We start from the raw sequence: 114,975 nt of genomic DNA on the forward strand, positions 1-114,975 counted from the left end.
TCGTGGATCTTGTCCACCACCGGCCCCAGCGTCTTCCAGTCAAAACCGACGGTGGCGCAGCGCTTCTGAATTTTGGCGGCGCGGGTCAGGGCTGGCAGCGCCTGCGGGATGTCGTCCAGCACGCTCTCTTGATCGAGTGCCGCTCGCTCCTTGGCTTTTTCTGCCTCCCAGTTCGCTTTTACCGCCTGCTCGTTGGAAAGATCTGCATCGGAAAACACATGGGGATGGCGGCGAATGAGCTTTTCGCTCACCGCGTCGACGATATCGGCAAAGTCGAACAAGCCGCGCTCTTTACCCAGCTGGGCGTAGAACACCACCTGAAACAGCAGGTCGCCCAACTCCCCTTTCAACCCCTGCCAATCCTCGGTCTCGATGGCATCGGCCACTTCGTAGGCCTCTTCCAGAGTGTGCGGCACTATGCTCTGGAAGTCCTGTTTCAGATCCCAGGGACAGCCGTTTTGCGGATCGCGCAGACGCGCCATGATATCGAGCAGTTGAGAGAGGTCGTAACGTTGAGACATGGGATATTCGCTTGTTGATTCGTTCAAAAAGGGTCGGAAATGCAGACCGGCCACAGGGGCCGGTCGGTTCGATAATTACAGCCGCTTGGCGCTGATCACGTCGTTAAGCTGACTGAGCTTGGCCAACGCCCGGTTGAAGGCGTTGATGTTGTAAATCTCCAGCTCCATGTCGATCTCGGCGGTCTGCTCACGCACATTGGAGCGCGAGCGCACCCCCATCACGTTGATCTTCTCGTTGGCCAGCACTGTGGTGATATCGCGCAGCAGGCCGGAGCGATCGTTGGAGATAATCCGGATGGTGAGGCCGTAGCCGCCGGAGTAGTTCTCGCCCCACACCGCATCGATCAGCCGCTCCGGATTGCGCCGTGACAGCTCCTTGAGCTGCTCGCAATCTTCCCGGTGGATCGAGACGCCGCGCCCCATGGTGATGAAGCCCTGAATGGAGTCCCCAGGAATAGGCTGGCAGCAGCGGGCGATATGGGTCATCAGGTTGCCGACCCCTTCCACTACTATGTGATCCTTGGGCTTGTGGCGCATCGGCGCATTGGCCTTCTGCTCCAGTTTCTCCAGCAGGCGACGATCTTCCTCTTCCGCCGTCGGCTTGTTGTAGCAGGTGTCGAGATAGTTGAGCACCTGGTTGATGCGGATATCGCCGCTGCCGATACCGGCCAGCAGATCGTCGGTGCTCTCCAGATTGAAGCGGCGCAGCATGTTGCCCTTGTCGATCTTGGACATGCTGAGGTTGTGGCGATCCAGCTCCTTCTCGAACAGCTCGCGACCGGCCACGATATTCTTGTCCCGATCCAGCTTTCTGAACCAGGTTGCCACCTTGGCCCGCGCCCGGCTGGAGCGCAGGAAGCCGGAGTTGGGGTTCATCCAGTCGCGGCTCGGGTTCGGCTCTTTCTGGGTGATCACCTCCACCTGATCGCCGGTCTGCAGCGCGTAGGTAAACGGTACGATGCGACCGTCTATCTTGGCGCCGATGCAGCGGTGGCCGATCATGCTGTGGACGTGATAGGCGAAATCGAGCGGTGTGGCGCCCGCCGGCAGGTCGATCACATCCCCTTTCGGGGTGAAGACGTAGACCCGGTCCTCGAACACCTGACTGCGCAGATCCTCGAGCAGGGAGCCGCTCTCGGAGAGATCCTCCTGCCAGGCGAGCAGCTTGCGCAGCCACTCGATCTTGTCTTCGAAGGTGTTGGCCTTGCCGCCAGCCTGCGCCCCTTCCTTGTAACGCCAGTGTGCCGCGACGCCGAGCTCGGCATCCTGATGCATCTGGTCGGTACGGATCTGGATTTCGACGGTCTTGCCCTCCGGCCCCACCACAACGGTGTGGATCGACTGATAGCCGTTCGGTTTGGGGTTGGCGACATAGTCGTCAAACTCGCGGGGAATGTGGTGGAACTGGGTATGCACGATACCGAGCGCCGCATAGCAATCCTGCAGCCGCTTGGTCACTACCCGCACTGCGCGCACGTCGAACAGCTCGTTGAATTCGAGGTGCTTCTTCTGCATCTTGCGCCAGATGCTGTAGATATGTTTCGGACGGCCATAAACCTCCGCTTCCACCCCGGCCTCTTTCAGGCCATTACGCAGCGATTGCACAAACTCGCGGATGTAGCGTTCGCGATCGAGCCGCTTCTCATCGAGCTGTTTGGCGATCTGCTTGTAGGTATCCGGGTGCAGGTAGCGGAAGGCGAGATCTTCCAGCTCCCACTTGAGCTGGCCGATGCCGAGACGGTTAGCGAGCGGCGCATAGATGTTGGTGATCTCCTGGGCCATCAGCACCCGGGTCTCTTCATCTGCTGTCTTCGCTTCCCGCAGGCAGGCGATCCGCTCCGCCAGCTTGATCACCACGGCGCGCACATCCTCGACCATAGCAAGCAGCATGCGACGCACGTTGTCGACCTGCTCCGGCGAGGTTTCACTGCGATGGAGGGTCTGCAGGGAGCGGATGGCTTCCATCTCCAGCACCCCTTCCACCAGCTTGGCGATCTTGGAGCCGAAGTCCTCGTCCATCCGCTCCTGACTGATGAGACCGGCTTCGACGAAGGGGTAGATGATGGCCGCTTTGAGGGTACCGATATCCATGCTGAGCATCTGCAGGATGCCCACCATTTCGATGCCGCGCACCAGCAACTTGCTGGTCAGCGCCTCGTCACCGAGCGTCAGACAGTACTGGTAAACGGTTCGCAGCTGATCCTTGTCACTGTCACTCAAGGAGAGCGAGCCGACCCACTCCTCCAGGGTGAAGTTGTCTTTCAAATGAATATCGCGAACCGCAACCATGGTATCAATCCTTTAAATTATCGGGCCGAAAGCTGTCACTTTCTCCCTCTCATGAGATTGCCTCAAATGGGGATATCCAGCGCACTTTTCAAGGCATATTGTCCAGAAAGACAATAGAACGCGCCAACAGGCCCTGCCGAACGACAAGGGTCTAGATTACCCCAATCACATCTGATCAAACAGCCGGATGACCAATCAGGCATCGCCAAACTGATGAGTCATTTACTCCCGTTCAAACAGTGCCATGGACTCCAGATGACCGCTGCTACGGAACATCTGGATACCCCACAGCCTAGATCCGTTCAAACAGTGCCATGGACTCCAGATGACCGCTGCTACGGAACATCTGGATACCCCGCAGCCTAGATCCGTTCAAACAGTGCCATGGACTCCAGATGACCGGTGTGAGGGAACATGTCGAGCATGCCGAGGCGCACCAGACGATAACCCCCTTTCACCAGCACCTGACTGTCCCGCGCCAGGGTGACCGGGTTACAGGAGACGTAGACCACCCGCTTGGGTGAGAGTTTCACGACGTGCCCCATCACTTCCAGCGCACCGGGGCGAGCCGGATCAAGCAGCACCAGATCAAACCCTTCCCGCGCCCAGGACATGCCAACGATGTCATCGCTCAGGTCGGCCTTGTAGAAACGGGCATTGCTGATGCCGTTGCTACGGGCGTTCTCTTCGGCCCGCTGCACCATGGCCAGTTCACCTTCCACTCCCACCACTTCGCGAGCCTGACGGGCCAGCGGCAGGGTGAAGTTGCCGATACCACAGAAGAGATCGAGCACCTTGTCATCCTTGCTCGCCCCGAGCCATGTCAGCGCCTGCTCCACCATGCTCTGGTTGATGGGGCCGTTGACCTGAATGAAATCACCGGGAGCAAATGCAAGAGACAGGCCATCCAGCGAGTAGGATGGGGAAAATTGTTGCTGCAGCGCTTCAATGCGCTCATCAGCCGCCTGCAGATAGAGGTCGATCCCCTGCGCTTTGGCAAACTCCACCAGCAGGGCGCGATCCGCCTCATTGGGGCGGCCGGTGTGGCGCAGCAGCATCATGATCCCCTGCTCGGCCTGAATCAGCTCGGCATGGCCCAGCTCGCGCTGGCTCTTGAGGCGATTGAGGCACTCACGCAGCGGGGCAATTAGCGCAGAGAGCGGCTCGGCCAGCACCGGGCAACCGTCAATCTCCACCAGATCGTTGCTGTTGCGGCGACGGAAACCGACCCGGGTGCAACGACCGTTCTTGTCAAATTTGATGGCCAGACGACAGACCCGACGGTAGGCGCGATCTTCACCGGTCAGTACCGGCTCGAGCGCCGGCGCCTTGATGCTGCCCAACCGCTCGAACAGGCTGACCAGCCCGGCCGCCTTGGCCGCTTGCTGATCGGCAACCGACATGTGCTGGGCACTGCAACCGCCGCACTCGCGGTAGTGGCTGCAGAAGGGGGCGATGCGGTTGGCCGCCGGGGTCACCACCTGTTGCAAGGCGGCGTGACCATACTGTTTTTTCTCTTCGGTGATGCGCGCCTTGACGGTCTCGCCGGGCAGTGCCCCTTCGACGAAGATCGCCTTGCCCTGATGGCGACCGATACCGACGCAGTGGTGATCGAGGGTGTCTATCGTAAATTCAATGCGTTGGAGCTGGGTGGACTTCTTTTGGGGCTTGAAAAACTGGGCCATAAAACTTGGTGCCTATAGGTGGCTATGTCATGATTGTGGAATCTGCTGCCGGGTATTGTCCCACAAGAATAATAGTATGACCAAATACGGCCTGAGAGCCCGTGCATTGCCATCAACCCTATCGCCAACCCTGTTCACTGGTGGCCTGTTCGTATGACCAAATATGGCCTGAGAGCACGCGTTCTCGCCTTCACCATCCTGCCGACCCTGATCATCGGTGGCCTGATGGCCGGTTACTTCACCTTCCACCGCTACCAGCAGCTGGAAAACAACCTCATTGATCAGGGGATCAACATCATCGAACCGCTGGCGATTGCCAGTGAATATGGCATGACCCAACACAGTCGCGAATCCCTCAAGCGGCTGATTGGCCTGACCCATCGCAAGAACTCCCCCTTCATCAAATCCATCGCTGTCTTCACCCAGGACAACCAGCTGTTCGTCACCTCGAACTACCACCGGGATTTCACCCGGCTCAGACTGCCCGATGGCGAGCCCATTCCGGATCTGACCAGCGTGACGTTTCAGGGGGACGACATCATTTTGCGCACCCCGATCCAGGCCGAAACCAGCCTCGATGGCTTCCCGCTGCCAAGCGATGTAGAGCCACCGATGATCGGCTACATCTCGATGCAGATGGCGACCGATCGGGCCATGCTGTTGCAGTACCGCGACACCTTCTTTGCGGTGATCATGGTGCTCATCGGGGTCGCCTTCAGTACCCTGTTTGGCTTCCGTCTGGTCAAGAGCGTGACCCAGCCCATCACCAACATGGTGCAGGCGGTGCACAAGATCAGGGAGGGGCGGCTCGATACCCGGGTCAGCGGCGAGCTGACCGGCGAGCTGGATATGCTGAAAAACGGCATCAACGCCATGGCCAAGGCGCTCTCCGAATATCACGAAGAGATGCAGCAGAATATCGATCAGGCCACCTCGGATTTACGCGAAACGCTGGAGCAGATCGAGATCCAGAACGTCGAGCTCGATATGGCCAAAAAACGGGCGCAAGAGGCGGCACGGGTCAAGTCGGAGTTTCTTGCCAACATGTCTCACGAGCTGCGCACGCCGCTCAATGGCGTTATCGGTTTTACCCGCCAGTTGCTGAAAACCAGCCTGACCCCGAGCCAGACCGACTACATGCAGACCATCGAGAAGTCGGCGCGCAACCTGCTTGGCATCATCAACGACATCCTCGACTTCTCGAAGCTGGAGGCGGGCAAGCTGCAGTTGGAGCATATCCCGTTCAGCCTGCGCGACACCCTCAACGAAACCATGCACCTGCTCGGCCCCAGCGCCCACGACAAGCAACTGGAGCTCTCGCTAAGGGTAGATGCCGACGTGCCGGACTCCCTCACCGGCGACCCCATGCGGCTGCAGCAGGTGCTGACCAACCTCGCCGGCAACGCCATCAAGTTCACCGAGCAGGGCAACGTGGATGTCCATATCGAGCAGATAGGCAGTGGCAACCACAAGGTGAGACTCAACATCAGGATCCGCGATACCGGTATCGGCATCTCGCAAGAGCAGCAGCGCCAACTGTTCCAGGCCTTCAATCAGGCCGACTCCTCCATCTCCCGCCGTTATGGCGGCACCGGTCTTGGCCTGGTCATTACCCAGAAGCTGGTGCAGCAGATGGGCGGCCAGATCCGCTTCGAATCGGAGCTGGACAAGGGCTCGATCTTCTCGTTCAGTCTCGATGTAGAGGTCTCGCCCCTGCCCCAGACCGATCAATTGCCGCTGGATCGGATCCGTGGCAAACGGCTCTGGCTGCTGGAGCCGGATCCCTTCGCCCAAGCTTCCCTGCTCGCCCTGCTGGCGGAGTGGCAACTCGACGTGCAGCCACTGACCAGCGATGACCCCTGGCCCGCGATGAGCGAGCAGGAGATGGTGATCATCGGCAGCAGCACCCTGCATACGCCACAGCAGGTGATCAGCCGCCTCGACAGCCTGAGCGGCCAGCAGCAGAACACCATAGTGCTGCTCAGCAGCCACGAGCCGGCGCTCTACGAGGTGATGCTGGCCCACGGCGCCCAGCACTGCCTCTCCAAACCGGTCAACCACCGCAAGCTGCTGCACGCCCTGCTCTCGCCCGAGGCGAGCCGCCAGAAGCTGCCCGCCCAACCCGCGCCGCGTCAGTTGCAGCCGATCAAGGTGCTGGCGGTGGATGACAACGCCGCCAACCTCAAGCTGATCGCCGCCATGCTCAAGGAGATGGTGAGTCAGGTGGTGGTGTGCAAAAACGGCAAGGAGGCGGTCAAGCAGGCCCAGAGCCAGCCGTTCGACATCATCTTCATGGATATCCAGATGCCGATCATGGATGGCATCAGCGCCACCCAGGCGATCCGCAACCAGTCACTCAATACCACCACCCCAATCGTGGCGGTGACCGCCCACGCCATCCCCGGCGAGCGGGAACGGCTGATCCGCCAGGGAATGGACGACTATCTGGCCAAGCCCATCGACGAGACCATGCTGGCCCAGCTCATCACCGACTTTGCCTATCGCCGCCACCAGAATGACGGCGCCCAGCAAATAGACTGGGCGCTGGCGGTGCGGCAGGCGGCGGGCAAAGAGGATCTCGCCAAAGAGATGCTGACCATGCTGCTGGCCAGTTTCGACGAGGTCGAGCCGGTGCTGGATAGCGCACTGGCGGGCGAAATTGAAGATAGCGAGGTGCTGGCCCAGCTCCATCGCCTCAACGGTGGCTGTGCCTATTCCGGGGTGCCGGGGCTGCAACGGCTGCTCTCCCAGCTGGAGCAACAGCTGCGCGACGGCATGCCGGTCAGCGAGCTGGAACCCGAGTTGCTGGAGCTGCAAGATGCGCTGGAACTGGTGCGCCAGGAGGCGCCCCGCTATCTCGGTAAGGCTTGATTGGCTTGACCCGAACTGTACCGGCCCCCGCTTTTTCTGACGCGAGGGCCGCCAGATGGTAAAGTTGCGCCGTTTACACAGGAGTCAGCATGACCAACAACGATATTCTGCGCCGTCTGCGCTACGCCCTCACCATCAGCAACGACGAGATGGTCGAGATGTTTGCCAAGGGCAACCTGACGGTCACTCACGCCCAGCTGCACAGCTGGTTGATGAAAGAGGCGGCTGAAGGTGAAGAGCAAGAGGCAGGCTATGTCGCCTGTCCCGACTCGGCCCTGAGCCAGTTCCTCGATGGCTTCATCATCGCCCGCCGCGGCGTGCGGGAAGATGCCCCGGCCCAGGTGATCCCGAACCGGATCAACAACAACATGATCCTGCGCAAGCTGCGCATCGGCCTCAACTACAAGGAAGAGGACATGCTCGGCACGCTCAAGCTCGCCGACTTCAACCTCTCCAAGTCCGAGCTCAGTGCCCTGTTCCGCTCCAAGGATCACAAGCACTATCAGGATTGCGGGGATCAGATCCTGCGCAACTTCCTGATCGGGCTCACTGCCAAGTACCGCAGCTAACCAGCAGCGCAACTGACCGGGCAAGGCCTTCGACATGTGCCAGCGACTCACTCCCCCCACGCTCAGCAGACTGGCTGTGGCAGGGGGATGGCGCTGGCGCTGTCTTCTTCCCCTCTTCTTCCTGCCACCAGTTCTGCTACTGGGCGCCTGCACCCCGTCCGAATACCAGCTCTCGACCCGCTATCAGAGCGCCAACCAGAACGAGCGGATCGCCTTTCTGATCCTCCACTACACCGACGAAGACGATGCCAACTCCCTGCGCCTGCTGACCGAGCCGGAGCACAAGGTGAGCGCCCACTACCTGATCCCCCACGACAGCCGCGAGACCCCGCTACCGGTCTATCAGCTGGTGCCGGACAGTGCGCGCGCCTGGCATGCGGGACGCAGCCACTGGCACCAATATGCCGGGCTCAATGCCAGCTCCCTTGGCATCGAGATCGTCAACCTCGGCTATCCAGCGGAAGATGAGTCGTTGGCCCCCGATGCCCGCCGCTGGCAACCCTATACCCCGCAGCAGATTGCCGCCGTCGGCGCCCTCAGTCGGGAGCTGGTCGCCCGCTACCAGATTCCACCGACCCAGGTGCTGGGCCACAGCGATGTCGCCCCCGAGCGCAAGCAGGATCCCGGCCCCCACTTCCCCTGGCGCCAGCTCTATCTGACGTACGGGGTCGGCGCCTGGCCCGATGAAGATCGGGTAGCCGAGCTACTGGCCAGCCCCTTGCCCGACTGGGATGCGGCAATGTGGCAACAACAGCTGGCCCGCTATGGCTACGGCCTGCCCCAGACCGGCCAGTGGGATGAGCAGAGCCGCGCCGTCATGCGCGCCTTTCAGCTCCACTTTCGCGCCAGCAAGGTCGATAGCGAAGCGGACCGCGAGTGTCAGGCCATCCTGATGGCGCTGCTCGAAAAATACTTCCCCTAATCCTCATCCATTGTCCCCGCTGCTGCGTACTGTTTGATAGCCGTTAGCTATCAAACAGTTAGGCACAAGCAATTGTCCCTGCATTTTGCAAGGCGTTATTCTGACTGCGTTCCAAAAGAGAATTTAAAACTGATTTCCAAATCTGGAGGTGAATGATGAAAAGCCCGATTGGTCTTGATACTGCTCAATCACAAGCCCTGGCAGCCGAGTTGAACAAATTGCTGGCCAGCTACCAGATCCTCTACATGAACGTGCGCGGCTTCCACTGGAATATCCGTGGCAATCAGTTCTTCGAACTGCACCTGAAATTTGAAGAGATTTACAACGACCTGCTGCTGAAAGTCGATGCACTGGCCGAGCGGATCCTGACGCTGGATGGGGTGCCGATGCACAGCTTCAGCGACTACCTGAAAGTCTCTGCCATCCCCGAGCAGAAAGGTCTGCACGATGGCCGCGCCTGTGTCGAATCCCTGCTGGAGAGCTTCCGCGAACTGCTGGTCGCCCAGCGCCGCATTCTGGGTCAGGCAGCCGAAGCCGGTGATGAGGGCACTGCCTCCATCCTCTCCGACTATGTGCAGCAGCAGGAAAAACTGGTCTGGATGCTGCGCGCTTATCTGGCCTGATAGTGAACCAAGCCGGCTATACGCACGTATGAAGGCTTGATGAAGTAGCGGGCCGGGATCACCTGACCAGACTCGGCCCAACCCGCTTGATTGTTATGTTCTGTTGCAAACCTGAGTTGTCTCTCCTTTTATCCACCCGCTTGCCGCCCTGTTTGGGCGGCTTTTTTTATTTTTGATCTGCATCAAGGGAACCTTAATTGGCAAATTGAATACCTATTAAGTTTTTCACGAGGGGAATAGAATCGCCACAAAACAAACAACTGAAATGTCCAATTAGGAGAGACATGATGTTTTGTGTGCAATGTGAACAGACAATTCGTACCCCGGCAGGCAACGGCTGTGCCTACGCACAAGGTATGTGCGGCAAGACGGCGGAAACCTCGGATCTGCAAGATGTGCTGATCTATACCCTGCAGGGACTCAGCGCCTGGGCGCTGGCCGCCCGCGAGCAGGGCATCATCGACCGCGAAATCGATGCCTTCGTGCCCAAGGCCTTCTTCGCCACCCTCACCAACGTCAACTTCGACTCGAATCGCATCGTGGCCTACGTCAATCAGGCCCTTGCCTATCGCCAGCAGTTGGCCGATCGTCTGGCCGCCATGGCGGTGCAGGTGAACGACTTGCCGCAATCCGCTCACTTCGAGCCCGGCGCCGAGCTGCTGGAACAGCTCGCCCATGCCGCGCCAGCCGCCCCCAATCGGGGCAAGAGCGAGGTGAACGAAGACATCATGGGGCTGCGCCTGCTCTGCCTTTACGGCCTCAAGGGCGCCGCCGCCTATATGGAGCACGCCCGGGTACTGGATCAGCAGAGTGACGAGGTGGCCGCCGAATTCCACCGCATCATGAGCTGGCTCAGCACAGACCCGAGCGAAATGGGTCGGCTGTTCAGCTGCGCCATGGAGATCGGTCAGCTCAACTTCAAAATCATGGAGATGCTGGATCTCGGTGAAACCAGCGCCTTCGGCCACCCGGAACCGACCCAGGTCAGAGTCACCCCCATCCCCGGCAAGTGCATTCTGGTCTCCGGCCACGACATGGTGGATCTCAAGCTCATTCTGGAGCAGACCAGGGGGACCGGCATCCATGTCTACACCCACGGCGAGATGCTGCCCGCGCTGGCCTACCCCTTCTTCAAACAGTACCCCCATCTGGTGGGCAACTACGGCTCCGCCTGGCAGAACCAGCAGAAGGAGTTTGCCAACTTCCCGGGCGCCGTGGTGATGACCTCCAACTGCATCATCGACCCGAATGTGGGCAACTACTCGGATCGCATCTTCACCCGCTCCATCGTCGGCTGGCCGGGCGTAACCCATCTGGAAGGGGATGATTTCTCGGCCGTGATCGCCAAGGCGCAAGCGCTGGAAGGCTTCAAGCACACCGAGCTGGAGCACTTCATCACCATCGGCTTTGCCCGCAACGCCCTGATGCAGGCCGCACCGGCGGTGATTGAGAAGGTAAAAGCCGGGGAGATCAGCCACTTCTTCCTAGTGGGTGGCTGTGACGGCGACAAGGCCGAGCGCGCCTACTTCACCGAGTTTGCCAAGGCGGCACCGCGCGACAGCCTGCTACTCACGCTGGGCTGCGGCAAGTACAAGTTCAACAAGCTCGACTTTGGTGACATCGGCGGCATTCCGCGTCTGCTGGATGTGGGTCAGTGCAACGATGCCTACTCCGCCATTCAGCTGGCGCTGGCGCTCTCCGAGGCGTTCGAGTGCGGGGTCAACGATCTGCCGCTGACGCTGGTGCTCTCCTGGTTCGAGCAGAAAGCCATCGTCATTCTGCTCACCCTGCTCTCCCTTGGGGTGAAAGACATTCGTACCGGGCCGACCGCCCCCGCCTTCCTCACCCCGGCCCTGCTCAAGGTGCTGGAGGAGCAGTTTGGCCTGAAAGGGACCACCACGGCCGAGGCTGACTTGGCCGAGATCCTGGCGGCCTGATCGGTTCCATATCCGCCTTACACGCTCAGTATGTTGTAAGCGTTTGGCGAGCCGCCCGGCTCGCCTTTTTTCTGGATCCGGCTTTTTCATCAGACGTTTTTCAAACCGTTTCAAACATAAGGAGCCTTGTGATGACCTCTCTCACGCTCACCTGCATTGGCCGCCAACAGAACACCCACGACGTAGTGAGCTGGCAGCTGGCGCCGCTTTCCGGCAACCTCCCTCCCGTACTGGCTGGCCAGTGCATCACCTTGCACACCGAGATTGACGGCAAGCCCCACAGCCGCGCCTATACCCTCTCCTCCAGCCCGCAGGATGCGTGCTGGCAGGTGACTATCAAGGATGTGGGACGGGTCTCCCGCCATCTGCACCAGACCTTGCAGGTGGGAGACAAGATCCGGGCCGATGGCCCGTTCGGCGATTTCAACCTGACCAACCTGCCCTGCGAGCGGCCGCTGCTGCTCAGTGCCGGTTCCGGCATCACCCCCATGTGGGCCATGCTGCGGGACGAGCTTGCCAAACGGCCGGATGCCGATATCCGCTTTATTCACAGCGCCAGAACCCCCGAGGATGTGATCTTTGCAGGCGAGCTGGCTGCACTGGCTGAGACTCATCCCGGTGTACGCCATGCCCTGATTCTGGAAGAGGCGCCTGCAGATCACCCCTGGATTGGCCGACTCACCCCCGCCATGCTGGCCGAACTGGCCCCAGATCTGCGCGAACGCCATGTCTATCTCTGCGGCCCTGCGCCCTATATGACAGCGGTTTATAGCATGCTGGCAAAGCTGGGGTTGCCGCCGGAGCAACTGCATCAGGAGTCCTTTGGTCTTCCCCCCGCAGAGCCCACCGCGACCACCAGCGACCACTTCTGGCTGACCCTGAAAAAGAGCGGCAAGAAAGTGAAAATTTTGCCGGGCCAGACCCTGCTGGCGGCGCTGGAAACGGCGGGTGAAACCATGATGGCAGCTTGTCGCGCAGGCGTATGTGGTAGTTGCCGGTGCTCTACCGAAGGAGACATCGAGCGCCAGAGCGTGATGACCCTGAGTGCGCAGGATCTGGAGAGCGGCGTGGCCCTGGCCTGCTCCTGCACTGCGCAGGGGGATATCAGCCTCGATTTTTAAGGCGTGGCGAAGATTTATTTGAGGTGTGGTGAAGGCGTCATCGGTATCCCAACCTTTTCCCAAGTAGGCAGGGGCGCTAGACTCTGCCCCCAGTTTCACCAGAACACGGGATAAAAAAATGACAATACTGGTCACAGGGGGCGCCGGCTATATCGGCTCCCACACCCTGGTTGAGCTGCTCGGCGCGGGGCAGCAGGTCGTGGTACTCGACAACCTCTCCAACTCCTCACCGGAGTCACTCAAGCGGGTCGAGCAGATCACCGGCAAACCGGTCACCTTCGTCGAAGGGGATGTGCTGGACAGAGCCTGCCTGCAGCAGCTGTTTGCCAACCACCAGATCGAATCGGTGATCCACTTCGCGGGCCTCAAGGCAGTCGGAGAGTCGAGCCAGATCCCGCTCACCTACTACCAGAACAACATCAGCGGCACTCTGGTGCTATGCGAAGAGATGGCCAAGGCGGGCGTGTTCCGGCTGGTGTTCAGCTCTTCTGCCACCGTGTATGGCGATCCCGCCTCGGTACCGCTGCGGGAAGATTTCCCCACCAGCGCCACCAACCCCTACGGCCGCTCCAAGCTGATGGTGGAGGAGATCCTGCGTGATCTCGCCAAATCCGATCCCCGCTGGGCCATCGTGCTGCTGCGCTACTTCAACCCGGTCGGCGCCCACGAGAGCGGCCTGATTGGTGAAGATCCCAACGGCATCCCCAACAACCTGCTGCCCTATATCAGCCAGGTGGGTGTCGGCAAGCTCAAGGAGCTGGGGGTATTTGGCAACGACTATCCAACGCCAGACGGCACCGGCGTGCGCGACTACATCCATGTGGTGGATCTGGCCATCGGCCACCTGAAAGCACTGGCGCGCATCAAGAGCGACACCGGCGTCTTCACCTACAACCTGGGTACAGGTCAGGGCTACTCGGTACTGGAGATGGTCAAGGCGTTTGAAGCGGCCAGCGGCCGACCCATTCCCTACCAGATCAAACCCCGTCGCCCGGGCGACATCGCCGAGTGCTGGGCCGAACCGACGCTGGCCCGTGCCGAGCTGGGCTGGCAGGCAGAGCGTGGTCTGGAGCAGATGATGGTCGATACCTGGCGCTGGCAAAGCAACAACCCGAACGGCTATCAAGGCTGATGATCTAGCGGGTTGATAACAAAACGCCCCGACATTTTCATGTCGGGGCGTTTTATTTTGTGACGTTCAATCAGTGGGTCTGACTGCGCAGCAGCGGCACACGGGCCAATCGGGGGGCAATGCGCTCTATCAGCCGATCCGCCAGCGGGGTCAGCAGCAACCAGGGCAGGCAGAGGGTCGCCAGCCCCAGCGCGCCGACATAGACATCGGTAAACCAGTGGGCGCCCGCCAGAATGCGCGGCGCGGAAAAGATCGGCACCATCAGCAGCGCACTGACACCGGCCCAGCGCGGCAGATAGCGCAGGGCAAAACCGGCGAAGATCATCAGGAACAGGGCGTGATCCCCCGGGAAGCTATCGCCGGAAGAGTCCTTGGTCGGGATCGCACTGAGATGGGTGACTCGCAAGGCGTCGCTCACCATCAGAGTCGGGCTGGGGCGCTCCACCGGCAGTTGATGACCAAGCTGATTGATCGCCAGCGCACTCAGCAGCATCACAATGCCCATCGCCACCAGCTGGCGACGACCAGCAATATCACGGGCAAAGAAACAGCGAGCCAGGATCAGCCCCATACAGGCGAGCACCGCCAGATCGAACAGCCGGTTATTGGTGATGGCCACCAGATCCGCCCACAACGGCGACTGCCCGAGCCAGCCGTTAACGGTATGAAAAATCGCGAGGTCCCACTGATCCCAGGGACCATGAGCGGGCAGCGCAGCCCAACTGATGGCCACCAGACCACCGACCAGATAGCAAAGCAGGAACTTGCCCATGGAGACTCTCCGTTGGAAAAGGGCGATATGGTAAAACTGTAGGGTGCGTCACAAAACCGAAGAATTGTAAGAAAGTGCGACACGAAATCAAGCCTCAAATAAAACCGACCCACCCATTCCAGCCTCGCACGCCCGAACAGTGACAAGATTTCTGCTTCCTGTGCCACATCTGTGGGTCTCTCACCATGAGTGCGGCTTGTGCCACCACCGCAACACCCCCTAGAATGCGCACTTCCCTTTACTGCGAAAGGAAGCGGTATGCATATTCACATTCTCGGGATCTGCGGCACCTTTATGGGTGGTCTGGCGGTGTTGGCAAAACAGCTTGGTTACCGGGTGACCGGCTCAGACGCCAACGTCTATCCCCCCATGAGTACCCAGCTCGAGCAACAGGGTATCGAACTGACCGAAGGCTATGACCCCTCCCAACTCGATCCGGCGCCGGATCTGGTGGTGATCGGTAACGCCATGAGCCGCGGCAACCCCTGTGTTGAATATGTGCTGGACCGCAATCTGCCCTATATCTCCGGCCCCCAGTGGCTGCTGGAGCATGTGCTGCAGGATCGCTGGGTACTGGCCGTTGCCGGCACCCACGGCAAGACCACCACCGCCAGCATGCTGGCCTGGGTGCTGGAGTACGCCAAGCTGGAGCCCGGTTTCCTTATTGGCGGCGTGCCAGGCAACTTCCCGGTCTCCGCCCGCTTGGGCTCCGCCCCCTTCTTCGTCATCGAAGCGGACGAGTATGACTGCGCCTTCTTCGACAAGCGTTCCAAGTTCGTCCACTACCACCCGCGCACTCTGGTGATGAACAACCTGGAGTTCGACCACGCGGACATCTTCCCGGATCTCGCCGCCATCCAGCGCCAGTTCCACCACCTGATGCGCACCGTGCCGAGCAACGGCCGGGTGCTGTTCCCGCAAGCCGATGACAACCTCACCGCCGTGCGCAAGATGGGCTGCTGGAGCGAAGTGGAGCTGGTAGGTCAGGACGACGCCAAGTGGAAGGCGGTCAAGCTGGCCGATGATGGCTCCGTCTTCGAGGTATGGCTGGATGGCGAAAAGCAGGGTGAGGTGCACTGGGAGTGCATCGGCGAGCACAACGTCAACAACGGTCTGATGGCCATCGCGGCTGCCCGCCATGCCGGTGTCATGGTGGAGCATGGCATCGCGGCGCTCTGCCAGTTCAAATCCCCCAAGCGGCGGATGGAGCTCAAGGGCGAGGTAGCCGGCATCAGCGTCTATGACGACTTTGCTCACCACCCCACCGCCATCGAGACCACCCTCGGCGGCCTGCGCGCCAAGGTGGGCGAGGCCCGCATTCTGGCGGTGCTGGAGCCACGCTCCAACACCATGAAGTTAGGGGTCCACAAGGAGGAGCTGGCTGGCTGCTTCGACGGCGCCGACGAGGTGTTCTTCTTCCAGCCCCCCAACATCGGCTGGGATCTCGGCGAGGTGACGGCCCATATGACCCGACCCGCTAAGGTGTTCAACGATCTGGAGACCCTGATCAACCGGCTGGTGGCCGAGAGCCGCGATGGCGACCATATTCTGATCATGAGCAACGGCGGCTTCGGTGGCATTCATGACAAGCTGATCGCCCGCCTCAAGGATTATCACGGCGAACTATGAACAAAGCGATCACCCTGGCGCTGACCGGTGCCTCCGGCGCCCCCTACGCCCTGCGCCTGCTCCAGTGTCTGGTGCAGGCAGACTATCGGGTCTACCTGCTCGCCTCCTCGGCGGCACGAGTGGTGCTCAAGACCGAGCAGCAGCAGGAGTGGCCCGGCTCGCCGAAGGAACTCTCTGCCTATCTCTGTCGCCAATATGGCGCCCAGGAGGGGCAGATCGTGGCCTGCGGCAAGGAGGAGTGGTTCTCGCCGGTCGCCTCCGGCTCGGCAGCGCCCAAGCAGATGGTGGTCTGCCCCTGCTCCATGGGCACCGTCTCGGCCATTGCCAACGGCACCTCGGACAACCTGCTGGAGCGGGCGGCGGACGTGGTGATCAAGGAGCGCGGCCAGCTGATCCTGGTGCCCCGCGAAACCCCCTTCTCGGCGATCCATCTGGAAAACATGCTGAAACTGGCGCGGCTCGGGGTGACCATCATGCCTGCCGCGCCCGGTTTCTATCATGAGCCGAAAAGTATCGAGGATCTGGTGGACTTTATGGTCGCCCGCATCCTCGATCATCTCGGTGTCGAGCATGAGTTGACCAACCGCTGGGGCTATGGCCACGGCTGAGCTAGCCAGACAAACCGGATAAAAAAAGGCGCCCCTCGATGAGGGGCGCCTTTTTTCGTTAAGCCGTATCAGCAAGCCTGAATAGGTGCCGTCACGTACTTGAACAGGAAATCAGTCACCTCTTCGCGCGCCGGGCGCTTGGGTTGATTGATCATCTGCATCATCACATAGCCAAAACCGGTCAAAGAGCGGGCCAGATCCTGTGCCGACAGCACGCTGGTGATCTCCCCTGCATCCATGGCGGTTTGCAGCTCGCTGGCGATCAGCTCAAGGCACTGATCGAGCAGCCGGGTATAGCGGGGCCATACCTCTTCCCGAACCGATGAACTCCACTCCAGCCAGATACCGGCATAATCCGGTTGATCGTAGGCGGCATCGACAGAGAGGCGTACATGACGCTGGATCTTGTCGAAAATGGAGCCCTGGTCACCATATGCCTGCGACAGCATCTGGTTCACAAAGCGTTCGATCTCGGCCAGCACCTCATCTACCAACTCCTCGCGGGTGTTGAAATAGTTGAAGACGGTAGCCACAGAGACCTTGGCCTGTTCGGCTATCTCGGCGTGACCGGCACGGCCAATGCCGCGACGGGAGAACACCTCGATGGCACATTCCATCAATTGGGAGCGACGAGCTTCCGGCGACAGCCGGGTACGACGTCTTATTTCTGCGCGTGGTTCCATAGTTTTTATCATCTAATAGTTATTGATTATGGTGTTTATAGTATTTTAACTAATCATGCCTGAGTGCCTGCTAACTCTATCAATTAAAATAAGCCGATAAAAGCACCACGTATCTCTAGCACCCTTCGACATGAGTGGTAGAATCATCGGTTTTGATATTCATGAACGGCCAAATCCCCTTTGGCCTTATGGGAGTAAGTGATGAAACACACCGTCGAGGTGATGATCTCCGAGGCTGAAGTAGCCGCCCGGATCGCCAAATTGGGTGAAGAGATCACCGCCCGCTATCAGGGTTCTGACGAAGTAGTGATGATTGCGCTGCTGCGCGGTTCCTGCATCTTCCTGGCCGACCTCTGCCGCCAGTGCCAGCTGCCCATCACCCTGGACTTCATGACCGCCTCCAGCTACGGCTCCGGCATGCACAGCACCCGTGACGTCCGCATCCTCAAAGACCTGGACGATGACATCAAGGGCAAGGATGTGGTGATCGTGGAAGACATCATCGACACCGGTTACACCCTCAACAAGGTGCGCGAGATCCTCTCCCTGCGCGAGCCGAAATCCCTTGCCATCTGCACCCTGCTGGACAAACCCTCCCGCCGCGAAGTACAGGTGCCGGTCGACTGGATTGGCTTCGCCATTCCGGACGAATTCGTGGTCGGCTGTGGCATCGACTACGCCCAGAAGTACCGCAACCTGCCGTTTATCGGCAAAGTGGTACCCCAGGAGTAAGCCAGGTTCAGGAATATCACGGGTGAAGCGGCCTTGCGCCCTTTACTCTGTGCAGGCGGCCTTGGCCGCCTTTTCTGTATCGAGCCGGATTCAACCATCACAGAGGTTGCAATGAACGCACTGGAAATCAGCGGCCTGAAAAAGACCTATCAGGGGGGCGTCGAAGCCCTTAAAGGCATCGATCTTTGCGTCAATCAGGGGGATTTCTTCGCCCTGCTCGGCCCGAACGGCGCGGGCAAATCCACCACAATCGGCGTCATCAGCTCGCTGGTGAACAAGAGCGCCGGCAAGGTGAAGGTATTTGGCTACGACATCGACAGCGATCTCGAGCAGGCCAAGGCCCAGCTCGGGCTGGTGCCGCAGGAGTTCAACTTCAGCCAGTTCGAGAAGGTAATCCAGATTGTCACCCATCAGGCCGGTTTCTACGGCGTGCCCAAGGCGGAAGCCAAGATCCGCGCCGAGAAGTACCTGCGCCAGCTCGACCTGTGGGAGAAGCGCGACATGCCTGCCCGCACCCTCTCCGGCGGTATGAAACGCCGTCTTATGATCGCCCGCGCCCTGATGCACGAGCCCAAACTGCTGATCCTCGATGAACCGACCGCCGGGGTCGATATCGAGATCCGCCGCTCCATGTGGACCTTCCTCAAGGAGCTCAACGAGCAGGGCGTCACCATCATCCTCACCACCCACTATCTGGAAGAGGCCGAGATGCTGTGCCGCAACATCGGCATCATCGACAAGGGTCGCCTGATCGAGAACACCAGCATGAAAAACCTGCTGGGCAAGCTGGGTCGCGAGACCTTCCTGCTCGACCTTGCGCCAGGTTCTGCCGTACCCGAGGTACCAGAGTTCAACGGCCGCATGCCGGATGAGCGCACCCTCGAGGTGGATCTCGACAAGAGCCAGTCACTCAACAGCCTGTTCGAGCAGCTGTCGAGCCAGCAGGTGCAGGTAGTGAGCATGCGCAACAAGGCCAACCGGCTGGAAGAGCTGTTCGTCAATCTGGTCGAAGAGGGGAGAAAAGCATGAATCTGGCCACCTATTACATCGCCTTCAAGAGCATTCTGGCCAAGGAAGTGAGCCGCTTTACCCGGATCTGGATCCAGACCCTGGTGCCACCGGCCATCACCATGAGCCTCTACTTCGTCATCTTCGGCAACCTGATCGGTTCACGCATCGGTGACATGGGTGGCTTCAGCTACATGGAGTTCATCGTGCCCGGCCTCATCATGATGTCGGTGATCACCAACTCCTACTCCAACGTCGCATCCTCCTTCTTCAGTGCCAAGTTCCAGCGCAATATCGAGGAGATGCTGGTGGCGCCGGTGCCCAACTACGTCATCATCGCCGGTTATGTGGGCGGTGGCGTGGCACGCGGCCTCTGTGTCGGCCTCATCGTCACCCTGGTGTCGCTGTTCTTCGTACCGCTGCAGATCCACCATCTGTTCAGCGTCTGCTTCACCGTGCTGCTCACCTCGATCCTCTTCTCGCTGGGCGGGCTGATCAACGCGGTGTTTGCCAAGACCTTCGACGACATCAGCATCATCCCCACCTTCGTGCTGACGCCGCTCACCTATCTGGGCGGGGTGTTCTACTCCATCAGCCTGCTGCCGCCGTTCTGGCAGGGTGTCTCCCAGGTGAACCCCATCATTTACATGGTGAACGCGTTCCGCTACGGCTTCCTCGGTATCTCCGACGTGCCGCTCGGCACCGCCTACCTCATCATCATCGGCTTTATCGTGGCCCTCTACGGTATCGCCTGGTGGCTTATCTCTCGCGGCACCGGGCTGCGTCACTGATGACATGCAACGGGCACCTCACGGTGCCCGTTGTTTATTCTCATCCCCCTCTCTTCATCACACATCAGATAACCTCCCTGTTATTAAGGCTTTATCCGGCACCTTGTGATCCACCGCAATTTTCGGATTACCCCCAAAGGTATAATTCCCGCGGTTGGAAGAGCCGTGATGGACGGCCTCTTCCTCTCTCTCATTTCCCAGCAGGACAGGATCGCTTATGTCACTGATCACCGAGTTGCCAGCCATTTTCGAGAGTTTTTCAGATGCCCGTCGTCAGGGCTTTCTGGCTGTGATGGCACTCAAGGAGCGACAGATCCCCCTGGTTGGTACCTACTGCACCTTCATGCCGCAGGAGGTGGCGATGGCCGCCGGTGCCGTGGTGGTATCGCTCTGCTCCACCAGCGACGAGACCATCGAGGAGGCCGAGAAAGATCTGCCCCGCAACCTCTGCCCGCTGATCAAGAGCAGCTACGGTTTCGGCAAGACCGACAAGTGCCCCTACTTCTACTTCTCCGATCTGGTGGTGGGTGAGACCACCTGCGACGGCAAGAAGAAGATGTACGAGTACATGGCCGAGTTCAAACCGGTGCATGTGATGCAACTGCCTAACCGCGCCGATGACGAGGCCTCCCGCACCCTGTGGCGCAGCGAGATCGTCCGCTTCAAGGAGCTGCTGGAGCAGCAGTTCGGCAACCCTATCAGCGAGCAGGAGCTGCACGAAGCGATCGTGCTGAAAAACCGCGAGCGCCGCGCGCTGGCCGACTTCTACCGGCTCGGCCAGCTCAACCCTCCGGCACTGAGCGGCACCGACCTGCTCAAGGTGGTCTATGGCGCCACCTTCCGCTTCGACAAGGAGCAGCTCATCAGCGAGTTGCAAGAGATGACCCGCCGCATCAAGGCCGAGTATGCCGAGGGCAAGCGGCTCGACACCCGTCCGCGCATTCTCATCACCGGCTGCCCCATCGGCGGTGCCGCTGACAAGGTGGTGCGCCTTATCGAGGAGCACGGTGGCTGGGTGGTGGGTTACGAGAACTGCACCGGCGCCAAGGCGACCGAACAGTGCGTCAGCGAACAGGGTGACCCGTTCGATGCGTTGACCGACAAGTATCTGGCCATCGGCTGCTCCTGCATCTCCCCCAACCACCAGCGCATGACGCTGCTGAGCCAGATGGTGGAGGAGTATCAGGCGGACGGGGTGATCGATGTGATCCTGCAGGCTTGCCACACCTATGCGGTGGAGTCACTGGCCATCAAGCGCCACGTACGCGAACGCCACGGCATCCCCTACATGGCGGTCGAGACCGACTACTCCAGCGCCGACAAGGGGCAACTGGCAACCCGGCTGGCCGCCTTTATCGAAATGCTGTAAGGAGGCGCCGTGTCACTCTCCATCGGGATTGACTCGGGCTCCACCGCGACCAAAGGGATCCTGTTCGACAACCGGGATGGCGGACGCATCGTCCGCCGTTTTCTGGTGCCGACCCCCTTTCGTCCGTTGGCCGCCATCGAGCAAGGCTGGGCCGAACTCTCGGCCGATCTGCCAGAACGCCCCCATCTCACCCTGACCGGCTATGGCCGGGATCTGGCGTCGTTCGCCGATCGCCGGGTCACCGAGATCTCCTGCCACGGGCTGGGTGCCCGCCTGCTCTGTCCATCGGTACACACCGTCATCGACATCGGCGGCCAGGACAGCAAGGTGATCCAGCTCGATGGCGAGGGCAATCTCACCGACTTTCTGATGAACGACAAATGCGCCGCCGGTACCGGCCGCTTTCTCGAGGTGATCACCCGCACCCTGGGGGCGCGAGTCGAGCAGCTCGACGAGCTGTTGGAGGGCGCAGAGCCCCACGACATCAGCAGCATGTGTACCGTGTTTGCCGAGTCGGAGGCGATCAGCCTGCGCTCGGCGGGCATTCCGGCCGAGTCGATCCTCGCTGGCATCGTCCGATCCATGTCACGGCGCAGTGCCAACTTCATCGGCCGCCTCGGCGCCAGACCGACCGTGCTCTTCACCGGCGGCGTCAGCCACTGCGCCACCTTCCGCCACTATCTGGCAGAAGGGCTGGGCTGCGACGTGGCCACCCACCCGGATGCCCAGTTTGCCGGTGCGCTGGGGGCCGCCCTGTTCGGTGCCCGCGCCAGCACGGGAGGCAAGTCATGAACGAAGAGTTTCTCTACCTGTTCCACTCCACCCTCGGCACGGTCAGGCTGCGCAAGCGGCTGGAGCAGCACGGCCAGTCGTTTCGGGTCTGCGACGTACCGCGCCAGCTCAGCGCGGGCTGCGGCCTCGCCATTCGACTCCACTGCCCGCCAGACGAGTGGCAACAGTGGTGTCAGCGCGGCGAAACCGCCTCCGTCTTTCGCTGCGAAGCGGACGGCGACTATCAGGAGCTGGCCCGCTATCCAGCCGTGTGAGCCTGCAGGAACCACCCCATTTGACCGCCCGACACCCGATCGTGGCAGCAACCACATTTACCCGGCGCGTTGAATGGCCTGTGCCTCACCGCAGACGATCCACCGCGCCCGCATTTACAACAAGGAGAAACACAATGCACAACACGCACACTGGCAATACTCACACGGCCAAACGCTGGCTGACCGGCCTGCTGATGTCCGGCTGCCTGCTCGCCTCCCAGGTGGGTGCAGCCCCCTCCGGCAAGGATATGACCATCTGGTTTGATCTCGGCGGCCCGGTCGGCGAATCCTACGTCACCGTGGTGCAGAATGGCGCCAAACAGGCGGCTGAAGATCTGGGGGTGGATCTGCGACTGGTCTACTCCGACTGGCAACCCCAGAAAATGATCGAGAACTTCAAGCAGGCAGTGGCCGCCAAGCCCACCGGCATCGTGGTGATGGGCCACCCCGGTGACAGCGCCTACCAGCCGCTGATTGCCGACGCCATCACCAAGGGGATCAAGGTGACCTCGGTGGACACCGAGCTCTCCGGCACCATGGCCAATGAATTGAGCAACGGCTTTGGCTACGTGGGCGACAACAACGCCACCCGCGGCATCAATCTGGCCAAAGAGGCCCTGCGCCGCAGCGGCCTGAAGAAGGGTGACCGCGCCATGGTGTGGGGCATCAAGGATATCGCCCAACGCAGCGACTCCACCCGTGGCCTGATCAAGACCCTGGAAGAGGCGGGCATGAAGGTCGACTTCATCCAGATCTCGCAGGAAGTGGACAAAGACCCGTCCCTGGGTGCACCGGTCGTCACCTCCTATCTGGCAACCCACCCCGACGTGAAGATGGTGCTGGTGGATCACGGTGCCCTGACCGCCCAGATGGGCAACTTCCTGCGCAACGCCGCCGTCAAACCCGGTGAGCTGTTTGTCGCCGGTTTCAGCCTCTCCCCCGCCACCGCAGACGGGATCCAGTCCGGTTATGTACAACTGGTGGCCGATTGCCAGCCCTACCTGATGGGTTACCTATCGGTGGTCCAGCTGGTGCTGAGCGAGCGTTACGGCTTTGCCGGGCTGGACATCAACACCGGGGCCGGTTTTGTCACCAAAGACAACATCGCGCTCATCGCCCCGCTGGCGGCCAAAGGTCTGCGCTAAATGGCACCACTGGCCCTCGAGCTGCACGGGCTGAACAAATGGTTCGGCCCGGTGCAAGCCCTGCGGGATATCCATTTCCAGCAGCGGGCGGGTGAAGTGGTGGCCCTGCTTGGCGACAACGGCGCGGGCAAGTCGACCCTGATCCGGGTCATTGCCGGCGCCGAACCGTTCGGCAGCGGCACCCTGACCGTTGCCGGGCAGACGGTGGCAGGCGATCGCTACGATGTGCCCACCGCCCGTCGGCTCGGCATTGAGACCGTCTATCAGAGCGGCGCCCTCGGCGAGCAGCAGAGCGTCTGGCGCAACCTCTTTCTGGGACGCCATCTGCGCAATCGCTGGGGCTTTATCGACCGGCAAGAAGAGCGATGCCGGGCCGCCGAGCTGCTGCGGGTACTCCATTTTCGCGGCATCGGTGCCAACGTCGATGCGCCGGTCAGCCTGCTATCTGGCGGCGAACGGCAGGGGCTAGCCATCGGCCGCGCCATGCTGTTTGATGCCCGGCTGGTGATCCTCGATGAGCCGACCACCGCCCTCTCCCTCGGCGAGGTGGAGAAGGTACTCAGCTTTATCGAACAGCTGCGGGCCCAGGGCCGCGCCTGCCTGCTGATCACCCACAACATGGCCGATGCCTACCGGGTCGCCGACCGCTTCGTGGTAATGGACAGGGGCGCCATCGTCGCCCAGTACCACAAAGCCGACATGACCCTCCCGGCCCTGCAACAGGCGCTGCTCGATGCCGTCAGAAGGGGTAGCCAATGAGACACTTCCTGCTCGCCCATCGCGCGCCTTTACTGACCGGGCTGATCCTGCTGCTGTGGGGGCTGTTTGCCAGCATCAGTCCGGTCACCTTTTTCCATGGCCGGATCTACACCTCCCTGCTCTCGACCATTCCGCTGACCATCCTGCTGGCGCTGGGCATGACCCTGTTGATCATCGCCCGCGAAATCGACATGAGCTTTCCTGCAGTCATCGCGCTGGGGGGATTTATCTTCGCCTGGCTGTTCCAGCACACCGGCTCGCCGCTGCTGGCACTGCTGGGGGCGATGGCGGGGGGGCTGCTGTGCGGCCTGCTCAACGCCCTGCTGATCGTGCAGTTCCAGATCCCCTCCATCATCGCCACCATCGGCACCCAGTTCTTTATCGGCGGTCTCACCACTGTGCTGGCCGACGGGCTGGCCCTCAGCCTGCCCGAGATCCGCGATACCCTGCTCCATACCCTGCTGACGGGGCGAGTGTGCGAGTGGCTGCCCGCCCAGGCCCTCTGGAGCATGCTGGCAGCGCTGCTGCTCTGGCTGCTGCTGGCCCATCACGAGCTGGGTGACAATATCAACTTCATCGGAGACAACCCGGAGGCAGCCCGCCTGATGGGGGTGCCGGTCAACCGGATGCGGCTCGGCCTCTTCATGCTGATGGGGCTGCTCGCCGCGCTGGTCGGGGTGCTGATCAGCGTCGAGATGAGCAGCTGGTGGCCCAATCAGGGGCAGGGTTACATGCTGCTGGTGTTTGCCTCCGTGTTCATTGGCGGCACCTCGGTACTGGGGGGCAGAGGCACTCTGCTGGGCAGCCTGTTTGGCGCCTGCATCATCGGCATGCTGGAGGCGGGCATCATCAGCGCCGGTCTCGACGGCTTCTGGACCCGACTGGTCTACGGGGTGATGATCCTCGCCGCCCTGATGATCCACGGCAGCATGCTGCAACTTCAACAGGGACGCTGGCGTTCCCGTTTTTTCAAATAAGGTTCTGACATGAGCAAAATCACCATAATTGGCGCAGGCAGCGTCATGTTTACCCGCCAGATCGTCTCGGCCCTGCTCTCCTACCCCGCCATGGCGGGTACCGAGCTGGTGTTGATGGATCTCAATCCCGAGGTGCTGGCCCAGAGCCACCGTCTCATCACCATGATGGTGGCGCAATCCGGCCTGCCGATGCAGGTGAGCCAGACCACCAGCCAGCGCGATGCGATTCGCCATGCGGACTTCGTCATCAGCGCCATTCAGGTGGGCGGCCTCGCCCCCTGGAAGCTGGACATGGCGATCCCGGCCAAATACGGGGTGATCCAGGAGGTGGGCGACACCATGGGACCGGGCGGCATCTTCCGCGCCCTGCGCCACATTCCGCCTATGCTGGCGATCCTGCGGGATATGGAGGAACTCTGTCCGAACGCTCTCTTCATCAACTACGCCAACCCGCTGGCGCCCCTCACCTGGGCCGCCAAAGAAGCAAGCACCATCCAGTCCATCGGCCTCTGCTACGGAGTGCGCTACACCGTAGCCCAACTGGCCGGTTATCTGGGGGTCGGCCCCTGGGTGGATCACCCCTCCACCCCGGAACGCTGGCAGCGCCTGATGTATCACGATGTGCCCACCGAGGTGGAGTACGAGTTCGCCGGGATCAACCACATGACCTGGATCACCCGCTTTGCCATCCATGGCGAAGATATGCAGCCGAAGATCCGGGCGCTGGTGAATGATCCGAAAACCCGCGAGGCGGACGGCGTGCGCTGCGAAGTGCTGAAGTTCTTTGGCCTCTGGTGCACCGAGAACCACTGGCACTGCAGCGATTACCTGCCCTATTTCCGCAAGAACGAGGCGATGATCAACCACTTCCTGCCCCAACGCTGGAATCTGCTGGCCCTGGAAGAGCAGGTCCACGCTGCCGGCAAGGCGGAGATCGCCGCCCAGCTGGCGGGGGAGAAACCCTTCGTCATCGCCCCCAACATGCTCAACGGGCCCAAGCTGATCCACGCCATGGTGAGCGGCGAGCGCACCCGCATCAACGGCAATCTGGCCAACTGCCAGCCCGAGGGACTGCTGGTGGAGAACCTGCCCGCCGACTGCGTGGTAGAGGTGCCGATCTGGGTCGATGAGAAGGGGCTGCAACCGCAGGCGATGGGGCGGCTGCCGACCCAGTGCGCCAGCCTGTGCAAGAGCAACACTGCGGTGCAGGAGCTGATTGTGCAGGCGGCCCTGACCGGCGATCTCGATGCCGCCCGCTACGCGCTGGCCCTCGATCCGGTCACCGCCACCGTCTGTACCCTGGAGCAAATCCAGCAGATGTTCGACGAGATGTACGCCGCCCAACGTCAGTGGCTACCCCAGTTCGCCTGAACCGGTACGCCGCAATGACAGAGGGGCTCCCGCGCGGGAGCCCCTCTTTTTTGTCAGCGGCCCACGCAGGCAATAGCACCTGATGGTGTACTGCCCGTTTCGCCCCGCGATGCACCAGCCCGACTATCACCAATGAGTGAACGCTGAACTGAAATTGGTGATGCGTCAGAATAGGGGAGACTACAAACTTAATGACAACAAAATCAACAACATCAAAGATGGGTGACCAATCACATTTTTATATTTAATTTTTATGTAGGCTCAGTGTCATCAGAAAACTCTTATGTATGAATTTAATTAATCAAAACCCATACTAATTTAAAACCCAATAATTACATAACATAAACATTTTTCTGCAACATATCTTATAGGTGATTTTTTAATGAGCCCACGTATAAATCTAGAACAAATCATTGATACCTTTCTTGCGTGCACGCGGATTAACACAACTGCCATTGCTTCTAAACAAACATTACCAAGTTGTGAGAATCAATTAAAGTTGGCAGAACTCGTTGCAAGTTACTTTGCCGATAATGAAAACATCAGCACAACAATCAATAGCAATGCGATAACTAAAATTACCCTATCTGGAAACAAGACAGGATTACCCTCTATCGTATTTTTTTCTCATTTGGATACAGCTCCTGACCACGATGGTGACACCCATGCTATTCGAGTTAAAAACTATGATGGCACAACCATTACTTTGCCAACGACACAGGAGACAATCTCCCCAGATGATTATCCAGAACTATTAGACTACGTAGGCCAGGATATTATCACGACAGATGGTACTAGTTTGCTAGGTGCTGATGATAAAGCCGCGATTGCCGCTGGCATTGAAGCCATGCGCTATATGATCGATAATCCAGAGTTTTTACATGGCGACATTAGTCTGGTTCTGCTGCCAGATGAAGAAATTGGCATTCGTGGTGCAAAGGCCCTTAATGTTGCCGAGCTACAAGCAGATTACGGCATTTGCCTAGACTGCTGCGGCGTGGGTGAATATGTTATTGAAAACTGGTACGCAGGTAGTGCCAAAATAACTGTACAAGGTGTGACTGCACACCCAATGAGTGCCAAAGGAAAGCTAGTCAATGCGCTAAGTATTGCTAGCAATGTGATTAATCGCTTACCAGCCATGGAGCGCCCCGAGCACACAGAAGGACGCGAAGGTTACTATTGGCCACTGCAACTAGTGGGAGATACCGCACACGCAACACTAGATATTGCAATTCGTGATTTTGAAATCACCGGTTATCAAGCTCGCAAGCAGACCCTGCAAGATATTGTCGAGGATCTACAAGCCATATCTGGCACCGGAAAAATCAACCTCGTGATCAATGATGTTTATGATAATGTAAAACCATCCCTTGATAAAAACCCAAATATTATGGCCAATGTCGAGTTGGCAATGCGTAATCTTAATATTAAGGCGAAACCACTCATCATGCGTGGTGGCTATGACGGCAGTGTCATTACACCTAATGGCTTGCCGACAATCAATATTTTTACTGGCGCGCATAACTTCCACTCAACGAAAGAGTATTTACCAACTGGCTCTCTGCGCTTGGCAGCAGAAATGCTGCTAGAGATGGTTGAGCTAAGCACCAAAGAGGTGAGCCTGTGAAAAAATGGATAATTGAATTCGTACTCTATACCACCTATATGGTGTTTGGTGCCGCATGGGCAACGAGTGGTTCTGTGATGCCACAGATTATGGCCGATTTTCATGTCGACGTGTCCCATGCCTCACTCATGTCCAATGTGATTTTATGGGCAAAGATTGTTGGCGCTGTTGGCACATCGCTTATGGTCGTAAAACTGGGTACGCGTAAATCCTATTTCCTAGGATGTATGATGATCAGTCTGTCAGCCTTTATTCCGTTGACCAACGATTTCAACATGCTACTGCTAATCCGCTTTTTAGGTGGGTTGGGAGGTGCCATTTGTCTCGTTTCTCTTGTACCGACCGTGGCTCGTCTGTTTAATGACAAAATGGCTGCCACACTCAACAGCATCAATTGCACATCAAATATAGTGGGCACCATCATTGCGCTAACTCTTGCAGTGTCGTTATCCAACCTATTGGGTGGCTGGCGTAATTTATTAGCCGCTTATGGTGTGATTTCTCTGGCACTGGGTGTACTGTGGTTCTGCTGTTTCACTGATGAAGAGCAGACCACACCAAACAATATCTCTGAGGCCAACGAAAATAAATGGAGCTCACTCAAAGAAGTGCTCTGTAGCCGCGTAATCTGGGGAATGATCCTGCAGTATGTTGGGGCAATGATCATGATGGTTTTCATGTTCACGTTCTTGCCGCTATATTATGCAAAATATGCTCATTTACCTGCCGATTCCCATGCTCATCTAAGCGGCACTGTCAATCAGGTGGGGATAATGTTGGGTGCCTTGATTGGTCCTATTTTCAAGGCGAGAGGTTATCATTATAGACGCTGGTTATTTTCAACCAGCATCGTGATGGCGCTAACGACTTTTGCCATGCTGTTTGCCACTAATGATCTGGTGATCCTGGTTTGTTCCTTCCTAACAGGATTGATCTTTGCCACCTGGTTTGCATTTATTTTCTCAATTCCTAAAGAGATGCTGAGCTCGGTAACAACCCAAACAGTAACATATGCCATGTCTACATTCTGGTTCTCTACCTTCTTGATCGCAACCATTAATAGCCAACTCATCGCTTGGTCAATAGATGTAACTGGCGGATTCACTGCCGGGTTTGCATTTGTCTTTGCCTTGATGGTGTTGTCACCCGTGTTGGCACTCTTGGTATTTCCAAAGCCAGACAAGACAGCAATACAACAACCTGCATTTAATTAAGACCTGATATGATAACCGCCAGCGATGAGCTGGCGGCCTTTGACATAACACATGCTTACTATGGTCACAGACCACCCGAGCACGCTCAGAACCGATACCCAGAATCGTATCGAACCACGTACTATCCTGCCCACTATAACCCCCCATCTTACCTCCTGATGAGGAACATCCCGCGCATCGCTTCGCAAAATAGAGATTTATATGGTCTTGCATGGGGTTAGCCATTGCGGCTCAATCGGGAATTGTTAGAATTCACCCCTCTCTATAAAGAGGTAGAACATGCCTGCATTGCTGCGCATGCTGGCCAATCTGGCGCTGGGGGGATTTTTCGTCGCCTCTGCCGGGTTCAAGCTGGTATCCCCCGCCCTGTTTGTCGAACAGATCGCGGCCTTCGGGCTGATCTGGCCGTCACTGATCCCGCCGGTGGCCTGGGGGCTGATCGCGCTGGAGCTCTGTGCCGGGCTCGCAGTCATCGCCAACCGGCGCTGGGGATTGTGGCTGGTGATCGGGCTGCTCGCCCTGTTTATTCCGGTGTTGGGCTATGGCATTGCCATCGGGCTCGACATCTCTTGCGGCTGTCTTGGCAGGGCTGATCTCAGCTCGTTGCCGGAGGCCATCCTGCGGGATCTGCTGCTACTGACGCTTGCGGGCGCCCTGCTGCGAACTTCCCGTCCCGTTTTTCCCGTTCCTAAGGAGTAGTGACATGATGACATTGCGATCCCGCACCCTGCTGGCCTCGCTGATCGCCGCCAGTTTTGCCCTCGGTGGCTGTGGCGACAACCAGTTCGAGCAGGAGGTGAAGCTGGAGCAGTCGGCGGTGCAACTGGCGCAAGAGACACAGCAAGGGGGCTATCAGCTGCTGACCGTGGCCGAGCTGAAGACCCGGATGGACAAGGGCGAGGAGCTGGTGATCATCGACACCATGCCCTATGAGGACTCCTACAAGAAAGAGCACATCCCTGGCGCCAAGAACTTTGTCTTCGTGAAGGAGGCCAAGGCCGGTGACAACTGGAGCGAGATCGTCGAGGGGAGCGGCACGGCGGAGCAGTTCCAGGCGCTGTTGGGTGAAGACAAGTCCCGCCCGGTGGTGATCTACTGCGGCTTCGTCAAGTGCGGTCGCAGCCACAACGCCGCCGCCTGGGCGGTGACTCAGGGCTATCAGCAGGTCTATCGGGTGCCGGGCGGCATCTTCGCCTGGAAAGGAGCCGGTTACCCCGTCTCTGCCGAGTAATCTCTGCTCACAAGGCAACACAGCCGACATAAAGAAGCCCGCAACTGCGGGCTTCTTTCATATTTGGTCACGCTCGGAGTTAGCTGGCAGCCTGCTGCTCCAGCACCTGCGTCTCGGCCAGCTGCTGTTTGCCCAGCAACCGCTTGGTGATCATCGCCGCCATGATGGAGCCGTTGACGTTGAGGGCGGTACGGCCCATGTCCACCAGTGGCTCAATGGCGATCATCACCCCCACCAGCGCGATGGGGAAGTTGAGGGTGGAGAGCACGATCAGCGCGGCGAAGGTGCCACCACCGCCGACGCCAGCCACCCCGATGGATCCGAGCGCAATGACCGGCAGTAGGGTCAGCAGGAACAGGGGATCAAACGGGTTGATGCCGAGCATGGGGGCGATCATCGCCACCATCATGGCCGGATAGATACCGGCGCAGCCGTTCTGCCCCAGATTGGCACCGAATGAGGCGGCGAAGTTGGCGATGCTGGCGGGCACCCCAAGGCGCTGCTGGGTCTCGATGCTAAGCGGAATGGAGGCGGCGCTGCTGCGGGAGATAAAGGCGAAGGTGAGCACGCCCCACACTTCCCGCAAATAGTGCAGCGGGTTCTGGCCGAGCAGCAGCAGGATCACCATGTGTACCGCAAACATCGCCAGAATGGCGACATAGCAGACCAAAATAAAGCCGAGCAGATTGAGGATCTCGCTCAGGGGATAGTGAGCTACCACCCGGGCGATCAGCGCCATCACGCCATAGGGGGTGAGCGCAATCACCACCCGCACCATCTTCATCACCCACAGTTGCAGGGTGTCGATGGCGACAGCGGCGCGAGCCCCCGCCTCCGGGTGCTCCGCCTTCAGCTGCAGCAGGGCCACCCCGGCCAGCACTGTGAAGATCACCACGCCGATCACCGAGAGACCTCGGCTACCCGCCATGTCGGCGGCAAAGTTGGTGGGCACCAGCGAGAGCAGCAGGGCGGGCAGAGTCTGGGCACTGTCGATGGTGCTCATGCTCTGTTGCAGGGCGGCGCTGTCGCTACCGTGGCTCAGCAGTCCATCGGCAGTGAGACCGCTCAGATGGGTGATGGTCATCCCCACCACACCGGCAATCATCACCAGCGTCAGCATGGAGCCGATCAGCACGGCGCTGATCTTGCCAAGGGACTGGGCCTGCTCCAGCTTGTTGATGGCAGAGAGGATGGAGGTGAACACCAGCGGCATCATCACCACCTTGAGCAGGCTGACATAGCCGCCGCCAACGATATTGACCCACTCCAGGGTCTGCTGGACACCGGCATCATCGGCGCCCCAGCCCAGTTGCAGACCGAGACCAAACAGCCCCCCCAGCAGCAGACCGGCGAGCACCTTGCGCGACAGCGGCACCGTGGCGGGCAGCCGGGTCAGGGCAAAACAGAGCAGACAGAAGAGCAACGAAGCAAACAAGGTAAACATAAATAAACACCTGTAGCGGCCATCAGGGCCGATTGTGGAGAGAGAAAACAGCGGGTGCGAGCAGGGTCGCGGGGGAAAACGCCAAATGGCAGGCGTGAAAAAGCAGCGGACGCCCGAGGGGGCGTCCGCTGGCAATCGGGAGAATTACTTCTTTACGGGGGCGTCGTACTGTTCGGGTTCGTCGCTATAGACGCAGACATTCCACTTGGCGGCCAAACCATCATCGGCCAGGCAGTAACGCTCGAAGAACGCGGTGATCTCGGCGCGCTGGCAGTGAGCTTCAAAGGCTGCCATATCTTGCCAAATCTCGTTGAACACGATGGGGAAGCTCTCCCCCTCGGCAAACGGGCTAGCGATGTGACGGGTCACCCGATATTGCAGGCAACCATCCTCACGCAGGGTATTGGGCTCGAGCGCCTGCAGCACCTGAAACAGGGCTTGCTCCTGACCGGGTTTGGGCAGGAATTGGGCAATGCAGTAAACCTTCTTGGACATGGGGTCCTCCTGGTTGTGGCGGGCTCAGGCTTGCTGCAGCGTGACCACTTGATTGTCGATAAGGCGCGCCTTGCCAAGATAAGCGGCCATCAGGATCACCAGCTGCGCGCTCTCGTCAGTGGCAGACTCGAGAGTGGCGGCATCGACGATGTCGATGGCATCGGTACGGAAACCGGCATTGTCGAGACGCTGGCTGGCCTGCGCCACCAGCGACGGCAGGTGGTGGTCACCCGCTTCAATCTGCTCGGCGATCCAGTTCATGGTGCGCGCCAGCTCGGGGGCAATGGCCCGCTCGGCGGCAGTCAGGTAGCCGTTGCGGGAAGAGAGTGCCAGCCCGTCTTCGGCCCGCACGGTGGGCACGCCGACGATCTCGATGGGCATCGCCATGTCGGCCACCATCTTGCGAATAAGCGCCAGCTGCTGGTAATCCTTCTGGCCAAAGCAGGCCACATCCGGCTGCACCAGATTGAACAGCTTGGTGACGACGGTGCTGACCCCGCGGAAGTGACCGGGGCGCAGCGCCCCTTCCAGCAGGCCGGAGAGGCCCGGCACCTCGACGAAGGTCTGGCTCGCCAGCCCCTGCGGATACATGATCTCCGGGGTCGGGGTGAACACCATATCGACGCCGGCGACTTCCAGCGCAGCGCAATCCTGCTCCAGAGTGCGCGGGTAGTTGGCGAGATCCTCGGCCTTGTCGAACTGCATCGGGTTGACGAAGATGCTGACCACCACCTTCTCGGCGTGGCTGTGCGCCTCTTTCACCAGCGTCAGGTGGCCCTGATGCAGGTTGCCCATGGTAGGCACGAATGCGATGGCACGCCCTTCACGGCGCCATTGGCTGATCTGCTCACGCAGAACGACGGGATTATTTACGACCAACATCAGCAGTTCACCTTCCGATAAATCAAAAAGAGAGACGGGTTGCATCCACCGCTAGCGCTCGGGCGGGATGGGGCTCGAACATGGCTATCAGCAGTTCACCTTTAGATGAATCAATAAGATACGGATTAGCTATACGGATTGACTGTACGAGGCTGACAAGCAGAGACGGGGGCCGCAGCCCCCATCGTGCAACAGCCAGGATCAGTTGAAGCAGTGCTCCGGGCCGGGGAAGCTCCCCTCGCTCACCTGCTGGACATAGAGGCGGATGGCGGCACGCACATCGCCGGTCTCGGCCAGGAAATTCTTGGTGAACTTGGGCACATAGCCGGAGGTGACGCCAAAGGCATCGTGCATCACCAGGATCTGGCCGTCGGTCGCGGGGCCGGCACCGATGCCGATCACCGGGATGCGCAGCGCCTTGGTGATGCGCTCGGCCAGCGCAGTGGGCACACACTCGAGCACCAGCAGCTGAATACCGGCCGCTTGCAGTTCGAGGGCCTGACGGTAGATCTCCTGCGCCTGAAACTCGTCGCGCCCCTGTACCTTGAAGCCGCCAAAGACATGGACGGATTGCGGGGTGAGGCCGAGGTGACCACACACCGGCACCCCGTTGCGGGTGAGGTGCCGGATGGAGTCGCACAGCCAGTCGCCCCCTTCCATCTTCACCATGCGGGCACCGGCCGCCATCAGGCGGGCCGCATTCTGGTAAGTCTGCTCGGGCGTGGCATAGCTCATGAACGGCATGTCGGCGACCACCAGTGCCTTGCTGGCACCGTGCGCCACACAGCGGGTGTGATAGACCATCTCATCCATGTTGACCGCCAGGGTATCCTGACCCCCTTGCAGCACCATGCCCAGCGAATCGCCGATGAGCAGCACGTGGGCCCCCTCGTCGTCGAACAGCTTGGCAAAGGTGGCATCATAGGCGGTGATGGCGGTGAACTTTTGACCTTCCTGCTTCATCTTCAGCAGGCTGGCGGTGGTGATCTTGCTCATAGAGGCTCCTGTAGATCTGCACGCGGGGCAATGATGGCCAAATCATTGTGCGGGCAGCGGGCAACCAGTCGGGCGAGCGGGGTGCCGCAGGGCAGCACCAGAGCAGGCGCAATTTCGGCAAGGGGCAGCAGCACGAACTCCCGCTCCTTCATGCCGTAGTGGGGTACGATCAGGCGCTCATGGTTGATCACCTGAGCCCCATAGAGCAGCAGATCGAGATCCAGGGTTCTCGGCCCCCACCGCTCATCCTTGCGCACACGTCCCTGTTCCAGCTCGATTTTTTGTAATTGATCCAGCAGCGCAAGGGGCGCCAGCCGGGTGTTGAGCCGGGCTACGGCATTGACGTAGTCCGGTTGGTCAGCAGGCCCCATGGGGCGGCTGCTGTAAAACGACGAGGCCTCCACCAGCACAGATTCCGGCAACCGGCCCAAGGCGGCGACGGCGCGACGAGCCTGACCCAGCGGGTCAGACAGGTTGGAACCTATGGCTATGAAGACCTCGGTCACCACGTCTGTTGTCACTCGGCCACTTTCGGTTTGCGGCGACGGGGGCGACGACGGTTGCGGCTGTTGCTGCTGCGCTTCTCGCCATCGTTGCTGCGGGCCTCACCGGCCGGGGCACGCTCACCGCTCGCCGGGCGACGGGTCGCTTCGCGCTGCAGTTGCGGGCGCACATCCGGATTGGAAGCGACATAGCGCTCCCACCAGCTGGCCAGCTCGCCGAGACCACGCTCGACCCGGTTGCGCAGCAACAGGAAGTCGTACGCCGCGCGGAACTTGGGATGCTCCATGGCGCGCTCGGGGTGCTTGCCCTGACGACGGGTCAGACGCTGTTGCAGTGCCCAGATGTCGCGGACATCGGTGGTGAAACGCCGAGGAACGGCGATGATCCGCACCTGATTGTCCAGCACCTCGTTGATCGCCAGCATGAAGGCGTCATACCAGGGCAGGCCGCTCTCGTTCTCCAGCACCCGACCACGGGCCTCGACGGCGCCCCACAGCAGGGTGGCGTAGAGGAAGGCGGGGGTGACGCGTTTGTCTTCACGGACACGGGTGTCGGTATCGATCAGCGCCAGCTCGATCAGCTGCTCACAGGGCGAGTTGCCGTGCGGGGTAAACAGCGCCGCCACTTGCGGGAACAACTGCTGGAACAGGCCATACTCGCGCAGCAACTTGTAGGTCGCCAGACCGTCGCCAGCCAGGAACAGCTTGAGGGTTTCCTCAAACAGGCGGGCAGCAGGGATGTCTTGCAGCAGCGGCGCCAGCTCCTTGATGGGGGCGGCGGTACGCGGGCTGATAGTCATGTCCAGTTTGGCGGCAAAGCGCACGGCGCGCAGCATCCGTACCGGATCCTCACGATAACGGGTCTCGGGATCACCGATCAGCTCAAGCTTGCGCTCGGCCAGATCTTCCAGACCCCCTTCGAAATCGTGCAGGGTGAAATCTTTGGCGCTGTAGTAGAGGGCGTTGACGGTAAAGTCACGGCGCTCGGCATCCTCTTCAATGGTGCCGTAGACGTTGTCGCGCAGCAGCATGCCTTCATCAGACTGGGCCGACACATGTTTGCTGGTATTGACCTGATGGTGGTGACCCCGGAAGGTGGCCACTTCGATCACGTCACGACCAAAGACAATGTGGGCAAGGCGGAAACGACGGCCAATCAGGCGGCAGTTGCTGAACAGCGCCTTGATCTGCTCCGGCGTCGCATCGGTTGCGATGTCGAAATCCTTGGGCGTCTTCCCGAGCAGAATATCCCGGACTCCGCCGCCGACCAGGTAGGCCTCATAGCCCCCTTTGTTCAGGCGATAGAGCACCTTGAGGGCATTCTCGCTGATCTCTTTGCGCGAAACAGGGTGCTGATCACGGCTTAAGGTACGACGTTGACCGGCGACACGGGCTGGAATGGGGGATTCCACCGGCTGCTCGCCATCTTCCTTGCCGAGCACCTTGCGGCAAAAGTTTGCGATCTGGGAAAAAATGGTACACCTCTTCATGACTTCTAAATTGACGGGAGGCCAAAAAATAGCGGCCTATCATAGCTCACGCCTGACCAAATGAAAAACCATGAGGTTACTTCAGCGCATTTGAATCAAACCGGGCCAAAAAATAGCGGTCAATCTGCACATAGCTCACGCCTGACCAAATGAAAAACCATGCGGTTACTTCAGCTCATTTGAATCAAACCGGGCCAAAAAATAGCGGTCTACCTGTGCATAGCTCACACCTGACCAAATGAAAAACCGTGCTGACAATTGATCCCGCATGAAACCATCTGCCAGCGAAAATCGCGGTCTATCTGCGCCCAGCTCACATCCTATTACACGAAAACCGGTTCTCTTTACTCAAGGTCCAACGGGATCTTCTCGCTGGCGGGCACCCGTTCGAGCCGCCAGTTGGCGATGCCCCACCCGATGATCTCGTCGATCCGGCTCGCCATCAGCTCGGGAGGCGGGCACTGGCCGAGGAAATGCAGTGCCTGCCACAAGGCCGGTCGCACCTCATCGAGCGCCAGCGCCGGCGCATGGTTCTGCTTGGAGAGCTTGTTGCCATCGGCCAGTACCGCCAGCGGCAAATGTACCCAGTCGGGCACCGGTGCCCCCAGGGTCTGGTAGAGAGCAATCTGGCGCACTGTGGGCTCCAGCAGATCGGCGCCGCGTACTATCTCGGTGATGCCGCTGTCCATATCATCCACCACCACCGCCAGGTTGTAGGCGTAGAGCCCGTCGCGGCGGCGGATAATGAAATCCTCCTCGGCCAGCGCCGCCGGGACCGCAATATGGCCCTGCAAGCGATCATCGAAGTGGTAGACCGGATGGTGCTGGCGCAGCCGGGCGGCACATCCCTCTGCCGTCAGCCCGAGGGGGCGGCAGTGGCCGCTGTAGAGACCGCCCGCGGCCATGATTTCGCGCCGGGTACAGCGGCACCAGTAGAGATCGCCAGCCCGATAGAGCTGATCGATGATCTCGTCATAGCGGTTGTGGCGCCCGCTCTGGAACATCACCTCCCCATCCCACTCGAGACCATATGCCTCAAGGGTATTGAGGATCAGGTCAGCCGCGCCGGCCATCTCCCGAGGCGGATCGATATCTTCGATACGCACCAGCCAGCGCCCCCGCCGGGATCTGGCCTGCAAAAAGCTGCCGAGGGCGGCGATCAGCGAACCGAAGTGGAGCGGGCCGGAAGGTGAGGGCGCAAAGCGGCCGACATAGGGGCGCACAAGGGATGAGGACGGGGTATTCACGGGCATGACTGTTCGGGTAAGCGATTCATTGAGGCTGCATTTTGGGGGGCGACCGCCAAAAGCTCAATAAAAAAGGGAGCCCGCGAGCTCCCTTTTTCATATACCAGAGGGTCGGGATCAACCGGCCATCTGTTTTTCCTTGATCTCGGCCAGCGTCTTGCAATCGACACAGAGGTCGGCTGTCGGACGGGCTTCCAGACGACGGATACCGATCTCGATACCGCAGTGTTCGCAGTAACCGAAATCATCGTCTTCAAGCAGCTGCAAGGTCTTCTCGATCTTCTTGATCAGCTTGCGTTCACGGTCGCGGGTACGCAGTTCAAGAGCGAACTCTTCTTCTTGCGCGGCACGATCCACGGGATCCGGGAAGTTGGCAGCCTCGTCTTTCATATGGTCGACGGTACGATCAACTTCCTGCATCAGTTGGTTGCGCCAGGCACCCAGGATCTTGCGAAAATGCGCCTTTTGTTGGTCATTCATGTACTCCTCACCCGGCTTTTCCTGGTAAGGCGCGACACCCGCAATGGCCAGGGGGCCCAGAGATTTCCTGTTTTCGCCTGTTGGCATGCCCTGTCTCCTAATTCAGCACGCTACCCGTGCCATCCATAAATTGAGGGCGACATCTATAGCAGAAGGGTAACGGGTAAGCAAACGAGCCGTACCAATAATGTTACCCACTCCAATATTTATGCACTCCCCTCGGGTAACAGGTGACCAGATTCAAATGGGATTAAACCTTGGGCCACCATGCCATGCACCCCAACATGGGGCCGATAGCATAAAATTTCAACCCCCGCCGCAATTGACTGCTCAATTAGCAGACTATAGTGCGGATCTATATGGGTTGCAGGGCGCATCCGGCTTATTCCGGAGTGCAACACCATAAAGAGCAGCACGGCTCTGTGGCCCGCCGCTTTCATCGCCATCAGCTCGCGCAAGTGCTTGGCGCCACGGGCGGTGACCGCATCGGGGAAGTAACCCATGCCCGGTTGATCACGCTCGTCGAGCAGGGTCACCGATTTTACCTCGATGTAACAATTGCCCTTCTCGTCATCTTCCAGCAGCAGATCGATGCGACTGTTCTCTTCGCCATACTTCACCTCGGTGCGCAACCGGCTGTAACCCGCCAGCGGGGCGATGGCATCCTGCTCGATAAGCTCCCGGGCGATCTGGTTGGCGCGCGCCGTGTTGACGCAGATAAAGTGGCCTGCCGGGCTCTCGGCGATCTCCCAGCTGTTGGGCAGCTTGCGCTTGGGGTTGTCGGAGGTGGAGTACCAGACCCGGGTGCCCGGATCGGCACAGCCGGTCATGGCACCGGTATTGGCGCAGTGGATGGTGATGACCTCGCCGTTATCGAATTGCACATCGGTCAGAAAGCGCTTGTAGCGGGCCACCAGCTGGCCCGATTGCAGGGGGGGATCAAAGATCACGGGTTTACCCTCCGTTGCTCTTCATTATCCAATCCCTCTTTGCGTCTTGCCCGCAGCGGCCAGCAGGCAAGCGGCTCGTAGCGTACCCCGTCCGGGGTCGAGATGGATTGATAGAGGCAGAACTCGTCAGCCTGCAGCAGAAAATTTGGGGCAGGCTGGATAGCCGGTGCCTCACCCGCCTTGCGCGACAGGGTGACATGGGGGCGATAACCCTGCTCGCCATTGCCAAGACGCAGCTTCTCACCGTGGCGACGCAGCGCCCTAGCCAGCACATTCAGCTCGTTGGGACACTCCTTCGGGCCAATCCAGGCGGCCTTGGCCCGACTGAACCAGCCGGTCTCATCCAGCCTGATGGCAAGCGGCGGACAGTGCTGACGCTCCACGGCGGCGATCAGGCGGCGGGTGGTCAACTCGTCCGCCTCCCCCAGAAAGGCCAGGGTCAGGTGGAGGTTGGCTTGCGGCACCGGCTGACCGGGCCAGGGCTGCTGATCGCGCCAGGCGATGAGCTCGGGGGCGAGCTCCTTGACGGGCAGGGCAAAGAAGAGTTTGGCCATGTGGTGATAATGCCTTTTTCACGCTCATTGGATGGGCCCATTCTATGGCAGCCATCGGGCCATGTCTCGCCAGCCTCCCGCCCGAGTGGCCATCTCCGCACATCCACTCACGGTGGCGCGGGTGGCTGTGGCAGAATAGGCGCCGTTTTACCGGTTGCTACAGAAGGTGCTCATCGCTTTGTCCCAGCTCCCCATCGTTTCGGTATTGCCCGAACTCTTTGCCGCCCTCGACAGCCACAGCAGCGTGATCCTGCAGGCGCCGCCCGGTGCGGGCAAATCGACCCTGCTGCCGCTGGAGCTGGTGCGCCAGAACCGGTTGCCCGGCCGTATCATCATGTTGGAGCCAAGGCGTCTCGCGGCGCGCAATATCGCCAGCTTTCTGGCGCGCCAGCTGGGGGAGAAGGTGGGCGAGCGCATCGGCCTGCGGGTACGCGGCGAGAGCCGCACCAGCGCAGCGACCCGGCTCGAGATCGTCACCGAAGGGGTGCTGACCCGGATGTTGCAGCAAGACCCCGAGCTGACCGGCGTCTCGCTGGTGATCTTCGATGAGTTCCACGAACGCAGCCTGTACGCCGATACCGCATTGGCCTTCGCCATCGAAAGCCAGCAAGGGCTGCGCGATGACCTCAAACTCCTGGTGATGTCTGCCACCCTGGATGGCATGGCGCTCGAGCGCCTGTTGCCGGATGCCCCTGTAGTTCGCTCCGAGGGGCGCGGTTTTCCCATCGAATATCACTACCGCCCCGCCAATCGCCAGCAGTGGCTGGAGCCGCAGATCGGCGCTGTGGTGCTGGAGGCGCTGGCCGCTCACGCTGGCAGTCTGCTGGTCTTTCTGCCGGGACAGGGAGAGATCGAGCGACTGGCGCAATGGCTGGAAGGGCGGCTGCCGGACGATGTGATCCTCGCCCCCCTCTACGGGCGCCTCGATATGGCGGCCCAGCAGGCAGCCATCGAACCGGCACCTGCGGGCCGCCGTAAGCTGGTGCTCACCACCAATGTGGCGGAGACCTCCCTCACCATTGAGGGGATCTCGGTGGTGATCGACAGCGGGCTGGAGCGACGGGCCTCGTTCGACCTGAAAAGCGGCGTCACCCGACTGGAGACCCGCCAGATAGCCAAATCCTCCGCCACCCAGCGGGCCGGTCGCGCCGGTCGTCTCGGCCCCGGCGTCTGCTACCGGCTCTGGAGCAGCGAGGTGCAGGAGCGGCTCGCCGAGCAGAGTCCGCCAGACATTCTCACTCAGGAGCTGACCGGCCTGCTGCTGGACGCCGCCCAATGGGGTGCCAGGGTGGAAGATCTGCCGCTGCTGGACATGCCTCCCGCCGCCGCGGTGGCCAGCGCCCAGCGGCTGCTGGTCGCCCTTGGCGCCATGAAGCCGGAGGGTGAGCAACAACTCACTCCCGCTGGCCGTGCCATGGCCGCCTTCGGTACCCACCCTCGCCTCGCCCGCATGCTGCTGCGCGCCCGCGAGCTGGAGTCCGAGGGTCTGACAGGGATTGTCGCCGATGCCGCATATCTGGTGGCGTTGCAGGAAGAAGATCTGCGAGGATCGGAGCGCCTCTCTGTGCTGTTCCACCGCCGTCAAAGTGCCCTGCGTCAGGGGGCGGCCCGCTGGTTTGAGCGGCTTGGCGCCCGCCCTGCCAGTGCGCAGGGTCAGTGGCTCGGGCTACTCTGTGCCCTCGCCTGGCCGGATCGCATCGGCAAACTGCGTAGCGGCAGTCGCTATCAACTCAGTGGTGGGGTGAGCTGCGATCTGGTAGAAGGTCATCCCTGTCAGGGACAAGCCGCCCTTATCGCCATCGAGATGGGGCAGAACGATCGCGGCAGCCGCATCTTTATCGCCGAACCGGTCGAGCTGGACGAGCTGGTACGCCTGCTGCCGGAACTGGTGAGCGAACGGCAGTGGTTCGACTGGGATGAACGGGAAGAGCGGGTGCGCGCCGAGCGCCAGCAGGTGTTAGGCGAGCTGGTGCTGAGCCAGCGACCGCTAACCGAACTCTCTGACGAGCAGAAAGGACGCTGCCTGCTGCAGGGGATCCGCCGCAAGGGGCTGCATGTGCTGCCGTGGGACGAAAGCAGCGAAGGGCTGCTGGCCCGTCTGCGCTGCGCCCGCGACTGGCTGTCCGATGAGGGGTGGCCCGCGATGGATGACGAGAGCCTGCTGGCCACGCTGGAACAGTGGCTGCTGCCGGCGGTGAGCGGCATGACCCGGCTGGAGCAGCTGAAGAAGCTCAACCTCGGCGACATTCTGCGTCAATCCCTGCCCTGGCCGTTGCCCAAGCGGCTGGACGAGGCGCTGCCGAGCCACTTTGCGGCGCCCACCGGCAGTAGGGTGCGGATCCGCTATCAGCCGGGTCAGGCACCGGTGATCCCGGTGCGTATTCAGGAGATGTTCGGACAAGGTTCGACCCCCTGCGTGGCCGATGGCCGGGTGCCGCTGGTGGTGGAGCTGCTCTCCCCCGCCCAGCGGCCGCTGCAGATCACCGCCGATCTGGCTGCCTTCTGGGCTGGCTCTTACGAGCAGGTGAAAAAAGAGATGAAGGGGCGCTATCCCCGCCACTACTGGCCGGATAATCCGCTGGAGGCGATGCCGACCAGGGTCACCAAGAAGAAGATGGGGATGTAGGTTCGATGAACGAAATCTCACCGACTATTTGATGGATAATCGGCCGCGATCGTTCGATTACGCCGCGATGACAACACAACGCATAATGATGAACAGGTAAAGAGGAACCATGGCAACCCAACGACGCAAGAGCCCTCCCAAGAAGGCCGCACCCAAACGCACCATCTGGCGCAAGCTGTTCTGGCTTGGCTTCAAGCTCTCCCTGGTGGTGGCGGCCTTTATGGTGGTGTTCGGCATCTATCTGGATACCAAGGTGCGCGAGCGCTTCGATGGCGAGAAGTGGCAGCTGCCGGTGATGGTCTACAGCCGCCCGCTGGAGCTCTACCCCAGCCAGCGCCTGTCGCGGGACCAGATGCTGCGCGAGCTCAACATGCTGAGCTACAAGCAGGTGCGCCAGCCTCACACGCCGGGTGAATACACCATCAACGGCAACCGCATCGAGCTTATTCGCCGTCCGTTCGAGTTCTATGACGGCGCCGATGGGGCCCGTGGCCTGCGCCTCACTTTCAACGGCCCGCGCCTTGAGGGGATCCAGTCGCTGGAGAACCAGCGCCAGCTCGGTTACGCCCAGATGGACCCGGTGCTGCTCGATCGCCTCAATACCGAAGATCGGGAAGATCGCCTGCTGGTGCGCATCGCCGAGGTGCCCGACAGCCTGCTGGTGACCCTGCTCACCACCGAGGATCGCGACTTCTACCAGCATGGCGGCGTCTCGCCGGTAGCCATCATGCGGGCCATGTTCGCCAACCTGATCGCGGGTCGCACCGTGCAGGGGGGCAGTACCCTCACCCAGCAGCTGGCCAAGAACTTCTTCCTGACCCGTGAACGCAGTCTGTGGCGAAAGTTGCAGGAAGCCTACATGGCGGTACTGATCGACTATCGCTACAGCAAGGACGAGATCCTCGAGTCCTACCTCAACGAGGTCTATCTGGGGCAGAACTTTTCGCAAGGGGTCTATGGTTTCGGGCTTGCCTCCTACTTCTACTTCGGCATTCCGGTCAACGAGCTGGATATCGATCAGGTCGCCCTGCTGGTCGGTCTGGTGAAAGGCCCCTCCTATTACGATCCCTGGCGCTTCCCGGAGCGGGCCAAGACCCGCCGTGATCTGGTGCTGAAGCTGCTGATGGATCACGGCAGCCTGACCCAGGCCGAATATGAGCTGGCCAGCCGCCAGCCCCTTGGCATCATCGCCCGCGGCCAGATGAGTTATGGCCGTACCCCGGCCTTTATGGGGCTGCTCAAGCGGGAGATCCAGAGCCGCTTTGGCGCCGATCTGCTCAAGCAATCTGGCCTGAAGATCTTCACCAGTCTCGACCCCATCGCCCAGCATGCGGCCGAGCGGGCGGTCGAATCGGGCCTCGCCGAGATCGAAAAACTGCGCGGCAAGAAGAAGCTGGAGGCGGCCATGGTGGTCTCCGACTGGCACAAGGGCGAAGTAGTGGCGCTGGTGGGTGGCCGCGATCCCCGCTATGCCGGGTTCAACCGGGCGCTGGATGCCCGCCGCCAGATCGGCTCTCTGGTGAAACCGGCGGTCTACCTCACCGGCCTCTCCAACGGTCTGACCCTGGCAACCCCGCTGAAAGATCAGCCGATCCGCATTCGCGGTCAGGATGGTCAGGTCTGGACACCGCAAAACTACGATCGCAAGTTCCGCCAGAGCGTGCCGCTGATGGATGCGCTGGCCAGCTCCCTCAACGTGCCGACCGTCAATCTGGGTCTGCAGGTCGGGCTGGAGAAAGTGGTCGATACCCTGCACAAGCTGGGGGTGCAGCAGGAGATCCAGCCCTATCCGTCGCTGGTGCTGGGGGCGGTGGCGCTCTCCCCGATGGAGGTGAACCAGATGTATCTGCCCATCGCCAATCAGGGGCTGACCCAGCCGCTGTCGGCGATCCGCGCCGTGGTCAAGGGGGATGGCAGCCTGCTCTATCAGCATGATCAGACCGCCAAGCGGGTCACCGACAGCCAAGCAAGCTGGCTGACCCTGTTCGCCATGACCAAGACGGTGAGTCAGGGCACGGCTCGTGCGCTCAGTGCCAAGTTCCCCGGCGCCACCATGGCGGCCAAGACCGGCACCACCAACGAGCTGCGCGACTCCTGGTTTGCCGGGATGGACAACAACGAGCTGGTCAGTATCTGGGTCGGGCGCGACGACAACACCCCGGCGGGCTTGACCGGTGCCAGCGGTGCCCTGCAGCTCTTTAGCGGCTACATGAGCCAGCGTGGCGTCAACAGTCTGGGATTGAAGATGCCGGAAGGGGTCACCTGGGCCAACTTCTCCCGTGCCAGCGGCACCCGCGTCACCAGTGACTGCCCGGGCAGCCTGCAGGTGCCAGCCAAGGCATCCACCATGGGCTCCCCGGCCGGTTGCGCCAGCAGCGCGACGCCACGCAGTGCGCTGGATGACTGGTTCGGCGGTTTCTTCAACTAGATCAACAATACGGGCAGCGCAGGCTGCCCGTTCACTATGCTGCTGACAAGGAAACACCATGACCTTTCCGCTGTTTGACGCCATCCACCATGTGGCCATCATCGCCAGCGATTACCCACGCTCGCGCCACTTCTACCACGAGGTGCTGGGGCTACCCATCATCGCCGAAACCCTGCGCGAAGCGCGCCAGTCGTGGAAACTGGATCTGGCCTTGCCAGATGGCAGCCAGCTGGAGCTGTTCAGCTTCCCTATCACCCCCAGCCGCCCCTCGACGCCCGAGGCGTGCGGTCTGCGCCATCTCGCCTTTCGGGTCAGCGACCTTGACCGGGTTATCACCCACCTGCTGGCCCATCAGATCGCGGTAGAGCCGGTGCGGGTGGACGAGCTGACCGGCAAGCGCTTCACCTTCTTCGCCGACCCCGACGGTCTGCCGCTGGAGCTCTACGAAGCGCCGCACTGAGCCTAAGTCAGCCAAATAATCGGCCAAACAAGAAAGCCGCCCAGCGAAACCGGGCGGCTTTGTCATTGATAAAGCGTTATCAGGCTGTAGTCAGCATGGCGACGGCCAGCGCCATCACCACCATCCCGGCCCAACCGATGGGCTTGAGTCGCTCACGGAAGATGAGCAGACCGCCGAGTGCGGTCCCCAGAATACCGATGGCGCCCCAGGTGGCGTAGGCCACGGCAAGGTCAATCTTGCCACTGCTCACCGCTTCGGAGAGCAGGGTGAAGGCGCCCAGCACCAGCATAATCCCCAACACGCCCCACCCTTTGTAGCGAAAGCCCCGCGAGCGGTTGATCGCCATATTGGCACCGATATCCAGCAAAGCCGCGCCAAGCACGATAATTAACGGGTGCATACCGCCTCCTTGCTGTTACGGGTGACTCTCCTGCGCACCGGTTCATCCCCGGTTTCCCCCATGGTCACCATAACAATACCCACTATTGCCAGCGCCAGACCGCTCAGCTCCTGAGCGTTCAGGTCGTAATCGAGGAACAGCACGGAGACGATGGTGATCAGTGCAATCCCCAGCCCCTCCCACAACGCGAAGGCAATACCAATGGAGATTGTTTTGGCGGCTTGAGCCAGTAGCAGATAGGAGAGGGTGATCAGGGCCCACATCGGCAGGTAGTTCAGCCATCCCGCGGCATCCTCGGGGATCATCGCCATACTGGATGTCCCCGCCACTTCGGTGAGGATGGCCCCCGTCAAGAATATGCGTGCTAAAAGCATGCGACTGATTAACATAGAATTTTCCTTCTGTTGCTGCGACGGGAGAGATGATAGCCGCAGTCGCGGCGCGGGCAGGAATCGCTGAGCGTCGAATTATCAGACGCTGACGGTTTGCCTTGTTATCCGCGGGCGGGCTAAGGTAATGCTAGGACACTCCGTTATGACCCATCTTCATGAAGCTCTATCAGATAGAACTCTTTGTAGAATCAGCAAACAGTGGCTCCCTCGCCAATACAGCCAGACGACTTGGCAAAAGCCGCAGCGCAGTCAGTACCGCCATCGCCTCCCTTGAAGTGGAGCTAGGCGTCGAACTTTTTGAACGCGGCGCCAATCAGAGTCGCCTGACCGAGATCGGCGAGCTGGTGCTTGATGACTGCAAACGGCTGCTGCAGGCGGCCAACAGCCTCAAGCTCAAGTGTGAACACTACGCCTCCGGCGCCGAGGTGGCGCTGCGGGTGGCGCGCGATGACGCCATCCCCGAACCGGTGTGGCGCGAGATGCTGGCCGCCTTGCGCAGCCAGTTCCCCGGCACCAGTATCTCGCTGGTGCTCGCCTCCCCACCCGAACTGCCCGCGCTGGTGGAAGAGGGGTTCGTCGATGCCGCCTTTGGCCTTATCACCGAGGATCAGGAGCGCTGCGGCCTCAATATCGACCTGCTCAACCCGATCCGTACCCTGATGGTGGTGGCCCCCAGCCATCCGCTGGCCAGCCTGAAGCGGGTGATGCAGCAGGATCTGACCGACCACACCCAGGTCACCCTCTCCTATGTGGATGAATTCTCGGTCAAAAGTCTGCTACCCATCGGCGGTCAGCACATCGGCCTCTCCAGTTTCGAGCTGATGCGCGATGCGGTACTCGACGGGCTGGGTTGGGCGGTGCTCCCCTCGCCGCTGATCCAGAGCCAGCTGCGGCAAGGCTCCCTGCTGACCCTGAAACACAAGTTCAGCCTGCAGTGGCGGGACTACGGCGTCTATCTGGCGGAAAATGCCTACCACGGCAAGGTGCTGGCCTGGTTGAAAAAGTCGATCCAGGCGTATCTGGAGCCTTTTGAATAGAGTAAAAAGAGACAGAGCCCGCTCACGTTCTACAATTATCCGGGTGATCCGACCGGATGTGATCGTGCATACTGTTCACATACTCATTGAGCGCCGGAGGCGTAACCGATATGAGCAGTGCCCAAGACAAGGACGATATCTGGCTGGACGACGACATCATCGAACTCGATGATGAAGAGGTCGTGGTCCCCAAGGCACTCAACCCATGGCAGGTGCTGATCGTCGATGACGAGCCGGACATTCATCACGCCACTCGCCTGGCCCTCTCCAATATTCACTACAAGTCGCGCCCGCTTGAACTGCTCAATGCCTACAGCGGCGCCGAAGCGGGTCGCATGCTGGAAGCCAATCCCAGAATTGCACTGATCCTGCTCGATGTGGTGATGGAGACCGAAGATGCCGGTCTGCGACTGGTGCACCGGATCCGCAACGAGATGCGCAACTCGCTGGTGCGGATCGTGCTGCGTACCGGCCAGCCCGGTCAGGCCCCCGAACAGCGTGTGATCCTCGATTACGACATCAACGACTACAAGACCAAGACCGAGCTAACGGTGCAAAAGCTCTATACCACCGTCATCGCCTCCCTGCGCTCTTACGAAACCCTCAGCGCCATCGACAAGAGCCGCCAGGGGCTCGGTAAAATTCTGGAAGGGGCTGGCGATCTCTATCATCTTCACTCCCTCAAGGAGTTTGCCTCCGGTGTGCTGAAACAGATCAGCGCGATTCTCGATGTGGGCACCGAAGGGGCTATCTGCGCCGAGCGGCGTCCCGATCAACATGGCCTGGAGATCCTGGCCGCCACCGGCGACTACGAGACTCTGCTGGATGATGGCAAGATCACCGACTTTCCTACCCTCAATGACTCGGTCATGAAAGCACTGGCGGCGCGCTGCAACCGCTTCGAGCATCCGCAGGACTCCCTCTATATCGCCGCCCAGAATGGGCGCGAGTTCGTGCTGAGCTTCACCCCGACCCAGCCTCTCGACCCACTCGAATGCGATCTGCTGGATGTCTTCTGCCAGCGCATCTCGGCGGCCTACGACAACCTCTACCTCTATAACCAGCTGCTGCGCGCCCAGGAGGCCACCGTAGTGGCGCTGGCGGCGCTGGCAGAGTTCCGCGACTCCGATACCGGCGAGCATGTGCTGCGGGTGCAAAAACTCTCCGATGCGCTGGTGGAAGAGCTGCAACAGATGGCTGTATATCCCGAGCAGCTGACCCCGGAGTTTGTCGAGATGATCGGCATGGCCTCCATCCTGCACGACGTGGGCAAGGTGGGCACCCCCGATCATATCCTGCACAAACCGGGGAGGTTCGATCCCGACGAGCGGGCCATCATGGAGCAACATGCCGATATCGGCGCCAATATCCTGTACAAGGCGGGCGAGATGGTGGAGGGAACCAGCTACCTCTCGCTGGGCGCTGAAATCGCCCGGGGCCACCACGAGCACTTCGATGGCAAGGGCTATCCGGAACAGCTGGCTGGTCAGCAGATCCCGCTGTCGGCGCGGATCGTGGCGGTGGTCGATGTGTTCGATGCCCTGCTCAGCAAGCGCCCCTACAAGGAGCCCTGGACGCTGGCGCAAACCATGGAGTATATCCAGTCCCGCTCCGGCACCCAGTTTGACCCTCAGGTTGTGGCGGCCCTGTCGCGGCTGGTCAATGAGTCGAGGCTCCCCTACTCGCTCTGATTCACCTGTTTCACTCGCCACTCACCATGCTCTGCCGATGACCAAGATCACCGGCAGGGCATCAAAACTGCCGCTTTGTTGCATTCAGAACACATCAAAGCACCGCAAACCGGAAACATCCCTCTTCTTTGGCCGCGATATCCGCTGAAATATGGTCATTTAACATCACATCGCTATAATATCGGCCTGCAAACCTGATACTAACAACGAAGGAAATATCATGAGCCTGAACCTGGTACCGGCTGGCAAGAGCCTGCCCGACGATATCTATGTCATCATCGAAATCCCGCAGAATGCCGACCCGATCAAATACGAAGTCGACAAGGACAGCGGCGCAATTTTCGTCGATCGCTTCATGTCTACCCCGATGTTCTATCCGTGCAACTACGGCTACGTGAACGCGACGCTCTCTCTGGATGGTGACCCCGTCGACGTACTGGTTCCAACCCCCTATCCGCTGCTGGCCGGCTCCGTCATTCGCTGCCGCCCGGTTGGCGTGCTGAAGATGACCGACGAGTCTGGCGAAGATGCCAAGATCGTTGCCGTGCCGCACTCCAAGCTGACCAAGCAGTACGATCACATCCAGGATGTGAACGATCTGCCGGAACTGCTGCGCGCCCAGATCCAGCACTTCTTCGAGCGCTACAAAGAGCTGGAAGCGGGCAAATGGGTCAAGGTGGAAGGTTGGGGCGACAAGGCCGCTGCCGAAGCCGAGATCAAGACCTCTGCCGAGCGTTACGCTGCCAAGTAAGCGTTATCTGGCATGTAAAAAGGCGCCTTATGGCGCCTTTTTTGTCGGTGTTTGCGGCAGCTGACCGGCTGCATCTCCGGCAGGATTGCCCTGAATGTATATTTCACGGCCATCTTTCTGGTAGGGGCGGTAGTAATCACCGCCACAGCGATAGCCGCCGCCCGGCTGGCTCATCAGCTCGCAGTTGACCGGCAATACCTCCAGCCACTTGATGGCCTGCTGGAAGCGCAGCCACTCCTGCCATTCGTGTTCGCGCGCCAGCTGATCGCGCAGGGCAAAGGTATCCGCAACGGACATTCCCTTGTTGACGATTACCTGACCCGCCATGGCTGGCAGGCTGAGCAGCCCAAACAGCACTATGATCCAAGGCTTCATAACCCCTCCAGAGTGACTTAATTTCACAATTAAATTAAAAGTCACATCAATCTGTTATCCAGATCACAAAACGAAACATCACCAAAGTGGTGCTGGCTCACCTAGTTGTTAATTATCGTCCACGGCAGGAAGCACCACCATGAAGCCGATCCCCGCGCTGTTGCTCAGCCTCACTCTCTGCACCACCCTTGGCGCCACAAGCAACGCCAGCGAAATCAACATGAGCTGGCAGTGGCAATCCACCGATGGCCAGCGCAAGCACTTCCAGCTGACCACCGACGATCAGGTGATGGCCGCCAGTCGCCACGAGATGAGCCTGCTGGAGGCCTCCCTCACCAATCCGCTGGAGACGCTCTACGCCTACATCAGCCCGCGCCTCTACAACAGCATCAACCTGATCAACCAGAGCAGCCCCGAGACCGCCACCAAGTTTCGCAATCTGGAGCAGGCCTTCACCCTGCGGGACAATAGCATGGAGTCGCTGCTGTTCTGGCAAGCCTACCAGCAGTATCAGGAGGATGCCTTCTACCAGATGAGGGTGGTGCCCTGCGTCCATCCGGCCAATCGCAAGCTGCCTTGCGTGCGACCCGATTACTCCCAGCTCTTCTACCACTTCAAGGGTCAGCTCAAGCCGCTGGCGCAGCAGTTTGCCGCCAAGGATCTCGCCACCAGCGTCAGCCTGCTGCAGGAGTGGTTGAATGCCATCCCGACCCAGCCGGAGCAGCTGGATCACTTCGCGCCGCCACTGCAGGCACTACAGGATAACAAGGCCGACAGCGACGAGAAGGCGCTGTTGATGGCCAGCCTGCTGGCGGAGTTGGCCCCGCAATATGTGCTCAGCATCATCTATCCGGATATCAGCATCGGCAGCGTCTCCCCTGCCTGGCTGGCCATTACGGCAGACAGTGGCGTACCCGGTGATGTGGTGGTGATCAACAATCAGCGCCATGTGCTGCTGACCGGCTCATCCCTGCTGGCCCAGCAGATGACCATGGCCAAGATCCCCCTCATCAGCGAGTCGCTCTACTGACGCAGACAGCTCAGACCAGCTGCCAATTCATTGATTTTTCTCGATGTCATGCCATCCTAGCCGCCCTTGCCAGCCAACCTCCTGACTGGCGGGGCGCCGACGCTTCTGAATTGCGATCTTACTTAACACTTTTTAAACAGATCCGATCAGTTTAGGATGAAGCTCGCCCATTCCCTCAATCCGAAACTCGTTATAACATAACAAATGGAGTGTCATCAGGATGAAACATCTGGTACTTACTTTGGCGCTGCTGCCATCTCTGGTCTTTGCTCACAACGTCAAGGATGGCAACCCGGTGCCGCTGGTCAATATCAGCGACAAGGGTGAGCTGGTACTGAACGGCAAGGATATCGGCTACCAACCGTGGCAGAGCACCTCGCTCACCGGCAAGGTATTCCTGATCCAGCATATTGCCGGTCGCTCCAGTGCCAAGGAGCTGAACGCCCCGATGATCGAGGCGATCAAGGCGGCCAAGCTGCCCCATGACAAGTATCAGACCGTCACCGTCATCAACAGCAATGACGCCATCTGGGGCACCTCTGGCTTCGTGAAGAGCAGCGCCGAGGACAGCAAGAAAGAGTTCCCCTGGTCCGCCATGGTGCTAGATGCCAAGGGCATGGCGCGCAACGCCTGGGATCTGACGCCGGAAAGCTCGGCGATCATCCTGCTGGATAAAGAGGGCAAGGTGCTGTTTGCCAAAGATGGCCAGCTCGATGCCAACAACATTGCTACCGTGATGGGGCTCATCAAGTCCCATCTCTAAGTCAGAGAGAAAGGGCGCTGATGGCGCCCTTTCCATAAGGGTCTATGGGTCGTATCAAGCTGAAAATCTGGATCTTGCTGCTGGGCTGGTTATGGCTGCAACCTGCCCTTGCCCGTCATCAGCTTGAATCCGCCCTGCCCGGCCACGACGACCATCACTGCCTGGTTTGCGCCCTCCATCTGGATGGCAAGCAAGTCATCACCTCTACCCCCTATTGTTTCCCCAATGCGACGGCTGTTCTGCCCGCTGTTGCAACCATGCAACGCTCTGCGGATACCGCCACGCTGCACAGCTATGCCATCCGTGCGCCGCCAACCTCTGCTTTTCTCTATCCCTTTGTTTAATTTCGCTATTTGTTTTGAAAAAGGATTAAAGATGAAAGCAGTTACTCTGTTGCTGGCCGCAGCGGCCTTTGGCGCACATGCAAATCACGACGAACACGAGAGCCACAGCCACGGCGCCCACGAGCATGGCCACGGCCACCTCAATCTGGTGGTCGATGGTGACCAGCTGATGATCGAGCTGCAGGCCCCTGCTGCCGATCTGGTGGGCTTTGAGCACGCCGCCAAGAGCGATGAAGAGAAGGCGCAGTATGCCAAGGCAGTCGCCCGCCTCCAGCAGCCTGACGCCCTGTTCCGCTTCGACCCGGCCGCTGGCTGCAAACTGACCCAGCAGGAGCTGCAGGCCGCCAAAGAGGATCACGACCATGACCATGACCATGACCATGACCATGACCATGACAAGGCTGCCAGCGACGAACATGAACACCACCATGATCATGACGAAGGGGGTCACGCCGATATGGGTGCCATGTACACCTACACCTGCGCCACGCCCGCCAAACTGACCGGCCTTGAGGCGACCCTGTTCAGCGTCTATCCGAGCCTTGAGAAGCTGAGCGTGCAGGGGATCCTGCCCACCGGCCAGACCGCTGGCGAGCTGACCCCGTCCGCCAACAAGCTGAGCTGGTAACGCCATGAAAAAAGCCGTGGTTGAGATCCGCGATCTGGCCTTTGCCTGGCCAGGTGGCGACGCTGTACTCGATCTGCCCGCCCTCACCCTCCGCGAGGGTGAGCGGGTCTTTATCAAGGGCCCGTCGGGCTCCGGCAAGTCGACCCTGCTCGGGTTGCTGGCCGGGATCCAGACCGCCAACCACGGCACCCTGGAGGTGCTGGGCCAACCATTGGCCCGGCTCTCTGGCCGTGCCCGTGACCACTTCCGGGCGGCCAATCTGGGTTATATCTTCCAGCAGTTCAATCTGCTGCCCTTTCTCTCGGTGCAGGACAACGTTACCGCTGCCCTCACCTTCTCGCCCGCCAAACGGGCTCGCCTGCAAGGGAGTCCGGAACAGGAGGCGCGCCGTCTGCTGGCCGAGTTGCAACTACCGGACGACGCGCTGCATCGCCCCGTGCATGCCCTCAGCATCGGCCAGCAACAGCGGGTTGCCGCCGCGCGGGCGCTGATCGGTTCGCCACCACTGGTGATCGCCGACGAGCCCACCTCGGCCCTCGATACCGACAATCGGGCCGCCTTTATCAAGCTGTTGTTCGAGGAGTGCGACAAGCAGGGCTCGACCCTGATCTTCGTCAGTCACGACCCTTACCTCGAACCCCTGTTCCCCCGAGTGGAGAACCTGCAACAGCTCAACCGGAGGGCAACGTGCTAAAGCTCGCCCTGCAAAGTCTCTGGGCCCGCCGCCTCACCGCCGGGCTCACCCTGCTGGCCGTCGCCATCAGCGTTACCCTGCTGCTCGGGGTGGAGCGGGTACGCACCCAGGCCCGCGAAAGCTTCTCCAACACCGTCTCGGGCACCGATCTTATCGTCGGCGCCCGCTCCGGCCAGGTGAACCTGCTGCTCTACGCGGTGTTTCGCATCGGTAACCCCACCAACAACGTGGGGTGGGACTCCTATCAGGCCATCAAGCAGAAACCGGGCGTTGCCTGGACCATCCCGCTTTCGCTTGGTGACTCCCACAAGGGATTTCGGGTGCTCGGCACCAATGGCGACTACTTCACTCACCTGAAGTACGGTCAGCAGCAGTCGCTGCAACTGCGCGAGGGGCGACCGTTCGAGACGCCGTTTGAAGCGGTACTCGGCGCTCAGGTGGCCGAGAAGCTCGGCTACCACCTTGACCAATCCCTCGTCATCGCCCACGGCGCGGGCAACACCTCCTTCAGCCAGCACGACAATCTGCCGTTCAAGGTAGTGGGAATTCTGGCACCGACCGGTACGCCGATCGATCGCACCATCCATGTGCCGCTGGCGGGGATCGAGGCGATCCATCTGGGCTGGGATACCGGCCGCCACAGCAAGAACGTGACGCCGGAGCAGGCGCTGGCGCAGGATCTCACCCCGAAAACCATCACCGCCTTTATGGTGGGGCTGAGCAACCGCATTCTGGCGTTCCAGCTGCAGCGCGGCGTCAACACCTATCCCAAAGAGCCGCTGATGGCGATCCTGCCGGGCGCCGCCCTGCAGGAGCTGTGGAGCTTGATGAGCGTGGCGGAAACCGCCCTGTCGGTCATCGCCGGTTTCGTGGTGGTGGCGGGCCTTATCGGCATGCTGACCACATTGCTGGCGGGGCTTAACGAGCGGCGCCGGGAGCTCGCTATTTTGCGATCCCTCGGTGCGGGCCCTGCCCACCTGTTCCTGCTGCTGGCGCTGGAGGCGATGGCGCTGACCACGGTCGGCATCGCTCTCGGGGTCGCCGTGCTCTATCTGGGGCAGGGGCTTGCCTCGCCCTGGCTGCTCAGCCACTATGGCCTGCAACTGAGTCTGGGGCTGCCGAGCACCTACGAGTGGCAGTTGCTGGGGGTAGTGTGGCTGGCAGGCATGGTGATCGGCCTGCTCCCTGCCGCCCGCGCTTACCGCTACAGCCTGAGCGATGGCATGAGCATTCGCGTCTAGCGAGACGCCCTAAATAGAAACAGAAGGACAGATGATGAAGTGGAAAATAGTGGCGCTGCTCGCCAGCCTGCTGGTGCTGCCCGCCATGGCCGCCGATTACAAGACCATCGACTGGGATGTGCTCATCCCGGAAGGGGAAAAACTGCTGCCCCCCCCGCAGGTGAGCCACGATGGGGATCTCGCCTCCGTGCCGCAACCGGTGGGCGGGGTTAACAAGAAGCTGGACAACCAGGATGTGCGCATTCCGGGCTTCGTGGTGCCGCTGGAAGGGGATGCCAAGAAGATCACCGCCTTCCTGCTGGTGCCCTACTTCGGCGCCTGCATCCATGTGCCGCCGCCCCCCACCAATCAGGTGATCTATGTGAGCTACCCCAAGGGTGCGCCGGTCGATGATCTGTGGGACGCCATCTGGGTCAAGGGCAAGATGCGCACGATCAGCTCCAGCCACGAGATGGCGACCGCCTCCTATTCGATGGAAGCGGTCGAGGTGAGCGTCTACGAGGAGTAATCCTCCCGTTGCAAAAAAAGCGGCCTCCACGGAGGCCGCTTTGTTATCTTGGCATCCCGGTTGGAGTAACATTCAGCCCAGAACCTGTGCGAATGGAGCCAGCATGGCCGATCTGCCCCCCCCCAAGAAAGAGAGTTCGATCCTGAGCAGCCAGGAGCAGACCCTGCGTCTGGCCCGCAGTCGCGGCATCGACGGCATGCTCACCCGCAACAGCGACAGCACCTTCGAACAGCGCGCCACCTTTCGCCATCTAGCGGATCAGGCCGCCCGCCAGCGCAATCTGGAAGCCATCATGGTGATGGCCTCCCGCCACTGCGAGGAGACGGCGGCTGGCGGAGAGATGGACAGTGACTGGCTGACCCGCTTCCTGCAACTGGCGGAAGATATCAGCATGGTGCCGATGCAGCAGCTGTGGGGCCGCATCTTCGCCATCGAGGTCGCCACGCCGGGCCGCTTCTCCATCCGGGCGCTCTCCACTCTCAAGGAGATGACCCAGCGCGAAGCCATGTTGTTCCAGCGAGTCTGCGCCCTCACCTGCCACTATGCGGGCAGCGACGAGCAACGGCTGCTGCTGGGGCTGCACAAGGGGGCCAGTTTGCTGAGCCGCGCCAAGGCCACGCGCCTCGGCCTTGGCAAATACCGGCTGCCCTACAACGCCCTGCTGCAGCTGTTTGAACTGGGGCTGCTGCACCGCGCGGAACTGGAGTCCGGACCGCTGCCCGCCGACGGGGTCGAGCTGGAGTTCGGCAACCAGCGCTGGCGGCTGCAGTGCAAGCAGCACAATATCACCCTGCTCTACTACCGGCTCACCCCGGTGGGCAACGAGCTCGCCCAGCTGCTGCAAGAGTCGCCGCTGGAGGAGTACCTGCAGGATCTGAAAACCGTGCTGGTGCAGGGGATCCAGATCGAGGTGCAGCATCAGGTCAGCGAGACCACACCGCCCCCCCCTGACGCCACCCCCTGATCGTCGATGGGGGAACACGCCCACCGACGCGCCACAGATCCCGATCACTGCACCTCACTCAGCAAAGTGAGGTGCAAAATGCAGATCCCCTCGCCCCTTGCCGCTCGTTTTTTGCACATTGCAACGACAGCAGCGCCACATTCAGTGGCTGCGCCCCTTTATTGACACAAGAATCACTTAACGTGATTGATGGCCCGCCCTTTGCTTTGAACTTGATGCAGCTCAATTTTCAACCACCACAGCTCGGAAGCATGGCCATGAGAATCAATCAACCGGTTACCCAAAGAGAACGCCTCTATTCAGACCACCAGAGCCTGATCTCAACCACGGATCTGGAGAGCCGCATCACCTACGCCAACGATGAGTTCTGCGAGATAGCAGGCTTCCAGCTCGACGAGCTGATGGGGGAACACCACAATCTGGTGCGCCATCCTGACATGCCGAAACAGGCCTTTGCCGATCTGTGGAACCATATCCGCGAAGGCAAGAGCTGGATGGGGCCGGTGAAAAATCGCTGCAAGAGTGGCGATCACTACTGGGTCAGCGCCTTTGTCACCCCCATCAAGGATGCCAGCGGCCGGGTGGTGGAGTATCAGTCGGTGCGCACCGCCCCGAGCGAGGAGATCAAACAGCGGGCCGAGAAGGTCTATGCCGACCTTCGCAACGACAAGCTGCCGCGGGCGCTCAAGCTGCCCACCTTCTCCCATGCCCTGACCATCAACCTCTGCCTGCTGCTGAGCCTGCTCGCCATGTTGGCGCTTGGCTACAACCACGATATGAACTGGCAACTGGCGCTGGCTGCCCTGCCGCTGGCGATAGCGGCCATCACCCTGAATGCCCTCTCCCGCCGCCTCGGCAAGCTCAACAAGATGGCCCGCAGTCGCTTTGACAACCCGCTGATGCAGCTGCTCTACACCAACAAGGTGGACAACATCGCCGCCATCGAACTCTCGATGATGATGAATCAGGCCGAGTTCAACGCCGTGCTGGCCCGCACCCAGCAGACTTGCAGCAAGATCCTGCAGGCCGCCGAGGGGGATCTGCGCAACGCCGAGTCCATCACCGACAACCTGCAACAGCAGCAGGCCGAAACCAATCAGGTGGCGGCCGCCGTGACCGAAATGTCGGAGTCCATTCGCGAGGTGTCGCAGAGCTCCAGCGAATCCTCCAGCCTGCTGGACGAGACCGCCGACCTGTTCAAGAGCGGCAACCACAGCGTGGCCGAAACCGTGGCTGCCGTGGCGGGCATGAACAGCGAGCTGACCACCTCCAAGGTCGTCATCAGCGCGCTGGTCGGCCACTGCCGCGATATCGACGGCATTCTCGATGTGATCAACAACATCGCCAACCAGACCAACCTGCTGGCCCTCAACGCCGCCATCGAAGCGGCACGGGCTGGCGAAGCAGGTCGCGGTTTCTCGGTAGTGGCCGACGAGATCCGCTCGCTCGCCATCAAGACCCAATCCTCGACCAGCGAGATCCAGAAGATGATCACCGAGCTGCAAACCAGCGCCGGGGATGCAGAACAGGCGATGGAGAAGGGCTGCCAGCTCTCCGAGAGCTGCCAGCAGAAAGCCTCGGCGACCGGCACCATTCTCCAGCAGATCAACAATATGCTGCAGCAGGTCGCCTCCGGCAGCGGCCAGATTGCCCAGGCGGTACAGGAGCAGTTCCACGTCACCGCCGAGATCAACCGCAACGTGCTCAGCATCAAGACCCTGGCCGATGACTCCAGCGTCGGCAGCCAGCACGCCGTGCACGGCATCACCCAGCTGGTCAACCAGTTGAGCGATCTCGACCGACTGGTGCGCCAGTTCCAGAAAGGGGCTCCAGCAAGCCAAAGCCGATACGAAGTGGACACCACCCGCGCCGTTCCGGTTCGCCAAGCCAGATAACCACTACACAAACAATCACCGCAGAAAAACCCTATGGGCCTTTGGGTCCATAGGGTTTTTTAGTGTCCGCCAACAAGAGGCGACACTGCCGTTGCCCCTTCCTATTTCCCCTGCGCTGATAGACGGCGGTTCTGGCACGAACACATCGCCACCCGTTATTGATTAATTTATTGATCTTGCTCAGGAAATTTTCCACATCCCCTTTCTTCCGCAGCCCCATTCGGTAACATAGCCGCTTGGCAACCTCTCGCAGGAGTCAGCCATGAGCCCAGCCAGTGCCATATCGCAGGTAAAAAGCAGCAAACTGGAGGCTGAAATTCAGGGGCGGTAGCGTGGTTTTTTTCAGGTTGGCGCAGAGCGTAGGAAGTCCAACAGACGAGCATCATTACGCCAACCAGAGCCGGATAAACATGGATTGTGCCGCTCGCAAATTTGCAGATATGTTTCACGGTAAACGTTGGGTTTCACCGCGCTCAGCTCAAACCTACAACTCTTAGCCCAAAATACGAGACTTTATTTTAAGTTAAAACACATCGTTAAATTAATAAAACAACCTATCCACCGATATTAATTCCATCCAGATCGAGATTAAGTAAAAAAATAGAACTACATAAGAATAAATATTAACTCTATTGAAGCTCTGCTTCTGAGAAAATTAACAATGAAAATACAAAGTCTAAATGATATTTTTGAACGTCGTATTCTAAGAATTCCAGACTACCAACGAGGCTATGCTTGGTCTTCACAACAACTCGATGATTTTTGGGAGGATATAATTCAACTTGACCCAAACCGAGTCCACTACACAGGTGTAGTTACACTAGAACCCGTCAAACCACACTTATGGCAAAAGTGGGAGCAAGACGAATGGATTATTGATGGGGTTGGCTTCAAGCCATTTTACATCGTTGATGGCCAACAACGATTAACAACATCAATGATATTAATTCAAGCAATTCTTGAATCTATCAAAGGTGATGTTCAGCTCAACTATCAATCATTAGAAACTATACGTAAACGTTATGTATTGTATAGTGCTGATGATGGCCAAAGAAAAAGTTTTATCTTCGGTTACGAAAAGGACAACCCGAGTGATGAATACCTTAAAACTATGATTTTTGGTGAAAGGTCACACAGTAATCAATATAAAGAAACTCTGTATACACAGAATTTAAAGACAGCAAAAACATACTTCAAAAATAAATTATCCATCCTTTCCAATGATGAAATCGCACTAGTTTTTAAGAAACTAACTCAAAAGTTAAAGTTTAATCTATACGAGATTGATGACGAAATTGATGTATTCGTGACCTTCGAAACAATGAACAATAGAGGCAAGCCACTAACCAGTCTTGAGTTACTAAAAAATCGCTTAATTTACCTATCTACGCTTTATCACAATCATGAGGGGCATGAAGTTCTACGCAGTAAAATCAATAGCGCATGGAAAACAATGTATGAATACCTTGGTATGAATCCAGACAGTCCTTTAGATGAAGATACCTTCTTAAGAAATCATTGGACAATGTACTTTAAATACAGCAGAAACAAGGGTGATGACTACATTAAGTACCTACTAAATGAAAAATATACAGCACGAAATGTAACTCATCCTAAAGATGAACAAGAGCGTATTTCGGTAGAGGAAATAAGCAACTACGTTGAAAGTTTGCAAGAGTCGATTCGTCATTGGTTCTATATTCACAACCCTTATTTCTATCTTCCTAACTACAACAATGATGATAATAAACTATTACTTGACAGGCTTCAGCGTTTAAGCTTCCGAGCATTCAGACCACTATTGCTTGCAGCCTTCGTCTCTAAACAGCCAGTTAAAGATATTAATGATCTTCTTATAGCAGCAGAACGCTACAACTTTACTTTATTCTCTCTGTGCCATCGTCGTTCAAACACTGGTGATTCTGAGTTCTTCGGTATGGCAAGGGAACTTCTAAAAGGCCAACAAACGATTAACTCAGTTATTAACTCAATCAATGAATGGGTTGATTACTACTACGATCCAGATCGTTTTTACAACTACATTTCTGAGAAGTATGAACTTGGGCAACAAGGTTTTTTCAAGTGGGATAGCCTACGTTACTTTTTATTCGAGTATGATGCATGGTTGACAAAACGGAGTAAACAACACTCTATAAAACTTAGTTGGAATCAGCTGAAGATCAATAGTAACGATAAGGTTACCATTGAGCATATATTCCCACAGACCCCGTCAAACCAATATTGGCAAGAGCGATTTGGCAGCTTCAACAAAGAACAAATAACTTGGATTACAAACTCTTTGGGCAATCTTGTACCGCTTAGTCTAGCGAAAAACTCTAGCCTACAAAACGATGACTTCAAAGATAAGAAGAATAACGGCTCTGGTGTTGGCTATTACAATGGTTCAGCATCTGAAAATGAAATTGCTCAGTTAGATGAATGGTTACCTGAAAGCATTCTTTTACGTGGCTTGGAATTACTCCAGTTTATGGAGACACGTTGGAGAATTTCATTAGGTGATGAACGCTTTAAAGCAAAATTACTACACCTAGATTTTATCTTTGATAAAAACAAAGATTTAACTCAATAAAAAATACATCATCACATAGGTTCGAACAGCGCAGCGTACTCGGACAATCGCTAATAACCCCGCCGCGATATAAGCAAGGATCGGAAGATCCTCTTGCGGGGTTGCTATCGACCGCCTTGGGGTGGGTTAAGACTTGCCGGTGCCACTATAAGCTAGATTTATGGGTTTTCCGATTATGACCCAAGTTTTACTTATAGTGGCTGCCGCCAGCCTATAAGCGCCCGTGGTAGCCGGCTGCCGGGCGCTTGTTATAGGTTCTTCCGATCCAGCTACAGGTAGTTCCCCTGCCGCAGGGCGGTTAGCAGCTCATCCACCAGTGCAGCGACCGGCTTGCCGGCGTTGAGCAGATGGATCTCCGGCTGCTCCGGTGCCTCGTAGGCGGAGTCGATACCGGTGAAATTGCGAATTTCCCCTGCCCGCGCCTTTTTATAAAGCCCCTTGGGATCGCGCTCTTCACAGACAGCAAGCGGCGCATCGACAAAGACTTCGACAAACTCCCCTTCACCCAAGAGATTGCGCACCACCTCCCGTTCGGCACGAAACGGCGAGATAAAGGCAGTGAGCACGATCAGGCCCGCATCCACCATCAGCTTTGCCACCTCGCCGACCCGGCGGATATTCTCCTGCCGCGCAGCATCATCAAAACCGAGATCGCCGCACAGGCCGTGGCGCACATTGTCCCCATCCAGCAGATAGGTGTGCTTGCCTTGTGCCGCCAGCGCCTGCTCCAGCGCCCCCGCCAGGGTTGATTTGCCCGCCCCCGATAGCCCGGTAAACCAGATCACCAGCGGCTTTTGCCCTTTAAGCTCGGCCCGGCTCTGTTTGTCGACGGCATGTTTGTGCCACACGATATTGCTCATCCAACGCTCCTTGATTGGCGCTCACGCCTTAAAACGGAAACAGCAGGGGCACCATCACAATCACCCCGAGGCTATAGGCCAGCGAGACCGGCAGCGCCAGCTTGAGGTAGTCCGGCATCTTGTAGTTGCCCGCGGCATAGACCATCAGGTTGGTCTGGTAGCCGTAGGGCAGGATAAAGCTGGAGCTCGCCCCGAACAGCACCGCCAGAATAAACGGCATGGTCGAGACATCCATGCTGAGCGCCAACTGGTAACCCATGGGGAAGGCCAGTGCGGCGGCGGCGTTGTTGCTCATCAGCTCGGTCAGCACCAGGGTAAACACATAGATACCGATAAAGGCGATGATGGGGCTGGCACCGTTGAACTCCCCCATCAACCAGTCGGCGATAAGCTTGGCCAGTCCGCTCTTTTCCAGCTGATCGGCGATGGCCAGCGCCCCGCCCACCACCAGCCAGATGTCCAGCGGGAAGCGGCGGCGGATCTCGTCCAGGGTCAGAATACGGGTGAGCAGCAGCGCCACCAGCATCAGCAGCAAGCCCTTGAACAGCGGCACCAGATCGAACACCGACAGCGCCAGCACCCCGAGAAAGCCCAGCACCACGGCGGCGCTGCGCTTGCCATCGAGACGGGTGGAGGCTTCCAGCCCGCTCACCACCACAAACTCCCGCCCCAGCGACTTGTTGCGGGCAAACTGGGGGCCGGGGGCCAGCAGCAGGGTATCACCGGCGTGCAGCTCAATCTGGCCGAGGCCGCCGGTAAGCTGGGTTTCGCCGCGGCGCACCGCCAGCACTACCGCATCGAAGTGAGTGCGAAATTCGGCATCCTTGATGGTCTGACCCACCAGCCGCGAGCTGTGGCTGACGATCACCTCCACCAGATGCTGGCCGTTGAGGCGGTGCTGGCCGTAGAGATCCAACCCCTTCATCTCCTGCAATACGCCGACGCTCTCCACATCGCCGCAAAAGAGCAGTACGTCCCCTTCGTGCAGCTCGTGTTCCGGCTGCACCGGGCAGATCACCTGTTCGCCCCGAATGATTTCCGCCAGATAGAGGCTTTTCAGGCTGCGCAGGCCGTTCTCCTTGACGCTACGCCCCGCCAGCGGCGATCCGGCGCCCACCTTGGCTTCGAGAAAGTAGCCGGATTCGCGGCTCATCTCGGTATCCTGCTCCGGCAGGTGACGGGCAAACAGCAGCACGGCCACCAGACCGGTCAGCAAGGTGCCCGCCCCCACCATAAAGAAGTCGAACATGCCGAGCGGCGGCGCCCCCATCTTGATGAGGAAGCTGTTGACGATGAGGTTGGTGGAGGTGCCGATCAGGGTCAGCACCCCGCCAAAGGTCGCCGCGAAGCACATGGGCAGCAGCAGCCGCGACGGGGAGTGGTTGGGATTGCGCTTGACCGCGCCCAGCATGGAGGCCACCACGGCGGTGTTGTTGACGAAGGCCGAGAGGAAGGCGGTGGAGAACCACACCTTCACCAGCACCTTGTTGAATGAACCCGTGCCCACCAGATTGGCGAACCAGCTCATGATGCGGGTCTTCTCCACCGCCAGCGACACCAGCAGCAACAGCACCAGCGTCAGCAGGGCACTGTTGGTGTAGCCCGCCACCACGGCGTTGATGTCCGCCAGCCCGCTCAGGTAGGTGATGAGCACGGCGCCCGAGAAGAGCAGCGCCGGGCGGAGTTTGCCCTGGATCAGCAGGGCCACGAGAGCAGCCAGCAGACCCAGCACCAGGGATTGTTGCCAGGTCATGAGCTTACTCCTTGCTTGTGTCGTTACCGATGGCAAGGGCTTGCCAGTGCGGGAAGTGCTTGCGCACCAGGGCGTTGAGCTCAATTTCGAACTCGCTGTAGTGCCCCTTCACCGCTTTCGCGGCCAAGCCCTCGACGATCATGCCGGCGCCGACGGTGACGTTGGTCAGCCGGTCGATCAGGATAAAGCTGCCGGTATCGCGGATCTCCCGATACGGGTCGAACGCCACCGGGTCGGTGAGGCTCAGCTCGCACAGGCCGATCTCGTTGAGCTTGAGCTCGCTCGCGGGCAGCTCATCCAGCTTGTTGATCTCGATGCGGTGGCGGATGGCTTCCACCTGCCCGCGACTCTTCTTGGTGGCCAGTTTGACGTCATAGACCCGGCCCGGTTGCAGGGACTCTTCCCCCATCCAGACGATATGGGCCAGCAGATTCTGGGTCACTTGCGGACGGTTGGCAGCATCCACCAGCAGGTCGCCGCGGCTGATGTCGATCTCGTCGGCAAAGGTGACCGTAATGGCCTGACCCGGCAGGGCGTACTCCAGATCCCCGTCGAAGGTGACGATGCGGGTCACCGTACTCTCCTTGCCCGACGGCAGCACCGCCAGCTTGTCACCCACCCGCAGGATGCCGGAGGCGAGCGTGCCCGCGAAGCCACGAAAATCGAGGTTGGGGCGGTTTACATACTGCACCGGCAGACGCACCGGATGGCGCTCCAGCTCGCGCTCCACTTCTGCGGTTTCAAGCAAGGAGAGCAGAGTCTCACCCTGATACCAGGCCAGCTTATCGCTTTGGTTGACCACGTTGTCACCGTCCAGCGCCGAGACCGGCACGATATGGATGGTGTCGACGCTGAGCTTCCTGGCGAATTCGCGGTACTCGGCGCTGATGCGCTCGAACACCTCCTGACTGAACTCCACCAGATCCATCTTGTTGACCGCCACCACGAACTGCTTGATGCCGAGCAGGCTCGCGATAAAGCTGTGGCGGCGGGTCTGATCCAGCACGCCTTTGCGAGCGTCGATCAATATGATGGCCAGATCGCAGGTGGAGGCGCCGGTGGCCATGTTGCGGGTGTACTGCTCGTGGCCCGGGGTATCCGAGATGATAAATTTGCGCTTGGCGGTAGAGAAATAGCGGTAGGCCACGTCGATGGTGATGCCCTGCTCGCGCTCCGCTTGCAGGCCGTCTACCAGCAGTGCCAGGTCCAGCTTCTCGCCGGTGGTGCCAAGCTTCTGGCTGTCGGACTCCAGCGCTTTGAGTTGATCTTCATAAATCTGCTGGGAGTCGTGCAGCAGGCGACCGATAAGGGTGCTCTTGCCGTCATCCACGCTGCCGCAGGTGAGAAAACGCAGCAGACTCTTGTGCTGCTGGGCGTGCAGATAGGCTTCGATGCCCTGTTCGGTGATGGCGGTCTGAATATGGCTGTTCATGCTGACGACTCCTTAGAAATATCCCTGACGCTTCTTCTGCTCCATGGAGCCGGCCTGATCGTGGTCAATCAGCCGCCCTTGCCGCTCGCTCGAGGTGGTGAGCAGCATCTCTTCAATAATTTCCGGCAAGGTGGTGGCATCGGATTCGATGGCCCCGGTGAGCGGGTAGCAGCCGAGGGTGCGGAAGCGCACCAGCTCCTGCTTCACCTCATCCTCGGCGGTCAGCGGCATGCGCTCGTCATCCACCATGATCTTGATGCCGTTACGCTCTACCACCGGACGGTAAGCGGCGAAGTAGAGCGGCACGATGTCGATGTTCTCGAGATAGATGTATTGCCAGATATCCAGCTCGGTCCAGTTGGAAAGCGGGAACACCCGGATGCTCTCTCCCTTGTTGACCTGGCTGTTGTAGACCCGCCACAGCTCCGGACGCTGGTTCTTCGGATCCCAGCGGTGGGACTTGTCACGGAAGGAGTAGACCCGCTCCTTGGCGCGGGACTTCTCTTCATCGCGGCGGGCACCACCGAAGGCGGCATCGAAGCCATATTTGTTGAGCGCCTGCTTGAGCCCTTCTGTCTTCATGATGTCGGTATGCTTGCCGCTGCCGTGGACGAAGGGGTTGATGCCCATGGCGAGGCCGTCCGGGTTCTTGTGGACGATCAGATCCAGCCCGTACTTTTTGGCGGTCTCGTCGCGGAACTTGATCATCTCCTTGAACTTCCAGTCGGTATCGACGTGGAGCAAGGGGAACGGGATCTTGCCCGGATAGAAGGCCTTGCGGGCCAGGTGCAGCATGACGGAGGAGTCCTTGCCGATGGAGTACATCATCACCGGGTTTTCAAATTCGGCAGCCACCTCGCGGATGATATGGATGCTCTCGGCTTCCAGCTGCTGCAAGTGCGTCAATCTTTCACGGTCCATGTTGGTCCTCGGGTCATTGCTTATGCGCCTGCTCGGGGCGCTGGGTGGTTCAGTGCGCGGCCGCGCTGGCAGCCGCATCAAATATCTCTTTCTGGCTCAGGCCAGCTGCACCAGCTTGAGGTCGCAGCCATCGAGATCCGGGTTAGCGCGCAGCTGCTCGCCGCCCTGTTCTCCGCTCTTTTCCCCAAACCAGGCGAGCCGCTCGCGCAGGGCGACCACTTCGCCGATGACGATAAGCGACGGGCTCACCGCCTGTTTGGCCAGCTCGGCCAAGTCGGCCAGCGTGCCAGTCAGCACCCGCTGGCGGGCGGTAGTGCCGCGCTCGATGATGGCGATGGGGGTAGCGTGGCTTCGGCCGTGATCCACCAGCTGCTGCTGGATATGCTCGGAGCGCATCAGCCCCATGTAGATGACCAATGTCTGACTGGTGGCGGCGAGCTGCTGCCAGTCGGGCTCCTTGCCCTCCTGCTGGCAATGGCCAGTGATAAAGACGGCGCTCTGGGCGTAATCACGGTGAGTGAGCGGAATACCGGCATAAGCGGTGGCACCGGCAGCGGCCGTGATGCCGGGCACTACCGAGAAGGGGATGCCTTCGTCAGCGAGCACTTCCAGCTCCTCACCACCACGGCCAAACATAAAGGGATCGCCCCCCTTGAGCCGCACCACCCGGTTGCCCGCCTTGGCGTATTCCACCAGCAGGCGATTGGTCTCCTCCTGCGGCACGCTGTGGGCGCCCGCCTTCTTGCCGACCGACACCAGAGTGGCATCACGGCGCACCAGATCGAGGATCTCGGCAGAGACCAGCTGGTCGTAGAGCACCACTTCAGCCTGTTGAATCTGTTGCAATGCCTTGAGGGTCAAGAGGCCCGGATCGCCGGGGCCTGCGCCGACCAGCACTACTTCTCCTACTTCGCTTTTCGCCTGGTCGAGGCCATCACTCAGCCACTGCTCGGCTCCTTGCCAATCCTCTTTTTCAATCAGGCTGGCGAGGGTGTTGGAGGCAAAAGCGCGCTCCCAGAAGCGGCGGCGATCGGAAATCGAGGAGAGCACCCGCTTGGCCTTGTCACGGACCCGGCCGGAAAGCTCGGTCAGCCCGCCAAGATGGCGTGGCAGCAAGCTCTCCAGCCGCTCGCGCAAGAGGCGCACCAGCACCGGCGCCTTGCCGCCGCTGGAGACCGCCACCATCAGCGGCGAGCGATCGATGATCGAGGGGAAGATAAAGCTGGAACGTTTGGGGTCATCCACCACGTTGACGAACAGACCCAGCTGGTTGGCACTTTGATAAACCAGTGCGTTGACTTCGAGGTTGTCGGTCGCCGCCACCACCAAAATCTGACCAGCCAGATGGGCCGGGGTGAAGCGCTCCGCCAGATGGGTGAAACGACCAGAAAATTCCGCAAATTCCGGTTCAAGTTCCGGGGAGATCAGGGTCAGTCGGGCTCCGGCCGCCAGCAGCAGGCGCGCCTTGCGCAGGGCAACCTCGCCCCCGCCCACCAGCAGTACCGGGCGGCCTTCCAACTTGGCAAACATAGGTAAATAATCCATTTCGGCCCATCCCTCAGAACACGACTAATATGGGGCGACTATAGGCAGGGCAGCTTATCCCTCAAAATAATAAAAAATGCTTTTTAATGCGTTTTGGTAATTAGCAAAGCCAATTCATGACAAAGGCGTACGAAGTCACTTGTGGTACCTGACGCCAGACCATAGGCTAGGGACTGTGTTTCATAAGGAGCTAAATGATGAATGAATCATTGATTGTGCTAGGGATTTTCGTGTTCCTGGTGCTTGCCACCCTGAGCGCGGGCATCAAGATCGTGCCACAGGGCTACAACTGGACGGTGGAGCGCTTCGGCCGCTACACCCGCACCCTGACCCCAGGCCTCAACCTGCTGATCCCCTACGTGGATCGGGTCGGCCACAAGATCATCATGATGGAGCAGGTGCTGGATATCCCGGCACAAGAGGTGATCTCCCGCGATAACGCCAACGTCACCATCGACGCCATCAGCTTTGTGCAGGTGGTGGATGCCCGCAAAGCGGGTTACGAGGTCAACGATCTCACCAGCGCCATCCGCAATCTCACCATGACCAATATGCGGACCGTGCTCGGCGCCATGGAGCTGGACGAGATGCTCTCCCAGCGCGACACCATCAACGAGAAGCTGCTGCGCACCATGGATGCCGCTACCGCCCCTTGGGGCATCAAGGTGACCCGCATCGAGATTAAAGATGTGCGCCCGCCGCTGGCACTGGTCGAAGCGATGAACGCCCAAATGAAGGCCGAGCGCCAGAAACGGGCCGAGGTGCTGGAAGCCGAAGGGGTGCGCCAGTCCAAGATCCTCAAAGCCGAGGGGGAGAAGCAGTCCCAGATCCTCAAGGCAGAAGGTGAGCGTCAGGCCGCCTTCCTCGCCGCCGAAGCGCGGGAGCGGGCAGCCGAGGCGGAAGCCAAGGCGACTCATATGGTCTCCCAGGCCATCGCCGAGGGTGATATGCAGGCCATCAACTACTTCGTGGCCCAGAAGTACACCGAAGCGCTGGCCCGCATCGGTGAAGGCCCCAACAGCAAGATCATCATGATGCCGCTGGAAGCGGGCAGCCTGATTGGCTCGGTGGCAGGCATGGCCGAGCTGTTCAACAAAGATGGCAAGGGCAGCAAGTCATGACAGCCCTGTTCGAGGGGCTGACCCACTGGCACTGGCTGGGGCTCGGCTTCATTCTGCTGGCCATCGAGGTGCTCGGCTCGGTGGGCTTCCTGCTCTGGACCGGCATCGCCGCGCTGGAAGTGGGTCTGCTGCTGCTGGTCTGGCCCTTTGGCTGGCAAGCGCAGTTGCTGCTGTTTGCAGTGCAATCCCTGCTCACCACCTGGGCCTGGTGGCGCTGGCAACACCAGCGTGACAACTCGGGTCAGGATGCCGCCAGCACCATCAACGAGCGGATGCAGAGCTATATGGGCCGCGAGCTGACCCTGCTGGATGATGTCGTGCAAGGCACCAGCCGGGTGCATCTGGACGATACGGTCTGGACGGTGCGCTGCGACGAGTCGCTGCCGGCGGGCAGCAAGGTCAGGGTAGTGGGGGCCGACTCACACATCCTGCTGGTTGAACCCCGCAACTGACGCAACTCTGCTATCGAGTCATAAAAAAGCCCGCGATCGCTCGCGGGCTTTTGTCTCTCTGGCTGCCACTCAGGTACGCAGCCGGTCGAGCTGGCTGGCGAGCGCCGTGGCCGCTTGCTCCAGCGCCTCGCTCAGTTGATGGCTGGAGCTGGCCTCCTGCCCGATCACGTTGGCGGTATCGCCGATCCGCATCAGGTTCTGGTTGATGGTGTCGCTCACCGCACTCTGCTGCTCGGCGGCGGTGGCCACCTGACTGATGTGGTCGTGGATCTGCTGGATCTGGGCCACCACCCGATTGAGCGCCTCGAACGCCTGCTCGGTGCCCTGCACCGTGGTGGTGGAGCGCTCGATACCGGTATTCATCAGACGCTGACTGCTGCTCACTTCGGTCTGCAGACTGCCGATCAGCTGACCAATCTCGTCGGTCGACTCCCGGGTCTTGGTCGCCAGCGCCCGCACCTCGTCCGCCACCACCGCAAAGCCGCGTCCCATGTCACCCGCCCGTGCCGCCTCGATGGCGGCGTTGAGGGCCAGCAGATTGGTCTGCTCGGCAATGGCGCGGATAACATCAAGGATCCGGCTGATATTGGTGCTGCGCTGGGCCACCAGCGCCACCGCTTTATCCGCCTCATGCATATCGCCGACCAGAGTATGGATCTCGTTACGGGCATTGCTGAGGGTCTGCTGGGCGGTATTGATGTGGTGGGTCGCCGCTTCCGACTCCTGCGCCGCCTGTTCGGCATAACCCGCCACGCTGACTGCCGTGGTGCTCATCTGGTGCATGGCGCTCACCACGCTCTCCAGCTCCAGATTCTGCTCATCCAGACTGTTGCGCATGGTGTCGGCGGTATGTTTCATCTCCCGCGCCTGCTGGTAGACCTGCTGGCCGATCCCCTTGCTCATTTGCACCATACCCCGCAGCTTGCCGAGGAAGGCATTGAGCTGGGAGCCAAGATCGATCAGCTCCTGATGGGTGTCGATCTCCATCTGCTGGGTCAAGTCCCCCTCATTGCTGGAGAGGTGGCCCACATGGCGGCTGATAAGTGAAAGCGGCGCTGTGATGGTCTGGATAAACCAGACCAGCAGTCCCAGCACCAGCAAGGTGATCCCGCCCATGGCGACGATCTGTTGTTGCTGGGCATCCACCAACAGGGCGCCGAGCTCGCTGCTGATGGTGCGCGCCTTGTCGAGCGCCAACGCCTTGGGCACCTTGATCATCAACCACCACTGGGTATTGGCCGCCTCGATACGGATCGGTTGTTGCAAAATAAAATCGCTGTCGCTACTAACGGCCTGACCGGTGGGCAGGGTCAGGCCCACCTCCTTGAGCGGACGCCCCAGCTTGTCGGCATAGCGGTTGCTGCCGACAATCAGCCCCATCTTGCTGACAATGGTCACATCGGCCTTGTTGTCATAGAGGCTCTTGCCCAGCGTTTCGGCAAGCTGCTGGAAGATGGGCAGGTTCATATCCACCCCGGCCAGCCCGACAAACTTGCCATCGTGAAGGATGGGCACCGTCAGACTGGTCATCAGCATCTTGTTGCCCGGGCTGATTTCGTAGAGATAGGGCTCCATCAGGCAGGGTTGGCGAGTATCGCGACCACAGAGATACCATTCGCTGTTGCGAATGCCGAACTCGTTGAGAGAGGTATCAAACTTGGCCTCGCTGGCGGCGGCATCCACCGGCTGCTGGGCGACGGCGCCGCCCTGATCCTTGGTGAAGTAGATCTCCATGCTCCCCTTGCCCGCCACCGAGTGGCTGGCGCCGCCCAGCCAGTTGCCATCCTCGCCGTCATAACCATCCGGTTCAAACTGGGCGTAGATGGAGCTGATCCCGCTAGCCTGCTGCAAGCTGCTGCCGAGCAGAGACTCGACTTGGGGCCGCGACAACCGTAGCTCCGGCTTGACCATCCCGGCTTCAATCTGGGCGGTCACGGTCAGGGGGATCTGATAGGAGTTCTGCATCAGCGAGGCAATCTGTATGGCATAGCGCTCAGCCTGATACTGCAGGCTGTGGGAGACTTCTTGCTCCAGCGCATCGCTGGTCTGGGTCATCACCATGCCACGGAGGGTACTGAAAGAGGCTGACTGCAACAGGGTCATGGCCAGCCCGGTCAGCAGAAACAGTCCCATGGTCAGGCACAACAATTTGAACTTGAGGGAACGTTGCTTCATGGGGCAACTCCTTATGGCAGCGTGACAACGAATTAATTGAGTATATTCGTCCACTTGCAGCTCACCGGATTTGTGATGGGTTTGTCGTCGGCTTCTGGTTATAATTTTGGCCTTCCCGAGCGTTGATGGAACAGTCGCAATGAGCAATGCACTGAGCAGTGTCCCGCCGGTAGTCGCGATGGACTACCCCTTTCCGGCCAAACCTCTTCCCCTGAGTGCCGAGCAGAGAACGACCTTGACCACAGAAATCAAGGCGCTGCTCAAGGAGCGCAAGGCGGTACTGGTTGCCCACTACTACACGGATCCCGAGATCCAGGCGCTGGCCGAAGCCACCGGTGGTTTCGTTGGTGACTCGCTGGAGATGGCCCGCTTTGGCCGCGATCACGAGGCGCAGACCCTGATCGTTGCCGGGGTGCGCTTTATGGGCGAAACCTCCAAGATCCTGAGCCCCCACAAACGGGTGCTGATGCCGACTTTGGAGGCCGAATGCTCCCTCGATCTGGGCTGTCCCATCGAGCAGTTCTCCGCCTTCTGCGATGCCAACCCGGATCATACCGTGGTGGTCTATGCCAATACCTCGGCCGCGGTCAAGGCGCGGGCTGACTGGGTGGTGACTTCCAGCATCGCGCTGGAAATCGTCGAGCACCTCGACAGCCTAGGTCACAAGATCATCTGGGGCCCGGATCGCCATCTGGGCGCCTATATCGAGAAGAAGACCGGTGCCCAGATGCTGCGCTGGCAGGGTCACTGCATCGTCCACGACGAGTTCAAGGCCCGCGCCCTGCGCGAGCTGAAAGAGCAGAATCCGGACGCCGCCGTGCTGGTTCATCCGGAATCCCCCGCCTCGGTGATCGAACTGGCCGATGCGGTGGGCTCCACCAGCCAGCTGATCAAGGCGGCCAAAGAGTTGCCCCAGCAGAAGCTGATCGTGGCGACCGATCGCGGCATCTTCTACAAGATGCAGCAAGCCTGTCCGGAAAAAGAGATGGTGGAAGCACCGACCGGTGGCGATGGCGCTACCTGTCGCAGCTGCGCCCACTGCCCCTGGATGGCGATGAACGGTCTGGTGGCCATCAAGGAGGCCCTCACCGACGGTGCCGAGCGCCACGAGATCCATGTCGACGAGGAACTGCGGGTCAAAGCCTTGATCCCCCTCGATCGGATGCTCAACTTCGCCGCCGAACTCAAGCTCAAGACCCAGGGCAATGCCTGATTGCCGCCGTCACGAGATGCAAAGAGGGCTCCCGCGGGAGCCCTCTTTATTATTTATCTGAACGCTATGCTGCTCAGATGATCACGGTGGAGAGACAATGCTCCTCATCCGGCGCAACGGTCACGCCCGCCTCGCCGGCAATAGCGGCTTCGACGCAGAGCATGGTGCGATAGCCATCGTCGCTCATGTCGGCCATGGCGGTGGCCCCTTCCAACCAGGGAGTCCAGACCACTACGCTGTCGTGGTTACCGCTCACTACCCGAGTCTCGCGCTCACCATCCCGCACGCTCACCAGTGCCTCTGGCTGCCAATAGACCCGATCCAGCGGCCCGTTCAGGGTCAATGCACCTTGCTGTTTGGCATCCTGTCCGGTCAGCTTGTCGGCATAGGGCTCACCCAGACCGGTCACGCTCACCGCTTCCGGCGCACTGATGGTCAGATAGGTATGCAGCGCACCGCTATAAGTCAGTGGCTGGGCACCGGTGTTGCGCGTGGTCAGCACCAGCGAGAGCTCTTTGCCAACCAGCACGTCCAGCTCCAGCTCGAAGGCGTGATCCCACAAGGCACGAGTGGCATCGCTGTCGCGCAGAGAGAGGTGCACCAGGGTGCCGTCGGCGTGATCGGAAACCCCGTCCAGCATCCAGAGGGTGGTGCGGGCAAAGCCGTGGGAGGGCTTGCCGCTACCGACACGGGCTGGCGCCGAGCCAAACCAGGGCCAGCAGAGCGGGATACCGCCACGAACAGGCTTGCTGCCATCCAGCACCGCCTTGTCACTTAGCCAAATGGAGGCTGGCTCACCATGACGCTGATAGCTCAGCACATGGGCGCCAAACAGGCTGATCTCGGCCTTGGCATAGTCGTTGTTGATGGTGAGAACCGGCAGACCGGCCGCATTGTTGGCAAGCTTGCAATTGGCTGTCAGGGGACGAATGGATTGCATGTGGACTCCTGTCATCAGGGGAAACCGAAAAACAAAAAGGCGGCCAATGGCCGCCTTTTTCAAGCTACGCGATTGCGCATCCCAAATTACTTGGAGATGTGAGCGATCAGGTCCAGAACTTTGCTGGAGTAGCCCATTTCGTTGTCGTACCAGGATACAACTTTAACGAATTTGTCGTTCAGCTGGATACCAGCCTTGGCGTCGAATACAGAGGTCTGACGCTCACCCAGGAAGTCGGTAGATACAACTTCGTCTTCGGTGTAGCCCAGAACGCCTTTCATAGCGCCTTCGGAAGCAGCTTTCATCGCTTCGCAGATTTCTGCGTAGGTGGCAGCTTTCTTCAGGTTAACGGTCAGGTCAACAACAGACACGTCCGGAGTCGGAACACGGAAAGCCATACCGGTCAGCAGGCCTTTCAGTTCCGGGATAACTACGCCAACAGCTTTGGCTGCACCGGTAGAGGACGGGATGATGTTCTGAGCCGCACCGCGGCCACCGCGCCAGTCTTTGGCAGACGGACCATCAACGGTCTTCTGGGTAGCAGTGGTAGCGTGAACGGTGGTCATCAGGCCAGACTCGATACCGAAGGTATCGTTCAGAACCTTGGCGATCGGTGCCAGGCAGTTGGTGGTGCAGGAAGCGTTGGAAACGATGTCCTGGCCAGCATAGGTAGAGTCGTTAACACCCATTACGAACATCGGGGTAGCGTCTTTGGACGGGCCAGTCAGAACAACTTTCTTGGCACCAGCAGCGATGTGCTTACGAGCAGTCTCGTCGGTCAAGAACAGACCGGTAGCTTCAGCAACAACGTCAACACCGATTTCGCCCCACTTCAGGTTGGCCGGGTCACGCTCAGCGGTAACACGTACGGTTTTGCCGTTTACAACCAGGTTGCCGTCTTTAACTTCAACGGTACCGTTGAAACGACCGTGAGTTGAATCGTACTTCAGCATGTAAGCCATGTAGTCAACATCGATCAGGTCGTTGATACCAACAACTTCGATGTCAGCACGCTCAGCGGCCAGACGGAATACGAAACGACCGATACGGCCAAAACCGTTAATACCTACTTTGATAGTCATATTTAGTTACCTAACTGTTCAGTAGTCAAAGAAAATTCCGCTTGTAAATTTACTAGAACTCTCCGGTGAGTCAACCAACATTCTGTCTGAAATTGCGCTATATCATGAAAAACTGTGAAATTAATTTTCTGTTTATGTAACTGATTACCACATTTTGACGAAAAAAGTGCCAGAACGTGGCATCGCGCAGATATCCACAATAGTGCCTACTCGGTCACACAACCGTGATGATAGATATGTAAAAATGTGCGCGGTTTAGCATGGCCAAAGAGCCACTGTTCAAGTACCACCCATAAAAATTAATCAAAATAGTATAGATAGAATCCACAGCGGGAATTCTCAAACTATGACCACCCTGATTGAACAGCTGGCTGCCGCAAAAGGTATCGCCAGCGAATATGTCGATGCCTGGGGCCACCCGGCCCAGGTATCCGAAGAGAGCAAGGCCGCCATGCTGGGCGCCATGGGCTACCGCGTCGATGACGAGGCCGCCCTGGTGCAGCAGCTGGAAGAGGAGCATCGCCAGCACTGGCTGCGGGCGCTGGATCCTGTGATGGTGGTTCGCACCGGCGACGCCGTTACCCTTGAGGTTCGCCTCCCCATCGAATTCGTCAACGACGCCCTCACCTGGCAGCTCCAGCAGGAGCAGGGTGCGGTGCTGTCCGGTCAATTCACCCCCATCGAGGGTGAGCTGGTCGGCGTGGCCGAATTTGAAGAGATGGAGTGTCAGGCCTATCGCGTCACGCTGGAGATGGCCCCGAAGCTGGGTTATCACCAGCTGGTGCTGCTGGAAGAGGGCAATGACGAGCCGCTGGCCACCATGCGCCTCATCGTTGCGCCCAAGGCGTGCTACAAGCAGCCGCCAATTGCCGATGGCCGCAAGGTATGGGGCCCGAGCGTGCAGCTCTACTGCCTGCGCAGCCGCCACAACTGGGGCATCGGCGATTTCAGCGATCTGGGCCAGCTGGTCGAGAAAGCGGCCACCTGGGGTGCCCACTTCGTCGGCCTCAACCCCATTCACGCCCTCTATCCGGCCAATCCGGAGAGCGCCAGTCCCTACAGCCCCTCTTCCCGTCGCTGGCTCAACGTGGCCTATATCAACGTGGAAGCGGTGCCCGAATTCCAGCAGAACGATCGCCTGAAAGCGGAAGTGGCAAGCCCTGCCTTCCAGCAGCATCTGGCCGATCTGCGCGCCAAGGAGAACGTCGATTACACCGGCGTGATCCAGACCAAACTCGGCATGCTGCGTCAGGTGTTCGACGAAGCGAGCCTTGGCGCCGAGCGTCAGGCCGCCTTTGATGCCTTCGTGGCCGCCGGTGGCGACAGCCTGCAACAGCAAGCGGCCTTCGATGCCCTGCAAGCCCACTTCTATGCCAAGGGCGAAAACGCCTGGGGCTGGCCGGTATGGCCGCAGGAGCTGCGCGATTACCACAATCCTGCCGTTGCCGCCTGGATGGTCGAGCACCCGCAAGATGTCAACTTCTACCTCTACCTGCAATTCCTGGCTGACGAGCAGCTGGCGCAAGCCGATGCCCGCGCCAAGGCATCCGGCATGGTGATGGGGATCTACCGGGATCTGGCGGTGGGTGTCTCCGAAGGCTCCACCGAGATCTGGGCCAACCAGGATCTCTACTGCCCGAAAGCCTCGGTCGGCGCGCCGCCCGATGTACTCGGCCCGCTTGGTCAGAACTGGGGCCTGCCCCCGATGAACCCGAACAAGCTGTTTGAAGCGGCCTACCAGCCGATGGTGGATCTGTTCCGTGCCAACATGCGCTCCTGCGGCGCACTGCGCATCGACCACGTGATGGCCTTGCTGCGCCTGTGGTGGGTACCGCCCGGAGAGTCAGCCGCCAAAGGCGCCTACATCTACTATCCGGTCAACGATCTGCTGGGCATTCTGGCCCTCGAATCCCACCGCAACCAGTGCCTGCTGATCGGCGAAGATCTCGGTACCGTGCCGGAGGGGATCGACGTGACTCTGAAAGAGAACGGCGTTCACTCCTACAAGGTGTTCTTCTTCGAACGCTCCAAGGCGGATGGCGGCTTCATCTCCCCGGCTCACTACACCGAGCAGGCGATGTCAGCCCTGACCACCCACGACATGCCAACCCTGAAAGGGTTCTGGCATTGCGACGATCTGGCGCTCGGCCGTCAACTGGGTCTGTATCCAGATGAAGATGTCTTGAAGACCCTGTATGCTGATCGCCACCAGGCGAAACAGCGGATCCTCGACAGCTTGCATGCCCACAAGGTCATCTCTGACAACATCAGCCATGACGTGAACTGGGTCGGCATGAACACCGAACTCAATCACGGTCTGCAGATCCACATGTCCCGCGGCAGCTGCGCCCTGTTCAGTACCCAGCTGGAAGACTGGCTGGAGATGGACAAGCCGGTCAACGTACCGGGCACCAGTTACGAATACCCCAACTGGCGCCGCAAGCTCTCTGCCGATCTGGAAGATATTTTTGCCAATGAGGCGCTCAAGGCACTGGCCGGCAAGATGAGCCAGGCCCGTGATGAGGCCAGTCGTTGAGACGCTGTCTCTCACAGCACTCTCACCTAAATCCACTCCGGCCCCGGCCGGAGTGGATGCTCTGTCATGAAAGGAAATCTCGATGCTCGTTGAACGTTTGGTTGCTGCCCGCTGTTCCGATCCCTTCTCTCACTTAGGCCTGCAGGCCAATCCGGATGGGCCCGGCCTCAAACTGACCGCCTGGTTGCCTGATGCCCTCGAAGTTCGCGTCAAGGATCTCAAGTCGGGCAAGGTTGTTGCCACCCTGGCGCCCACCGATGAATCGGGTCTTTTTGAAACTGTTTTCACCCGCCGTAAAAACCCCTTCCCCTACCAGCTGCTCGCCAGCTACCAAGATGCCACCACCGAGGTCATCGATCCCTATCAGTTTCAGGATGCCGCCTGGGCAGGCCTAGCCGAACTGACCGCCCAGCCGGAAAATCTCTACCACACCCTTGGCGCCCAGCTGCGCACCGTGGAGCATCTCGGCCAGCAGGTAGAAGGGGTGCGTTTTGCGGTCTATGCGCCGAGCGCCACCGCCGTGAGCCTGATCGGCGATTTCAACTTCTGGGATGGCCGTCGCCACCCGATGCAACGCAGTCTCTGCGGTCACTGGGTGCTGTTTGTGCCGGGCCTCAAGGCGGGGGACCGCTACAAGTTTGAACTGAAAGATCCCGCTGGTCATCGGCTGCCCCACAAGAGCGATCCGGTCGGCTTCTACTGCGAGCAGTATCCGTCGTTCGCCTCCGTGGTCTATGACCACGCCCAGTACCAGTGGCAGGATGCGGAGTGGATTGCCAGCCAGCACAACGACAAGCGCGAGCAGCCGCTCTCCATCTATGAGCTGCACGTCGGATCCTGGAAACGTCACCCCAATGGCGACAGCCTGAGCTGGCGCGAACTGGCGGTGGAGCTGGTCACCTACGTCAAGGAGATGGCCTACACCCATATCGAGCTGCTGCCGGTCTCCGAGCACCCCTTTAGCGGTTCCTGGGGCTACCAGCCGGTGGGCATGTTCTCCCCCACCAGCCGCTACGGCACGGCTGATGATTTCAAATACTTCGTCGACCAGTGTCACCAGGCCGGCATCGGCATCATTCTGGACTGGGTGCCCGCCCACTTCCCGTCCGATGCTCACGGGCTGGCCCGTTTTGACGGCACCCCGCTCTACGAATATGAAGATCCGCGCCGTGGCTGGCACCCGGACTGGAACTCCTACATCTATGACTTCGGCCGCGACACCGTGCGCCAGTTCCTGGTGGCGAGCGCCCTGTTCTGGCTCGACAAGTTCCACATCGACGGCCTGCGGGTGGATGCGGTCGCCTCCATGCTCTATCTGGACTATTCCCGCAACGCCGGTGAGTGGGTACCGAACGTCGATGGCGGCAACCACAACTACGAGGCGATCAGCCTGTTGAAGTGGACCAACGAAGAGGTCTACGGCAAGTATCCTCACGCCATGACCATCGCCGAAGAGTCCACCGCCTTTGCCGGTGTCTCCCGCCCCACCTTCCTCGGCGGCCTCGGCTTTGGCTTCAAGTGGAATATGGGCTGGATGCACGACACCCTCACCTATATGCAGAAAGAGCCTATTCACCGTCGCTACCACCACAACGACATGACCTTCTCCATGGTGTATCACTATGACGAGAACTTCATCCTGTCGCTCTCTCACGACGAGGTGGTCCACGGCAAGCACTCCATGCTCTACAAGATGCCCGGTGACGAGTGGCAGCAAGCCGCCAACCTGCGCGCCTACATGGGCTTCATGTATGCCCACCCGGGCAAGAAGCTCAACTTCATGGGCACCGAGATCGCCCAGAGCAACGAGTGGAACCACGATGCCCAGCTGCCGTGGCATCTGCTGCAATATCCCAAGCATGCAGGTCAGCAGCGGTTGATCCACGATCTCAACCACCTCTACCGTCATGAGCCTGCCTTGTATCAGGCCGATTATGAGCAGACCGGCTTCCGCTGGCTGGATCACAATGATGCCGACAACAGCATCTTTGCCTGGCTACGGGCCGACAAAGAGGGCAAGCAGGCCATAGTAGTAGCTTGCAACTTCACCCCGGTGCCCCGCCTCGAGTATCGGGTCGGCGTCCCTGCGGCGGGCCACTATCGGGTGGTGCTCAACACCGACAGCGAGTATTACTGGGGAAGCAACTATGATGTGGGTCTGGTGTTCGCTGCCGAGCCGACCCCCTGGCAGGGGATGGCACACAGCATAGTGCTGGATCTGCCGCCGCTGGCGACCTTGTTCATCAAACAGGAGTCTTGATGCTTGTAATGGAAAAAGGGGTGGGCCACCCGCTGGGGGCCCGCCTTGACGAGAACGGTTGCCACTTCTGTGTCTGGGCGCCCCAGTCGGACAAGGTGGAGCTCTGCCTGTTCGACGAGCAGGAGCAGGAGATAACCCGACTTGAGCTGCCCGGCCGCCGTGGCCAGTATCGCTTTGGCTACGTGCGCGGCATGCAGGCGGGTCAGCGCTACGGCTATCGGGTCTATGGCGCCCCGCAGGAGGGGATGCTGTTCGATCCGCAAAAACTGCTGATCGACCCCTACGCCAAGGCACTCAGCCGTCCCACCTACTGGGATGAGGCCCTCTATCAGGGGGACAGTGCCGGGATGATTGCCAAGTCGGTGGTGTTGGATGACGGCTTTGACTGGCAAGGCATCGGCAAGCCCGGGATCAGCCCGGCCCGCACCATCCTCTACGAGACCCACGTCAAGGGCTTTACCAAGCAGCACCCGGGGATCCCCAAAGCGCTGCAAGGCACCTACCTTGGCATCAGTCACCCGCTGGTCATCGAGCACATCAAGAGTCTCGGCGTCACCTCGGTGCAGTTGATGCCGGTGGCCGCCTTCATGTCGGAACCGCGACTGGAGCAGCTGGGACTGACCAACTACTGGGGCTACAACCCCATCGCCTTCTTCGCCCCGGAGCCGCGCTACAGCACCAGGGCCGATGAGGCGGTGACCGAGTTCAAGACCATGGTGCGCGAGCTGCACCGGGCCGGGCTCGAGGTCATTCTGGATGTGGTCTACAACCACACCGCCGCCTCGGGCTTCGACGGCCCCACACTCTCGTTCAAGGGCTTTGACAACGCCGGTTACTACGCCTTCGAAGCGGGCCCTCACGGCCCGGACTACACCCGTCATGCCAACGTGACCGGCTGTGGCAACAGCGTCAATCTGGATCACCCCAACACCCTGCGGCTGGTGCTCGATGCCCTGCGCTACTGGGTCACCGAGATGCAGGTGGACGGCTTCCGTTTCGATCTGGCGGTGACGCTGGCGCGTGAGGCAGGGGAATTCGAGCCGATGGGTGCCTTCTTCAAGGCGGTGATGGCCGATCCTGTGCTGTCACAGGTCAAGCTGATCGCCGAACCCTGGGATATCGGCCCCTTTGGCTACCGGCTGGGTCAGTTCCCGAGCCAGTGGCAGGAGATCAACGACCGCTACCGCGATACGGTGCGCGCCTTCTGGCGTGGTGATGCGGGCAAGATGGGGGACTTTGCCACCCGTCTGGTGGGGTCGCGGGATATCTTCCCGAAAAACTGGCGCTCGCCCCACACCAGCGTCAACTACCTCTGCTATCACGACGGTTTCACCCTGGAGGATCTGGTCTCCTACAACCAGCGCCACAACCAGGCCAACGGTGAAGACAATCGGGACGGCCACGGCAACAACCTCTCCTATAACCACGGGGTAGAGGGGCCGACTCTGGATCCGCGGGTCAACAGCCTGCGCCAGCAGCAGAAGCGCAATCTGATTGCCACCCTGCTGCTGTCGCAAGGCACCCCCCACTTCCTTGCCGGCGACGAGATGGGTCGCAGCCAGCTAGGCAACAACAACGCCTACTGTCAGGACAACCAGATCAGCTGGGTCAACTGGCAGTGGCGGCCGGAGGATGAGCGGCTGTTCGCCTTCACCCAGCAGATGATGGCGCTGCGGGCGGAGTCGTGCGTCTTCTCCAACCTGCAACTGAGCGACGACAGCTGGAACGGCGCCGCCACCAGCTGCCATCAGGTCAACTGGTATCACCCGGATGGCCACCAGCTCACCGATCAGGATTGGCACGCCCCCATGGGGCAGGCATTTGCCATGGATATCGGCATGATCAACTGTGTCGGCGAGCGCTGGTACGTGCTGTTCAACGCCAGCGACTACGACATCCAGTTCCGCCTGCCGCCGCCGGGGGAAGGGCTGGAGTGGATCCAGACCATCGACACCGCCACCAACGACGGCTTGCCATTCTTGCCCGATGACATCAAACGGCAGGTGGCGGTCGGTCGCGCCCACTCCCTCAAGCTGCTGGAGCGGGTGGCGCTGGCCAGCACGGCGCAGGATGCCCAACCACCGCAGCAGGCGCTTCTCCCTGCATCCGGTGCGGACATGGCTGCCACCTCGATCACAAATGCGGGCAAACCATAACAGGCATACTGGAGTCAGCTTTAGGGAGCCGCTATGCTGGGCCCCGTGATTGATGGCAAGGAGTCGGTATGAGCAGTAACAACCCGGAACAGTGGCGCAGCAAGCTAAGCGCCGAGCAGTTTCACGTCTGCTGGGAGAAGGGCACCGAGCGACCCTACAGCGGTGCCCTGCTCCACAATCGCAAGAACGGTGACTACCTCTGTGTCTGCTGCAAGAGCGTGCTGTTTCACTCAGGCGCCAAGTTTGATTCCGGCTGCGGCTGGCCCTCGTTCGACAAGGCCATCGAGGGGACGGTGAACTACACCGAAGACAGCAGCCACGGCATGAAGCGGGTGGAGATCACCTGCCGCCAGTGCGGCTCTCACCTCGGCCACGTCTTCCCCGACGGCCCGACCGAGACTGGCCAGCGCTACTGCGTCAACAGCCTGAGTCTGGATTTCGATCCCGACGCTTAAGCGGCTGACCCATCGCAATAAAAACGGCGCCTCCATTATGGAGGCGCCGTTTTTTTATCGGGCTTTCACCGGCATCACGCCAGCAAGATGGTGGCCATCACCAGCAGGGCCGCGATGGCCGGCACCGGCAACTTCACCACCCGCAGCAGATAAAAGCCGATGGCCGCCAGCGCCAGATCGGTCGGCGCCAGCACCGCGCTCTGCCACACCGGCTGATAGAGCGCCGCCAGCAACAAGCCCACCACGGCGGCGTTGATGCCAATGACGGCACCCGCCAGACGGGGTTGGGTCAGCCACTGTTGCCAGCAGGGACCGACCGCCCAGAGCAGCAGAAAGCCGGGTGCAAAGAGCGCCAGGGTCGCCGACAGGGCCCCGATCAGCGGCATCTCGGGCAACAGCTCAGCGCCGAGATAGGTGGCGAGGGTAAACATGGGGCCCGGCACCAGTTGCGCCAGACTGTAACCGGTCAAAAACTGTTGCTGGCTGAGGGTGTGGCCCACGCTCTCTTGCAGCAACGGCAGCACCACGTGGCCGCCGCCAAACACCAGACTACCGGCCCGATAGAAGTCGGCAATCAGCTGGCCAAGCGTGCCGAGAGGGCCGCCGAGCAGCGGCAAGCCTATAAAGAGGGCGGCAAACAGCAGCAGGGTCGGCCAGTGAGGATGACGGGTCGTGGCTGAAGACGCCTCGGCGGTAGCATGCAAACGACTCGCCCCCTGCTGGTTTCGAGCGCAGATCAGCGCCGCTCCCGCCAGCATCAGCAGTTGGGTCAGCAAGCCGGGCTGCCACCAGAGCGCGGCCGCAGTCGCGACCATGATCCCCTGAGTCAGTGACGTGGTACAGAACTGGCGGCTCATGGTGAGCACCGCATCGGCCACCACAATAAGCGCCAGCAGCTTGAGGCCGTGCAGGGCTGCATCGAGCCAGAGGTTGTTGCCCAGCAAGCCCACGCCGACGGCTGCCGCCAGCAGCAACAGGAAGGAGGGCAAGGTAAAGCCGATAAAGGCACAAAGCGCCCCGCCCAGACCGGCGCGATGGCGACCGATGGCAAAGCCGAGCTGACTGGAGGCAGGCCCCGGCAGCAATTGGCACAACGCCAGCAGCCGGGCAAACTCGGCCTGCGTCAGCCAGCCGAGCCGCTCGACGAAGGTGCGCTGGAAAAAGCCGATATGGGCAGCCGGGCCGCCAAAACTGATGCATCCCAGCCACAAAAACTGAATAAATACCTGTCCCACGCTCTTCTCCCTCATCCCTCTTCCCCCGATGGAGAGGAGATATTATGACAGCACGATGATCGTTTTATGACAGTCAGGCTGATTTGGCCGACACCATTGGCACATCACCCGGCAAGTAGCAACGTCCCGCCAGCCAGCAGGCGATGGACTGACGGCTGGCATCGAAGTGGGGCTCGGGCAACTCGCGCGGATCGCACCAGACCCACCCTTCACACTTCTCCGGCTCCAGCAGTTGCGGCTCGCCCTCAGCCTGTGCCAGCAAGGTGACCGAGATATAGTGCAGTCCGCTCTCGCGCCAGGTCTCCAGATTATTGGTCACCGCCACCACCTCGGGCCCGTGGATCTGCAATCCCGTCTCCTCGGCCACCTCGCGGATTGCCGCCGACTCGAAGCTCTCCCCCACTTCAAGATGACCACCCGGGATCGACCAGTAGGGGGCGTGGCTCCCCTTGCGTTTGCCAAGCAGCACCTGGCCCTGAGCATTGGTCAGGATGACGCCGACACCGACGCGGGGATAGAGAGTGGACATGAAAACGCTCCTTCAATGAGGCAGTAAAAACGGCCTCACCTTAGGCCGAAGGAGGGCGCAGGGCAAGCCCCGGCTGATCGGCTTCAACGCCCGTCAGTGACCCCTTGCCCATTAACCAGTTATCACAGATGCTGGGGAGCTAAGCCCGGATGGCGAGGCCATTCCTATCCTTCACATCCTCCATCGCCCCGAGACCCCGAGGAGTCAGCCATGACAAAATTGCTCCCCCTGTGCGCCCTGCTGCTCACGGCTTGCCAAACCACGCAGCCGCCCGACTCGCTCACCATCGATGATGCCGACGCCTGGCAGGCCATATGCAAAGATGGCACCCGGGTTCGCGCCATTGTGGCAGAGGGGATCTGCCAGGATCATCGCGGGGTAGCCATGTGGACGAATAAGCCAAGAGCCGAACGGATGGCAGAAGAAGCCGCCAAATAGTGTGATCCAGACACCATAAAATGACACAACCGGCCAGTTGGCCGGATTTTTTCGCGATCTCGCCTGCACTTTGCCACCTTGTTCATGGTGCGCTCAGTTTTCTGTTCCCATACTGGCCCTACAGTTCCAACAGCACAGTTCCAAAAAGAGGAGAGACAAGATGCAGACATCACTCGTCGGGCTCTCCATTCTGTGGGGGCTAGCCAGTTTTGGTGTTCAGGGGGATTTCATCGAGAGCCGTGATTCCGTTGCGCCATCCTGGCAAGCCGAGTCCAGAGTGGAGATGGAAGGTTATCTGATTGAATCGCTGGGCGAAGATCGCTGGCTGTTCGACAACGGCAGCGAGAGCCTGCTAGTCTCCCTGCCCGAAGGGCAGTGGGTGCCGACCGGTGAGCGGTTGCGGGTCAGCGGCGAACCGCAGCAAGAGCAGACCGGCTGGCTGCTGCAGGTGGAAGACATCAGCCAGGTCAGCGTCTGACTACGGCAGTCGCCATACCCCGTCACAGCGACAAGTAATCCAGAACCGAATAACCAATACCGCATAACAGAAAGAGGAGGCCACCGGCCTCCTCTTTCTGTTTATATGGGCATTTGTACAAGCTGTTTGCGCGGGCTCAAACCCGCAAAGAGAAGCGGCTGCCAGTTATATGCCAGACCGACCGCCACCCTGAATGACAACTCACCCCAGATGGTTGAGCGGCAGCGCCGTCTTGTGCTTGATGCGGCGCAGCACGAAGCTGGAGCGCACCCCGGTCACCCCCGGAATATGGGTCAGCTTGTCCAGCAGGAAGTGCTGGTAGTGCTCCATGTCGCGTACCACCACCTTGAGCTGGTAATCGGCATCGTTGCCGGTGATGAGGTCACACTCCAGCACTTCCGGCAGCTCGCTGATGGCACGGTCGAAGTTTTCGAACCGCTCCGGCGTGTGTCGGTCCATGGAGATGTGAATGTAGGCGGTGAGAGTGAGACCAAGCTGGCGGGCGTTGAGCAGAGTAACGTGGGTGTCGATGAGACCGGCATCCTCCAGCGCCTTGACCCGGCGGGAGCAGGGGGACGGCGAGAGCCCTACCAGCTCGGCCAGCTCCAGATTGCTGATGCGACCATTTTCCTGCATCAGCTCGAGAATATGTCTGTCTATGCGATCAAGTTTCAGCATTTACCCTTCCTCGTTGCAATGACTAATCCACTTTTCCTAGATTAAGGGTGAACTATTGCAAAAACAACCGAAAAAAGTGGTTACTTTGCAACCACTCACCGGCACGGGAGGGATACTATGGTTACATCTTCCGGTGGCAAAGCAGATACCTGACCGGGTCTCTGCGGTGAAGGACCTTACCGGGTCAAGAGCCCCATCAGCCGTCTTACCTTATCGGGAAACGACGGGCTGGAACGAGAGCACCCCCTCCCCGAAGGCAACAAAGCAGGCATCCCGGCGCCTGCTTTGTTGTTTTTGGGCGTTTGGCGCAATCAGAGCGCGGGCGGCGTGATGCGATAGAGGCAACGGTGCGCCCCCTCCAGCAGATACTGCTCCCGCTCCACCGTCGCCGGCGCCAGCAGCTGGCGAAACAGCGCCAGTTCGCTGCGACAGAAACCTCGGCAGGATCGCGCGGCGGCACAGATGGGGCAGTGACTCTCCCACAGCAGCCAGCTGCCATCCTCTTCGTGGCGGATCTCCGCCATATAGCCCTCGCGGCTGCGCAGCTCCTTGAGGAGTGCCAACCGGCCAGAGAGGCCATGCGACCCCAGCACCTCCTGATAGCGCGCCAGCATCTGCTGCTCCCGCTGCAGGATCAGTCGCTCCATCCCCTCCTCACCAAACAGCTCGCGCACGTTGTCGATCAGTTGCACGGTCAGATCGCTATGGCTATCGGGGAAGCGCTGCCAAGCCTGCTCGGTAAGCTGCCACAGCCGCACGGGACGACCGCGCCCGCGCGCCTCGTCGCTGAAGGTGACCCACCCCTCCTGCTCCAGTGCGAGCAGGTGCTGGCGGGCGCCCATGGAGGTCATCTGCAACTGCTCCCCCAGCGCGGCGGCGCTCTGCGGGCCATGGCTCTTGAGCAGAAACAGGATCTTGTCGGTGCTTGCGTTCATGATCTCATTATGGGGATCGCCCTTTATTAAATCAACAATTCACTTTACTTAATCCCATCTATGAACCAGCATAAATAAACCAATAACTTTACTTAATGGGTTCAACATGGAGAAACACGGGCACAAAAACCCCCTCTGGGTGCTGGTCATGACAGTCACGCTGGCAGTCGCAGGCTTTAGCCTCCCCTCCCCGGTGTTGGCTCCTTTGCTGCTGGATCCGGCCCACGGCATGCTGACGCCGGAAGCCTCCGACTGGAGCCGCAAGGTGTGGCTGGGGGTCATCATGGGGCTCTATCCCCTGTTCCAGCTGGTGGGAAGCCCCTGGCTCGGTCGCCTCTCCGACCGCTATGGCCGCAAGCCACTGCTGTTGCTCTCGCTGGCGGGGGTGCTGGCAGGCTATGCCCTGATGGCACTCGGTATCGCCTGGCGCTCCCTCCCCCTGTTGCTGCTCAGCCGGATGGTGGAGGGGCTATGCAACGGCAACATCGCCATCGTGCAGGCGATGGCGGCGGATCTCGCCGGCAAGGAGCACAAGGCCCGCAGCTTTGCCTGGATCAACATCGGCATGAACCTGGGCTGGGTAGTGGGGCCGATGATCGGAGGCTACGCCGCAGTGATCTCGGGGGATTACAGTCTGGCCGCCTGGCTGGCGGTAGGAATGACCCTGCTCAACCTGCTGCTGGTGTACTGGTTGGTCCCCTATCGCCCGCCGGTGGCCTCCACCAGCCAGGCACCGACCCTCTCCAGCCGCCAGCTGTTGCTGCAACCGGCCCTGCTCCCCTACTTCGCGCTCACCCTGACCAGCTATGGCGCCGTGCAGCTCTATTTCACCTACTTCAATATCTGGCTGGTGGAGCGGCTGGCCTGGGATCCGGCCCAGCTGGCGCAGGCGGCGGTGCTGGTGAGCCTGCCCATGATGGCGGGCTCCTGGCTCGGTTCCCGCATCGCCCATCACTGGCGCGGCAGTTCCCTCGGCATCGTCGGCCATCTGGTGATGGCGAGCGGCATGCTGCTCTTTATCCTGCCCGTTCACTGGTGGGGACTGGCGCTCACCTTCGTGCCGGCTGGCATCGGCATGAGTCTGGGGGAGCTGGCCACCTCGGTGGCGATCTCCAACCGCAGTCACCCCGAGCTGCAGGGGCAGGCGATGGGGCTCTACCGCGCCCTCGCGGTGGGCAGCGAGATCCTGGCGGTGCTGCTCGGCAGTCTGGTGCTGCTGGCCGGTACCGAGTGGCCCTTCTATCTCGCCACCCTCTGCTCCCTTGCCAGCGCCGCCGGTTTCTATCTGCTGCGCCGCCGTGCCGACCGCCGCCAGCAACTGGCCAGCTGCGCCTGAGCCACGAAGGGATCACAGTTCGGCGCTCCGGCCGCGGGCAAGACTTGCATCGGGGCGCCGGGTCTGGGACGGTAAAGCTCTTTGCGGATTTGTTCGATGCTGGAGGAGCTATGAGTGAGTACAAGGCCATCGCGCTCGATATGGATGGCACCCTGCTGACCCGGGATCACAAGATCTCGTCGGCCACCCGGGCGGCACTGGCGCAGGCCCGCGCACAGGGCATCAAGGTGCTGCTGGTCACGGGGCGCCACTATATGACGGCGCGCCCCTTCCACCACGAGCTGGCGCTCGATACCCCTCTCATCTGCAGCAACGGCGCCTATCTCTATGACCCGGTGCAGGACCGGATCCTCAGCGGCGACCCGCTGGCGGTTGCCCCGCTCGCCGAGCTGCTGGACGCGGTCGAGGCGCAGCAGATGGGGGCCCTGTTTCACCTGAGCGAGGGGATCGGCTACATCGGCTGCGAGGAGCATGTCACCCGCATCCGTAGCTGGTCGGCCAATCAACCAGCGCACCTCAAAATTGCCATCCACCCGGTCGAGGAGCTGGCTGGCTGGCTCGACAACCCGGTCTGGAAGCTGGAGTTGTTCAATCAGGATCCGGCGCGCCTGCACGCCTTTATGGGCGAGGTGGTCGAGCAGATGCCCTTTACCCGTGACTGGGCGGCCCCCTATGCGGTGGAGCTGGTGCAGCCGGGTTGCAGCAAGGGCAACCGGCTGGCCCAGTGGGCGGCCAGCGAAGGGATTGCGATGGAGCAGGTGGTGGCGTTTGGTGACAACAACAACGACATCAGCATGTTCGAACAGGTGGGGCTGGCGGTCGCCATGGGCAATGCGGCCCCGCAGATCCAGAGTCATGCCGACCAGGTCACCGCCGACCACAACGAGGATGGCATCGCACTGGCATTGCAGCGCTGGGTTCTGCCCTGATCTGACAAGATGCAACATGGCCAGCACGCTGGCTGGCCATGAAGAGAGGGATTAACCGCCGAAGGAGAACTGGATCACCCGATCCGGGTAACGCAGACGGTTGTATTCGTAGCGCAGGGACTCGTAGTGGCGAATGGCGCGGTTGCGCTTGGACCGATAATAGTCGCGCTGTTCCGTGTTGGTTTCGCTGCGGATGCTGCGCTCCAGTGCATCGATATCCCGCTCGGTACGCTCCAGCTCGTCGCTGATCTCCCGCAAGCGGGCGGCCAGCTTGTACTCTTCATAGCCGCGCTGATACTGCTTGAGGAAGCTGGCATCGTTGGGGCACACCCCGCGGTACTCCTGCCCCTCCTTGCCCTTGCTGTAGGCCAGCTCGGGAATGCAATAAAGCTCCAACCCCTTGTCGTAGCCCCGCTTCCACTCGGCCTCATCCACTCTGAGACCATACTCGCTGCAAGACGAAACGTAGTCGCGGGTCGCCTGACGGGTTTTACCCTCCGATCCATCCTGATAACCCAGGTTGTACCAGCTCATGGTGCGGCACTCGTCTTCTGACAGGGAGCTGCATCCCGCCAGCAATACCGGCAGGGTCAGCAACAGGATTTTGGGGGACATGGACAGACTCCGGAAAAGACAATGACCGGCATTCTAGAGAGGATAAAAGGCCATAACAAGGGATGTGCGCCCGCGCGAATTGGCGCTGTTTTTTTGATGTTTTTGTCACTATTTGAGGCTGTGCCAGACGGGGCAGCCAACCCGCTTTCCTTGTTATCAGGCGCAAGGTAAACTGCGCCATCATTTAACTGGCGCGCAACAAAAACAATGAAAGTCCTGACCGTCGATTACCGCTCACCCGATGCGGCCCAACGCTTCACCGAATCCCTGCGAACCACCGGCTTTGGCGTGCTGACCAACCACCCCATTCCGAAAGAGCTGGTGCAGTCCATCTACGACAACTGGTATCGCTTCTTCATGAGTGAGCAGAAGCAGGATTTCCTGTTCAACCGCGAGACTCAGGATGGCTACTTCCCGCCGTCGGTCTCCGAAGTGGCCAAGGGTCATAGCCAGAAAGACCTCAAGGAGTACTTCCACCTCTACCCCTGGGGCCAGATGCCGGACGAGCTGAAAGAGCAGGCGATGGAGTACTACCGCCTCGCCAACGGTCTGGCCGCCGAGTTGCTGGGCTGGGTCGAGCAGTACACCCCGGCCGATATCGCCGCTCACTATAGCTGCCCCCTCTCCTCGATGATCGACGAGAGCCAGAAGACCCTGCTGCGGGTGCTGCACTACCCGCCGTTCGATGGCACCGAGGAGCCGGGAGCCATCCGCGCCGCCGCCCACGAAGATATCAACCTGCTCACCATTCTGCCCGCTGCCAACGAGCCAGGGCTGCAGGTGAAGGGTTCCGATGGCGAGTGGATGGATGTGCCGTGCGACTTTGGCACCCTCATCATCAACATCGGCGACATGCTGCAAGAGGCCTCTCGCGGCTACTACCCCTCCACCACCCACCGCGTCATCAACCCGACCGGGGGCAGTGCCAGCAAATCGCGCATCTCGCTGCCGCTGTTCCTCCATCCGCGCCCGGATGTGGTGCTCTCCGAGCGCCATACCGCCCACAGCTACCTGATGGAGCGGCTGCGGGAGCTGGGAGTGATCTAGTCAGCAGACGAGCAGTTGTCAGAGGCCAAACCGGAGCAATCTCGCTCCGGTTTTTATTTGGTGGCAGGATTGGGCAAAAAACAGAATTAAATTAGTCAATCATGCCAATAAATCGCATTTATGCCTGATAACCGTCGTAGTGATTGCGCAGCGACCTCCGTAACATGAGCGCCATTCTGCCCCCGACAAGGGGCGCTCGATTGGAGTTCTTATGAAGCAGTCCCAATGGTCATCCCGACTCGGCTACATCCTCGCCGCTGCGGGTTCCGCAGTCGGTATCGGCGCAATCTGGAAATTCCCCTACGTCACCGCCGTCAACGGCGGCGGCGCCTTCCTGCTGGTCTTTCTGCTGTTCAGCTTCACGCTGGGGGTGGCGGTACTGATGGGGGAGACTCTGCTCGGCAGCATGAGCCGCCGCGGGGTAGTGGGTGCCTTCTCCGAACTGCTCGGCAAACAGTGGCGCTGGGTTGGGGTAATGGGGGTGATCTCTACCCTGCTCATCTACTGCTTCTACAGCGTGGTGGGCGGCTGGACGCTCGGTTATACCGGGATGGCCATCTCCGGCGATCTCAACCATGGTGATGCGGCGGCCCTCACCGCCCGCTTCAATGACTATGTCAGCGGGGATGTCTGGCCCATCCTCACCCACCTGCTGTTTGCCGCCCTCACCTGGATGGTGGTGCAAGGGGGCATCCAGAAAGGGGTGGAGCGCACCTTGCGCTGGATGATGCCCGCCCTGTTCCTGATGATCCTGATGCTGGTCGCCTTTGGCCTTACCCTGCCCAATGCGATGGAGGGGGTGCGTCACTTCCTGATGCCCGATTTCAGCAAGCTGGGGATGTCCGGCGTGCTCGACGCCATGGGGCTGGCCTTCTTCTCCCTCTCCATCGGTCTTGGCATTCACACCACCTACGGTGCCTATCTGCCGACCAGCGAAGGGGTCGGTCGCTCCAGCCTCTGGGTGGTGCTGCTGGCCAGCATGGTGGCGGTACTGGCGGGTCTGATGATCTTCCCGGTGCTGGCCTCGACCGGTATCGACCCGGCTGCCGGACCCGGCCTCACCTTTATGACCATGCCGGCGGTGTTCCAGCTGTTGCCATTCGGTCAGGTGCTTGAGGTGATCTTCTTCGCTCTGCTGGTGTTTGCGGCGCTCTCCTCAGCCATCTCGCTGCTGGAGCATTTGCAGTGCTTCCTGTGCGAAACCTGGGGCTGGTCACGCCGTACGGCCTGCAGCGCCATCACGGCGGTGGTGATGCTCAACGGCATTCCGGTCAGCCTGTCATTTGGCCCGCTGCAACACGCCACCCTGTTTGGCAAAACCATCTTCGAGCTGCTGGACTTTGTCACCTCCAACCTGATGATGCCGCTGTTCGGCCTGATGGTAACGCTGCTGCTGGGCTGGAAGCTGGGACGCAAGGCATTGCCGCACGGGCTCTCGGCCCACTGGAATCACCTGCTGATGAACTGCTGGCGCTGGGTTGCCCCCTTGCTGATCGGCGGGATCCTGGTGCGCGGTCTGGTGTGACGGTTACTCTTCGCGGGTGGGCCCGCCGGCCCGCCCCTGTGCGGCTCTGACGGCATCAAGGGCATGCTGCCAGCGGGTGATCTCGGCATCATCCGTCCCCCTGGAGAAGACGATATAGAGACCGGCCTGATGGAGCAGTACGCCACTGCTGGCCACGCTGCGGCGGGATAGCCCCATCTTGTCGAGGGTGGCATCCATCACCAGCTCCGCCATCGGCAAAGCATCGATCTTGCCCAACATCAGCCGATCTATCGCCTCGGTGACCGTCTGATAGCGCACCAGATTGGTATACCCCTCGTGGGTCAACCGCACATCATCCGCATTGCCCAATACCACGCCCACTCTGGGCAGATCCCGCAGTTGGGCCAGCGAAGTCAGCGGGTGGCGGCTCCCGGGCACCTGATAGATAAACACCCGATTGATAAAGAGTGGCCCCACCCATTTGAAATGGGACTCCCGCTCCGGGAGTCGCTGAACCACGAACAGGCCATAGCCGGGCTCGACCCGCGCCAGTGCCAGCGCCCGCTTGAGCGGGTAAATTCGCACCGGATAGCGGGTGCCAAGCTCCTGCTGCACCTCATCGATCAAGCGGATGACGAATCCGTCGAGCTTGCCGTCGCGGTATTCGGTAAAAGGGGGTAAATCGTGACTGAGCAGCGTGAGCCCGGGCTGTGCCGACACACCCAGGCAGGCCAGCAGCCAGGGCAGCACCATCCATCTCATACGACATCCTGTCATATTTTTTATCCCGTCAGCGCCATGTGGTGGCCACTAGTTCCATAAGAAGCTTTGACGATTATCGCCCAGTAAATAGCCACTGGGTAGAAAAGATGCAGCCCGGCGACAGGCTTGTCCATCGAGTGGTACGCAGTGGAAGTGTGGCGATAGCTGCCCACATAAAAAATTTTTGATTTTATGTGTCAATTATTCTTTCCATGGTTTAGGCTGTTCCCTCACTCGTTTTCAGGCTGTCACCCCATGTCTTCCATCCTCGTGCTGTTTGGTCGATTTTTTAGCTCGCAAGAGAGGTGACCCTGCACGCACAGTTTTCTGAATGTTCATTGCAAAGGTCGCCTCGGGCGGCCTTTTTGTTGTCTGTCGTTTATTGCTACTCAGGAGTATTACTTCGATGTCGTGTTACCCGGAGGTTGTATGAGCCAGGTTCAGTGGTCTTCCCGTCTTGGTCATGTGCTGGCCGCAGCAGGCACCGCGATTGGCCTTGGTGCCATCTGGAAGTTTCCCTATGTGACCGCCACCAATGGCGGTGGCGCCTTCCTGCTGGTGTTTCTGCTGTTCAGCTTCACCCTCGGGGTGGCGGTACAGGTCGGTGAGACCCTGCTCGGCAGCCATAGCCAGCGCGGGGTGCTCGGTGCCTTCCGCAAGCTGGTGGGGCCGAACTGGCGCTGGATGGGGTATATGGGGATCCTCTGCGGCTTCTTTATCTACAGCTTCTACAGCGTGGTCGGTGGCTGGACCGTGGGCTACGCCGCCCTTGCGATGGCTGGCAAGCTCAACCTGAGCGAGGGAAGTGCGCTGACCGCCCTGTTCAATGGCTATGTCAGCAACCCCTGGTGGCCGGTGCTGACCCATCTGATCTTCGCAGGTCTCACCTGGTGGTTCGTGCAGGGGGGCATTCAGAAAGGGGTGGAGCGGGCACTGCGTTGGATGATGCCTGCGCTGTTCATCATGATGTTGCTGCTGGTGGGTGTTGGTCTCTCCATGCCGGGCTCCATGGCGGGGGTACGTCAGCTGCTGCTGCCGGACTTCTCCATGCTGACCGGCCAGAGCGTGCTGGATGCGCTGGGACTGGCCTTCTTCTCCCTCTCCATCGGGCTCGGGGTACACACCACCTATGGCGCCTACCTGCCCAATAGCGAAGGGGTTGTGCGCTCCGGCGTCTGGGTGGTCACCCTGGCGAGCATAATCTCGGTACTGGCTGGGCTGATGATCTTCCCGGCGCTGGCCTCCACCGGCATCGACCCGACTGCCGGGCCCGGGCTCACCTTTATGACCATGCCTGCCGTGTTCAGCCATCTGCCGTTCGGTCAGGGGTTAGGTGTGATCTTCTTCCTGCTGCTGCTGGTCGCCGCGCTCTCCTCCTCCATCTCCATGCTGGAGCATCTGGTGCGCTTCACCACCGAGGAGTGGGGCTGGTCGCGTCGTGGCGCCTGCCGGGTGCTGACCCTGCTCATCATGGCCTCCGGCATTCCGGTGAGCCTGTCGTTCGGTCCATGGAGCGATCTGACCCTGTTTGGCAAAACCATCTTCGAGCTGCTCGACTACCTCACCTCCAACCTGATGATGCCGCTGTTTGGGCTGGTGCTGACCCTGCTGCTGGGCTGGCGACTGGGTGATGCCATATTGCCTGCGGGCCTCTCACCCGCCCTGCGTCTGGCACTGCTCTGGTGCTGGCGCGTGGTGGCGCCGCTGCTGATCAGCGGGATCCTGATCCGCGGGATCATGTAACGCTTTGCGCCCCCTTGCGGGCAGGCCTTGGCCTGCCCTTTTTATTGCTGACGTTTATTTTATGGCTGGCATTCATATGGGCAGCATCACGATGGACAGGAGTGCAGTCGGGCAATCTCGGCAGAGCAGAGTAGAGGAGGTGCGATGTTGCTATGTGGCGGTGTGGCGGTGTGGCGGTGTGGCGGTGTGGCACGATAAGAGGTGGCGTTCGGCTCGTCACAACGGCAACAGAAGATGTTGGAGGACTGAATTGCGGGCAAAAAAAATCCCCACCTGAGTGGGGATTTTTCTCTGAAACATTGCTACAGATTTCAGCTTTTTCTTACGCTTTTCACTACAAATATGGTGGTCGTTACTGGGATCGAACCAGTGACCCCCTCCTTGTAAGGGAGGTGCTCTCCCAGCTGAGCTAAACGACCTGGGATTCTTGAAATGATGGTGGGTCGTGCTGGATTCGAACCAGCGACCAATTGATTAAAAGTCAACTGCTCTACCGACTGAGCTAACGACCCATCTAGATCATTTTTACTTACGTTTTTTACTACAAATATGGTGGTCGTTACTGGGATCGAACCAGTGACCCCCTCCTTGTAAGGGAGGTGCTCTCCCAGCTGAGCTAAACGACCTGGGATTCTTGAAATGATGGTGGGTCGTGCTGGATTCGAACCAGCGACCAATTGATTAAAAGTCAACTGCTCTACCGACTGAGCTAACGACCCATCTAAATCATTTTTTACAAACTGGTGGTCGTTACTGGGATCGAACCAGTGACCCCCTCCTTGTAAGGGAGGTGCTCTCCCAGCTGAGCTAAACGACCTGGGATTCTTGAAATGATGGTGGGTCGTGCTGGATTCGAACCAGCGACCAATTGATTAAAAGTCAACTGCTCTACCGACTGAGCTAACGACCCATCTAAATCATTTTACTTACAAACTGGTGGTCGTTACTGGGATCGAACCAGTGACCCCCTCCTTGTAAGGGAGGTGCTCTCCCAGCTGAGCTAAACGACCTGGGATTCTTGAAATGATGGTGGGTCGTGCTGGATTCGAACCAGCGACCAATTGATTAAAAGTCAACTGCTCTACCGACTGAGCTAACGACCCATCTAAATCATTTTTACTTACAAACTGGTGGTCGTTACTGGGATCGAACCAGTGACCCCCTCCTTGTAAGGGAGGTGCTCTCCCAGCTGAGCTAAACGACCTGGGATTCTTGAAATGATGGTGGGTCGTGCTGGATTCGAACCAGCGACCAATTGATTAAAAGTCAACTGCTCTACCGACTGAGCTAACGACCCATCTAAATCATTTTTACTTACAAACTGGTGGTCGTTACTGGGATCGAACCAGTGACCCCCTCCTTGTAAGGGAGGTGCTCTCCCAGCTGAGCTAAACGACCTGGGAATTCTGTCTCCACCGAGTGGAGAAAATGGTGGGTCGTGCTGGATTCGAACCAGCGACCAATTGATTAAAAGTCAACTGCTCTACCGACTGAGCTAACGACCCTCACCACGACCAGTTCCGACTGCATTACTGCTTCGGCTCTGACGGCGGCCTATATTACGGATTTAAATTTCCGGTGCAACAGAAAATTCGTAATTTAAATCCGTTTGCTCACTGTGCGTACAAATGTGGGCTGTTTTTACAGTAGCGTTACGAAAACAGTGACATACAGCAATGTTACAGCTTGGCCAGACTCTGTTTGGCCAACTGGGCCGGCGAGGTGTTGGGATAGCCCTTGATCACCTGCTCATAGAAGGTTTTGGCTTCCGCTTTCTTGCCATCCAGCTGCGCCAGCATACCCAGCTTCAGCAGCGCATCGGCACGTTTGGGGGATTTGCTGTATTTGTTGGCCACGGTCGAGAACTGGGCCGAGGCGCCGGCTCTGTCACCCTTGTTGAACAGCAACTGGCCGAGCCAGTAGTGTGCATTGGGGACATAGCCTGAATTGGGGTACTGCTTGATGAAGCCCTGGAAAGCCGGAATGGCTTTGTCATAGTTCTTCTCTTTGAGCACCATGTTGACCGCGGCGTCGTAGGCCTGATTCTCATCCTGATTGGTTGAGTAATTGGCTGCGGCAGCCGGTGTAGCGGCAGCAGCAGGGGCCGCTGCCGCCGGAGCAGCCTGCTGGCTGCTGGCAACCTTGTCGAGCTCCTGATAGAGCTGACGCTGGCGCTCTTGCGACTGTTCCATCTGATAGGTCTGCTGTTCCAGCTGACCACGCAGCTCGGAAACCTCCCCTTGCAGGGAGTCGACCTGTTGCTGCAATTCAGCTTGCAGCCGCAGACGGGCATTGAGGGTGCGCTCCAGCAGGGCAACCCGATCTTCCAGGCTACCGGTGGGCACGATGGCGCCGTTGTTGCCGCTAAGGACAACCCCGCCACCCGAGTCACCGCCCAGATCGCTGACAGGAGCCGCCGCATGCGCATTCAGAGCAACCAATACGGCCAGCGCAACAACAGCTTGCTTGTACACAGATTTCATTCGGATCAAACCTTAGCGTTTAGTGCAAATAAAACGGCCAGCGCCATCGTCGCTCGCTTATACAGATTTCATTCGGATCAAACCTTGGCGTTTAGTGCAAATAAAACGGCCATCGAAATGGCCGCTTGCATATAAACGAACTTCGTTCGGTTCAAACCTTAGTAAACCAGAACCGCGCGGCGGTTTTTGGCAAAGGCATCCTCGGTGTGAGACATGTCCAGCGGCTTCTCTTCGCCATAGCTGACGATGGAGAGCTGCTCGGCCTGCACACCCAGGGTTTGCAGATACTTGGCGACAGCCTTGGCACGACGCTCGCCCAGGGCGATGTTGTACTCCGGAGTACCGCGCTCATCGGCGTGACCTTCGATCAGGACTTTAACGCTCGGGCGCTCGCGCAGGTAGCTGGCGTGGGCATCCAGCAGATCAGCGTACTGACCCTGGATATCGTAACCGTCGAACGGGAAGTAGATCACGTTGTCACGTTGCAGTGCTTCGAACTTCTGACGCATCTGCTCTTCCGGGGACAACATGCCGTTGGCGCCGCCGGTTTGTACACCGCCCATGCCGTCGGTCATACCTGACTCAGCGCCAGCGGCGTCAGAATCAGAAGAAGAACTACAAGCGGCCAGGGTGAACAGTGGCAGTGCGATGGCCAAACCCTTGAGCAGTTTATTGAGTTGCATGCTATTTCCTTAAACCTTTATAACAAAACAAAAAACAATTGGATTTTTATCAATTCAAGAAGGGCGACCAAGCTGGTGCACGAATTTCACCGCTACTGGTCGGAAGCACAGCCTTGAAGCGACCATCAGTCGACACCAATGCGAGACTCTTACGACCCTGATAGATGGTGGCATAAATGATCATGCTGCCATTGGGTGCCACACTTGGGGACTCGTCAAGTGCGCTCTGAGTCAGGACCAACTGGGCATTGTTTTCCATGTCCTGACGGGCAATACGGTATTGCCCCTGAACACGGGTTACCATCACCATGATTTTGCCATCAGGAGTAATGGATGCACCCTGGTTGGATTCACCTTCCCAAGTCATCCGGCGAGTCATACCAGTCGCCAAATTTACGCTATAAATCTGGGGTTTGCCACCACGTTCAGAGGTGAACAACAAATTTTGCCCGTCCGGCAGCCAGGAGGGTTCGGTGTCGATCACCCGGCTGGTAGTCACCCTGGTCAACTGCTTGCTAGCGACATCAACCACATAGAGGTTCGGTGACCCATCTTTGGAGAGAACGATAGCCAGACGACGACCATCCGGAGACCACTCCGGCGCCCCGTTGATACCACGGAAACTGGTGATCAGGCTGCGCTGCTGGGTGTAGATATCCTGCACGTAGATTTCGGATTTCTGGTTCTCGAAACTCACGTAGGCCAGCTTGCTGCCATCCGGCGACCAGGAGGGAGACATCAGCGGCTCGCGGGAGCGCAGCAGGGTCTTCTCGTTGTAGCCGTCGTAATCAGAAATGCGCAGCTGATACGGGAACTGGGTACCCTGCTGCACGGAGACGTAAGCCAGACGGGTCAGGAAGGCACCGCGCTCGCCAGTCAGACGCTCATAGACGATGTCGGAGATGCGGTGGGCAAACTGGCGCATCTGGGCACCCGGGATGGTCGCCATACGGCTATCCAGGATGTAACCGTTGCTCTCGCCACCTTGCGCCTTGGCCAGCTGACCTTTCAGCACATCGACCAGCTCGAAGTTGATCTTGTAAGTGCCGTCACCGACTGCCGAAATGGAACCCACCACCACGGCTTCAACCCCTTGGGAAGCCCAGGGCGCGAAGTTGATCTCGCTGCTGCTGCTCGGGGTCTGCGGCATCTGGCCACGGGCCAGCGGCTTGAACTTGCCGCTGCGCATCAGGTCGTTGGAGACCACTTCCGCGATGTCCTGCGGCAGCTGCCCGTTGCCTTCCCACTTGAAGGGGGCGACGGCGATGGGGCGTGCGCTATCAATACCGCCGGTGATGACGATGTCCAGGGCCGCCTGAGCACTCTGGCCCAGCAACAAACAGCCAACCAAAGCAAAAAATACTTTTCTGATCATGGCTTAAATACTCGGTTCCAATAAAAATGAGCGGTTAAATTCCTTTCTCTGCGAGACGCTGCCAACCACTTGTAAACAACCTCGTTTTATCACGCTTAGATACTCGGTTCTAACTTCAGGTTAAATTCCTTCAACATCTCGAATGCCGCAGGATCCTTCGGCACAGGCAGTTGATTGGCTTTCAGGACAGCTGCCTTACCGGAACGACAGACCGCCGGGTCACCCTGGCCGTTATCTACCGATATGACAAAGCCACTGCTCGCAAGACGTACGCCGATAGTACATGTTTTGCCCCGCATGGTGGGATCCAAAATCATATACCGCTCAACAGTGGCCTTGATGAGCGCCGCATACTTGTCGACTTCGCCCTGGGCTGCTGCCGATGCTGCCTGACTGCGGGCATTCGCCTCAGCCGCCAGCTGCTGCTGCATCATCTCTTCCATCTCTTTTTGCAGCTTGGCCTGCTCGGCTGCTTTACGCTTGCGCTCAGCCGCGATCTTGGCCTGCTTGTCGGCCTCTGCCTTGGCTTTCTTCTCTGCGTCAGCTTTTGCCTTTTTGTCAGCCTCTTCCTTGGCCTTCTTCTCGGCGTCGGCTTTGGCTTTTTTCTCAGCCTCTGCCTTGGCTTTCTTCTCGGCTTCGGCCTTGGCTTTCTTGTCAGCTTCCGCTTTCTTGGCCTTGGCTTCGGCCGCCTTGGCCTTCTCCTCGGCCTCTTTCTTCTCTTGTTCCTTTTTCTTCTTCAGCGCCAGCGCCTTGCTCTCGGCTTCCGCCGCTTTACGCTCGGCTTCGGCCTTCTTGGTCTTCTGCTCTTCCAGCTTGCGGGCTTCCTCGGCTTTTTGGGCCTTCTCTTCCGCCTGCTTCTGCTCGGCCACTTTCTTCTGCTTCTCGGCCTCGGCCTTGCGGGTGGCCTCTTCGGCCTGCTTGCGCTTGGTCTCGGCGATGCGAAGCTGCTCCTGTTTCTGAGCCAGCTCGCGCTTGGCGAGGTCCGTGTCTTCCTTATCCTTCTCTTTCTCTACCTTCTGAGGCTTGGGCTGAGATTTCTGCTGCTGGATCTGCTTGGCCTGTTCGTTGAGGAAATTCTCATCGAGCATGACGGCATTGACGATCTGCCCCTTCGATTCGGGTCGTTTCGGTTTGCTGAAATCGAGCCCGACAAACAGGATGATGCCGATGATCAGGTGCAGCAGAAACGACGCGATGAGATAACCGGAAATACCACGCTTCACATCCATCTCCGTTAGTTCACCGGATCTGTCATCAGGCCAACCTGAGGCACGCCCGCATTCTTGAGGGCCACCATCAACAGGATCACCTCTTCGTAGCGCACGGCCTTGTCACCCGCGACCACCACGGGGGCATTCTGGTTGATCGCCAGATAGCCCATGGCTTTTTCGGTGATGTATTGCTGCATCGCCTCTGGCGTGCCACTTGGCACCGGCTCATCATCGGCTTCGCCAGCCTTGATGACATACTCGCCTTCGGTATTGACGCTGACGATGAAGGGCGGCTTGGCATCTTCCGGCAACTGCTCGGACTCAGCCTGTGGCAGATCCACCTTGACCCCTTGCGTGATCACCGGCGTGACCGCCATAAAGATGATAAGCAGCACCAGCATGACGTCGATATAGGGAACCACGTTGATCTCGGCCACCTTCTTGCGCCGGATCCGCTGATAGGTTTGCATTACTGATCACCCTGCTGCTGTGCAATTTGACGGTTCAGAATGGTGGTGAACTCGTCCATGAAGTTGGCGTAGGCGTTTTCCAGCCGCTCGACCTTGTTGGAGAAGCGGTTGTAGAAGATAACCGCCGGGATCGCGGCAAACAGACCCATGGCGGTAGCGATCAGCGCTTCCGCGATACCCGGTGCCACCATCTGCAGGGTGGCCTGCTGCACCTGACCGAGGGCGATAAAGGCGTTCATGATCCCCCATACGGTACCGAACAGACCGATATAGGGGCTGATGGAGCCGATGGTCGCCAGCACCGGCAGGTTGGATTCAAGTTCATCCACCGCACGGGAGAGAGAGACGCGCATGGCACGGTAGGTACCGTCCATCACCGCATCCTGACCGCGGGCACCGGCCTTGAGCAAGCGGGCATACTCCTTGAAGCCGGAGTAGAAGATATCTTCCATGCCTTCGATATCATCGCGGCGGGAAGAGGACTCCTGATAGAGGCGATTGAGATCGACCCCTGACCAGAAGCGATCTTCAAACTGTTCCGATGCGAGATTGGCCGCCTTGATCGCCTTGGAGCGCTGGATAATCAGCGCCCACGAGACAATAGACATGCTCATCAGGGTCATCATGACCAGTTTTACCAACAGGCTGGCTTGCCAAAACAGGCCAATAAACGAAATTTCAGCGTGCACTTAACAGCACTCCCTTGATTTTTTCAGGTATAGCTACAGGTTTCATTTGCGGATGACTGACACAGGCTATCTGTACCATGGCCTGGGTGATCAGTCGTCCATCAGCCGCCAGGATCTGCTGCGAAAAACGCAGGGATGCGCGTTTCACTTCAATCACTTGCGTTAATACAGTTAAAAGTTCATTAAAACGGGCCGCCGAGCGGAAATCGATCTCAGTTCGGCTCACCACGAAGGCATATCCCTCCTGCAGCCAGACGTCCTGTTCGACCCCTTTGGCACGAAGAAACTCGGTGCGAGCGCGTTCCATAAACTTGAGATAATTGGCGTTGTAGACGATGCCCCCGGCGTCGGTGTCCTCGTAGTAGACACGCACCGGAAACTCAAAGACTTCCCCCATAACAATCTGTGATCCATTCGACAGTCAGATGGGGGGCTATCATAGCGCAGGGCTGAATAGGAAAGAAGCAGGGGGAGACAGGGAAATCCTGCCTCCCCCCGTTTTTTATGAAAGGAAATATGAATGTGTCAGCCAGAGGCCATACAACAAACTGGGCCAGGCGAGCCAGGGGTTGAACAGCACACGTCCGGGCAGGCTTTTCAGATGAAAGCCAAGCCCGTTAAGCACGCCACAACAGACGGCCCACATCAGCCAGGGAGCAAGCCAGAGACCATGCTCGCTGGTGTTGGCCGCGATCAGATTGGGGGCCTGTAAAATAGCGACGGCCAACAAGGCCGCCGCGAGTAACATCAACCCCTGCCACGGCTGGCGCTCCAGTGGAGCGGCCAGCCTGGCGAGTCGATCACTTGTTTTCATCGATCTGACGATCCATGTTCTCGGTGTGTTCCAGCCACAGCGCATTGATGATGCCAAATGCACAGGCCAGCAACAGCCCCAGGATCCAGGTGAAATACCACATTGTCAGCGCACCTCTTAATAGAGAGATTGTTGGTTATCTTCGATGTGCTTGTTGGTTACCCGGCCAAACATCTTGATGTAAGTCCAGAGGGTGTAACCCAGCACAATCGGTACGAAGATCGCTGCAGCCACAGTCATCACCTGCAAGGTGTTGAAAGAGGCGGTAGCATCCCACATGGTCAGGCTCAGTGACGGCTCAAGGCTTGAGGGCATCACGAACGGGAACATGGAGAAACCGGCGGTGAGGATGACCCCGGCAATCGCCAGCGAGGAGCTGGTAAACGCCAGCCAGCCGATGTTCATGCGGGCAAACAGCGCAGTCAGCAGGCTCATGGCCAGACCCAGTACAGGAGCGGCCACCATCCACGGATAGAGGGTGTAGTTGTTCATCCAGGCACCAGCCTGCAGGACAACTTCCTTGTTCATCGGGTTGGATACCGCGTCGGTCGCGGCAGCCTTGACGATGACATACCCTTCCATACCGCTTACCCACCAACCCGCGGCAGCAAACAGCACCAGGGTCAGCAGTGAGCAGATCATGGCGGCAGTGCGGGAACGTGCCAGCACTTCACCATCGGTCTTCATCATCAACCAGGTTGCTCCCTGGGTGAGCAGCATGAACAGGCTCACCAGACCAGCCAGGATACCGAACGGGTTAAGCAAGCCAAAGAAGTTGCCGTGATAGGTCAACATCATGAACTGGTTAAACTCGAACGGAACACCTTGCAGCAGGTTGCCAAAGGCCACACCAAAGACGATGGGCGGCACGGCGCTACCGGCGAACAAGGCCCAATCCCAGTTGCTGCGCCATTTGGCATCAGCACGCAGCGAGCGGTACTTGAAACCGACCGGACGCAGGAACAGTGCCATCAGCGTCAGGATCATGGCGATGTAGAAGCCGGAGAAGGTCGCGGCATACACCATCGGCCAGGCAGCGAACAAGGCGCCGCCGGCAGTCACCAGCCAAACCTGGTTTCCTTCCCAGTGCGGCCCCATGGTGTTGAGCATCACGCGGCGCTCGACATCTTTCTTGCCGACGAACGGGAGCAGTGCGCCTACCCCCATGTCGAAGCCGTCAGTGATGGCAAAACCGATCAGCAGTACGCCGACCAGAGCCCACCAGATGACACGCAGAGTTTCGTAATCAAACATGGTCGCTCTCCTTATGCCTTGAGCTGTTCAAAGTGATACTTGCCAGTCTTCAGGCTGCTGGGGCCAAGACGGGCATACTTGAACATCAGGTACATCTCGATAACCAGAAGTACGGTATAGAACAGGCAGATACCGATCAGAGAGAACCAGATTTCAGCTGCAGGCAAGTTGGATGCAGACAGGGAAGTCGGCAACACCTCTGCAATGGTCCACGGTTGGCGACCATATTCAGCAACAAACCAGCCGGCTTCGATCGCGATCCACGGCAGCGGGATACCCCATAGCAGACCCTTGAGCAGCCACTTGCGCTGGCCGATCTGGTGACGGGCACTGTCATAGAAGGCCATACCAATCAGCACCAGCATCAGCATGCCGACGGCAACCATGATGCGGAAGGCGAAGAACAGCGGCAGCACCTGCGGGATGGAGTCATCCACCGCGGCCTTGATCTGATCGTCAGTGGCATCGGTCACGTTGCTGGTATAGCGCTTGAGCAGCAGACCGTAGCCCAGATCCTGCTTCACTTCGTCGAAGCGAGCGCGGGTCTCGTCAGACTTGTCACCGGATTGCAGCTTGGTCAGCAGATCGTAAGCGGTCATCCCGTTACGGACACGCAGTTCGTGCTCGCTCTTCAGATCCTTCAGACCGGTGACCTGACCGTCCAGAGAACGGGTCGCGATAATGCCCAGCGCATAGGGGATCTTGATGGCGTAGTCGGTGCGCATCTCTTCCTGATTCGGAATACCGAACAGGGTAAATGCGGCCGGAGCAGGTTCAGTTTCCCACTCGGCTTCGATAGCGGCCAGCTTCACCTTCTGCACTTCACCGGTCTCGTAACCGGATTCGTCACCGAGGATCAGCACGGACACGATGGAAGCCATACCGAACGCGGCGGCAATGGCGAAGGAGCGACGGGCAAACGCCACATCACGATTCTTCAGCAGGTAGTAGGAGGAGATACCCAGCACAAACATGGCGCCACAGGTATAGCCAGCCGCCACAGTGTGGACGAACTTGACCTGGGCAACCGGGTTGAGCACCACGTCAGCGAAGCTCATCATCTCCATTCGCATGGATTCGAAGTTGAACTCGGCACCGACCGGGTTCTGCATCCAGCCGTTGGCGACCAGGATCCAGAGGGCGGAGAGGTTGGTACCCAGCGCCATCAACCAGGTGGCAACCAGATGCTGCTGCTTGCTCAGACGATCCCAACCAAAGAAGAACATACCGACGAAGGTGGACTCCAGGAAGAAGGCCATCAGCCCCTCGATGGCCAGCGGGGCCCCGAAGATATCGCCGACATAATGGGAGTAATACGCCCAGTTCGTCCCGAACTGGAACTCCATGGCCAGGCCTGTGGTGACCCCCAAGGCAAAGTTGATACCAAACAACTTACCCCAGAATTTGGTCATGTCCCGGTAGATGGTGTTGTTGGTCATCACATAGACGGATTCCATGATCGCCAGGAGAAAAGCCATTCCCAGCGTCAGGGGTACAAACAAAAAGTGATAAAGGGCCGTCGCAGCGAACTGGAACCGCGATAGGTCTACCACATGCTCAGCAATCATGATGTTTCCTCACCGATTATTGGCACGGCTATTTTAAGTTTTAAGCACAAAGCTTCCGTTGGAGGTTATCGAATGAGCCTCGTTGAGACATGTCACAACAAAACGCGTTCAGTAACCACTGGCATTAACAACAAGGCAATACGAGAACACGAATAAAGCTAATGTTTAACAATTATAAAACAATCAGCCTGAATTTATTCTCGCCCATGATGACCGGGTTTTTATATCACCTTTATTTGATTGAAATCAATGTAAAAGGACCCGCCATACATGGCTTTAAAAGGCATTTTTAATCTATTTCACGATTATTGACGCGAGCCGGATCACAAAACATGACAAAACGTAAAACATTGATTTAAATCAATTTAAGAATTTAACATCCCGCCACCCCGTTTAATTTGAAAAGCGTGGATGACGCGCCTTTTCCCATGTTATCCGGGTCAGGCGATCTGATTCGAAAACTCAATTTAAAACTGCAAAGAATGCATACTCATGCGAACCAACTTCATCAATCAATACATTAGATAAACTAATTTGAAAAGTGCAATTTTTCTTGTTTGCCCGGGTCGATTCTAACTCCTACAATGCGCCTCGCAGTGAGGGCATACCCTTGGATACAGGCCGGTTAATCCGGGTTCACGGTACGTATTCGACGATCAATTTGAACCTGTCTATTGGAATCGAAGATGAAAAAGTTTGTTGCTAAAACCATCCGTTACTACAAGCTTTCCTTTGTTCAGCTCTATCAAATGAACCGACTCTGAGAGCTCGCGACGGCTCAACTGTTTATTTTCCGGTCTGTGTCCAGACGCACTCACTGTCTGTGAACATCCATCCTGAATTGTCTTTGCCCACCGCATCCGCCGTGGGCTTTTTTTTGCCCGGATAATAAAAAACCGCCTTTGACGGCGGTTTCATATTCAAACGACTGTTTTTACTTCTCATCTGGTCGCTGAAGACCGAAATGAGCGTAGGCTCGTGTGGTCGCAATCCGTCCTCTGGGTGTACGTTGCAGATACCCCTGCTGGATCAGATAAGGCTCCAGCACATCTTCGATAGTATCTTTCTCTTCCCCGATCGCGGCGGCCAGATTATCGAGACCCACCGGGCCCCCCATAAACTTGTCTATCACAGCCAACAATAACTTGCGGTCCATGAAGTCAAAACCTTCGTTATCGACATCCAGCATGTCCATGGCGCGAGCCGCAATGGGGCCATCGATGCGGCCATCGGATTTCACCTGGGCAAAATCGCGCACCCGCCTTAACAAACGATTAGCAATCCGCGGCGTGCCGCGAGAGCGACGTGCGACCTCAATGGCACCATCTTCCGTCATCTCGAGCCCCAGACAGCGGGCACTGCGGGAGACGATATCGGTCAGGTCCTTGACGTTGTAGAACTCCAGCCGCTGGACGATGCCGAAGCGATCCCGCAGCGGGCTGGTGAGTGAACCGGCCCGAGTGGTGGCGCCAATCAGGGTGAAAGGAGGCAGATCCAGCTTGATGGAGCGGGCCGCAGGCCCCTCCCCGATCATGATGTCGAGCTGGTAATCCTCCATCGCCGGATAGAGCACCTCCTCCACCACCGGACTGAGGCGGTGGATCTCGTCGATGAACAGCACATCATTCGGTTCGAGATTGGTGAGCAGCGCCGCCAGATCCCCCGCTTTCTCCAGCACCGGGCCGGAGGTGGTCTTGATATTGACCCCCATCTCGTTGGCGACGATGTTGGCGAGGGTGGTCTTGCCCAGACCCGGCGGGCCAAAGATCAGCAGGTGATCGAGCGCCTCGCCCCGCTGGCGCGCCGCTTCGATAAAGATCTCCATCTGCTCGCAGACGGTATCCTGACCGGTGTAGTCAGCCAGCTTCTTGGGGCGGATAGCCCGATCGATAATCTCATCCTCGCGCGCGGCGCTTGATGAGATAAGACGGTCTGCTTCAATCATCAACTACCTCACACCAGGCTACGCAGGGATTCACGGATGATCTCTTCCACCGACATTCCCTCTTTGGCGATCTTGCTGACAATCTGGCTCGCCTGCTGCGGCTTGTAACCAAGGGCAACCAGCGCACTGGCCGCCTCTTCGGTCACATCCGGCGCACGTAATTCGGGCTCACTGGCTGGCAAGGTGACCATGGCCGGAGAGAAGAGATCGTGGCTGACCCAGCCCTTGAGCCGGTCTTTCATCTCCACCACCAGCCGCTCGGCGGTCTTCTTGCCGACACCCGGTAGCTTGACCAGGGAGCTGATCTCTTCGCGTTCGACACTCAGCACGAACTGGGTAGCGGTCATGCCGGAGAGAATGGCCAGCGCCAGCTTGGGGCCGACTCCGTTGGTCTTGATCAGCTCGCGGAACAGCGCCCGCTCCTGCTTGTGGTTGAAACCATAGAGCAGCTGGGCATCTTCGCGCACCACGAAGTGAGTATGGATGGCCGCCTCCTTGCCGATCTCCGGCAAATCATAGAAGCAGCTCATCGGCATCTGCACCTCGTAGCCGACCCCGCCCACTTCCAGCAAGACCTCGGGGGGCTGCTTTTCAATGACAATGCCTCTCAAGCGACCAATCACGGCTCTCTCCTCACCAATACAACTATTCGTAAATTGGCTCATAGCATAAAGAATAACTGGATAAGTATCCAGCATAGGGCCGTGACAGGAGCGTTGTCAGAGAGGCTTTTTATTCAATTAGCCACCATGCTTGATCGGGTGCAGTCAGTGCACGGGATGTTTCAACACCGCAGCGGACCCTGACCGGGGGATAAACCACTACACTAAACCCGTTCGGAACCGAACATGGTGCCAATGTCGATACCAAGGAAGGCCATCACATGAAAATTGTTACCACCGCCAATCTGGGTCTTGCCATCTTGCTCGGCTGCACGCTGGGCATGGGGATCGTGGGCTGGTATGGCAGCCAGCGGCTTGCCGACCTGCTCTCCTATGTGCTGGGAGCCGCCTGGCAGACCGCCGATGGCGCCATGGAGGGGTCGATAGAGCTGGGCAATCAGCAGCTCTATATCCAGAAGATGCAAAACGGCGCGCCGCTCAATCGGGCCGAACTCGATGCTGCCAAGGCTGCAACCGATGATGCGCTGGCCCGGGTCAGCCAGGGCCAGCTGATCGATAGCGCGGCCCTTGCCTCCATGGATCAGCAGAAACAGGGCTATCAACAGCAGCAAGAGAAGCTGCTGGCGCTTTATCAGGCCTATACCGAGGCGGATCAGGCGCTGCATCAGAACGCCGACCTGATGGCCCGTCTCTCGACCCAGCTGGAGGTGATCGGCGATGGCGCGGTAGAGGCGCTGACCCAATCCCCCGACCAGACCATCAGCTGGAACAGCGGCCTCTCTACTCGCTGGGAAGCGGCCGACGGGGGTATGGAGTCCAACATCGGCTTTTTGCGCCAGCTCTATGCGCTGGAGAAGATGCGCAGACAGGGGGTCACGGCGGCGATCAAGGCCGAGCTGAAAGAGGCGACCGATTTCTACCACGAAGCGATCGACAGCATGCTCGGTACCGGGCTGTTTGATATCGAGGGAACCGGCGAATTTGCTGGCAAGACACTGTCGGCAGAGTATCGCGCCCTGCTGACCCGACATCAGCAATTGATGGGGCAGTGGATCGAGGCGCTCGGCAGCTATCAGGCCCAGCAGACTCTCTATGAGGCCAGTGCCGACCAGCTGAAACAACAACTGGTTGCCATCGAAGCGAGCGGTGATGCCACCGTCGAGGATCAGGTCACCCAACTCAACGGCATCATCAGCCAGACCCGCGCCCTGCTGCTCGGTGGCCTGTTGCTGAGCCTGATCATGGTCACCCTCTGCGGCTTCTGGCTGACCCGCAAGCTGGTGACGCCGCTGCTGCAAGTGGACAAACGGATGCAGGATATCGCCGCCGGCGAGGGGGATCTCAACGCACGCATCAACCTGCAACGGGATGACGAGATCGGTTCGCTGGCCAACAGCGTGGATCGCTTCATCGAAAAATTGCAGAAGATGATCAGCTCCACCATGGACAACAATCAGCACATCAGCGAACACGTCCACACCTCGGTCAACCGGGTGGAAGCGATCAGCCAGAGCAGCCGCCAGACCGCCGAACACGCCCAGGCACTGCACCACGACAGCGAACAGATGGTGCAGGTAGCGACCACCATCTCCGACAACTGCAGCATGGCGGCGCAGAATGCCAACGAGGTGCGCCAGCTGACCACCGAGAGCAGCCAGTACGTCGCCTCGGCCAGCGCGGGCATGCAGCGGGTGGTGCAGGAGGTGGGCGAGTGCGCCGTCGCCATCAACTCCCTCAAGGAGCAGGCGAGCCAGATTGGCCAGATCATCTCCACCATCAGCGGCATCTCGGAGCAGACCAACCTGCTGGCCCTCAATGCGGCCATCGAAGCGGCCCGGGCGGGCGAAATGGGGCGCGGCTTTGCGGTGGTGGCTGACGAGGTGCGCACCCTGGCCAATCGCACCGCCACCTCCAGCGCCGAGATCAGCCAGGTGATCAGCAGCATCCAGCAGCAGACCGAGACCGCCTACCTGATGATGCAACGCAACCTCAAGACGGTGGAGTCCGGCATGCAGGACTCCGAGAACACCAAGCAGATCCTGTTCAAGGTAGAAGGGGCCATCGACCAGCTGGCCGACATGGTGCAACAGGTGGCCGATGCCACCGGGCAGCTGTCACACACCCTGAGCCACTCCTCCGACAAGGTCTCCGGTATCAGCCTGCAAGCCAGAACCGGCGAACAGGAGGCGCAGGAGTGCCTGCAGCTCGCCTCCTCGCTCCATCAAGCCAGCCTGCTGCAACAGCGCCTGCTCTCCCAGTTCCGGGTGTAGCCAGCGCCCGCCGAACCCGGCGCAAAAAAATGCCAGTCCACGTGAACGGACTGGCATTTGCGTTTCTGCGGGCCGGACACACCATCCGGCCATCGGCTAGTTACTGGCGAACCAGACGGTAGATGGCGTAGCCCGGGTGCTTCTCGTCATCCATCGGCAAGGTGGACTGATAGGCCAGATCCTTGCCTGCCAGCGCCTTGGCCTCTTCACGGGGTGATGAGTAGAGACGGACATCCACCCCGGCAGGCAGCGCCTTCATGTGCCAGTTGTTGTCGGCAGCCGGGCTGAATCCTTGCGGATTGCTGGCGGAACGGGATTTCAGATATTGGGCGACGATTTCGCGCGTCTCGAAGGGATCTTCATGCACGATATTGCTGCCATCCACACCCGGGAAGTGGCCGCCCCCGCTGGCGCGGTAGTTGTTGGTCACCACATAGAACTTCTGGGCCGGATCGATGGGCTGGCCGTTGAAGGTCAGGTTGCTGATCCGCTGACCCTCGCTCACCTTCTCCCCCTCCTTGTTGTAACGGGCGGGCTGGGTGATATCCACCTCGTAGTTCACTCCGTCGATCACATCGAAGTTGTAGGTGGGGAACTTCTCGTTCACCAGCCACTGCACCTCGCCCTTGGCCGAGTCAACCCAGTTGAACTGACCGGCACTCATCTCCAGCCACTCCTTGACGGTGGCGCCGTTCACCTCGACCACCTGCAGGGTGTTCGGGTAGATGTAGAGGTCGGAGACGTTGCGCAGGGAGATATCCCCCGCCGTCACATAGGTGAAATCGGTAATGCCGTTGCGACCACCACGGAACGGGGCGGCGGCGGAGAGGATCGGATAGGACTCCTTGAGCAGGCCATCCTTTTGCAACTGCTCGGCATGCTGGCGCTGGGCATCGCTCACCAGCTGCACCGAGGGGTCATCCTGCACCAGCGCAAAGAAGCTGTGGATAGAGGAGGTGATCTTGCCGAGCGGGCGATCCAGCCACTGGTTGGTCGCGTCGTGATCCGCCTTGACCAGAGCCACTACCTGCTCGTCTACCTTGCTCCCTTCGCTGGAATCGATCTGGCGCAAGGCTGATTGGCTCTGCTTCACCTGCCACTTGCCAGCCACCTGCTCCAGCTTGAGATCGATGATCCCCAGATGGTTACCCCAGAAGCCCGGCATCACGGTGGGAATCCCGTTCAGGGTGCCCGCCTGATTATCCACCAACGGCAGATCCGGGAAGTCGCCGGGGAAGTTCTTGTGGGCATGGCCCAGCATCAGGGCATCGATCCCCTCGACCTTGGCCAGATGCCAGGCCGCGTTCTCCATCATGGCTTCGTAGCTGCCGGCATTGATGCCGGAGTGAGCGACCACCACCACCACGTCGGCCCCCTTGGCGCGCAGTTCGGGCACATAGTGGTTGGCGGTTTCGACCATGTCGGCCACCACCACCTTGCCTTCCAGATGACGCTTGTCCCACTGCAGCACCTGCGGCGGCGTCAGCCCCAGAATACCGACCTTGACGGTCTGCGGCTGGCCCTTGTCATCCTTCACCTGACGCTCCAGCAGCAGATAGGGGGTGAACTTGTTGCCGCTCCAGTCGATCTTGCCATTGCTATCACGCTTGAAGGCATCCCCCTCAAACACGTTGGCGTTGACGTAGGGGAAGTTGGCCCCTTTAAGGATCTTGCCCAGATAGTCGAGGCCGTAGTTGAACTCGTGGTTGCCGAGGTTGCCCACGTCATAACCCAGCTCATTCAGAGCCTTGATGGCGGGATGGGCCTGCTTGTCGAGGTAGCCGGCACCCGATTGCTCGAAAATGTAGTCCGCCAGCGGCGAGCCCTGGATCAGGTCACCGTTGTCCAGCAGCAGGTTGTTAGGGTTCTCGGCGCGGGCGGCGCGGATCAGCAGGGCGGTGCGGGAGAGACCGAATTTGCGATCCTCCTTGTTCTGATAGTAGTCATAGCCCAGCACATTGGAGTGGATATCGGAGGTCTGGATCAGCCGCAGCGAGACGGCACCGGGCTGCTCCTGCTTTTCTGCACCACAGGCAGACAGCAGCATGATGGAGGCAATGACGCCCAGCTTCATGGTTCTATTCACTGGATTTTCCTTATTTTTATCTAGCAAGTCACAAGGATGGAAAATTTCACCGGAGAATATGCCACAAACTGGCGTCTTGATTAATTTTTATGAAACCGGGCAGCACAATGCCCGGCCCCCTGCTAACCCCCCAGGGCAAGTTGCAGTGCCAGCGTCAGCATGATGATGCCGACCAGCAGGTCGATCCCCCGCTGCACCCGGCTACGTGCCAACCAGGGTGCCAGTGCCGCCGCCCCCAGCGCCAGCGAGTAGAACCACACCAGCGAGGCCAGCATGGCCCCCGCCGCAAACGCTGGACGCAGGGACTCATTTACCTGACTACCCAGCGAGCCGAGCAGCATCAGGGTATCGAGATAGACGTGAGGGTTGAGCAGCGTGACCCCCAGCGTCATCGCCAGCACGCTTTTGGCCCCCATCAGCTGGGCAGAATCGGCAAGCCCCTCCCCCTTACCGCGCCAGGCACTGAGCAGGGAGCGGCCGCCAAACCAGCCGAGAAACAGCACCCCGCCCCAGGTGAGCAGCGCCATGCCGAGGGGGCTGGCAGCAAGCAGATTGGCCCCGCCAAATACGCCGATGGCAATCAGGACGAGATCGCAGCCACTGCAGAGCGTGGCACTCAGCAGATGGTGATTGCGATGGATGCCCCGGCTCAGCACAAAGGCATTCTGGGCACCGATGGGGATGATCATGGCAAGGCCGATGGTGAAGCCTTGCAACGTCGTAGCGAGCAGCATGAGAGTACCGTCCGAAGTGATGAATGAACGGCACTATAGCGAGGGGGATGCATCCAGAGAAATGCGTTGATTTACTGATTGATTCATTTTGCTAATGATGGCCACCACAGCCATCCGCTATTCAATCCCTTGTCAATTACCGGATCTGACAATTGTGACCCTCGGAGTGCGGCAGGAGAATCGGTTGTGTCTGTCGGACTCCGGCCTATTGCAGCACGCTGGGGAAGTTGGTGACCACAACCTGCTCCAGATTGGGCAGCAACAGCCCGGTGCCAACGCCCTTGGCAATGGCCTGATAGCGGTTCATGGAGCCGGTTTTGCGGGTGACCTGATTGAGGTGGTAATTGACCGTGCGCTCGGTGATCCCGAGGATGCAGGCGATCTCGCTGGAGGTCTTCCCTTCACTGGCCCAGAACAGGCACTCGGTCTCACGCTCGGTCAGGGGCTCTTTGCCCACACTGTCCATCATGCTGAACCGCACCACCCGAATGGCCGCATCGAAGATGTAATTGGACATCCAGGAGAGGATCGGCGAGGACTCCAGCAGCAGATCGCTCGATGCCCGCTCGGCCGTGATGAAGGAGAGAATGCCGTTCTCCCCGGCTGCGCCGTGCAGGGGGAAGGAGATGCCGTTGCGCAAGCCGAACTCGGCTGCCAACCCCATCACATCCATGCTCCCTTCTTGCAGAAAGCTGGCCCGCTCATCGAGGCGATTCCAGTAGATAGGCAGCGTCTGCTTGCGCGCCAGCTGGATCACCGGATCGCACGCCAGCATGTTGTTCTCGGTATAGGCCTGCACCCAGGAGTCGGGGCAGCGGTTGAACAGCACCACCTTGGGCCTTTGCATCGACATTGGCAGGATCAGGGCAAAGCGGTAGTAGTCGTAGCCCATCCCGAGCGTAAAGCGACCAATCAGTTCGGCCAGACAATTGCCATCCGTCACCGAAGTGAAATGTTCGAGGTACTCAAGCAGTTGGTCTCTGTTCATATGAAAGCCCCCTTGGCCAGACATGTGATTATAACGGCGAATAGCAAGATAGAGGGTCCAAAATGTTGGTTTTCAAAGGAAAATTGAGAGAACACCCACGAAATGAGGTGGAAAATGAACTCTATCGCTTTCGAAATCGCGTCTTTTCCGACCGGCTCGGCTGGGATGTGGAGTCGCATCGTGGCCTGGAGCGTGACAGCTTTGACACGCCAGACACCCACTGGGTGCTGATCGAAGACGAGCAAGGCGTGTGTGGCTGCATCCGGCTGCTCAACTGTGCCGATGCCTATATGCTGCCCACCATCTTCCCCACCGCCCTTGCCGGTGAACGCGCACCACGTAGCCCCGATGTCTGGGAACTGACCCGTCTGGCTATCGATGCCCAGCGCGCTCCGCGCATGAGCAATGGCGTTAGCGAACTCACTTGCGTCATCTTCCGCGAGGTTCATGCCTTCGCCCAGACCCACGGGATCCGCGAACTGGTCGCCGTCGTCAGCCTGCCGGTGGAGCGCATCTTCCGCCGCCTCGGCCTGCCCATCGAACGACTCGGCCACCGTCAGGCGGTCGATCTGGGCGCGGTGCGGGGCGTTGGCATCCGCTTCCACCTGGATGAACGCTTCGCGCAGGCTGTCTCCCAACCTCTGCTGGGCCATTATCAAACCAGCCATTATCCACTGCAGCAGCCGTCACTGGCGCTGGCAGTCCACTCATAAAAAATCCCGGGAAAACAGACCCGGGATAAACAGATCGCTATGATCCCGCAGGGCTACCCCATGCGGCACCAGAGAGTATCCTCCCTCAGTGGCCTGACCACTACTGTCAAAAATCACAGCGCCGCCCCCGTTTCAGCCACCATTGTTGTCCCGGCCCGGCTGACGTAGAGTCAGCCCTGATGCAACGGGAGGGACGCAATGAAAGAGCTGGATTACAAACTGCTGCGGGCACTGGATGCGGTGCTGCAGGAGCAGAACTTCGATCGGGCGGCCAAGTCGCTCCATATCACCCAGTCGGCTATCTCCCAGCGGATCAAGCAGCTGGAGCAGCAATTTGCCGAGCCGCTGCTCATTCGCAGCCAGCCGCTGCAAGCCACCCCGCTCGGCCAGAAACTGCTGGCCCACTACCGTCAGGTACACCAGCTCGAGCTCGAACTGGCGGGCGATCTGACCCCCGACGAGCCGCAGGGACCGATCCGGATCAGTATCGCCGTCAACGCCGACAGCCTGGCCACCTGGTTCCTGCCCGCCATCGCCCCGCTGCTGGAACTGCACCCCATCGAACTCAACCTGCTGGTCGATGACGAGAGCCGCACCCTCGACAAGGTGCGCGAGGGGCAGGCGTTTGGCGCGGTCAGCCTGCAGCCCCGGCCGCTGGCGGGTTGCTGCGTCGACGAGCTGGGGGAGATGAACTACCTGCTCACTGCCAGCCCCGCCTTCGTGACGCGCCACTTTCCCCACGGTCTGACCCGGGAGGCACTGGCCAGGACACCGGCGGTGGCGTTCGATCAGCGCGATGATATGCATATCAGCTTCATGCGCCGTCACTTCGGGCTGGAGCCCGGCGGTTATCCCTGTCATACCGTCCACTCGTCAGAAGCCTTCGTCGCCATGGCCGAGCAGGGGTTGGCCTACTGTCTGATCCCCGAATTGCAGATAAGAAGCCAGCTGCAAGCCGGAACACTGGTCAACCTCAGCCCCGACCACATCTTGATGGAACGACTCTACTGGCACCGCTGGGTACTGGAAAAAGGGGTGCACAAACAGCTCTCCCTGCGACTCATTGACCACGCCAGATCGCAGCTGAAACCACGCTGAGCAGGCCATTCACCTTGGCTTTGGAGGGGTAAAAACGTATAGTGCTGGGCGATCCTTCATCAGGTCTCCACCCAGGTTTTCCACTTCAGGTTCCTCACTTATGTTCCAAGACAATCCGCTGCTGGCCCAGCTCAAGCAACAAATCCGCGAAAACATCCCGAAAAAAGAGGGTGTGATCCGCGCCTCGGACCGGGGCTTCGGCTTTCTGGAAGTCGATGAGAAGACCAGCTATTTCGTGCCGCCTCCCTACATGAAGAAGGTGATGCACGGTGACCGGGTGACCGCCCTGATCCGCACCGAAAAAGAGAAGGAAGTGGCCGAGCCGGATACCCTGCTGGAGCAGTCCGTTACCCGCTTCGTGGCCCG

Annotated in this window: 105 protein-coding genes and 12 tRNA genes (2 of these 117 only partly in view); 57 read left to right on the plus strand and 60 right to left on the minus strand. The window is 59.4% G+C overall.

Translation table 11 applies throughout. From position 1 onward, the window contains the following. The 3 genes from mazG to rlmD form a co-directional block, all read right to left on the minus strand. Positions 1–521 carry the 5' portion of a nucleoside triphosphate pyrophosphohydrolase gene (mazG, locus tag I6G90_RS12220; RefSeq protein ID WP_197927696.1) on the minus strand. The gene continues 277 nt to the left of window position 1, outside the view, so only the first 521 of its 798 coding nucleotides appear in the window; it begins with the start codon at positions 519–521; its stop codon lies beyond the left edge, outside the window. Between the two features lie 75 nt (positions 522–596). After that, the gene (relA, locus tag I6G90_RS12225; RefSeq protein WP_042063087.1) at positions 597–2,810 is read right to left on the minus strand and encodes a GTP diphosphokinase; all 2,214 of its coding nucleotides are present in this window, start codon (positions 2,808–2,810) and stop codon (positions 597–599) included. A 362-nt stretch (positions 2,811–3,172) separates the two neighbouring features. Continuing rightward, positions 3,173–4,495 (minus strand): 23S rRNA (uracil(1939)-C(5))-methyltransferase RlmD, encoded by a 1,323-nt coding sequence (rlmD, locus tag I6G90_RS12230; protein ID WP_197927697.1) that lies wholly within the window; start codon positions 4,493–4,495, stop codon positions 3,173–3,175. A 153-nt stretch (positions 4,496–4,648) separates the two neighbouring features. On the opposite strand from rlmD, the gene barA reads away from it, so the two are divergent. The 7 genes from barA to galE all read left to right on the plus strand — a co-directional run bounded on the left by barA (position 4,649) and on the right by galE (position 13,670). Beyond that, positions 4,649–7,366 carry a two-component sensor histidine kinase BarA gene (barA, locus tag I6G90_RS12235; protein ID WP_197927698.1) on the plus strand — a complete coding sequence of 906 codons (2,718 nt, stop codon included), beginning with the start codon at positions 4,649–4,651 and terminating at the stop codon, positions 7,364–7,366. A gap of 89 nt (positions 7,367–7,455) precedes the next feature. Further along, entirely contained in the window at positions 7,456–7,935 is a 480-nt protein-coding gene (locus I6G90_RS12240; RefSeq protein WP_042063090.1) for a YehS family protein, read from the plus strand. 34 nt (positions 7,936–7,969) lie between these two features. Then, positions 7,970–8,857 (plus strand): N-acetylmuramoyl-L-alanine amidase, encoded by an 888-nt coding sequence (locus I6G90_RS12245; RefSeq protein WP_197927699.1) that lies wholly within the window; start codon positions 7,970–7,972, stop codon positions 8,855–8,857. Between the two features lie 155 nt (positions 8,858–9,012). Then, complete coding sequence (locus I6G90_RS12250) at positions 9,013–9,480, plus strand: Dps family protein (RefSeq protein WP_021229540.1); 468 nt, start codon at positions 9,013–9,015, stop codon at positions 9,478–9,480. Between the two features lie 287 nt (positions 9,481–9,767). Then, on the plus strand, positions 9,768–11,417 hold the full coding sequence (hcp, locus tag I6G90_RS12255; RefSeq protein WP_197927700.1) for a hydroxylamine reductase: 1,650 nt from the start codon (positions 9,768–9,770) through the stop codon (positions 11,415–11,417). Between the two features lie 131 nt (positions 11,418–11,548). Next, positions 11,549–12,538, plus strand: coding sequence for a hybrid-cluster NAD(P)-dependent oxidoreductase (locus I6G90_RS12260; protein ID WP_197927701.1), 990 nt, complete (start codon positions 11,549–11,551; stop codon positions 12,536–12,538). Between the two features lie 118 nt (positions 12,539–12,656). After that, positions 12,657–13,670 carry a UDP-glucose 4-epimerase GalE gene (gene galE / locus I6G90_RS12265; protein WP_005335608.1) on the plus strand — a complete coding sequence of 338 codons (1,014 nt, stop codon included), beginning with the start codon at positions 12,657–12,659 and terminating at the stop codon, positions 13,668–13,670. Positions 13,671–13,740: 70 nt separating this feature from the next. On the opposite strand, the gene I6G90_RS12270 is transcribed toward galE, so the two are convergent. Beyond that, complete coding sequence (locus tag I6G90_RS12270) at positions 13,741–14,442, minus strand: phosphatase PAP2 family protein (protein ID WP_197927702.1); 702 nt, start codon at positions 14,440–14,442, stop codon at positions 13,741–13,743. Positions 14,443–14,700: 258 nt separating this feature from the next. Between I6G90_RS12270 and mpl the strand changes: the two genes are divergently transcribed. After that, positions 14,701–16,071, plus strand: coding sequence for a UDP-N-acetylmuramate:L-alanyl-gamma-D-glutamyl-meso-diaminopimelate ligase (gene mpl, locus I6G90_RS12275; protein ID WP_144714112.1), 1,371 nt, complete (start codon positions 14,701–14,703; stop codon positions 16,069–16,071). Continuing rightward, complete coding sequence (locus tag I6G90_RS12280; RefSeq protein WP_042063096.1) at positions 16,068–16,679, plus strand: flavin prenyltransferase UbiX; 612 nt, start codon at positions 16,068–16,070, stop codon at positions 16,677–16,679. Before mpl ends, I6G90_RS12280 begins: the two co-directional genes overlap by 4 nt. 68 nt (positions 16,680–16,747) lie before the next feature. On the opposite strand, the gene I6G90_RS12285 is transcribed toward I6G90_RS12280, so the two are convergent. After that, positions 16,748–17,362 carry a TetR/AcrR family transcriptional regulator gene (locus tag I6G90_RS12285; protein ID WP_042063099.1) on the minus strand — a complete coding sequence of 205 codons (615 nt, stop codon included), beginning with the start codon at positions 17,360–17,362 and terminating at the stop codon, positions 16,748–16,750. A 201-nt stretch (positions 17,363–17,563) separates the two neighbouring features. Here I6G90_RS12285 and hpt point away from each other — a divergent pair, with 201 nt between their 5' ends. The 14 genes from hpt (at position 17,564) to I6G90_RS12355 (ending at position 30,635) form a co-directional block, all read left to right on the plus strand. Continuing rightward, complete coding sequence (hpt, locus tag I6G90_RS12290) at positions 17,564–18,094, plus strand: hypoxanthine phosphoribosyltransferase (protein WP_005335618.1); 531 nt, start codon at positions 17,564–17,566, stop codon at positions 18,092–18,094. Between the two features lie 111 nt (positions 18,095–18,205). Then, positions 18,206–19,123, plus strand: coding sequence for an ABC transporter ATP-binding protein (locus tag I6G90_RS12295; protein ID WP_197927704.1), 918 nt, complete (start codon positions 18,206–18,208; stop codon positions 19,121–19,123). Continuing rightward, complete coding sequence (locus tag I6G90_RS12300) at positions 19,120–19,893, plus strand: ABC transporter permease (RefSeq protein WP_042656642.1); 774 nt, start codon at positions 19,120–19,122, stop codon at positions 19,891–19,893. The genes I6G90_RS12295 and I6G90_RS12300 overlap by 4 nt, the downstream gene beginning before the upstream one ends. A gap of 217 nt (positions 19,894–20,110) precedes the next feature. After that, positions 20,111–21,262: a double-cubane-cluster-containing anaerobic reductase gene (locus I6G90_RS12305; RefSeq protein ID WP_197927706.1), complete on the plus strand. Its 1,152-nt coding sequence runs from the start codon at positions 20,111–20,113 to the stop codon at positions 21,260–21,262. Positions 21,263–21,271: 9 nt separating this feature from the next. Then, entirely contained in the window at positions 21,272–22,054 is a 783-nt protein-coding gene (locus I6G90_RS12310; RefSeq protein ID WP_197927708.1) for an acyl-CoA dehydratase activase, read from the plus strand. Next, the gene (locus I6G90_RS12315; protein ID WP_197927710.1) at positions 22,051–22,308 is read left to right on the plus strand and encodes a DUF3343 domain-containing protein; all 258 of its coding nucleotides are present in this window, start codon (positions 22,051–22,053) and stop codon (positions 22,306–22,308) included. The genes I6G90_RS12310 and I6G90_RS12315 overlap by 4 nt, the downstream gene beginning before the upstream one ends. A gap of 134 nt (positions 22,309–22,442) precedes the next feature. After that, positions 22,443–23,453 (plus strand): sugar ABC transporter substrate-binding protein, encoded by a 1,011-nt coding sequence (locus tag I6G90_RS12320; RefSeq protein ID WP_058052511.1) that lies wholly within the window; start codon positions 22,443–22,445, stop codon positions 23,451–23,453. Continuing rightward, entirely contained in the window at positions 23,454–24,212 is a 759-nt protein-coding gene (locus I6G90_RS12325; RefSeq protein ID WP_182938207.1) for an ATP-binding cassette domain-containing protein, read from the plus strand. Next, on the plus strand, positions 24,209–25,189 hold the full coding sequence (locus tag I6G90_RS12330) for an ABC transporter permease (protein ID WP_197927712.1): 981 nt from the start codon (positions 24,209–24,211) through the stop codon (positions 25,187–25,189). Before I6G90_RS12325 ends, I6G90_RS12330 begins: the two co-directional genes overlap by 4 nt. Positions 25,190–25,198: 9 nt before the next feature. Continuing rightward, positions 25,199–26,560 carry an alpha-galactosidase gene (melA, locus tag I6G90_RS12335; protein ID WP_197927714.1) on the plus strand — a complete coding sequence of 454 codons (1,362 nt, stop codon included), beginning with the start codon at positions 25,199–25,201 and terminating at the stop codon, positions 26,558–26,560. Between the two features lie 382 nt (positions 26,561–26,942). Continuing rightward, on the plus strand, positions 26,943–28,190 hold the full coding sequence (pepT, locus tag I6G90_RS12340) for a peptidase T (RefSeq protein WP_197927716.1): 1,248 nt from the start codon (positions 26,943–26,945) through the stop codon (positions 28,188–28,190). Continuing rightward, a complete protein-coding gene (locus I6G90_RS12345) occupies positions 28,187–29,404 on the plus strand; it encodes an MFS transporter (protein ID WP_197927718.1) in 1,218 nt (405 codons plus the stop codon). The genes pepT and I6G90_RS12345 overlap by 4 nt, the downstream gene beginning before the upstream one ends. Before the next feature lie 279 nt (positions 29,405–29,683). Continuing rightward, positions 29,684–30,103, plus strand: a complete 420-nt coding sequence (locus tag I6G90_RS12350) for a MauE/DoxX family redox-associated membrane protein (RefSeq protein ID WP_111807109.1) — start codon at positions 29,684–29,686, stop codon at positions 30,101–30,103. Positions 30,104–30,107: 4 nt separating this feature from the next. After that, positions 30,108–30,635: a rhodanese-like domain-containing protein gene (locus I6G90_RS12355; protein ID WP_101315599.1), complete on the plus strand. Its 528-nt coding sequence runs from the start codon at positions 30,108–30,110 to the stop codon at positions 30,633–30,635. A gap of 79 nt (positions 30,636–30,714) precedes the next feature. Here the strand turns inward: I6G90_RS12355 and I6G90_RS12360 are convergent, their stop codons facing one another. The 10 genes from I6G90_RS12360 to thpR all read right to left on the minus strand — a co-directional run bounded on the left by I6G90_RS12360 (position 30,715) and on the right by thpR (position 39,676). Continuing rightward, positions 30,715–32,079: a cation:dicarboxylate symporter family transporter gene (locus I6G90_RS12360; RefSeq protein WP_197927719.1), complete on the minus strand. Its 1,365-nt coding sequence runs from the start codon at positions 32,077–32,079 to the stop codon at positions 30,715–30,717. Between the two features lie 144 nt (positions 32,080–32,223). Beyond that, a complete protein-coding gene (locus I6G90_RS12365; RefSeq protein ID WP_148611537.1) occupies positions 32,224–32,574 on the minus strand; it encodes a putative quinol monooxygenase in 351 nt (116 codons plus the stop codon). A gap of 24 nt (positions 32,575–32,598) precedes the next feature. Further along, on the minus strand, positions 32,599–33,456 hold the full coding sequence (gene panC, locus I6G90_RS12370) for a pantoate--beta-alanine ligase (RefSeq protein WP_042656634.1): 858 nt from the start codon (positions 33,454–33,456) through the stop codon (positions 32,599–32,601). A 201-nt stretch (positions 33,457–33,657) separates the two neighbouring features. Further along, complete coding sequence (gene panB / locus I6G90_RS12375) at positions 33,658–34,452, minus strand: 3-methyl-2-oxobutanoate hydroxymethyltransferase (RefSeq protein ID WP_197927720.1); 795 nt, start codon at positions 34,450–34,452, stop codon at positions 33,658–33,660. Next, positions 34,449–34,958, minus strand: a complete 510-nt coding sequence (gene folK / locus I6G90_RS12380; protein WP_197931195.1) for a 2-amino-4-hydroxy-6-hydroxymethyldihydropteridine diphosphokinase — start codon at positions 34,956–34,958, stop codon at positions 34,449–34,451. Before folK ends, panB begins: the two co-directional genes overlap by 4 nt. An 11-nt stretch (positions 34,959–34,969) precedes the next feature. Continuing rightward, complete coding sequence (gene pcnB / locus I6G90_RS12385) at positions 34,970–36,445, minus strand: polynucleotide adenylyltransferase PcnB (RefSeq protein WP_058052520.1); 1,476 nt, start codon at positions 36,443–36,445, stop codon at positions 34,970–34,972. 344 nt (positions 36,446–36,789) lie between these two features. Then, positions 36,790–37,698 (minus strand): tRNA glutamyl-Q(34) synthetase GluQRS, encoded by a 909-nt coding sequence (gene gluQRS, locus I6G90_RS12390; RefSeq protein WP_197927721.1) that lies wholly within the window; start codon positions 37,696–37,698, stop codon positions 36,790–36,792. A 111-nt stretch (positions 37,699–37,809) separates the two neighbouring features. Continuing rightward, positions 37,810–38,259 carry an RNA polymerase-binding protein DksA gene (gene dksA, locus I6G90_RS12395; RefSeq protein ID WP_005335644.1) on the minus strand — a complete coding sequence of 150 codons (450 nt, stop codon included), beginning with the start codon at positions 38,257–38,259 and terminating at the stop codon, positions 37,810–37,812. A gap of 119 nt (positions 38,260–38,378) precedes the next feature. Beyond that, positions 38,379–39,122 carry a DNA/RNA nuclease SfsA gene (gene sfsA, locus I6G90_RS12400; RefSeq protein ID WP_197927722.1) on the minus strand — a complete coding sequence of 248 codons (744 nt, stop codon included), beginning with the start codon at positions 39,120–39,122 and terminating at the stop codon, positions 38,379–38,381. Then, positions 39,119–39,676, minus strand: coding sequence for an RNA 2',3'-cyclic phosphodiesterase (gene thpR / locus I6G90_RS12405; RefSeq protein ID WP_197927723.1), 558 nt, complete (start codon positions 39,674–39,676; stop codon positions 39,119–39,121). The genes sfsA and thpR overlap by 4 nt, the downstream gene beginning before the upstream one ends. A 178-nt stretch (positions 39,677–39,854) precedes the next feature. Here thpR and hrpB point away from each other — a divergent pair, with 178 nt between their 5' ends. The 3 genes from hrpB to gloA2 all read left to right on the plus strand — a co-directional run bounded on the left by hrpB (position 39,855) and on the right by gloA2 (position 45,190). Continuing rightward, the gene (hrpB, locus tag I6G90_RS12410; protein WP_197927724.1) at positions 39,855–42,302 is read left to right on the plus strand and encodes an ATP-dependent helicase HrpB; all 2,448 of its coding nucleotides are present in this window, start codon (positions 39,855–39,857) and stop codon (positions 42,300–42,302) included. A 109-nt stretch (positions 42,303–42,411) separates the two neighbouring features. Continuing rightward, the gene (mrcB, locus tag I6G90_RS12415; protein ID WP_197927725.1) at positions 42,412–44,730 is read left to right on the plus strand and encodes a penicillin-binding protein 1B; all 2,319 of its coding nucleotides are present in this window, start codon (positions 42,412–42,414) and stop codon (positions 44,728–44,730) included. A 58-nt stretch (positions 44,731–44,788) separates the two neighbouring features. Continuing rightward, positions 44,789–45,190 carry an SMU1112c/YaeR family gloxylase I-like metalloprotein gene (gene gloA2 / locus I6G90_RS12420; protein WP_197927726.1) on the plus strand — a complete coding sequence of 134 codons (402 nt, stop codon included), beginning with the start codon at positions 44,789–44,791 and terminating at the stop codon, positions 45,188–45,190. A gap of 79 nt (positions 45,191–45,269) precedes the next feature. On the opposite strand, the gene I6G90_RS12425 is transcribed toward gloA2, so the two are convergent. Together I6G90_RS12425 and I6G90_RS12430 are read right to left on the minus strand one after the other, a co-directional pair. Continuing rightward, a complete protein-coding gene (locus tag I6G90_RS12425; protein ID WP_058052527.1) occupies positions 45,270–45,590 on the minus strand; it encodes an SMR family transporter in 321 nt (106 codons plus the stop codon). Next, the gene (locus I6G90_RS12430; protein WP_042063140.1) at positions 45,578–45,979 is read right to left on the minus strand and encodes an SMR family transporter; all 402 of its coding nucleotides are present in this window, start codon (positions 45,977–45,979) and stop codon (positions 45,578–45,580) included. The genes I6G90_RS12425 and I6G90_RS12430 overlap by 13 nt, the downstream gene beginning before the upstream one ends. 158 nt (positions 45,980–46,137) lie before the next feature. Here I6G90_RS12430 and I6G90_RS12435 point away from each other — a divergent pair, with 158 nt between their 5' ends. The 3 genes from I6G90_RS12435 (at position 46,138) to ppa (ending at position 49,461) form a co-directional block, all read left to right on the plus strand. Continuing rightward, positions 46,138–47,019, plus strand: a complete 882-nt coding sequence (locus I6G90_RS12435) for a LysR family transcriptional regulator (RefSeq protein ID WP_197927727.1) — start codon at positions 46,138–46,140, stop codon at positions 47,017–47,019. 110 nt (positions 47,020–47,129) lie between these two features. Further along, positions 47,130–48,710, plus strand: a complete 1,581-nt coding sequence (locus tag I6G90_RS12440) for a DUF3369 domain-containing protein (RefSeq protein WP_197927728.1) — start codon at positions 47,130–47,132, stop codon at positions 48,708–48,710. A 220-nt stretch (positions 48,711–48,930) separates the two neighbouring features. Further along, positions 48,931–49,461: an inorganic diphosphatase gene (gene ppa / locus I6G90_RS12445; RefSeq protein ID WP_033137821.1), complete on the plus strand. Its 531-nt coding sequence runs from the start codon at positions 48,931–48,933 to the stop codon at positions 49,459–49,461. A 27-nt stretch (positions 49,462–49,488) separates the two neighbouring features. Here ppa and I6G90_RS12450 read toward each other — a convergent pair whose 3' ends face one another. After that, on the minus strand, positions 49,489–49,836 hold the full coding sequence (locus tag I6G90_RS12450) for a hypothetical protein (protein WP_042010946.1): 348 nt from the start codon (positions 49,834–49,836) through the stop codon (positions 49,489–49,491). 139 nt (positions 49,837–49,975) lie between these two features. Here I6G90_RS12450 and I6G90_RS12455 point away from each other — a divergent pair, with 139 nt between their 5' ends. The 10 genes from I6G90_RS12455 to I6G90_RS12500 all read left to right on the plus strand — a co-directional run bounded on the left by I6G90_RS12455 (position 49,976) and on the right by I6G90_RS12500 (position 60,493). Then, the gene (locus I6G90_RS12455) at positions 49,976–50,866 is read left to right on the plus strand and encodes a hypothetical protein (protein ID WP_111807086.1); all 891 of its coding nucleotides are present in this window, start codon (positions 49,976–49,978) and stop codon (positions 50,864–50,866) included. A gap of 220 nt (positions 50,867–51,086) precedes the next feature. Next, entirely contained in the window at positions 51,087–51,629 is a 543-nt protein-coding gene (locus tag I6G90_RS12460; RefSeq protein WP_197927730.1) for a YtfJ family protein, read from the plus strand. Positions 51,630–51,673: 44 nt separating this feature from the next. Next, on the plus strand, positions 51,674–51,973 hold the full coding sequence (locus I6G90_RS12465) for a DUF2607 family protein (protein WP_197927732.1): 300 nt from the start codon (positions 51,674–51,676) through the stop codon (positions 51,971–51,973). A 31-nt stretch (positions 51,974–52,004) separates the two neighbouring features. Then, the gene (locus I6G90_RS12470) at positions 52,005–52,601 is read left to right on the plus strand and encodes a DUF2796 domain-containing protein (RefSeq protein ID WP_197927734.1); all 597 of its coding nucleotides are present in this window, start codon (positions 52,005–52,007) and stop codon (positions 52,599–52,601) included. A 4-nt stretch (positions 52,602–52,605) separates the two neighbouring features. Next, entirely contained in the window at positions 52,606–53,295 is a 690-nt protein-coding gene (locus I6G90_RS12475; protein WP_197927736.1) for an ABC transporter ATP-binding protein, read from the plus strand. Further along, positions 53,289–54,536 (plus strand): ABC transporter permease, encoded by a 1,248-nt coding sequence (locus I6G90_RS12480; protein ID WP_197927737.1) that lies wholly within the window; start codon positions 53,289–53,291, stop codon positions 54,534–54,536. Before I6G90_RS12475 ends, I6G90_RS12480 begins: the two co-directional genes overlap by 7 nt. A gap of 31 nt (positions 54,537–54,567) precedes the next feature. Then, a complete protein-coding gene (locus tag I6G90_RS12485) occupies positions 54,568–55,044 on the plus strand; it encodes a DUF3299 domain-containing protein (protein WP_197927738.1) in 477 nt (158 codons plus the stop codon). A gap of 103 nt (positions 55,045–55,147) precedes the next feature. Next, a complete protein-coding gene (locus I6G90_RS12490; protein WP_075112450.1) occupies positions 55,148–56,008 on the plus strand; it encodes a TIGR03899 family protein in 861 nt (286 codons plus the stop codon). 257 nt (positions 56,009–56,265) lie between these two features. After that, positions 56,266–57,903, plus strand: a complete 1,638-nt coding sequence (locus I6G90_RS12495; RefSeq protein ID WP_197927739.1) for a methyl-accepting chemotaxis protein — start codon at positions 56,266–56,268, stop codon at positions 57,901–57,903. A gap of 661 nt (positions 57,904–58,564) precedes the next feature. Continuing rightward, a complete protein-coding gene (locus I6G90_RS12500) occupies positions 58,565–60,493 on the plus strand; it encodes a DUF262 domain-containing protein (protein WP_197927740.1) in 1,929 nt (642 codons plus the stop codon). A gap of 269 nt (positions 60,494–60,762) precedes the next feature. On the opposite strand, the gene cysC is transcribed toward I6G90_RS12500, so the two are convergent. From cysC to cysG, 5 genes are all read right to left on the minus strand, one after another. Then, positions 60,763–61,353: an adenylyl-sulfate kinase gene (cysC, locus tag I6G90_RS12505; protein WP_197927741.1), complete on the minus strand. Its 591-nt coding sequence runs from the start codon at positions 61,351–61,353 to the stop codon at positions 60,763–60,765. Positions 61,354–61,381: 28 nt separating this feature from the next. Next, positions 61,382–63,106 (minus strand): SLC13 family permease, encoded by a 1,725-nt coding sequence (locus tag I6G90_RS12510; protein WP_197927742.1) that lies wholly within the window; start codon positions 63,104–63,106, stop codon positions 61,382–61,384. Between the two features lie 4 nt (positions 63,107–63,110). After that, on the minus strand, positions 63,111–64,538 hold the full coding sequence (cysN, locus tag I6G90_RS12515) for a sulfate adenylyltransferase subunit CysN (RefSeq protein ID WP_197927743.1): 1,428 nt from the start codon (positions 64,536–64,538) through the stop codon (positions 63,111–63,113). Between the two features lie 12 nt (positions 64,539–64,550). Next, positions 64,551–65,459: a sulfate adenylyltransferase subunit CysD gene (gene cysD, locus I6G90_RS12520; RefSeq protein WP_005335701.1), complete on the minus strand. Its 909-nt coding sequence runs from the start codon at positions 65,457–65,459 to the stop codon at positions 64,551–64,553. Positions 65,460–65,555: 96 nt separating this feature from the next. After that, positions 65,556–67,004, minus strand: a complete 1,449-nt coding sequence (gene cysG / locus I6G90_RS12525; protein ID WP_197927744.1) for a siroheme synthase CysG — start codon at positions 67,002–67,004, stop codon at positions 65,556–65,558. 197 nt (positions 67,005–67,201) lie between these two features. Between cysG and I6G90_RS12530 the strand changes: the two genes are divergently transcribed. Then, complete coding sequence (locus I6G90_RS12530) at positions 67,202–68,125, plus strand: SPFH domain-containing protein (RefSeq protein WP_058052545.1); 924 nt, start codon at positions 67,202–67,204, stop codon at positions 68,123–68,125. Next, positions 68,122–68,577 (plus strand): NfeD family protein, encoded by a 456-nt coding sequence (locus I6G90_RS12535; protein WP_197927745.1) that lies wholly within the window; start codon positions 68,122–68,124, stop codon positions 68,575–68,577. The genes I6G90_RS12530 and I6G90_RS12535 overlap by 4 nt, the downstream gene beginning before the upstream one ends. Positions 68,578–68,646: 69 nt before the next feature. Here I6G90_RS12535 and I6G90_RS12540 read toward each other — a convergent pair whose 3' ends face one another. After that, on the minus strand, positions 68,647–70,752 hold the full coding sequence (locus I6G90_RS12540) for a methyl-accepting chemotaxis protein (protein ID WP_197927747.1): 2,106 nt from the start codon (positions 70,750–70,752) through the stop codon (positions 68,647–68,649). Between the two features lie 139 nt (positions 70,753–70,891). On the opposite strand from I6G90_RS12540, the gene nadA reads away from it, so the two are divergent. Then, entirely contained in the window at positions 70,892–71,965 is a 1,074-nt protein-coding gene (gene nadA, locus I6G90_RS12545; protein ID WP_197927749.1) for a quinolinate synthase NadA, read from the plus strand. A 73-nt stretch (positions 71,966–72,038) separates the two neighbouring features. Here nadA and I6G90_RS12550 read toward each other — a convergent pair whose 3' ends face one another. Together I6G90_RS12550 and gap are read right to left on the minus strand one after the other, a co-directional pair. Then, the gene (locus I6G90_RS12550) at positions 72,039–72,905 is read right to left on the minus strand and encodes a D-hexose-6-phosphate mutarotase (RefSeq protein ID WP_197927751.1); all 867 of its coding nucleotides are present in this window, start codon (positions 72,903–72,905) and stop codon (positions 72,039–72,041) included. 86 nt (positions 72,906–72,991) lie between these two features. Continuing rightward, a complete protein-coding gene (gene gap, locus I6G90_RS12555; RefSeq protein WP_040099300.1) occupies positions 72,992–73,987 on the minus strand; it encodes a type I glyceraldehyde-3-phosphate dehydrogenase in 996 nt (331 codons plus the stop codon). A gap of 346 nt (positions 73,988–74,333) precedes the next feature. On the opposite strand from gap, the gene malQ reads away from it, so the two are divergent. From malQ to msrB, 4 genes are all read left to right on the plus strand, one after another. Further along, complete coding sequence (gene malQ, locus I6G90_RS12560) at positions 74,334–76,523, plus strand: 4-alpha-glucanotransferase (protein ID WP_197927753.1); 2,190 nt, start codon at positions 74,334–74,336, stop codon at positions 76,521–76,523. An 82-nt stretch (positions 76,524–76,605) separates the two neighbouring features. Continuing rightward, on the plus strand, positions 76,606–78,783 hold the full coding sequence (gene glgB / locus I6G90_RS12565) for a 1,4-alpha-glucan branching protein GlgB (protein ID WP_197927755.1): 2,178 nt from the start codon (positions 76,606–76,608) through the stop codon (positions 78,781–78,783). Continuing rightward, positions 78,783–80,939 carry a glycogen debranching protein GlgX gene (glgX, locus tag I6G90_RS12570; protein WP_197927757.1) on the plus strand — a complete coding sequence of 719 codons (2,157 nt, stop codon included), beginning with the start codon at positions 78,783–78,785 and terminating at the stop codon, positions 80,937–80,939. The genes glgB and glgX overlap by 1 nt, the downstream gene beginning before the upstream one ends. 68 nt (positions 80,940–81,007) lie before the next feature. Further along, entirely contained in the window at positions 81,008–81,394 is a 387-nt protein-coding gene (msrB, locus tag I6G90_RS12575) for a peptide-methionine (R)-S-oxide reductase MsrB (RefSeq protein ID WP_197927759.1), read from the plus strand. A gap of 74 nt (positions 81,395–81,468) precedes the next feature. Here the strand turns inward: msrB and chrA are convergent, their stop codons facing one another. After that, positions 81,469–82,629, minus strand: coding sequence for a chromate efflux transporter (gene chrA, locus I6G90_RS12580; protein WP_408628277.1), 1,161 nt, complete (start codon positions 82,627–82,629; stop codon positions 81,469–81,471). A 73-nt stretch (positions 82,630–82,702) separates the two neighbouring features. Beyond that, entirely contained in the window at positions 82,703–83,158 is a 456-nt protein-coding gene (locus I6G90_RS12585) for a nucleotide triphosphate diphosphatase NUDT15 (protein ID WP_197927761.1), read from the minus strand. A 210-nt stretch (positions 83,159–83,368) separates the two neighbouring features. Between I6G90_RS12585 and I6G90_RS12590 the strand changes: the two genes are divergently transcribed. Continuing rightward, positions 83,369–83,596 (plus strand): hypothetical protein, encoded by a 228-nt coding sequence (locus I6G90_RS12590; RefSeq protein ID WP_197927763.1) that lies wholly within the window; start codon positions 83,369–83,371, stop codon positions 83,594–83,596. A gap of 160 nt (positions 83,597–83,756) precedes the next feature. After that, complete coding sequence (locus tag I6G90_RS12595; protein WP_042062015.1) at positions 83,757–84,074, plus strand: hypothetical protein; 318 nt, start codon at positions 83,757–83,759, stop codon at positions 84,072–84,074. Positions 84,075–84,275: 201 nt separating this feature from the next. On the opposite strand, the gene I6G90_RS12600 is transcribed toward I6G90_RS12595, so the two are convergent. Then, positions 84,276–84,752, minus strand: coding sequence for an Lrp/AsnC family transcriptional regulator (locus I6G90_RS12600; protein ID WP_005304871.1), 477 nt, complete (start codon positions 84,750–84,752; stop codon positions 84,276–84,278). A 311-nt stretch (positions 84,753–85,063) separates the two neighbouring features. Next, the gene (locus I6G90_RS12605) at positions 85,064–85,687 is read right to left on the minus strand and encodes a helix-turn-helix transcriptional regulator (protein WP_058052557.1); all 624 of its coding nucleotides are present in this window, start codon (positions 85,685–85,687) and stop codon (positions 85,064–85,066) included. A 106-nt stretch (positions 85,688–85,793) separates the two neighbouring features. On the opposite strand from I6G90_RS12605, the gene I6G90_RS12610 reads away from it, so the two are divergent. Both I6G90_RS12610 and I6G90_RS12615 read left to right on the plus strand, forming a co-directional pair. Then, entirely contained in the window at positions 85,794–87,023 is a 1,230-nt protein-coding gene (locus tag I6G90_RS12610) for an MFS transporter (protein WP_197927765.1), read from the plus strand. Positions 87,024–87,133: 110 nt separating this feature from the next. Next, on the plus strand, positions 87,134–87,952 hold the full coding sequence (locus I6G90_RS12615) for a Cof-type HAD-IIB family hydrolase (protein WP_139461069.1): 819 nt from the start codon (positions 87,134–87,136) through the stop codon (positions 87,950–87,952). Between the two features lie 51 nt (positions 87,953–88,003). Here I6G90_RS12615 and I6G90_RS12620 read toward each other — a convergent pair whose 3' ends face one another. Next, complete coding sequence (locus tag I6G90_RS12620; protein WP_197927767.1) at positions 88,004–88,567, minus strand: DUF2799 domain-containing protein; 564 nt, start codon at positions 88,565–88,567, stop codon at positions 88,004–88,006. A gap of 207 nt (positions 88,568–88,774) precedes the next feature. Here I6G90_RS12620 and I6G90_RS12625 point away from each other — a divergent pair, with 207 nt between their 5' ends. Further along, positions 88,775–89,614, plus strand: a complete 840-nt coding sequence (locus I6G90_RS12625; protein WP_197927769.1) for an isopenicillin N synthase family dioxygenase — start codon at positions 88,775–88,777, stop codon at positions 89,612–89,614. Between the two features lie 211 nt (positions 89,615–89,825). Further along, on the plus strand, positions 89,826–91,139 hold the full coding sequence (locus I6G90_RS12630; protein WP_111807035.1) for a sodium-dependent transporter: 1,314 nt from the start codon (positions 89,826–89,828) through the stop codon (positions 91,137–91,139). Positions 91,140–91,142: 3 nt separating this feature from the next. On the opposite strand, the gene I6G90_RS12635 is transcribed toward I6G90_RS12630, so the two are convergent. Further along, the gene (locus I6G90_RS12635; protein ID WP_197927771.1) at positions 91,143–91,862 is read right to left on the minus strand and encodes a substrate-binding periplasmic protein; all 720 of its coding nucleotides are present in this window, start codon (positions 91,860–91,862) and stop codon (positions 91,143–91,145) included. A gap of 429 nt (positions 91,863–92,291) precedes the next feature. Here I6G90_RS12635 and I6G90_RS12640 point away from each other — a divergent pair, with 429 nt between their 5' ends. After that, the gene (locus I6G90_RS12640; protein WP_197927773.1) at positions 92,292–93,605 is read left to right on the plus strand and encodes a sodium-dependent transporter; all 1,314 of its coding nucleotides are present in this window, start codon (positions 92,292–92,294) and stop codon (positions 93,603–93,605) included. Between the two features lie 343 nt (positions 93,606–93,948). On the opposite strand, the gene I6G90_RS12645 is transcribed toward I6G90_RS12640, so the two are convergent. From I6G90_RS12645 to ruvA, 25 genes are all read right to left on the minus strand, one after another. Beyond that, positions 93,949–94,024: transfer RNA gene (locus I6G90_RS12645), tRNA-Val, on the minus strand. 17 nt (positions 94,025–94,041) lie between these two features. Continuing rightward, positions 94,042–94,117, minus strand: a tRNA-Lys gene (locus I6G90_RS12650). Between the two features lie 38 nt (positions 94,118–94,155). Continuing rightward, positions 94,156–94,231 (minus strand) — tRNA-Val (locus I6G90_RS12655). 17 nt (positions 94,232–94,248) lie between these two features. Further along, a tRNA-Lys gene (locus I6G90_RS12660) sits at positions 94,249–94,324 on the minus strand. Positions 94,325–94,346: 22 nt separating this feature from the next. Continuing rightward, positions 94,347–94,422 (minus strand) — tRNA-Val (locus I6G90_RS12665). A 17-nt stretch (positions 94,423–94,439) separates the two neighbouring features. Then, positions 94,440–94,515, minus strand: a tRNA-Lys gene (locus tag I6G90_RS12670). 24 nt (positions 94,516–94,539) lie between these two features. Further along, positions 94,540–94,615 (minus strand) — tRNA-Val (locus tag I6G90_RS12675). A 17-nt stretch (positions 94,616–94,632) separates the two neighbouring features. After that, positions 94,633–94,708 (minus strand) — tRNA-Lys (locus tag I6G90_RS12680). Positions 94,709–94,733: 25 nt separating this feature from the next. Next, a tRNA-Val gene (locus I6G90_RS12685) sits at positions 94,734–94,809 on the minus strand. Between the two features lie 17 nt (positions 94,810–94,826). After that, positions 94,827–94,902 (minus strand) — tRNA-Lys (locus tag I6G90_RS12690). A gap of 25 nt (positions 94,903–94,927) precedes the next feature. After that, a tRNA-Val gene (locus I6G90_RS12695) sits at positions 94,928–95,003 on the minus strand. 31 nt (positions 95,004–95,034) lie between these two features. Then, positions 95,035–95,110 (minus strand) — tRNA-Lys (locus I6G90_RS12700). A 174-nt stretch (positions 95,111–95,284) separates the two neighbouring features. Next, positions 95,285–96,088 (minus strand): tol-pal system protein YbgF, encoded by an 804-nt coding sequence (ybgF, locus tag I6G90_RS12705; protein WP_042063603.1) that lies wholly within the window; start codon positions 96,086–96,088, stop codon positions 95,285–95,287. A gap of 158 nt (positions 96,089–96,246) precedes the next feature. After that, the gene (gene pal, locus I6G90_RS12710; protein WP_005304908.1) at positions 96,247–96,771 is read right to left on the minus strand and encodes a peptidoglycan-associated lipoprotein Pal; all 525 of its coding nucleotides are present in this window, start codon (positions 96,769–96,771) and stop codon (positions 96,247–96,249) included. 49 nt (positions 96,772–96,820) lie between these two features. After that, complete coding sequence (gene tolB / locus I6G90_RS12715; protein WP_033135654.1) at positions 96,821–98,146, minus strand: Tol-Pal system beta propeller repeat protein TolB; 1,326 nt, start codon at positions 98,144–98,146, stop codon at positions 96,821–96,823. 95 nt (positions 98,147–98,241) lie between these two features. Beyond that, complete coding sequence (gene tolA, locus I6G90_RS12720) at positions 98,242–99,375, minus strand: cell envelope integrity protein TolA (protein WP_042063601.1); 1,134 nt, start codon at positions 99,373–99,375, stop codon at positions 98,242–98,244. A gap of 5 nt (positions 99,376–99,380) precedes the next feature. Then, a complete protein-coding gene (tolR, locus tag I6G90_RS12725; protein ID WP_005335733.1) occupies positions 99,381–99,827 on the minus strand; it encodes a protein TolR in 447 nt (148 codons plus the stop codon). Continuing rightward, positions 99,827–100,516: a protein TolQ gene (gene tolQ / locus I6G90_RS12730; protein WP_042063600.1), complete on the minus strand. Its 690-nt coding sequence runs from the start codon at positions 100,514–100,516 to the stop codon at positions 99,827–99,829. Before tolQ ends, tolR begins: the two co-directional genes overlap by 1 nt. Then, positions 100,506–100,913, minus strand: coding sequence for a tol-pal system-associated acyl-CoA thioesterase (gene ybgC, locus I6G90_RS12735; protein ID WP_042063599.1), 408 nt, complete (start codon positions 100,911–100,913; stop codon positions 100,506–100,508). The genes tolQ and ybgC overlap by 11 nt, the downstream gene beginning before the upstream one ends. Before the next feature lie 105 nt (positions 100,914–101,018). Then, positions 101,019–101,330, minus strand: a complete 312-nt coding sequence (locus I6G90_RS12740) for a cyd operon YbgE family protein (protein ID WP_041202810.1) — start codon at positions 101,328–101,330, stop codon at positions 101,019–101,021. Further along, the gene (cydX, locus tag I6G90_RS12745) at positions 101,317–101,433 is read right to left on the minus strand and encodes a cytochrome bd-I oxidase subunit CydX (RefSeq protein WP_005304933.1); all 117 of its coding nucleotides are present in this window, start codon (positions 101,431–101,433) and stop codon (positions 101,317–101,319) included. Before cydX ends, I6G90_RS12740 begins: the two co-directional genes overlap by 14 nt. Positions 101,434–101,447: 14 nt before the next feature. After that, positions 101,448–102,584, minus strand: coding sequence for a cytochrome d ubiquinol oxidase subunit II (cydB, locus tag I6G90_RS12750; RefSeq protein ID WP_197927775.1), 1,137 nt, complete (start codon positions 102,582–102,584; stop codon positions 101,448–101,450). 11 nt (positions 102,585–102,595) lie between these two features. Further along, positions 102,596–104,152, minus strand: coding sequence for a cytochrome ubiquinol oxidase subunit I (locus tag I6G90_RS12755; RefSeq protein WP_042656377.1), 1,557 nt, complete (start codon positions 104,150–104,152; stop codon positions 102,596–102,598). A gap of 934 nt (positions 104,153–105,086) precedes the next feature. Beyond that, a complete protein-coding gene (ruvB, locus tag I6G90_RS12760) occupies positions 105,087–106,097 on the minus strand; it encodes a Holliday junction branch migration DNA helicase RuvB (protein ID WP_042063596.1) in 1,011 nt (336 codons plus the stop codon). 8 nt (positions 106,098–106,105) lie between these two features. Continuing rightward, on the minus strand, positions 106,106–106,720 hold the full coding sequence (ruvA, locus tag I6G90_RS12765; protein WP_042063595.1) for a Holliday junction branch migration protein RuvA: 615 nt from the start codon (positions 106,718–106,720) through the stop codon (positions 106,106–106,108). 260 nt (positions 106,721–106,980) lie between these two features. Here ruvA and I6G90_RS12770 point away from each other — a divergent pair, with 260 nt between their 5' ends. Further along, a complete protein-coding gene (locus I6G90_RS12770; RefSeq protein WP_111806228.1) occupies positions 106,981–108,990 on the plus strand; it encodes a methyl-accepting chemotaxis protein in 2,010 nt (669 codons plus the stop codon). 100 nt (positions 108,991–109,090) lie between these two features. On the opposite strand, the gene I6G90_RS12775 is transcribed toward I6G90_RS12770, so the two are convergent. The 3 genes from I6G90_RS12775 to I6G90_RS12785 form a co-directional block, all read right to left on the minus strand. After that, positions 109,091–111,064, minus strand: a complete 1,974-nt coding sequence (locus I6G90_RS12775) for a bifunctional 2',3'-cyclic-nucleotide 2'-phosphodiesterase/3'-nucleotidase (protein ID WP_197931196.1) — start codon at positions 111,062–111,064, stop codon at positions 109,091–109,093. Positions 111,065–111,198: 134 nt separating this feature from the next. After that, positions 111,199–111,807, minus strand: coding sequence for an L-lysine exporter (lysE, locus tag I6G90_RS12780; protein WP_197931197.1), 609 nt, complete (start codon positions 111,805–111,807; stop codon positions 111,199–111,201). A 208-nt stretch (positions 111,808–112,015) separates the two neighbouring features. After that, the gene (locus I6G90_RS12785) at positions 112,016–112,798 is read right to left on the minus strand and encodes a LuxR family transcriptional regulator (protein WP_042656381.1); all 783 of its coding nucleotides are present in this window, start codon (positions 112,796–112,798) and stop codon (positions 112,016–112,018) included. Between the two features lie 62 nt (positions 112,799–112,860). On the opposite strand from I6G90_RS12785, the gene I6G90_RS12790 reads away from it, so the two are divergent. From I6G90_RS12790 to I6G90_RS12800, 3 genes are all read left to right on the plus strand, one after another. Continuing rightward, complete coding sequence (locus I6G90_RS12790; protein WP_197927777.1) at positions 112,861–113,511, plus strand: acyl-homoserine-lactone synthase; 651 nt, start codon at positions 112,861–112,863, stop codon at positions 113,509–113,511. Between the two features lie 198 nt (positions 113,512–113,709). Next, complete coding sequence (locus tag I6G90_RS12795; protein ID WP_197927778.1) at positions 113,710–114,609, plus strand: LysR family transcriptional regulator ArgP; 900 nt, start codon at positions 113,710–113,712, stop codon at positions 114,607–114,609. 100 nt (positions 114,610–114,709) lie between these two features. Then, positions 114,710–114,975, plus strand: partial view of an exoribonuclease II gene (locus tag I6G90_RS12800; RefSeq protein WP_197927779.1) — the beginning only. Its footprint extends 1,771 nt past the window's final position; only the first 266 of its 2,037 coding nucleotides appear in the window; the start codon lies at positions 114,710–114,712; its stop codon lies beyond the right edge, outside the window.

The sequence above is a fragment of the Aeromonas allosaccharophila genome (assembly GCF_016026615.1).
In the GTDB taxonomy this organism is placed as follows: domain Bacteria; phylum Pseudomonadota; class Gammaproteobacteria; order Enterobacterales; family Aeromonadaceae; genus Aeromonas; species Aeromonas allosaccharophila.

Excerpts from the sequence above, each read along its gene's own strand:
- cydB (WP_197927775.1), bottom strand. The coding sequence starts at position 102,584 with ATGTTTGATTACGAAACTCTGCGTGTCATCTGGTGGGCTCTGGTCGGC.
- mpl (WP_144714112.1), top strand. The coding sequence starts at position 14,701 with ATGCATATTCACATTCTCGGGATCTGCGGCACCTTTATGGGTGGTCTG.
- galE (WP_005335608.1), top strand. The coding sequence starts at position 12,657 with ATGACAATACTGGTCACAGGGGGCGCCGGCTATATCGGCTCCCACACC.
- dksA (WP_005335644.1), bottom strand. The coding sequence starts at position 38,259 with ATGCCAACAGGCGAAAACAGGAAATCTCTGGGCCCCCTGGCCATTGCG.
- I6G90_RS12270 (WP_197927702.1), bottom strand. The coding sequence starts at position 14,442 with ATGGGCAAGTTCCTGCTTTGCTATCTGGTCGGTGGTCTGGTGGCCATC.
- I6G90_RS12295 (WP_197927704.1), top strand. The coding sequence starts at position 18,206 with ATGAACGCACTGGAAATCAGCGGCCTGAAAAAGACCTATCAGGGGGGC.
- melA (WP_197927714.1), top strand. The coding sequence starts at position 25,199 with ATGAGCAAAATCACCATAATTGGCGCAGGCAGCGTCATGTTTACCCGC.
- I6G90_RS12360 (WP_197927719.1), bottom strand. The coding sequence starts at position 32,079 with ATGTTTACCTTGTTTGCTTCGTTGCTCTTCTGTCTGCTCTGTTTTGCC.
- hpt (WP_005335618.1), top strand. The coding sequence starts at position 17,564 with ATGAAACACACCGTCGAGGTGATGATCTCCGAGGCTGAAGTAGCCGCC.
- I6G90_RS12355 (WP_101315599.1), top strand. The coding sequence starts at position 30,108 with ATGATGACATTGCGATCCCGCACCCTGCTGGCCTCGCTGATCGCCGCC.
- I6G90_RS12320 (WP_058052511.1), top strand. The coding sequence starts at position 22,443 with ATGCACAACACGCACACTGGCAATACTCACACGGCCAAACGCTGGCTG.
- I6G90_RS12350 (WP_111807109.1), top strand. The coding sequence starts at position 29,684 with ATGCCTGCATTGCTGCGCATGCTGGCCAATCTGGCGCTGGGGGGATTT.
- I6G90_RS12620 (WP_197927767.1), bottom strand. The coding sequence starts at position 88,567 with ATGTCCCCCAAAATCCTGTTGCTGACCCTGCCGGTATTGCTGGCGGGA.
- I6G90_RS12640 (WP_197927773.1), top strand. The coding sequence starts at position 92,292 with ATGAGCCAGGTTCAGTGGTCTTCCCGTCTTGGTCATGTGCTGGCCGCA.
- cysC (WP_197927741.1), bottom strand. The coding sequence starts at position 61,353 with ATGAGCAATATCGTGTGGCACAAACATGCCGTCGACAAACAGAGCCGG.
- I6G90_RS12540 (WP_197927747.1), bottom strand. The coding sequence starts at position 70,752 with ATGAAGCAACGTTCCCTCAAGTTCAAATTGTTGTGCCTGACCATGGGA.
- I6G90_RS12500 (WP_197927740.1), top strand. The coding sequence starts at position 58,565 with ATGAAAATACAAAGTCTAAATGATATTTTTGAACGTCGTATTCTAAGA.
- I6G90_RS12490 (WP_075112450.1), top strand. The coding sequence starts at position 55,148 with ATGGCCGATCTGCCCCCCCCCAAGAAAGAGAGTTCGATCCTGAGCAGC.
- I6G90_RS12610 (WP_197927765.1), top strand. The coding sequence starts at position 85,794 with ATGGAGAAACACGGGCACAAAAACCCCCTCTGGGTGCTGGTCATGACA.
- I6G90_RS12285 (WP_042063099.1), bottom strand. The coding sequence starts at position 17,362 with ATGGAACCACGCGCAGAAATAAGACGTCGTACCCGGCTGTCGCCGGAA.
- I6G90_RS12430 (WP_042063140.1), bottom strand. The coding sequence starts at position 45,979 with ATGTTAATCAGTCGCATGCTTTTAGCACGCATATTCTTGACGGGGGCC.
- ppa (WP_033137821.1), top strand. The coding sequence starts at position 48,931 with ATGAGCCTGAACCTGGTACCGGCTGGCAAGAGCCTGCCCGACGATATC.
- I6G90_RS12260 (WP_197927701.1), top strand. The coding sequence starts at position 11,549 with ATGACCTCTCTCACGCTCACCTGCATTGGCCGCCAACAGAACACCCAC.
- I6G90_RS12625 (WP_197927769.1), top strand. The coding sequence starts at position 88,775 with ATGAAAGTCCTGACCGTCGATTACCGCTCACCCGATGCGGCCCAACGC.
- cydX (WP_005304933.1), bottom strand. The coding sequence starts at position 101,433 with ATGTGGTATTTCACCTGGATCCTGGGGCTGTTGCTGGCCTGTGCATTT.
- cysN (WP_197927743.1), bottom strand. The coding sequence starts at position 64,538 with ATGAACAGCCATATTCAGACCGCCATCACCGAACAGGGCATCGAAGCC.
- I6G90_RS12495 (WP_197927739.1), top strand. The coding sequence starts at position 56,266 with ATGAGAATCAATCAACCGGTTACCCAAAGAGAACGCCTCTATTCAGAC.
- I6G90_RS12605 (WP_058052557.1), bottom strand. The coding sequence starts at position 85,687 with ATGAACGCAAGCACCGACAAGATCCTGTTTCTGCTCAAGAGCCATGGC.
- relA (WP_042063087.1), bottom strand. The coding sequence starts at position 2,810 with ATGGTTGCGGTTCGCGATATTCATTTGAAAGACAACTTCACCCTGGAG.
- cysG (WP_197927744.1), bottom strand. The coding sequence starts at position 67,004 with ATGGATTATTTACCTATGTTTGCCAAGTTGGAAGGCCGCCCGGTACTG.
- I6G90_RS12790 (WP_197927777.1), top strand. The coding sequence starts at position 112,861 with ATGTTGGTTTTCAAAGGAAAATTGAGAGAACACCCACGAAATGAGGTG.
- I6G90_RS12785 (WP_042656381.1), bottom strand. The coding sequence starts at position 112,798 with ATGAACAGAGACCAACTGCTTGAGTACCTCGAACATTTCACTTCGGTG.
- barA (WP_197927698.1), top strand. The coding sequence starts at position 4,649 with ATGACCAAATATGGCCTGAGAGCACGCGTTCTCGCCTTCACCATCCTG.
- gluQRS (WP_197927721.1), bottom strand. The coding sequence starts at position 37,698 with ATGCCCGTGAATACCCCGTCCTCATCCCTTGTGCGCCCCTATGTCGGC.
- I6G90_RS12775 (WP_197931196.1), bottom strand. The coding sequence starts at position 111,064 with ATGAAGCTGGGCGTCATTGCCTCCATCATGCTGCTGTCTGCCTGTGGT.
- I6G90_RS12240 (WP_042063090.1), top strand. The coding sequence starts at position 7,456 with ATGACCAACAACGATATTCTGCGCCGTCTGCGCTACGCCCTCACCATC.
- I6G90_RS12615 (WP_139461069.1), top strand. The coding sequence starts at position 87,134 with ATGAGTGAGTACAAGGCCATCGCGCTCGATATGGATGGCACCCTGCTG.
- I6G90_RS12300 (WP_042656642.1), top strand. The coding sequence starts at position 19,120 with ATGAATCTGGCCACCTATTACATCGCCTTCAAGAGCATTCTGGCCAAG.
- I6G90_RS12465 (WP_197927732.1), top strand. The coding sequence starts at position 51,674 with ATGGGTCGTATCAAGCTGAAAATCTGGATCTTGCTGCTGGGCTGGTTA.
- rlmD (WP_197927697.1), bottom strand. The coding sequence starts at position 4,495 with ATGGCCCAGTTTTTCAAGCCCCAAAAGAAGTCCACCCAGCTCCAACGC.
- I6G90_RS12635 (WP_197927771.1), bottom strand. The coding sequence starts at position 91,862 with ATGAGATGGATGGTGCTGCCCTGGCTGCTGGCCTGCCTGGGTGTGTCG.
- I6G90_RS12485 (WP_197927738.1), top strand. The coding sequence starts at position 54,568 with ATGATGAAGTGGAAAATAGTGGCGCTGCTCGCCAGCCTGCTGGTGCTG.
- I6G90_RS12510 (WP_197927742.1), bottom strand. The coding sequence starts at position 63,106 with ATGACCTGGCAACAATCCCTGGTGCTGGGTCTGCTGGCTGCTCTCGTG.
- I6G90_RS12595 (WP_042062015.1), top strand. The coding sequence starts at position 83,757 with ATGCAGACATCACTCGTCGGGCTCTCCATTCTGTGGGGGCTAGCCAGT.
- msrB (WP_197927759.1), top strand. The coding sequence starts at position 81,008 with ATGAGCAGTAACAACCCGGAACAGTGGCGCAGCAAGCTAAGCGCCGAG.
- I6G90_RS12250 (WP_021229540.1), top strand. The coding sequence starts at position 9,013 with ATGAAAAGCCCGATTGGTCTTGATACTGCTCAATCACAAGCCCTGGCA.
- I6G90_RS12435 (WP_197927727.1), top strand. The coding sequence starts at position 46,138 with ATGAAGCTCTATCAGATAGAACTCTTTGTAGAATCAGCAAACAGTGGC.
- I6G90_RS12630 (WP_111807035.1), top strand. The coding sequence starts at position 89,826 with ATGAAGCAGTCCCAATGGTCATCCCGACTCGGCTACATCCTCGCCGCT.
- I6G90_RS12470 (WP_197927734.1), top strand. The coding sequence starts at position 52,005 with ATGAAAGCAGTTACTCTGTTGCTGGCCGCAGCGGCCTTTGGCGCACAT.
- I6G90_RS12330 (WP_197927712.1), top strand. The coding sequence starts at position 24,209 with ATGAGACACTTCCTGCTCGCCCATCGCGCGCCTTTACTGACCGGGCTG.
- I6G90_RS12450 (WP_042010946.1), bottom strand. The coding sequence starts at position 49,836 with ATGAAGCCTTGGATCATAGTGCTGTTTGGGCTGCTCAGCCTGCCAGCC.
- hcp (WP_197927700.1), top strand. The coding sequence starts at position 9,768 with ATGTTTTGTGTGCAATGTGAACAGACAATTCGTACCCCGGCAGGCAAC.
- I6G90_RS12740 (WP_041202810.1), bottom strand. The coding sequence starts at position 101,330 with ATGAAAACAAGTGATCGACTCGCCAGGCTGGCCGCTCCACTGGAGCGC.
- I6G90_RS12530 (WP_058052545.1), top strand. The coding sequence starts at position 67,202 with ATGAATGAATCATTGATTGTGCTAGGGATTTTCGTGTTCCTGGTGCTT.
- tolB (WP_033135654.1), bottom strand. The coding sequence starts at position 98,146 with ATGATCAGAAAAGTATTTTTTGCTTTGGTTGGCTGTTTGTTGCTGGGC.
- glgX (WP_197927757.1), top strand. The coding sequence starts at position 78,783 with ATGCTTGTAATGGAAAAAGGGGTGGGCCACCCGCTGGGGGCCCGCCTT.
- gloA2 (WP_197927726.1), top strand. The coding sequence starts at position 44,789 with ATGACCTTTCCGCTGTTTGACGCCATCCACCATGTGGCCATCATCGCC.
- malQ (WP_197927753.1), top strand. The coding sequence starts at position 74,334 with ATGACCACCCTGATTGAACAGCTGGCTGCCGCAAAAGGTATCGCCAGC.
- I6G90_RS12440 (WP_197927728.1), top strand. The coding sequence starts at position 47,130 with ATGAGCAGTGCCCAAGACAAGGACGATATCTGGCTGGACGACGACATC.
- tolA (WP_042063601.1), bottom strand. The coding sequence starts at position 99,375 with ATGGATGTGAAGCGTGGTATTTCCGGTTATCTCATCGCGTCGTTTCTG.
- I6G90_RS12590 (WP_197927763.1), top strand. The coding sequence starts at position 83,369 with ATGACAAAATTGCTCCCCCTGTGCGCCCTGCTGCTCACGGCTTGCCAA.
- I6G90_RS12425 (WP_058052527.1), bottom strand. The coding sequence starts at position 45,590 with ATGCACCCGTTAATTATCGTGCTTGGCGCGGCTTTGCTGGATATCGGT.
- pcnB (WP_058052520.1), bottom strand. The coding sequence starts at position 36,445 with ATGAAGAGGTGTACCATTTTTTCCCAGATCGCAAACTTTTGCCGCAAG.
- ruvB (WP_042063596.1), bottom strand. The coding sequence starts at position 106,097 with ATGATTGAAGCAGACCGTCTTATCTCATCAAGCGCCGCGCGCGAGGAT.
- gap (WP_040099300.1), bottom strand. The coding sequence starts at position 73,987 with ATGACTATCAAAGTAGGTATTAACGGTTTTGGCCGTATCGGTCGTTTC.
- I6G90_RS12460 (WP_197927730.1), top strand. The coding sequence starts at position 51,087 with ATGAAACATCTGGTACTTACTTTGGCGCTGCTGCCATCTCTGGTCTTT.
- tolR (WP_005335733.1), bottom strand. The coding sequence starts at position 99,827 with ATGCAAACCTATCAGCGGATCCGGCGCAAGAAGGTGGCCGAGATCAAC.
- I6G90_RS12305 (WP_197927706.1), top strand. The coding sequence starts at position 20,111 with ATGTCACTGATCACCGAGTTGCCAGCCATTTTCGAGAGTTTTTCAGAT.
- I6G90_RS12365 (WP_148611537.1), bottom strand. The coding sequence starts at position 32,574 with ATGTCCAAGAAGGTTTACTGCATTGCCCAATTCCTGCCCAAACCCGGT.
- mrcB (WP_197927725.1), top strand. The coding sequence starts at position 42,412 with ATGGCAACCCAACGACGCAAGAGCCCTCCCAAGAAGGCCGCACCCAAA.
- I6G90_RS12600 (WP_005304871.1), bottom strand. The coding sequence starts at position 84,752 with ATGCTGAAACTTGATCGCATAGACAGACATATTCTCGAGCTGATGCAG.
- I6G90_RS12280 (WP_042063096.1), top strand. The coding sequence starts at position 16,068 with ATGAACAAAGCGATCACCCTGGCGCTGACCGGTGCCTCCGGCGCCCCC.
- thpR (WP_197927723.1), bottom strand. The coding sequence starts at position 39,676 with ATGGCCAAACTCTTCTTTGCCCTGCCCGTCAAGGAGCTCGCCCCCGAG.
- I6G90_RS12795 (WP_197927778.1), top strand. The coding sequence starts at position 113,710 with ATGAAAGAGCTGGATTACAAACTGCTGCGGGCACTGGATGCGGTGCTG.
- ybgC (WP_042063599.1), bottom strand. The coding sequence starts at position 100,913 with ATGGGGGAAGTCTTTGAGTTTCCGGTGCGTGTCTACTACGAGGACACC.
- I6G90_RS12535 (WP_197927745.1), top strand. The coding sequence starts at position 68,122 with ATGACAGCCCTGTTCGAGGGGCTGACCCACTGGCACTGGCTGGGGCTC.
- panC (WP_042656634.1), bottom strand. The coding sequence starts at position 33,456 with ATGTTGGTCGTAAATAATCCCGTCGTTCTGCGTGAGCAGATCAGCCAA.
- I6G90_RS12585 (WP_197927761.1), bottom strand. The coding sequence starts at position 83,158 with ATGTCCACTCTCTATCCCCGCGTCGGTGTCGGCGTCATCCTGACCAAT.
- I6G90_RS12325 (WP_182938207.1), top strand. The coding sequence starts at position 23,454 with ATGGCACCACTGGCCCTCGAGCTGCACGGGCTGAACAAATGGTTCGGC.
- pepT (WP_197927716.1), top strand. The coding sequence starts at position 26,943 with ATGAGCCCACGTATAAATCTAGAACAAATCATTGATACCTTTCTTGCG.
- panB (WP_197927720.1), bottom strand. The coding sequence starts at position 34,452 with ATGAGCAAGATCACCACCGCCAGCCTGCTGAAGATGAAGCAGGAAGGT.
- I6G90_RS12550 (WP_197927751.1), bottom strand. The coding sequence starts at position 72,905 with ATGCAATCCATTCGTCCCCTGACAGCCAATTGCAAGCTTGCCAACAAT.
- I6G90_RS12475 (WP_197927736.1), top strand. The coding sequence starts at position 52,606 with ATGAAAAAAGCCGTGGTTGAGATCCGCGATCTGGCCTTTGCCTGGCCA.
- I6G90_RS12455 (WP_111807086.1), top strand. The coding sequence starts at position 49,976 with ATGAAGCCGATCCCCGCGCTGTTGCTCAGCCTCACTCTCTGCACCACC.
- I6G90_RS12245 (WP_197927699.1), top strand. The coding sequence starts at position 7,970 with ATGTGCCAGCGACTCACTCCCCCCACGCTCAGCAGACTGGCTGTGGCA.
- I6G90_RS12315 (WP_197927710.1), top strand. The coding sequence starts at position 22,051 with ATGAACGAAGAGTTTCTCTACCTGTTCCACTCCACCCTCGGCACGGTC.
- cysD (WP_005335701.1), bottom strand. The coding sequence starts at position 65,459 with ATGGACCGTGAAAGATTGACGCACTTGCAGCAGCTGGAAGCCGAGAGC.
- nadA (WP_197927749.1), top strand. The coding sequence starts at position 70,892 with ATGAGCAATGCACTGAGCAGTGTCCCGCCGGTAGTCGCGATGGACTAC.
- ybgF (WP_042063603.1), bottom strand. The coding sequence starts at position 96,088 with ATGAAATCTGTGTACAAGCAAGCTGTTGTTGCGCTGGCCGTATTGGTT.
- glgB (WP_197927755.1), top strand. The coding sequence starts at position 76,606 with ATGCTCGTTGAACGTTTGGTTGCTGCCCGCTGTTCCGATCCCTTCTCT.
- I6G90_RS12755 (WP_042656377.1), bottom strand. The coding sequence starts at position 104,152 with ATGATTGCTGAGCATGTGGTAGACCTATCGCGGTTCCAGTTCGCTGCG.
- pal (WP_005304908.1), bottom strand. The coding sequence starts at position 96,771 with ATGCAACTCAATAAACTGCTCAAGGGTTTGGCCATCGCACTGCCACTG.
- I6G90_RS12770 (WP_111806228.1), top strand. The coding sequence starts at position 106,981 with ATGAAAATTGTTACCACCGCCAATCTGGGTCTTGCCATCTTGCTCGGC.